This window comes from Dermacoccus sp. PAMC28757 (assembly GCF_014302635.1).
GTDB lineage: Bacteria > Actinomycetota > Actinomycetes > Actinomycetales > Dermatophilaceae > Dermacoccus > Dermacoccus abyssi.
Window position 1 is genome coordinate 1,182,527 of record NZ_CP060292.1, and the last position, 114,978, is coordinate 1,297,504.

The following is a 114,978-nucleotide window of genomic DNA, read 5'->3' on the forward strand; positions in this document are numbered from 1 at the left end:
GGCGCGGCCTGGACGGCCGGGCCGAGGGTGAAGAAGGTGGCGCGCGCTTTCTTCTTCTCGAGGGTGTCGAGGATCGAGTTCGTGTACGGGCCCGGGCCGTCGTCGAAGGTCAGCGCGAGGCACTTGGCCTTGGTGCAGTCGGTCTTCTTGCCGGCGTTCTCCGGCTTGGTGGTGGACGTCGACGGCGCCGGTGACGTACTCGACGCCGGGCTCTTCATCGCGGCCTCGCGCACGCGGCGCCCGTCGTCGGAGAGGTAGCGCTCCGGGTTCTTCACCGTGGCGTAGTGCTGCCCGGCCGACATGGGCCCGATCGTTCCCTCGGCGACGGCGGCGACGAGGGTGCCGTCGGGGGTGAAGCTGACGTCGGTGAAGACTTCCTCGGGTGTGGCGCCTTCGAATGGCTCGCCGCCGCCGTTGACCTGCACGGCCTGACGTTCGAGTTCCTTGACGAGGGCGGCGCGTTGCGAGTCGTCGATGAGCTGGAGCGAGGTGAAGGAGGAGTCACCGTCGCCGTACAGCGTCGTCGAGGTGGCCGCAGAATCGGCTGCCGTGACGGTGTGTCGGAGCCGGATGCCGTACAGCCCCGAGGCGTTGACGACGGGCTCCCACACGACCGTCATGCCGGAACGCGGCCCCGAGTACGTGCCGACGTAATCGCTACGCCAGCTCTGGATCTGGCGCTCGAGCGCTCGGGAGAGCTTCTCCGATCCCGGGAGCGCGGGCCACTGTGCCGAGTAGCGGGGGGCGTTCCACGAGCTCTCGGCACGAACGTCGGAGGCGTCGAGTTCGAGCTTCACCGGCGACACCTTGGGCGCCGACGAGGAGACGCTGACGCTCGGCTTCGCCGAGGCGCCCTTCGAGCCCGACGACGAGCCGGACGGGTCGTCCGTCGTGCACCCCGCAACAGCAGTGGCAACGACGAGGGCGAGGGCAGCGAAGCGACGAGACGTTCTCACGGCGCAATCATTCCACCGTCACCTCGGTGGCGGCTGGACGGGAAGGGAGTGTCGCCCGAGACCGGCCACGCCCGATCGGGCACCCTGCGGATCGAGGGGTTCGTTTCTCCTGCAAACGGCCCGACGTTGTCGGTGGCGTCTCCTAGAGTTCGGGGCGTGCTTCGTTCTCGCTCCCGCATTGCCACCTGCTCGTTGTTTCTCTCGGCGGCCGTGCTGGGCGTGACGGGGTGTGGATCGCTCGACTCTTCGCCATCACCGTCGGATGCCTCGACCATGAGCAACACTGAGGCACCCACCGACGAGACGTCGCCGCCGACCGATGCTCCGTCGTCCACACCGACCGCGTCGGATGACGCCCACGAGTCCGGCAACTCCAGCGACGCGTCGAGCGACCCGAGCAGCACGTCATCGGCCGAAGGGGCGGACGGCGACCGTCGCGGCATCGGTGCGGGCACAGGCGCGGGGCCGCTGTACGACGTCGTCGGCATCTCGGACGGGGACACCATCAAGGTGCGCATCAACGGGGTGAAGGAGAGCATCCGCATCATCGGGCTCGACACCCCGGAGACGCGTAAGCCGAACACGCCGGTGCAGTGCTTCGGCAAGGAGGCGAGCAGCAACATGCAGTCGCTCGTGCAGAGCAAGCAGGTTCAGCTCGAGGCCGACCCGAGCCAGGGGGAGCGCGATCGGTACGGGCGCCTGTTGCGCCACGTCTTCGTCGGCGGTTCGACCAACGTCGCGCTCGCGCAGATCGAAGGCGGGTTCGGCAAGGAGTACACCTACGACGGGCCGTACGCGCACCGGCTCGAATACCTGGCGGCGATGAACCGGGCGAAGACGGCGAAGCGTGGCACGTGGGGGCCGCCGTGCAACGGGTTCCACGAGGGGCTCGCCACCACGGCGCCTGCGCAGCCGGCACCTACCGCCTCCGCGCCTGCGGTGAAACCATCGGCCGCCCCGTCAGCCTCGACGAGTGAGCCGGGCGCCTGCGCGATCAAGGGCAACATCAACTCCGACGGCGAGAAGATCGCTCATCGCCCGGGCGACTCGGCGTACGAGCGCACCAAGATCTCGATGGGCAAGGGCGAGCGCTGGTTTTGTTCCGAAAGCGAAGCTCTCGCGGCGGGGTGGCGCATGGCCCGCGCCTGAGCGCTTCCTGAAAAGTTCCTGGCGAGTAACTGAACCAATTCCCTTGTGGTGTGGCACAGTTCACTGCGGTCGCAACCGGGCGGCCCGAATCAGGAGGATCTTCGTGAACCACACCTTCATGCGTAAGGCCGTCGCCACGTGCGCGGCTACCGGAGCCGCGGCAAGCTTCGCGGTGTTGTCGGCACCGGCTCAGGCTGCGCCGCCCGTGCCCTCCGAACCCCTCCCTTCGCCGACGTCCTTCGTCGTGCTTCAGGCGGGAAAGGGCACCGACAAGGCAACCGCTGCAGTGAAGGCGGCGGGCGGCACTGTCGTTCAGGAATGGCCGCAGATCGGTGTCGTCATCGCTCAGGCCTCCGACGGCGCCTTCGACGACAAGGCGCGCAAACGTCCGGGCGTCGTCGCAGCTGGTCCAACGCGCGCCATGAGCGCGCTCGCGGGAGCGGGCAACGTTGTCCCTGACGGCGAAGTGACGGGACTGGGCCCCGGAACCTCCGGTGGCGACGACACGAAGGAAGCCCTCAACGCGGACCAGTGGGACATGCGTCAGATCGGCGCCGACAAGGCCCACCGCAAGACCGACGGCAACCGGGCGATCACCGTGGGCGTCCTCGACAGCGGAATCGAAGCCGATCACAGCGATCTCGCGGCCAACGTCGACCCCTCTCAATCCGTGAGTTGCAACGACCGAGGGGTGCCGAACACCAACCCGAAGGCCTGGCAGCCCACGACATCCGACCACGGAACACACGTCGCCGGCACCATCGCGGGTGCCCGCAACGGCACGGGTATCGTCGGCGTCGCGCCGAACGTCAAGCTGGCAGCGGTCAAGGTCGTCGACGACGACGGGTACATCTACCCCGAGTACGCGATCTGCGGCTTCGTCTGGGCGGCTGACAAGGGCATGGAGGTGACGAACAACTCGTACTTCATCGACCCGTACTTCCTGTGGTGCAAGGCAGACCCCGAGCAGCGACCCGTCATCGAGGCCGTGAATCGCGCACTCAAGTACAGCGAGAAGGAGGACGTCGTCAACGTCGCCGCAGCAGGCAATTCGGGCTGGGATCTGTCGAAACCCATCACCGACACCGGCAGCCCGAACAACTCCGATGACCCGCAGCCGCGTGAAACGGACCACCGCTGCTACGACATCCCCGCCGAGGCCGGCAACACCGTTGCGGTGTCCTCGGTCGGCCCCACGGCTGTGAAGTCCTACTTCTCCAACTACGGTCGCGGTGTCGTCGACGTGGCCGCACCGGGTGGTGACAGCCGCGTTCCCGCTGACACTCCGAGCAAGAACGGGCGCATCCTGTCCACCGTTGTCGGCGGTGGCTGGGGCTACAAGCAGGGCACCTCCATGGCTTCGCCGCATGCGGCGGGCGTCGTGGCGCTGCTGCGCGGCACGCAAACAGGCCTCAACGCCAAGCAGACGATCTCCACCCTGAAGCGCCAGGCGAACCCTCTTGCGTGCCCCGAGTTCTACGACCAGGACCGTGACGGCGTGAACGACGCGACGTGCGAGGGCAAGAAGCAGGGCAGTGGTTACTACGGCGCTGGGCTCGTCGACGCCTTGAAGGCTGTCGGCGGCTGACGTTCCTCCTGTTCGTTCGCATCGGCCCGTCCTCGCGTATTGCGGGGGCGGGTCGAGCGATGAACGGCGGGTGTTCGGCGTCAACGGCGGCCACTAGCATCGCGTTCATGAGCGAACACCCCCTCGACGTCCTCTTCACAGCGGCCCGCGACGGTGAGAGCGTCGTCGTTCCGCCCGGTTGGGGACAGGGTCGTGCCACGTTCGGTGGCGTCGTCGCGGGCGTGATGCTCAGCCGCGTTCTCGCCGCGGTGGACCTGCCGGAGCAGGACGTGCGGGCCATGACGATCAACTTCGTCGGCCCCGTCGAAGCCGGTGACGCACGCGTCACGGCCGAGGTGCTGCGTCAGGGCAAGTCCGCGACGCAGGTGGAGGCCCGCGTGACGCAGGCCGACGCCTCGGGCGTCGAGTCGGTGCGGGCCGTCGCGCTCGTGACGATCGGTGCGGCGCGCCCGTCGTCGCTCTCCCTCGCGGCGTCACCGCTCGGCAAGGGCCTTCCCGAGCACGACTCGCTCACGCCGATTCCTTACGTCGAAGGCATGACGCCCGAGTTCATCGCGCGCCTCGACATGCGCCTCGCGAAGGGCCACGGACCGTTCAGCGGCGGCGCCGACGGCGACATGCACGGCTACATGAGCTTCCGCGAACCCACCGACGACTTCGGGCTCGCCCACCTCGTGGCACTCGTCGACTGCTGGCCGCCCGCAGCAGGACAGATGCTGACCAAGGTCGTCCCGATGTCGACGATGACGTGGACGATGGACTTCGTCGCGCCCGTCACCGGAACCGGCGCCGACCGCTGGTGGTACGAAGTCACCACCGATGCTGCGCACGACGGTTACGGCCACACGGCCGCCCGGGTGTACACGGCGAGCGGTGAGCCCGTCGTCGTCAGCCGCCAGACGGTGGCCGTCTTCGGCTGAGTCCAGTCTCTTTGCGCGGCCTTGTCGCGTGGCTGACTCGCAGGATCCTCGCTTCGCTGCGGTCCTACGATCCATGTGCGCTCGGCGGCATGGTGTTTTTGGCGCGCCTTTGTCGCGTGGCTGACTCGCAGGATCCTCGCTTCGCTGCGGTCCTACGAGTCAGCCACGCTCGGCGGCGCGCACGTGGTGGTGGATGACCTCGTCGATCACGAAGCGCAGGAACTTCTCCGAGAACTCCGGGTCGAGGCCCGACTCGGTCGCCAGCGCGCGCAGCCGCGCAACCTGACGCTCCTCGCGCGACGGGTCTGCCGGCGGCAGCTCGTGCGTCGCCTTGTACTCACCCACGGCCTGCGTGATGCGGAAGCGCTCGGCGAGCATGTGGATGATCGCCGCGTCGATGTTGTCGATGCTGCGCCGGTAAGCGCCCAGCACCTCGTCCGACGTACCGGCCACGGAACTGTGTGGCGAACGCCCACCGTCGCTCGGCGGCATGGCAGGCTCGGGGGTGGTCGTCATGGCAGGGGCCTTCGCATCGGGGTCAGCGGACGTCGAGCACCGTCATGCGATGCGCGGCACGAGTCAGCACAACATAGAGAACCCGGGCGCCGCCAGGCGATTCCGCTGTGATCTCATCGGGGTCGACAACGAGCGTCGCGTCGTATTCCAGGCCCTTCGTCGACATCGGGTCGATGACGACGACGCGCCCCGAACGTCCGTCGAGTTCCTCGAGAACCTCACGCCACTTCGCAGGAGCGATGACGGCGACACTGCCGTCGACCTGCTCGAGCAGCGTGGCGACCTCCGAGCGGGCCTGGGCGAGAACGTCGTTCGGGGACACCGTGACCGACGTCGGGTGATTGCCGGTCTCGCGAACGGCCTGCGGGATGTCGGCGTCCGGCACGTAGCGGCGGATGAGCTCGGCGGCGAAGTCGAAGATCTCGCGCGCGTTGCGGTAGTTCGTTGTCATGTGGAAGCTCTGACGCCTCTTCGAGCCGAACGCTTCGTCGCGCGCCGCAGTGGCCTCTTCGAGGTCCGGCCACGACGCCTGCGCGAGGTCGCCCACAACGGTCCACGACGCGTAGCGCCCGCGGCGGCCGACGGCCCGCCACTGCATGGGGGAGAGGTCCTGCGCCTCGTCGACGAGCACGTGGCTGTACTCGTCCGCGCGCGTCAGGCGTCCGGCGAGCAGGCGCTCACGGGCATCCTTCGGCGTCACCTCGTAGCCGACGTCGTGGCTCTGGCGGCGCGAACCGGTCACCTCGACCTCGGTGACGCCGTAGTCCGAGAGGCTCTCGAACTCCTCGATCTCGTAGAAGCCGCGTTCCTCACGCTGGGCCTCCGGCACCTCGGCGAGGCGCGCGAGCAGGTCGTCGACGAGGGCGACGTCGGCCACGGACCACTCACCGGTGGCGAGGGCGGCCTCGAACGAGCGGACGAGCTCGGCCTGTTCGGCGTCGGTGAGGACGCCGCGGGCGAAGCGCGCCAGGCGGCCCGCGTCGGTGAGCCACAGGAGCACCTGACGCGGGTCGATCGGGCGCCACCAGTCGGCGACGAACGCCTCGACGTCACGGCTGTCCTCGAACCGATCGATGAATTCGGTTCGCTCCATGTTCGTGTGCGTGCGCACCTGATTCCATGCGGCAGAAGCAAGTTCGCTGACAACATCGCTAGGGTCGCCCGCGAGCTTGTTGTGTTGGTGGTGAGAGAGCAGGCGGCCGCGGATGCGACGCAACGTCGGCTCGTCGAGGTTGACGGCGAGGCCCGCGACCATCGCGCGCAGGCTCCCCGGCGCGTCGGGTGCCACGTCCTTCGCCGCGCGCGAGAGCACCGTGCGGATGCTGAGCGTGCCCTTGATGCGGGCGGCCTCCGGGGTGTCGAGGCGCGTTGCCGTCATGCCGCCCACGACGTCGCCGAGGGCTCGGAGAGCGACGGAGTCCTCACCGAGTGAGGGCAGCACGCGCTCGATGTAGGCGGTGTACGCGGACGACGGGCCGACGACGAGGATGCCGCCCGACTCGAAGCGGCGGCGATCGGAGTAGAGCAGGTACGCCGCGCGGTGCAGCGCGACGACGGTCTTGCCCGTACCCGGGCCTCCCGTGATGAGGGTGACGCCGCGCGCGTCGGCCCGGATGGCCTCGTCCTGGTGACGCTGGATCGTGGCGACGATGTCGCGCATCTGCGCGCTGCGCGAACGGGTGAGCGCCGCCATGAGCGCGCCGTCGCCGACGACCGTCATGCCCTCGGGCGCCTCGACGACCATGAGGTCGTCCTCGACGCCGAGCACGTTCGCGTCGCGGCAGCGCAGCACACGCCGGCGCACGACGTTCTCGGGCGCCACCGGCGTCGCGCGGTAGAAGGGCGACGCCGCGGGGGCGCGCCAGTCGATGACGAGGGGCTCGTACTCGTCGTCACGCACGCCGAGGCGGCCGATGTAGCGCACCTCGAGGTCGTCGCCGGAGCCGGTGGAGATCGAGCCGGAACCGTCGGAGCTCATCGCGTGGTCCATGTCGAGGCGTCCGAAGACGAGTCCCTCGAACTGCTGCTCGAGAGTGGCGCGGCGCTTGCCCGCGGAGAACATGAGGGCGTCGCGTTCGAACAGGCCGGCCTTCTCCTCGTCGCGCATGTCGCCGGAGCGGCTCGCGCGCCCGCGCGCGAGGCCTTCGCTCTCGACGAGCTGGACGCGCTCGCCGGCCTTCGCCAGTTCGGAGTACACGCGATCGACGTGCGCCTGTTCGTGCGCGATCTCGTGCTTCACCTCGTCGGGCAGTTCTTCGTGCGAACGCGTGCCCTGAGCTGTGCTCACGCAGTTTTTCCCATCGCCGTGTGGTTCGTTCACCCTCGCAGGGTGGCACCCCAGCTTAGTCGTCGCTCGGTGGGCGATCACGCCCCGCCCGGCTCTTGTCTCACGCGTCCCGTTGCACCCTGTTCGCGAGGTGTTCTGCGCCGCGCCGCCGCGGGCAGCCCCGGTAGGGTTGGGCGCATGAAGACACTCGTCGTCGGTACGGGCGCGCGCGAGCACGCGATCGTCAGGGGTCTGGCCGCAGACCCGCAGGTCGAAGCCGTCCTCGCAGCGCCGGGAAACCCCGGAATCGCGCAGATCGCTGACTGCCGACCGGTCGATGCGAACGACGGCGACGCCGTCGCGGCGCTCGCGCAGGAGGTCGGGGCCGACCTCGTCGTCATCGGGCCCGAGGCGCCGCTCGTCGCGGGCGTCGCTGACGCGGTGCGGGCTGCAGGAATCGACACGTTCGGCCCCTCTGCCGAGGCCGCTCGCCTCGAAGGTTCGAAGTCGTTCGCCAAGGACGTCATGAACGCCGCGAAAGTCCCCACTGCGGGGGCTCACACCTGCACCGATCTGGATGCCGTCGCTGCAGCGCTCGACGCGTTCGGCGCCCCGCACGTCGTCAAGGACGACGGGCTCGCTGCCGGCAAGGGCGTCGTCGTCACTGACGAGCGTGACGAGGCGCTCGCCCACGCGAAGGCCTGCCTCCACGCGGGCTCGACCGTCGTCATCGAGGAGTACCTCGACGGCCCGGAGGTCTCCCTCTTCTGCATCACCGACGGCACGAGTGTTGTTCCCCTGCAGCCAGCGCAGGATTTCAAGCGCGTCGGCGACGACGACGCCGGCCCGAACACCGGTGGCATGGGCGCCTACTCGCCCCTCGAGTGGGCGCCGCACGATCTCGTCGACGAGATCGTGCGCTCCGTCGCGCAGCCGACGATCGACGAGATGGCGCAGCGCGGCACCCCGTTCGCGGGTGTGCTCTACGTCGGCCTCGCGCTGACGTCGAAGGGCCCGAAGGTCGTCGAGTTCAACGCGCGTTTCGGTGACCCGGAGACGCAGGTCGTCCTCGCGCGCCTCGTCACCCCGCTCGGCCAGTTGCTGCGCGCGGCTGCACGCGGCGAACTCGCCGATTTCCCGGCGCTGGAGTGGCGCGACGAATCCGCGGTGACCGTCGTCGTCGCGAGCGACGGCTACCCGGCTCAGCCCAAGACCGGCGACCCCATCAGCGGGCTCGAGGACGTCGATGGTGACGGCTCGCGCGCCGGTGGTGGCGCCTACGTCCTGCACGCGGGCACGAAGGCCGGCGACGACGGCACGCTCGTCTCCTCGGGTGGCCGCGTGCTCTCCGTCGTCGCCCTCGGCGCCGACCTCGGCGAGGCCCGCGAGGTGGCCTACGCGGGCGTCGAGAAGATCGACCTGCCCGGCTCGCACCACCGCAGCGACATCGCACTCAAGGCCCTGCGCGGCGAGATCACCGTCTGAGCCTCACGCCCACACCCTCGACGAACCCGCACCGCTCCAAGGAGAGTCCATGACCGACGCCCCGAACCTGCCGGGTTACGCGCACGTCTACTCGGGCAAGGTGCGTGACCTCTACGCGCCGCTCGACGACGCGGGCAACCCGCGCGACGACCAGGTGCTGCTCGTCGCGAGCGACCGCATCTCGGCGTTCGACTACGTCCTGTCGACGCCGATTCCGGACAAGGGCGCGGTGCTGACGCAGCTGTCGCTGTGGTGGTTCGAGCAGATGGCGGACCTCGTGCCCAACCACGTCATCTCCACGGACGTGCCGGAGGCAGTCGCCGGGCGCGCGGTGCTCGTCGAGCGTCTCGACATGGTGCCGCTCGAGGCGATCGCCCGCGCCTACCTCACCGGTGGCGGGCTGTCCGAGTACCGCGAGACGGGTTCGGTGTGCGGCGTCGCGCTGCCCGCGGGGCTCGAGGACGCGTCGAAGCTGGACGAGCCGATCTTCACGCCGACGTCGAAGGCCGAGCTGGGGGAGCACGACGAGCCCATGACGTACGACGAGGCCGTCGATCTCATCGGTGCCGAGCGAGCCGGGGAGATTCGGGACCTCACCGTCCGGATCCTGCAGCGCGGCAACGAGATCGCGTCCGAGCGCGGCATCCTCATCGCCGACACGAAGGTGGAGTTCGGGGTTCGCGCCGACGGCACGCTCGTGCTCGCGGACGAACTGCTCACGCCCGACTCGTCCCGCTTCTGGCCGGCCGACGACTGGCAGCCTGGCCGCGCACAGAACAGCTTCGACAAGCAGTTCGTACGCGACTGGCTCACCTCCGACGCATCGGGCTGGGACAAGGCGAGTGGCGAGGAGCCGCCTGCGCTGCCGGCCGACGTCGTCGAGGCCACCCGCGCCAAGTACGTCGAGGCGTACGAGAACCTCACGGGTCGCATCTTCGCCTGAGCCCCGGGACGCACGAAGCGCGGGCGCCCTCCACCGGGTCGCCCGCGCTTCGAGTGTCTGCTGCGGTCAGCCCGTCTGTCCGACGAAGCAGCTGCTGGGTTCCCAGTGCTCCGGTGCCGCGCCGAGCTTGACTCGGAAGTCGCCGCTCTTGGCGCCGGTGACGGTGGGTAGGCCGTTGCCGACCACGACGCGACCGGTGGAGTCGTGGCACACGGCGCTGAAACCGACCGGGCCGATGTCCTCGGGCGCCTTGAACGTGCCCGTGATGAGCGGCCAGCGGCCCTCGTGGCCGTCCTTCGTCACCTTGACGTTGCGCACCGAGATGTCGTGGGAGTTCTCGTCCTCGGTCACCTTGGTGATCTTCATGCGGACCTTCTTCGCGCCGGCGGGGGCTTTGCTGATCTTGTTCGAGACCTTCGTCATTCCGGTGCCCGAGCCGACGTTGATCTTGTCCTCGGTGGTTTCGAGAACCTTGCCCGCGGAGTCGAGGAGCTCGTACTGGATCGTCGCCTCGCCCGGCCCCGTGCCGTCCACCTTCCAGACGCTGTAGAGCTTGGCGTAGCCGGAGTCCTTCGATGCCTTGTACCCGCCGGCCATGACGACCTTCGCGCTCTTGAGGACCTCGCTGCTCGGCACCTTGATCGTCTCGGGGGCGTCCGGACGGGCGCCCGTGGGCCCGGAGTTCTCACTTGCCGCGGAACCGCTTGAGGAGGTGCCTTCCGACGACGGGCTTGCCGACGAGGATGGGCTGTCGGACGAACTGTTGTCGCTCGACGTGGAGGACTCGCTCGCCGTAGAGCTCGAGGTCTTCGACTCGGATGCGCCCCCACCGGCGGAGGTTTGCTCGGGGCCACATGCCCCGAGCGCGAGAGTGGAGGCCAGCCCGAGGGCCACCAGCGTTGCACGTGACGCGTTCCTCATGATCAATTCCTTTGTGTGTGCGGTCGATTGACACCCCGACGGTGGCGACGCCCATCCGGTTCCGTCGCTTTGCGCAGGACGATATCGGGCGCGGTGGGCCTTCGGGCGGAAGAGAAACACCGCTCGTGAGCGTGGAGGCAACGCCAGCCCGGCGGAGTACGGGCAACCGGCCTCTGGCAGGCTCGCTCGACGTCGCAGAACTGGCTCGTCGGTGGGACAGCGAGCCCGATCTCGCCGTCGGGCGGAGGCTGCCGCCCCCGTACACTCGGAAGGGCAAAGGTTCGCCTCAGCCAGCCAACGACGCCCACGCCGGTGTCAAAGAAAACCTGCAGGAGTTAACCCATGGGCCACGTCGTCGTCGACGTCATGCTGAAGTCCGAGATCCTCGACCCCCAGGGTCAGGCCGTCGCCGGGGCGCTCCCGCGCCTCGGTTTCGAGCAGTTCACCGACGTGCGCCAGGGCAAGCGCTTCGTCCTCGAGGTCGAGGGTGACGTCACCGAAGCCCACCTCGCCGCGGCGCGCGACGCCGCCGACAAGCTCCTGTCGAACCCGGTCATCGAGGACGTCATCAGCGTCCACGACCTGGCCGACGAGGACGCCCGATGAAGATCGGCGTCATCACCTTCCCCGGTTCGCTCGACGACCACGACGCCAAGCGCGCCGTCCGTCTCGCAGGCGGAGACCCGGTCGACCTGTGGCACGGCGACGCTGACCTCAAGGGCGTCGACGCAGTCGTCGTACCCGGCGGGTTCAGCTACGGCGACTACCTGCGCTGCGGCGCCATCGCGCGCTTCGCGCCGGTCATGGACAAGCTCGTGCCCGCCGCGCAGGGCGGCATGCCGGTGCTCGGCATCTGCAACGGCTTCCAGATCCTGTGCGAGTCCCACCTCCTGCCCGGCGCGCTCATCCGCAACGAGCAACAGAAGTTCTTCTGCACCGACCAGGTGCTTCGCGTCGAGAACGCCTCCACCGCGTGGACGAACGACTTCGAGCAGGGCGCGGAGATCACCATCGCGCTCAAGAACGGTGAGGGCTGCTTCGTCGCCGACGCCAAGACCCTCGACGAACTCGAGGGCGAGGGGCGCGTCGTCTTCCGCTACCTGCACGGCAACCCGAACGGCTCCTACCGCGACATCGCCGGCGTGACGAACGAGCGCGGCAACGTCGTCGGCCTCATGCCGCACCCGGAACACTGCGTCGAGGAGGGCTTCGGCCCCTCGACCGACGGCCTGGCGTTCTTCACGAGCGCGATCAAGGCGCTCGCGAACGTCTGAGGGGATACGAGAACACATGAGTGACCTGAGCATGACGCCCGAGCCCGGCCACGAAGCCGGCGCCCGCGAACACCACACCGACAGCAACCAGATCATCGCTGCTCCCAAGACCGACGGCCTCGACACGGTGACGAAGGCCGAGGCCTCGCCCGACGTCGAGCAGCCGTGGGCGGAACTCGGCCTCAAGGAGGACGAGTACGCCCGCATCCGCGAGATCCTCGGCCGCCGCCCGACAAGCGCCGAACTGGCCATGTACTCCGTGATGTGGAGCGAGCACTGCTCCTACAAGAGCTCGAAGGTGCACCTGCGCCGCTTCGGCGACCTGCCGAGCGAGACCCCGCGCGGCAAGCAGCTCGCCGGCATCGGTGAGAACGCCGGCGTCATCGACATCGGCCAGGGCTGGGCCGTCACCTTCAAGGTGGAGTCGCACAACCACCCGAGCTACATCGAGCCCTACCAGGGCGCGGCCACCGGCGTCGGCGGCATCGTGCGCGACATCATGGCCATGGGCGCGCGCCCGATCGCCGTCATGGACCCGCTGCGCTTCGGCGCCCTCGACCACCCCGACACCGCCCGCGTGCTGCCCGGCGTCGTCGCCGGCATCGGCGGGTACGGCAACTGCCTCGGCCTGCCGAACATCGGCGGCGAGGTCGTCTTCGACGACTGCTACCAGGGCAACCCGCTCGTCAACGCCCTGTGCGTCGGCAAGCTGCGTCACGAGGACCTGCACCTCGCGAAGGCTGCGGGCAAGGGCAACAAGGTCATCCTGTTCGGCGCCAAGACGGGCGGCGACGGTATCGGAGGCGTCTCTGTTCTCGCCTCGGAGACGTTCGACGCCGAGGGCCCGGCCAAGCGTCCGGCCGTTCAGGTCGGCGACCCGTTCGCCGAGAAGGTGCTCATCGAGTGCTGCCTCGACCTGTACGCCGCGGGCGTCGTCGAGGGCATCCAGGATCTCGGTGGCGCGGGCCTCTCGTGTGCGACCTCCGAGCTGGCCTCGGCCGGTGACGGCGGCATGCGCATCGAGCTCGACCGTGTTCCGCTGCGCGACAGCTCCCTTCGGGCCGAGGAGATCCTCATGTCCGAGTCGCAGGAGCGCATGATGGCCGTCGTCGAGCCGGAGAAGCTCGACGAGTTCATGGCGATCGCGAACAAGTGGGACGTCGAGGCCACCGTTCTCGGCGAGGTCACGGACGGCGAGCACCTCGTCATCACGTGGCACGGCGAGGTCGTCGTCGACGTTCCGCCGCGTTCTGTTGCTCACGACGGCCCCGTCTACGAGCGTCCGCTCGCGCGCCCCGACTACCTCGACGCACTGCAGTCCGACTCCGCGTCGCTGCTGACGCGCCCGTCGTCGGGTCACGAGCTGCGCGAGCAGCTGCTCGCTGTGCTCGGTTCGCCGAACATCGCCGACAAGTCGTGGATCACCGACCAGTACGACCGCTACGTCATGGGCAACACCGCGCTCGCGATGCCGGACGACGCGGGCGTCGTGCGCGTCGACGAAGGCACCGGCCTGGGCGTCGCCGTTTCCACCGACTGCAACGGACGCTTCACGAAGCTCGACCCGTTCATCGGCTCCCAGCACGCCGTCGCCGAGGCGTACCGCAACGTCGCGGCCACGGGTGCGACGCCGCTCGCCGTCTCCGACTGCCTCAACTTCGGTTCGCCGGAGGACGCGGGTGTCATGTGGCAGTTCAGCCAGGCGGTCGACGGCATCATCGAGGCGTGCCGCTCGTTCGGTACGCCGGTGACCGGCGGCAACGTGTCGTTCTACAACCAGACCGGTGACGTGGCCATCCACCCGACCCCAGTCGTCGCTGTGCTCGGCGTCATGGACGACGTCAGCAAGCGCACGCCGTCGGCATGGAAGGACGCTGGCCTCGCGCTCTACGTCCTAGGCGAGACGCGCGACGAGCTGAACGGCTCCGAATGGGCGGGCGTCGTGCACGGCCACCTCGGTGGCACGCCGCCGCAGATTCACCTCGACAACGAGAAGGCACTCGCCACCGTCCTCATCGACGGTGCGCGTGACGGCCTGTTCGCCTCGGCGCACGACCTCTCGTCCGGTGGCCTCGCGGTCGCACTGGCTGAGGGTGCGGTGCGTCACGGTGTGGGTGCGTCCGTCGAGTTCGAGCAGGGCAACGCGTTCGTCTCGCTGTTCTCCGAGTCGGCCGGACGTGCACTCGTCGCTGTTGCGCCCGAGCACGTCGAGGCCTTCGAGGCCATGGCCGGTGGGCACGGCGTGCCCGCGACGAAGATCGGCGAAACGGGTGGGGGAGCGCTCGCCGTCGGCGACCTGTTCTCCGTGCCGGTGGCCGAGCTCGCCGAGACGCACCAGGCGCCGCTGCGCAAGGTCTTCAGCTGATCGACCGAACGAAAGCGGCGGGCCGGTTCTTCGGAACCGGCCCGCCGCTTCGTTGTGCGCGGTGGGAGCGTCACACGATCAGCAGGGGGAGAGGATCAGCCCGAAGCCGCGCAGCAGGCGGACGGCGGCCAGGGCGAGCAGGATGGCAACCAAGCCCGCGCGCAGCGCCACCGGCGGCTTGTCCGCAAGGCGCTGGACGGTCGGAGACCACGTCACCCAGGCGCAGACACCGAGAACGATCGCAACGAAGAAACCGGTCAGATCGATGGGCGAGCACGAGGTGACCTCGCCGTTGTGAGTTTGCGTTGAGGTCTGACTGAGTTTGACGCCGAAACCGAGCAGACCGATGGCCAGACCGACCCAGAACGCGTTGGGGACGGCATTGAGGTTCGGCGTGGTCCGGAAGGGCGCGTTCGGTGACGTCGTCATCGGTCTCGTTCCTTCATCGGCGATCTGAAAGCGTTGCGGGGCAGGTTCTGTGGCCACGCTGAGGGTGAGACGCACCGAACAGTTGGATGGCTCCACTGGACTTTGCGAATGTTGGGTCTCGTCGTGAGCCGCGGCGGGCACTCTGTCGGTGGGCTGCTGCCAGTGAGTATGGTCGGACCATGCCTGCGATCGTCGAAGCCCTGCGTGAAGTTCTGCCCGCCGACGTCCTCGTGACCGACACTGACGTCATCGCGTCCTACGCCCACGACGAGGCCGAGTGGGCGCCGTTCGGAACCCCCGCTGCCGTCGTACGACCGACGACGTCGGAGCAGGTTCAGCAGGTTGTTCTGGCCTGCCTCGAACACGATGTCGCCGTCGTGCCGCGGGGCGCCGGAACGGGCCTGTCGGGTGGCGCGAACGCACTCGACGGCTGCGTCGTCATCAGCCTCGAGAAGATGAACCGCATCGTCGAGATCAACGCGACGGAGCGCCTCGCGGTCGTCCAGCCCGGCGTCGTCAACGACCACCTGCGCGCCGCTGCGGGCGAGCAGGGCCTGTGGTACCCGCCGGACCCGGCCTCCGCGCCGTGGTCGACGATCGGCGGCAACTGCGCCACCAACGCCGGCGGCCTGTGCTGCGTCAAGTACGGCGTCACACGCGACTACGTCCTCGCCCTCGAAGTCGTCACCGGTACAGGCGAACTCGTGCGCGTGGGACGGCGAACGGCGAAGGGCGTCGTCGGCTACGACCTCGTCGGCCTCATGGTCGGCAGCGAGGGAACACTCGGCATCATCACCGAGATCACCGTCAAGCTGCGCGCGGCCCGCGCACCCGAGACGACGGTCGTCGGGTTCTTCCCGGACGTCGTCTCTGCCGGTGTCGCCGTCCAGGGCGTCGCGGACGCCGGAATCGCTCCCTCCGCACTCGAACTCGTCGACCAGGTGTGCCTCAAGGCTGTGGACGACTGGAAGAACATGGGCCTGCTCGACATGTGCTCCGAGCACCTCGACGGCAAGAGCGAGGGTAGGGGCGGCGCTGCCGTTCTGCTCGGCCGCATCGACGACCCGGGCGCCGTCGGCGAGCAGGAGGCCACCCGCATGGTCGACGTGTTCACCTCCGCCGGAGCGAGTTTCGCCGCCCGCTCGACGAGCGAGGAGGAAGCGGAGACGTTCTTCGCGGCGCGCCGCCTGGCCTACCCGGCGCTCGAACGCCTCGGCGACACCCTCACCGAAGACGTCTGCGTGCCCAAGGCCGAGGTGCCCGGCATGCTCTCGCGCATCGAGGAGATCGCCGCGAAGCACGACACCGTCATCGCCAACATCGCGCACGCCGGCGATGGCAACCTCCACCCGCTGCTCATCACCGAGCCCGGCGATGACGCCGCCCGCGAACGCGCCCAAGCGGCGTTCGCCGAGATCATCGACGCCGCCCTTGCCGTCGGTGGCACCGTCACCGGCGAGCACGGCGTCGGCCTGCTCAAGATGCCGGGGCTCGAGCAGGAGCAGACGGGTGTCGTCATCGACATGCAGCGCGCGATCAAGCGCGCACTCGACCCGAAGGGCATCTTCAACCCGGGCAAGGTCTTCTCGGCCTGACGGCAAGCCGCGTGCCGGGGGTCACCGCTGGCGCAGCGCGGTCATCTCTCCGACGGCAGGACGTCTCGGCGGGTCACTGAAGCCGAAGCCGCACGCGGTGAGGTCCGTCAGGTTGCCGAGTGGCCGTCCTGTGTAGGTGCCGGAGACGGCCGTGATGACGCGCTCGCCGCGCGCACAGTGGTGCTCGCGGCGGCCGTCGCGTAGGCGTCCGACGGCGTACACCGCGCGAAAGCTCGGCACACCGAGCGACAGGACGCGCAGCATGATCTCGGTGAACCAGGCGAACCCGCGCGTCTCGGTCACGGATGACGGGAGGCGTGAGATGACGGCCCCGCGGCGCGTCGGGCTACCCAGCGTGAGGGTGAGACGTGACAGCGGTGGCCCCTCGACGGGATCGACCTCGACGGCCCATTCCTGCCCCGCCTGCGCGATGCGGACGTCAGCAAGGACGACGTTGTCGATGTCGTGGAGCAGCCGCACGTCGTCGGCGAGGATCTCGCTCTCCACGTAGAGGGTTCGGCAGCCGTCGGCCTCCGCGACGAGCAGGCCGCACCACGAGCCGAACGGTGATTCGTCCCAACACGAGGCGACGAAGCGCTCACCACTCGTCGTGGCGAACGACGCGAGCCGGCCGCGGTAGCGCTCGAGATCCGCGGCGCGGTGACGAGGCAGCGGGATTCGTGATGCGAGTTCACGCATTGGCGCGGCGCCGACGATGGCGCGGCTGGCACGACGGGCACCAGAACAGGTTGCGACCCGCGAACTCCTCGAGCGCAACGGGTGTGCCGCACACCAAACACGGTTGACCGGCCCGGCGGTAGACGTAGACCTCGCCTCCGTGCTTGTCGACGCGCGGCTCGCGCCCCATCGCCTCCGGCGTGTGCTCGGGTCGCACGGTGTCGATTCGACCGTCACGCACACCGAGTGGCATGAGGGCGACGAGGTCGGCCCAGATCGCGTCGAACTCCTCGCACCGTAGGAACTTGCCGGGCATCTTCGGGTCGATGCCGTGACGGAACAGAACCTCGGCTCGGTAGATGTTGCCGACGCCGGGAAACACCTTCTGATCCATGAGGAGCGCCGCGACGGGCGTGCTCGTGCGTCGCACTCGAGCCCAGGCACGTTCGGGGTCGGCGTCACCGCGGAGGGGATCCGCGCCGAGCTTCGACGTGATCGTGTCGACCTCGTCGGGCGTGCGCAGCTCGCAGACGTTGGGCCCCCGCAGATTCATGACGACGCTCCCGCGCGGGTCGCCGTCCGTTGCGGAGACCCCGAGCCGCCACCGGATGGCGCCCGTCGCCGGCACGTCGGCCGGTTCGATTCCCTCGGTGAAGAAGAACTTGCCGAGCAGCCCGAGGTGGATGTTGACGCGCTCGTCCATGCCCTCGAACCCGACGAACATGTGCTTGCCCCACGCCTCGGCCGCGTCGAAGACTCGCCCGTCGATGCGAGCGGCGCTGTCGCTGAATCGGCCCTGCGGCGACGAGGATTCGACGACACGTCCGGAGAACTGGTCGTTGAGCATGCCGGCGATTCGGTGGGTGACGTGACCTTCGGGCATCAGGTGACCTTCCGTGGGCGAGCGGGGCGCGTCATCGCACTCGCCACGCGCCGAGTTCGGGTGGGACGGGGGATCGTTCGGCATCTGTCGTGAAAGCGGGCGCACCGCGGAAGAGCGAGGTGAGTTCGGCGCCCGCCCGGACTCCCGTGGGGAACATGGCGCGAGCCGCGCTTCGTCGAATCGTCGCGACGTCGAGGGACGATTCCGTCCGTGTTGCAGCGAGAACGACATTGCCGAACCGACGGCCCTTGAGCACTTCCTGGGCCCCGACGACGACGGCGTGGGGGAGCCGCACGACGAAGGTTGCCGCGGCTCGGCCGGTCCAGGCGAAGCCCGGCTCGTCGGACAGGTTCGCGAGCAGCACACCGCTCGGCTTGAGCACTCGCGCCACGTCGTCGGCGAACGCTGGGGAGACGAGCTCCGCGGGCACACGCCCGTCCGCAAACGCGTCGAGGACGATGACGTCCGCCGACTCGTCCTTGAGATCGCGCACGCCGGCTGCGCCGTCGACGCCGCGCACACGGATGCGGTGGCTGCGTGGAAGAGGCAGCTCACGGCGCACGGCCTCGGTGAGTTGGGTGTCGGGCTCGAGGACGATCTGCGGTGAGCCGGGGCGCGTGGCTTCGACGTAGCGCGCCAGGGTGAGTCCGGCGCCGCCGACGTGGGTGACCCCGAGCGGTGCGGGAGCCGGCGGCGCGAGAGCGTCGACGAGCATCGCGAAGTGTTGGACGTACTCGAACTCGATGGAGGTCGGGTCGTCCGGGTCGACGTGCGATTGCGGGTGACCGTCGCGCATCACCGTCACGCCGCCGCGATCGTCGCGCACGAACTCGAAGCGTTCGTTCGTCGGTGCGGACGGCGGGGGGTCGGGGGAGGAGCGACGGCGGGCCATGCCCCAACTCTAGGTCGGTGGGCTCGCTGCTTCGTCCTGCGTCGGCTGTGGTGCAGCGCAAGCCTGCCCGCGCGCTACACGGGGCGGGCCTGTCGGAGGGAAGGGGGCGACACCGTTCTAGGATCGACGCCATGCCACCTCGTCGACGTATCGACCCCGCCGCGGGCCGCGAGGCCGTCCTCACCTGGGCGCTCGACCCCGAGGCCGCGACGCGACCCGTCACCGCAACCGCCGTGCGCTACACGCTCGAGGAGCTGGGCATCCAGGCACCCGGGCGCACGGTCGAAGTGCGTGTTCCGCCGTTCGGGGCAGTGCAGTGCGTCGCGGGCCCGGTGCACACGCGAGGCACCCCGCCGAACGTCACCGAGACCGACGCGGCGACGTGGCTACGCCTCGCGACCGGTCGCCTCACGTGGGCCGAGGCTGCCGCAGGCGGGAAGCTGCGCGTCTCCGGTCAGCGCGCGGATGTTTCTGCATATCTGCCGATCGTGCCGGTCATCTGACCGTCCGACGCCCCGTTCACCGCTTCCGCGCGGCTACTGCGTCACATGACGACGCCGCCCGCCCCCAGCAGGGGACGGGCGGCGTCGTTCGTGCGTCGGGTCAGCGCTTCGAGGCGTCCCAGTGGCGGAACATCGCAGCCTTCGCGGCGTCCTCGCTCGTGAACCACACCTCGGCTTCTGTCTGCTCGTAACCCGGGCTGTCGGGCGTGTGGAACAGCATCGAGTCGGCGTTGCCCTTGATCGTGAACTCGGGCGACGGCGCGGAGCCGTCCTCGTTCGGCTCGGCCGAACCCGGGCCGAACGGGCCGTCCTGCTGGCCCGCCGAGCTCGCGTGGTCGGGCTCGCCGTCGTTCGAGTCACCCTCGTCCGTGCCGGCGACGAACGTCTGCTCGTCGGACTCCGACCGCGTCTGTGACTGCGACGACGAAGCCTCGTCGGTGGCGCTCGCGGAGCGGCTCTGCGAGTCGTCCGAGACGTCGGCGGAGACGGAGGACTCGTCGCTGTTCGTCTCCTGGACCTCGCCGATCTTGGCGGGGGCCGCGTTCTCCGGCGTCGTCGGGGCGACACCGCTGTCCTCGACGACGGCACTGTCGGAGGCGGCGAACTCGTCGTCCTCACGCTCGAGCTCGACGTCGCCGGCCGACGGCTCCCCAGTGGCACCGGCGTCAGCCGCGTCGCGGGCCTCGGCCGACTCGGCAGCCGACGTGTCCACGGAGTCGTGCGTGCGTCCGGCTGCGACGGCGGCCGCTGCCGCAGCGCCGCCACTCACACCGGCCGCAGCGACAGCCGCGCCCGAGGCGCCTCGCTCGTCCTTCTCGGACGAAGCATCGGCGTCATCGGCGGGGGTCTCGGAAGCGGCCTCGGTGTCAGCTGCGGAAACCTGCTCCGGCTCGGTTTCGGACGACGTGTCGGCGTCGACCGAAGCTGCGTCGCTCTGGCTCGACTCAGCCGCGGCCTCGGTGCTCTCGGAAACGGGCGCGTCGGTCGTCTCCGCCTTCGGAACCGGGGCGCTGTCGAGCTGGTCGAGCGGCAGGGGCTCGGTGCCCCAGTCGTCGCCACCCGAGCTCGCGGGTGCTGCCGCAGCGGCCGGAGCCGATGCGGAATCGGAGCTCGAAGACGCAGACTCGGTCGAGTCCTCGGACTCACTCTCGGACGCCGCAGCATCCGGTGCACCTGCAGCGTCCGATGCGGGAGCCTCGTCCTCGACGGCATCCGTGGAGGCGTTGGCAGCTGCGTCGCCCGCGGCGGTGTCGTCGGCTGCCGCGCCCTGCGAGGACGTCTCCGGGGAGGCAGCTTCCGTGTCATCCGACGTCGCGTCGCTCGACGGCTGCTCCGACGCCTCAGCGGGCGACTCGGCCGGCTCGGACTGCGCCGCGGGAGCGTTGTCGAGGTCGGCCAGGGCCGGGGGCTCGGTGTTCCAGTCGTCCCCACCCGAACCGCCGGAGCTCGCAGCGGCGGCAGTGGCCGCCGTGGCCGTCGCAGCAGCCGCAGCCGGCGCGACGCTGCTCTTCTCGCCCTCGGACTTCTCGGTCGTTTCCTCAGCGTCGGACTCGTCGCTCGAAGCGGGCTTCGTCTCCTCCGCTGTGGCCTCCTCAGCGGGAGCCTTCGAGTCGGACTCAGCCGACTCGGACGGTGCTTCGCTCGTCGACTGCGTCGAGGTCTCGGCGGACGACGCAGCGGGAGCGCTGTCGAGGTCCTCCAGAGCAGGGGGCTCGGTGGCCCAGTCGTCGCCGCTCGAGGTGGCCGGCGCAGCGGCAGCCGGCTTCTCGTTCGCCACTGACGACTCCGGGGCCTCGCTGGTCTCGGCCTTCGGAGCCTCGGCGTCACTCGGCTCGGAGGGCTTCGTCGCAGCCTTCTCGTCGTTCGCCGACGCGGCCGGAGCGCTGTCGAGGTCCTCGAGAGCCGGCGGCTCGGCGGCCCAGTCGTCGCCACCCGAGCTCGCGGCGGCGGCAGGCGCGACAGTGGGATCCGTGTCGGTAGCCGCCTCCGAGGAAGCCTGCGTCTCCGCGGGCTTGTCCTCGCTCTTGGCTTCGGCAGGGGCCGAGTCGTCGAGAGCCGGGGGCTCCGCATCCCAGTCGTCGCCGGACGCGGCGGGCGCGGGAGCGGCCTTCGTGTCAGCAGCGGCCGAGTCGTCGAGGGCCGGGGGCTCGGCATCCCAGTCGTCGCCCGACGAAGCGGCGGCAGGAGCAGCCTCGGCCTTGCTCTCGGACTTCGGCTCGGCAGCCGACGAGTCGTCGAGAGCCGGGGGAGCAGCGTCCCAGTCGTCGCCGGCAGCAGCCTGCGCGTCGTCGTTCTTCTCGGTGTTGGCCACCGGGGCCGGAGCGGCGTCCCAGTCGTCGGAGCCGGAAGCGTTGTCGTCCTTCGAGGAGGCGGCAGCAGCCGCACCCGCGGCACCGGCAGCGCCGGCCGCGGCGGCGGTCTTCCCCTTGCCATCCTGCTTCTTCGCGTCCTTGCCGGAGGTCTCGTCGACCTCGGCCTTCGCAGGCTCGGCCCTGTCGGCGTCCTGCTCGGCCTTCGAACCGGCCGTCTCGATCTCGTCGGACTCCCCGTCCGTTGCCTCGAGGGTCTCCGGCTCCTCCTCGGAGCCGATCTTGTTCTTGCCGCTCACGCCGTGGATGCCGACAGAGCCACCCTTCTTCGGGTCGCGCATCAGCAGCCATGCGATACCCGCCAAGGCGAGGAGCACGACGAGGAGGATCAGCCACTTCATGGTTCGTCCCATCGATGATTGAGCAATGACATACCTACCGGCACCTTACCGCCGGGTCACTTCGCGTGGCTGGCTCCTCGGCGCAGCCGTTTCCTGGGCGTGACGCGGCTGCAGCGCCCGTGCGCCGCGTTGCTACCGTTGGCATCGTGAGATCACGCAACGCGAAGAAGCCCGCCGCCGTCGCCGACCAGCGTCCGGTGCAGGGCGAGGACGGTATCCCCCTCGCACGGGTGAGCCGTTCGCCGCGCATCCTGCCGTTCGTCCTCACGGGCCTCGTGCTGGGTGTCGTCGTCGGTCTCGTCATCGCCATCACCGGCGGTGAGGGCGGCAACTACACGGAGGGTTCCACCCTCGGTTACTTCGCCCTCCTCTTCGGCGGCATCGGCGCCCTCCTCGGCGGGGTCGGCTTCGCCCTCGCCGACAAGCGCGCGCACCGCTGACGGCATCAGCGCCCCGAACCTTCGAAGTCCTGAGACCGCCGTCTCAGACGCTCGTCCGCACCGGGTAGCCGGCGCGTGAAACAATGACGCGGTGACACGCGGTGACGGAAAACTCACGCACGATCTCCTCCCCGGCGAGAAGGGGCCGCAGGACGCCTGTGGCGTCTTCGGCGTCTGGGCCCCCGGCGAGGACGTCGCGAAGCTGACCTACTACGGGCTGTACGCCCTGCAGCACCGCGGGCAGGAGTCCGCGGGCATCGCCACGAGTGACGGGCGAAGCATCCTCGTCTACAAGGACATGGGCCTCGTCTCCCAGGTCTTCGACGAGACGAACCTCGCCTCCCTCAAGGGCCACCTCGCCATCGGTCACTGCCGCTACTCGACGACCGGCGGTTCGACGTGGGAGAACGCCCAGCCGACGCTCGGTGACACCGCCAAGGGCACCGTCGCGCTCGCGCACAACGGCAACCTCATCAACTCCGCGGAACTGCGCGAGACGCTCGAGGACATCCACGGCGAGCTGGGCAACACCCAGGGCGAACTGCGTCGCGGCAACACCACCGACACGGCCCTCGTGACGACGCTGCTCGGCTCGCACCCCGAACTCTCCCTCGAGGAGACCGCGCTCAGGGTTCTCCCGCAGCTGCGCGGGGCATTCTGCTTCACCTTCATCGACGAGAACACGCTGTACGCCGCGCGCGACCCCCAGGGCATCCGCCCGCTCGTCATCGGTCGCCTCGACCGCGGCTGGGTCGTCGCGAGCGAGACGGCCGCGCTCGACATCGTGGGCGCCAGCTTCGTGCGCGAGGTCAACCCCGGCGAGATGATCGCCATCGACTCCGACGGCCTGCGTTCGACGATGTTCGCCAAGCCCGAGCCGAAGGGCTGCGTCTTCGAGTACGTCTACCTCGCCCGCCCCGACACGACGATCAGCGGTCGTGAGGTCTACGAGAGCCGCGTCGAGATGGGCCGTCAGCTGGCCCGCGAGTTCCCCGTGGACGCCGACATGGTCATGCCGACGCCCGAATCCGGCACGCCGGCGGCCATCGGCTACGCCGAGGAATCCGGCATCCCCTACGGCATGGGCCTCGTGAAGAACGCCTACGTCGGGCGCACCTTCATCGCGCCGAGCCAGACGATCCGTCAGCTCGGCATCCGCCTCAAGCTCAACCCGCTCAAGCCGATCATCAAGGGCAAGCGCCTCGTCGTCGTCGACGACTCGATCGTGCGCGGCAACACCCAGCGTGCGCTCGTGCGGATGCTGCGCGAAGCCGGTGCCCTGGAGGTGCACGTGCGCATCTCCAGCCCGCCCGTGCGCTGGCCCTGCTTCTACGGCATCGACTTCGCCACGCGTGCCGAGCTCATCGCGAACGGTGCCAACGTCGAGGAGATCTGCACGTCGATCGGTGCCGACTCCCTCGGCTACATCAGCCCCGAGGGCATGATGGCGGCCACCCAGCAGGAGCCGGAGAACCTGTGCTCCGCGTGCTTCACCGGCGAATACCCGGTCGAGCTGCCGTCGTCCGACCGCCTCGGCAAGAACCTGCTGGAACTGCAGCTTCCCGTCGAGTTCGCCGGGGCCGACCCCACCGACGTCGGCACGGCCGACCTCGCCCGCACCAACCCCGACGGCGTCTCGCCGCTGGCCGGTGGCGGCGCGGTCGACCCGTCCCGCATCTCGCACTGACCGCCGACACGCCCCCATGAAGGACGAACGACACATGACGCAGAACGAGGCCATCACCTACGCCGGAGCCGGTGTGGACGTCGAAGCCGGTGACAAGGCCGTCGAGCTCATGAAGGAGTCGGTCAAGCGTGCACAGCGCCCCGAGGTCCTCGGCGGCCTGGGCGGGTTCGCCGGGCTGTTCGACGCCTCGGTGCTCGGCGGAATGACGCACCCGATCCTCGCGACGTCGACCGACGGTGTGGGCACGAAGGTGGCCATCGCGCAGGCACTCGACAAGCACGACACGATCGGGTTCGACCTCGTCGGCATGGTCGTCGACGACATCGTCGTGTGCGGCGCGGAACCGCTCTACATGACCGACTACATCGCCACCGGCAAGGTCGTTCCCGAACGCATCGCCGCGATCGTCTCCGGCATCGCTGCCGCGTGCCGCCAGGCCAATGTCGCTCTCATCGGCGGCGAGACGGCCGAACACCCGGGCCTGCTCGCCGAGGACGAGTACGACGTCGCGGGCGCCGCCACCGGCGTCGTCGACAAGAAGGACCTCATCCTGCCCGAGTCCGTGCGTGAGGGTGACGTCGTTCTGGGCCTCGCCTCGAGCGGCATCCACTCGAACGGGTACTCGCTCGTGCGCAAGGTCTTCTCCAGCGCCGGTTGGGGCTACGACAAGAACGTCGAGGAGTTCGGGCGCACGCTGGGGGAGGAACTGCTCGAACCGACGCGCGTGTACGCCGCCGACCTCCTGCGCCTCATCCGCACGGACGGAGTTGACATCCACGCCCTCTCCCACGTCACGGGCGGGGGGCTCGCGGCCAACGTGGCGCGCGTCCTGCCCAAGGGCATGGGTGCGCGCATCGAGCGTGCGACGTGGACGCCGCCCGCGGTCTTCGACGTCGTCCAGCGCGTCGGCAACGTGCCGCAGAGCGACCTCGAGCGCACGCTCAACATGGGTGTCGGCTTCGTGGCCGTGCTGCCCGCGGAGCAGGCCGCCACGGCCGTCGAGGTCTGTGAAGAGATGAACCTGCCGGCGTGGCGCATGGGCGAGATCGTCGCCACCGATCGCCTCGACGCCGCAGAGGCCGAGATCGTCTCGGGCGCCAAGGGCGTCGACGCGGGCGCCTGCCAGATCGTCGGCGACTACGCCTGAGCCCGTCGCGGCCGACGCCGACCTGCCGCTTCCACCGAGGGGCGAAAGCGGACGGCGTCGGACGTGACGAGGGCATGACGAATGCCTCCGACCCCGAAGGGTGGGAGGCATTCGTTCACATCAACTCAGATGCGGGTTGAGCTACGAGAGGTGGACGCTCAACGGTCGCCCGACGCCCACGTGTCGTACTCGTCGTACTCGTCGCCGTCGTTCACTCGGTCAGCCGACGAGTCTCGAGCGTCCGACGTGCTGCGCGAAGCGCGCAGTTCACGCTCCAGCGCCCTCAGGTCGGTGTCCGGAGTCGAGTACTTGAGCTCGCGAGCAACCTTGGTCTGCTTGGCTTTGGCCCGGCCGCGCCCCATGGCGAGACCCCCTCTGTGTTTGCCAGGGCGGCCCCCATCAGTCCATGCACGCGGCATCGACCTCAGGAGGAGGGCCCTGGGGATCCTAAGTTTCTGTCGTGGGGGTAACGCTACCTCAGAACAGGGCCGGAACGCCCATCGGGTCGCCCGTCTAGGACGCGCTCTCACCGCGTCAGCCCGGCGCTGACGCGGTGGTTCGCCCTGCGCGAACGCGCCGGTGGGTCAGCGGGGGTCGTCCTTGGTGCGCTTGCGCATGACGAGGAACGTTCCCGCGACCGCCGCAGCAGCCGCCACGGTGCCTCCGATGACGAACAGGGGTATGTTGTCGCCGGGCTCGTCCGTGGTCGGGGTCGACGGGCCCTTCACCGTCGATGAGGACGCGGGGGAGCTGGGGTCGACGGGCTTGAGGGTGCCCGGCGCCTCGGAGCCGTTGGAGGTGCCCGTCGACGTCGAGGAGTTCGCCGCGCCCTTGAGCGTGAACGAGTACGAACCGCTGATGGGGTGACCGTCGGAGGAGGTGACCCGCCACGTCACGGCGTACGTGCCGTTGCCGGTCGGCTCGAACGGCACCGTCACGCGCTGGCCGTCCGCCTTCGGCGTCCCCTGCTTGGTCTTGCCGTCCGGCCCCTTGACGGCGACCTGGCTGCCCACGTCGAGCACCGGCGCACTGAACGTCAGTGTAAGCCGCTGCGGAGCCGACGTGACGGTGGTGCCGGCGGCCGGCTGAGCACCCGTGAGGGAGTCGTGCGCGGATGCGGCGGGGGCGCACGCGAGAGCGATGAGCGCTGCGGCGCCGGGGATGAGGGCGCGAGAGGTACGTGCGGTCATGCCCCCATTGTGGCGCGGCGGCGCAGAGTGTGGGCTTCCGGGCCTAGTGTTGCGTGTCATGGTGGAGCGCTACACGACGATCGCCCGCGCCGTGCAGGCCGAGATCGAGGCCAAGAGGTCACGTTTCCTGTGCGACCTCGTGCCGGTGGCGAGCGAGGACGAGGCTCGTGCCGTCGTCGAGAGGGCTCGCAAGGAGCACTGGGACGCCCGCCACCACTGCAGCGCGTTCGTGCTCGGGCCGGCCGCCGACATTCGGCGCTCCAACGACGACGGTGAGCCCTCCGGCACGGCAGGTACCCCGATGCTCGACGTGCTCACCGGCGCCGACCTGACGGACGTCGTCGCCGTCGTCACCCGGTGGTTCGGCGGCACGTTGCTCGGCACGGGCGGCCTCGTCAAGGCCTACTCCGACGCCGTGCGGGCGGCGCTCGACGAGGCGCATCTCGTCCACTACGAGCGGCAGGTGCGACTGACCTGCCAGGTGACTCTCGCGGACGTCGGGCGCGTGGAGAACGCGCTGCGCGCGGCGGGTTTCGTCGTCGCCGACGTCGACTACGCCACGCACGCGGCGGCCGGGTGCGCCGGCCTGGAGGTCGCTGCACCGTCGGATGCGCTGGGGCGCGCCGACGCGGCTTTGGCGGAACTCACGTCCGGCGAGGCGGCGTTCGAGCGGGTCGGGCAGACCTGGGCGGCGAAGGGCTGACCAGCGGTCCGCCCGCCCGCGCGGACACCCGAGGGAAGTGCAGGTGAGACGAGGGTGGCGCCTGGCGTCGGCGTGGGAGAAGGTGAAGGCATGAGCACGCCCAAGCTGAGCACCCAAGAAACGTACGATCTCGACCGCGCGCACGTGTTCCACTCGTGGTCCGCGCAGGGATCCCTCGACCCGATGGTCGTCACGCGCGCGCAGGGGACGCGTCTGTGGGACGGCGACGACAACGAGTACCTCGACTTCACCGGCCAACTCGTCTTCACGAACATCGGCCACCAGCATCCGCGCGTGGTCGAGGCGATCCAGGAGCAGGCGGCCACGCTGTGCACCATTGGCCCGAGCAACGCCAACGACCGTCGTTCGCAGCTCGCGTCGATGATCTCCGACCTGCTGCCCGACAACCTCAACAAGGTCTTCTTCACCAACGGTGGCACCGAGGCCAACGAGCACGCCGTGCGCATGGCCCGCGAGTTCACCGGTCGGCGCAAGCTGCTTTCGGCCTACCGCAGCTACCACGGGGCGACGGCGCAGTCGATCCACCTCACCGGTGAGCAGCGCCGCTTCGCCAACGACAAGGGCGCGAGCGAGGTGGTGCACTTCTTCGGGCCGTTCCTCTACCGCAGCGAGTTCTTCGCCGAGAGCCCCGAGCAGGAGTGCGAGCGTGCCCTCGCCCACCTCGAGCGCACCATCCAGATGGAATCGCCCGACGCGTTCGCGGCCCTCGTGCTCGAGCCCGTCATCGGTTCGGCGGGTATCATTCCGCCGCCCGCCGGCTACCTCGAGGGCGTGCGCGAGATCTGTGATCGCTACGGCATCGTCTTCATCGCCGACGAGGTCATGGCCGGCTTCGGTCGTACCGGAAAGTGGTTCGGCCACCAGCACGCCGACGTCGTGCCCGACCTCATCACGTTCGCCAAGGGCGTCAACTCCGGTTACGTGCCGCTCGGCGGCGTCGTCATCAGCGACGCCATTGCCGGGCACTTCGACGAGCGCGCCTACCCGGGCGGCCTGACGTACTCCGGTCACCCGCTCGCCTGCGCTGCCGGCGTCGAGACGATCACCACGATGAAGGACGAGGGCATCGTCGACAGCGCCCGCCGCATCGGCGAGGACGTGCTCGGCCCGGGGCTTGCGAAGCTCGCCGAGACTCACGACATCGTGGGTGACGCTCGTGGCGTGGGGGTCTTCTGGGCCCTGGAGCTCGTCGAGGACGCCGAGACGAAGAAACCCGCCACGGAGGCTGCGGCCACGGTGGCTGCCGCCGCGAAGAAGAACGGCCTGCTCGTGATCGCTGCGGGCAACCGCCTGCACATCGTGCCGCCGTGCACCGTGAGCGACGAGGAGATCTCGACGGCGCTTTCGATTCTCGACGAGGCGCTCGGCTCGCTGAGCTGACGCTCGCTCGATGGTTCTGCGCCGTCTCGTGCCCTTCGGGGTGCGGGGCGGCGCAGTTCGTCGTCCCGGGGGAGCGTCGAGCGTGGAGAGGCCGTCGGGCAAGACCTTGGAGACACGGAGAAGCCCCCGAGTGTGAACTCGGGGGCTTCCTCGGTGGAGCGTGGCCAGAGACGGGGTCGAACCGCCGACCTAGCGATTTTCAGTCGCTCGCTCTACCAACTGAGCTATCTGGCCCTTGGGAAAGGGATGGCGACCCCGACGGGACTCGAACCCGCGACCTCCGCCGTGACAGGGCGGCGCGCTAACCAACTGCGCTACGGGGCCTTGAAATAAGGCCGATTTGTGCTGGTATCCCCAACGGGATTCGAACCCGTGCCGCTGCCGTGAAAGGGCAGTGTCCTAGGCCGCTAGACGATGGGGACATGCGCAAATCATCGAGCTTTGCTTTGCGATCTTCACCTCTCGGCGCCGCTCGAACTTGCGTAACTCTAGTACACGTCTCGGGGGCATTGCAAAACGGCCCGATCTGCCCGGAATCTCAGGGAATCTCCTTGCGAGCGAACGCCCGGACGCGGTCGGCCGGCCACGTCGTGATGACCCGTTCCAGGGGCACGTCGAGCCGCTCGATGCGTTCGGCGCCATAGGCGAGGAAGTCGAGCTGGCCGGGGGCGTGGGCGTCGGAGTCGAGCGAGAAGTAGCACCCGGCGTCGAGAGCCTCACGGATGAGGTCGTCCGGCGGGTCGCAGCGTTCGGGGCGCGCGTTGATCTCGACGGCGACACGGTGCTCGGCGCACGCCGCAAAGACCGCCTTCGAATCGAACGTCGACGGCGGCCTCGTGCCGCGCTCGCCCTCCACGAGGCGGCCCGTGCAGTGCCCGAGGATCGTCGTCGCGGGGTTCTCGATCGCCCCGAGCATCCGCTTCGTCATGGCTGCCGGGCCGGAGCGCAGCTTGGAGTGCACGGACGCGACACGAACGTCGAGCTTGGCGAGCATCTCGTCGCTCTGGTCGAGGCTGCCGTCGTCCTTGATGTCCACCTCGATGCCCTTGAGCAGTTCGAAGTCGGTTCCGGTGGAGGCCACAGCGTCGTTGAGGGCTTCGATGACGCCGAGCTGCTTCGTGAGGCGTTCGGCCGACAGGCCGTTCGCGACGCGCAGCGAGGGCGAGTGGTCGGTGAGCACGAGGTACTCGCGTCCGAGGCCGATGGCGGCCATGACCATCTCGTCGATGGGGGAGCCACCGTCACTCCAGTCGGAGTGGCTGTGGCAATCGCCCCGCACGGCCTTCATGACGTCCTGCCCGCCCTCGACGAGGAACTCCGGGCTCGACTCCTCCAAGGTGGCGAGGTACTCGGGCGTCTCGCCGTCGAGTGCCTGCGTGATGACGGCGAGCGTCGTCTTGCCGATACCGGAAACGTCGCCGAGCGTGCCCCCTGCGTGTCGGGCGCGCACCTCGTCGTCCGACAGCTTCGCGAGGGCGCGTGAAGCCCCTCGGAAGGCCTTGACGCGGTACGTTCCGGCGCGTCGGCGCTCGAGGAGGAAGGCGATGCGATCGAGCGCCTCACGGGGGGTGGGCACGGTGTCCATGCGAGTGAGCCTACGTGGGGTGCAAGCCCCCGCCGGGTCGTCTGCCTCGGCGTGGCGGGCCACTCACGCTCGGGCAGGCACAATGGGTGCGTGAGATCGTGGTCGCTCGTCATCGTCATCGTCGTGCTCTGCGCGCTCGTCGTGTACCTGCGCAGCAAGATGCGCGAGGGCGTGACCCGCTGGGCTGCCGAGCGCCTCGGCGGGGGAGCAGCACGCGCTCGCGCGAAGGCACTGCTGTGGTACGGATCGGCCACCGCGGCCGCGCTCGCTCTCCTCGTCGGCGGATACCTGGCGGCGCGCGCCGGAGGCTCCGTGGCGTACCTGCGGTTCGTCGCCGCGTTCCTCGTCTTCGTGCTCTTCGTTCCGGTGGCGACGCTCGGCGCGCCGAAGCTCACCAAGTGGCAGAAGAACTTCGGGCGACGCCTGCACGAGGCAGGCGCCGCCCGAGATGCCGCAGAGGCGTTCGCGCGCGTGGCGCGAGTCTTCTCAGTGGTCGGTGTTCTGTGCGGCGTCGGCGCCGTTCTCCTGGTCGCTCACCACACGCCGTGACGGGTCGCCCGCCTCGATCTGGGTGGACTGCGACGTGGAGCGCTGCTCGTTCGAGCCGAGCGGGTTCGCGAGCGTCGACTCGAGGGCGGGCTTCGGCATGGCCTTGTCCTGAAGCTTCGCCGTCGAGTTCTGGATCGCCTTCGTCACCCACGGCCCGGCGAGGCTGACGACGGCCGCGCCGGCCGCCATCCACAGGCGCGGGTTACGCACGCCGCGCTTGACGAGCATCTTCTCGACGGTCTTGTCGACGCGCAGCGCGAGGCCGGACGTCACGAGCGCCATGCCGGCCGACGAGGCCGAGACGAGGTTGGCGCCTGCGCGCGAGGCGGGGCGGCCGTCGACGAGGTTGATCGTGTCGTCGGTCTTGCCGGCGATCTGGGATCGCGCCGGGCGACGGTCACCCGCGACGGCGGCACCTACGGCCGTCAGGGTGTTCGACATCGCGAGGCCGCGACGCACCCAGCGGGGGAAGCGGGCGGGCCGGATGTAGGTCGTCGCCGCAGCAGTGAGAGCCGTGACGGCGGCTTGGCCGAACTGGGATTCGAGTGCGGGCACGGAGAATCGAGGCATGGTGTCAGCCTAGTTCGCGCGAGTGCCCGCGCAAGCGTCAGTTGGCGTGCGTGGTGCGTGAGAGGAGGCGCTTCGCCCCGACGGCGAGGACGAACGCGAGCGTGGTGGCGGCGAGCGTCACCTTGAACGCGGGGGCGACGCCGCCTTCGTCGACGAGGCGACCGGCGAGGGCGGCGCCTGTCGCGTAACCGAGACCGGTGGCGCCGGCGAGCAGCGTCATCGCCGTAGCTGTGCGCGAACGGTGCGTGATGAGTTCGCCGAGCGTGAAGGTCGTGATCATGTACGGCGCGATGGCGAAACCGAGGATGACGAGCTCTGCGGCGAGCAGCGTGAGGTTGTCGACGGCGAGCAGCGGCAGGGAAAGAATCCACATCGCCGTGGCGAACAGGAGCAGACGCTTGGGGTGGTTCGGCGCCTTCGTCAGGCGGCCGAGGGCGATTCCGGCGCTCACCGAACCGATGCCGAGCAGCGCGTGGAACAGACCCGAGCTCTCGGGGTGCCCGGCGAGTTGCGTGAGCAGCGTCGTGCCCGTCTGGATCGAGCCGAACAGGTTGCCGATGAAGAACTGCGCGGCGACGAGGACGGTGAACGCCGCGGTCCACAGCGGTGCCTTCGACGTGCCGACGGGCGTCGGCGCGAAGCGGCTGCTCGGGTGGCGGGCGAACTGGATGCCGAAGAGGCCGAGCAGCACGGCGGCTGCGAGGAGCGGCGCCCACGTGCCGAGAGCTGCCGCGGCGGCGCCGACGAGCACCGGTCCGACGACGAAGGACGCCTCGTCGGCTGCACCCTCGTAGGAGAAGGCGGTGCCGACGAGCCGGTCGTCGGCCTTGCGACCGACGATGATGGGGCGCCACCGCACACGGGCCAACTGGCCGACCTGCGGCAGGACGAACCCGGTGAGGGCAGCGACGACGGCAGTGGCGACCCAGTGAAGGTCGAAGTAGCGCGTGGCCACGGTGGCGAACAGGCCGATCGTGCCCGCCACGCACTGGAACATGAGGACGCGCGACTGGCCGTGACGGTCGGTGAGCGACCCGAACCAAGGGGCGCCGACCGCGTTGCAGACGGCGAGCGCGCCCGCGCAGATTCCGGCCTGGGTGTAGGACTTCGTCGTCGTCGCGACGAGCAGCAGCGTGCCGAGCTGGGACATGGCCAGGGGCAGGCGTGCGATGAAGGCGACGACGATGTAGCGGTACCCGGTCAGCCCGAATAGCCCTGAATAACCCACTGCCGTACTCACCGCGCAAGTGTACGGGCGCGGACGACGGGGGCCGTCACCGTCGGGTTGCGTGACGTGTGAGCGTCGGCCCGTTCTGTGACCGGCGCAGCTCACGTAGTGGGCCAACGCTCACAGGGTGGGCCGGGGTGCGAGATACGGTCGCAGGGTGAGTGCCGGAGTGAGAATCGCTGTCGTGGCGCTGGTAGCCCACGACCGCGTGCTTCTTGTGCATCGCCATCCGAGTCGTCAAAACTTCCCCGACCTTTGGGATCTGCCGGGTGGTCACGTCGAGGACGGCGAGGACTGGTCGGACGCTGCTGCGCGCGAGTGCCTCGAAGAACTCGGGGTAGGGGTGAAGAACCTGCTGCAGGTTCCTGTCGGACTCGCCATTCCTGGGGTGGACGCACGGGCATTCGTCACCAGCTGTTGGTCGGGTTCTCCCGCGAATCTCGAGCCTGACGAGCACGCTGACCTGGGGTGGTTCACCGCGGAGGAACTCGTCGGGCTGACGATGGTCCACCCCTCGACGCGTGCCGCCGTCGAAGGAGCGCTCGAGTTGGGGATTAGCTGCTGAGCTTCGCAACTCGCACGATGGCGAATCCGAACCGCGCTCCCCGTTACGTCGCGCCAGGAGGGGTGGTTTCTTCCCTTCTTGCGTCGAAACGGCGGCCTTGGGCACAGGAAGGGAAGAAATCGTCCCTTCGCGTGCGGACGTTCTCGCTCAGCGCGGCGAACCCCACTGATCGCCGAGGCCGCGCTGCTCGTTCGGAGGCGGGGCGTAGGCACCCTGGTGCGGCGGAACGTCGTTTCGCTGGGGTGGGTAGTTTGGCCCGCCCTGCGCGCCGTCCCAGGCCTGACGCTGCTCGGGTGTTTCCCACCCGCGCTCCTCCGGCGTGCCCTGCGACATCCGGAGGTGACCGATGTTCGGCGGCACGGGGCTCGCGTTGATCTGCTCGACGTAGCGCTTCGCCGCGCCCCATCCGGCGATGGACTCGTCGTGACGACGGTCGTCCACCGTCACCCGGACCGGCACGCGCGCTCCGCCGAGGCTGCGCACGAGCAATACCGGCAGCGCGAAGATCCACTGCAGCAGGCACTCCGCGAGGAAGAACGGCAGGATGAGCAGCGCTGGCACGAGCCAGGGCAGCACGAGTATGAACATGAAGCAGCCAATGGCGGCCGAGATCGGGTCGTCGCCGCCACCGTGATTGTCCGTCGGCACACGGTCCCACAGCCTCGCGTTGACAGCGCGCGTTCGGCTGCGCCACGGCAGCCACAGCCGGCGTGCCTTGTGCCTCTGAGCCACGTCGTCCCTCCCTGTCATCGAGCACGAGCAACCTGGTGTGGCCCTCGCGATCTGGTTCAGCCTAGGTCCGACGCAGCCGAACGCTCGTCGGCTCCACGATGTGGTGGGCGTCCCCGACCGCGTCGGCCCCGGGCCGGCTGAAATGCTCGCGCGGCGTGCGCGGTGGCGGGGCTACGCTCGAGGCCGTGCTTCTTCGCCTTCTGCGCGAGCGCCTCGCGCCCTACCGTGGCCTGCTCGCGGGCATCGTCGTCGTTCAGCTCGTCAGCGTCCTGACGTCGCTGTACCTGCCGAACCTCAACGCCGACATCATCGACCGCGGCGTCGTCACCGGCGACACCGACTACATCTGGCGCACCGGCGGATGGATGCTGCTCGTCAGCTTCGTCTCCGTCATCGCCTCGATCAGCGCGGCCTGGTTCGCCTCGCGCACGGCCATGAGCGTCGGGCGCGACCTGCGCAGCCGCGTGTTCCACACCGTGCTCGGGTTCTCCTCACGCGAGGTCGGCCAGTTCGGCGCTCCGTCGCTCATCACGCGCTCGACGAACGACGTGCAGCAGGTGCAGATGCTCGTACTCATGGCCTGCAACCTCATGGTCATGGCGCCGATCATGATGATCGGCGGCATCTCGATGGCGCTACGTCAGGACGTCGGGCTGTCGTGGCTCGTCGTCGTGGCCGTGCCCACCCTCGCCGTGCTCATCGGGCTCATCGTCGTGCGCATGGTGCCGGGCTTCCGACTCGTGCAGGAGCGCCTCGACGTCGTCAACCGCGTCATGCGAGAGCACCTCTCGGGCATCCGGGTCATCCGTGCCTTCGTGCGGGAGCCGCACGAGCTCGAGCGCTTCGGGGAAGCGAACGACAACCTGGCCCGCACGAGCCTGCGCGTCGGCAACCTCATGGCGCTCATGTTCCCGTCGGTCTTCCTCGTCATGAACGTCTCGACCGTCGCCATCTGGTGGTTCGGCGGGCACCGCGTCGCCGCCGGCGACATGCAGATCGGCGCGCTCACCGCGTACATGACCTATCTCATCCAGATCCTCATGGCCGTCATGATGGCGACGTTCATGTTCGTCATGATCCCCCGCGCCTCCGTGGCCGCGGAGCGCATCGGCGAGGTGCTCGGGACGTCGCCGTCGGTGGTGCCACCCGCCGACCCGCAGCGCCCGACCGAGAGCCATGGCGTTGTCGAACTCGACGGCGCGACGATGCGCTACCCCGGCGCCGACGCGCCGGTGCTGCGCGGCATCACCTTGCGCGCCGAGCCCGGAACGACGGTCGCGATCGTCGGCTCGACCGGTTCCGGCAAGTCGACCCTGCTCTCCCTCGTGGCCCGCCTCATCGACGTGACGGACGGGGCGGTGCGCATCGACGGCGTCGACGTGCGCGACCTCGACCCCCAGGCCCTGTGGGGCCGCATCGGCATCGTGCCGCAGCAGGCCTACCTCTTCAGCGGCACCGTCGCGACGAACCTGCGCTACGGCAACCCGGACGCGACCGACGACGAGCTGTGGCAGGCCCTCGAGATAGCCCAGGCGCGTGACTTCGTCGAACGCATGGACGGCGGCCTCGACGCCGCGATCGACCAGGGCGGCACGAACGTCTCGGGCGGCCAGCGTCAGCGCCTGTGCATCGCCCGCGCGCTCGTCGCGTCGGCGAACATCTACCTCTTCGACGACTCCTTCTCCGCACTCGACGTCGCCACGGACCGGCGCCTGCGCGAGGCCCTCGCACCCCACGTGCGGCACGCGACGGTCTTCGTCGTCGCGCAGCGCATCTCGAGCATCCGTGACGCCGACCAGATCCTCGTCCTCGAGGACGGCGCCGCCGTCGGGTTGGGTACTCATCACGAGTTGCTCGAGAGCTGCCCGGAGTACCGGGAGATCGTCGAATCCCAGCTCGGTTCGCGGGACGCGGCATGAGCGCCCCGGCAGGACGCGGCGCCCCCGCGAACGCGCAGCGCGGCCCGGGCCACGGCCCCGGCGCCGGAATGGCACCCGCGGCCAAGACGATGGACTTCAAGGGCTCGTCCCTGCGCCTGCTCGGTTTGCTGCGTCCGCACCGCCTCAAGGTGATCGCGGTGCTCGTGCTCAGTGTCGCCTCCGTTGCGATGAATGTGCTCGGCCCCCGCATCCTCGGCAAGGCCGTCGACGCGATCTTCTCCGGCTCGGTTGCGATGCGCCTGCCCACCGGGCAGACCAAGGAACAGGTCGTCGCCGGGCTGCGGGCCTCCGGCAACACGAAGTTCGCCGAGATGGTCAGCGCCATGGATCTCGTGCCGGGTCAGGGCATCGACTTCGGTCACGTGGGTCGGATCCTGCTCGCCGTCCTCGGCCTGTACATCGCGGCATCGCTGTTCCAGGTCGTCCAGGCGCGGCTGCTCAACTCGCTCGTGCAGCAGACGATGAAGAAGCTGCGCGCCGACGTCGACGCCAAGCTGACGCGCGTACCGCTCGCCTACGTCGACGGCCGCCCGCGCGGTGAACTCCTCTCGCGCGTGACGAACGACATCGACAACGTCGGTCAGTCGATGCAGCAGACGATGAGCCAGCTGCTCGTCTCGATCTGCACCGTCTTCGGTGTCGTCGTCATGATGTTCACCGTCTCATGGATGCTGACGCTCATCGCGCTGCTCACCATCCCGCTCGTCATGCTCGTGGCGAGCCGCATCATGAAGAAGTCGCAAGGTCACTTCATCGCGCAGTGGCAGCACACGGGTGAACTCAACGGTCAGATCGAGGAGGCCTTCAGCGCGCACGCCCTCGTCAAGGTGTTCGGCCGCGGCCCGCAGGTCGAGGCGGCCTTTGACGATCGCAACGAGAAGCTCACCGACGTCAGCCGACGGGCGCAGTTCCTCTCCGGTCTCATGATGCCGATCATGATGTTCGTCGGGAACCTGCAGTACGTCGTCATCTGTGTCGTCGGTGGCCTGCGCGTGGCGTCGGGGCAGATGACGCTCGGTGACGTCACCGCGTTCGTCCAGTACTCGCGCCAGTTCACGCAGCCGGTGACGCAGATCGCGTCGATGGTCAACCTCCTGCAGTCCGGCGTGGCCAGCGCCGAGCGTGTCTTCGAGGTGCTCGACGCGCCCGAGGAATCACGCGATGAGCCGGGCAACCTGTCGCGCCCGACGCAGGGGCGCGTCGCCTTCGACGGCGTCGCGTTCGGCTACACGCCCGAGCGGCGCCTCATCGACGGTCTCGACCTGACCGTGGAGCCGGGCCAGACCGTCGCGATCGTCGGTCCCACCGGCGCGGGCAAGACGACGCTCGTCAACCTGCTCATGCGCTTCTACGAGATCGACGCCGGCCGCATCACGCTCGACGGCGTCGACATCCGCGACGTGCCGCGCCGCGAACTGCGTGAGCGCCTCGGCATGGTGCTGCAGGACAGCTGGGTCTTCCACGGCACGATCCGCGACAACCTGCGCTACGGCAACCTCGACGCCACTGACGACCAGCTCCGGGCGGCGGCCGAGGGCACCTTCGTCGACCGATTCGTGCGGTCGCTGCCCGACGGCTACGACACGATCATCAGCGACGACGGCGCCAGCCTCTCCAGCGGCGAGCGTCAGCTCATCACGATCGCGCGGGCGTTCCTCGCCGAGCCGGACGTGCTCATCCTCGACGAGGCCACGTCGTCGGTCGACACGCGCACCGAGGTGATGCTGCAGCAGGCCATGGCGGCGCTGCGCAGCGACCGCACGAGCTTCGTCATCGCCCACCGCCTCTCCACGATCCGCGACGCCGACGTCATCCTCGTCATGGAGGACGGCGACATCGTCGAGATGGGCGATCACGACGCGCTCATCGCGGCCAAAGGTGCCTTCTGGCGCCTGTACGAGGCGCAGTTCGCAGCGCCCATCGAGGAGGCTTGAGCTCTCGTCAGTTCGGCGCGAAATCCCACGCCCCGCGCGTGTACTGCTCGGGGTAGGGCGCGTCGCGCCAGGTGACGCCGAGCTCCGACGCTGCGCGCAGCGGCCAGTACGGCTCGCGCAGGGCGGCGCGGCCGAGCAGGACCGCGTCGGCGTGGCCCTCGGTGAGAATTGCCTCAGCTTGCGCCGGCTCGGTGATGAGGCCGACTGCGCCCGTCGCCACCCCGGAGCGTTCGCGGATGGCCTGCGCGAAAGGCACCTGGTAGTTCTTCTCCGCCGGGATGTCGGCGATGACGTTGCCACCGGAGCTGACGTCGACGAGGTCGACGCCGATCTCCTTGAGAAGCGTTGCGAGCCGCACGGATTCGTCGACGTTCCAGCCCGTGTCGGCCCAGTCCGTGGCCGAGATGCGCACGAAGAGCGGCTTGCTCGCCGGCCAGATCTCGCGCACCTCACGGGTGACGCGCAGCAGCAACCGGGCGCGGTTCTCGAACGACCCGCCGTACTCGTCGTCGCGGCGGTTGGACGCGGGGGAGAGGAACTCGTGCAGCAGGTACCCGTGCGCCGCGTGGATCTCGACGACGTCGAAGCCCGCCTCGTCCGCCCGCGCCGCAGCGTCGACGAAGGCATCGACGACATCGTCGATCTCCTCGAGTGTCATGGCGCGCGGTTCGGCAAGGGTGTCGAAGGCGATGGCCGACGGAGCGAGCGTCGGCCAGCCGGCGTCCGATTCGGGAACGCTTCCGTTCGCCATCCCGGCGAACGGGGGGTAAGTGGAGGCCTTGCGTCCGGCGTGTGCGAGTTGGATGCCCATCTTCGCGCCGTGACTGTGGACGACGTCGACGACGCGTCGCCAGCCGGCGACCTGATCGTGGTTCCAGATGCCCGCGTCTCGGGGGCTGATGCGGCCTTCAGGCGCGACAGCGCTCGCTTCCGCGATGAGCAGTCCGAACCCGCCGACCGCGCGCGTCGCGTGGTGGACGAAATGCCAGGCGGTGGGGATGCCGTCGCCGGCGTCGCAGCTGTACTGGCACATGGGTGCGAGCCAGATGCGGTTGGGGAAGGTGACGTCGCGCAGGGTCAGGGGCTCGAAGATGTGCGGCAAGGTCTCGCCTTTCGTGTGGGGTGTCATCCGGCCAACGTCGCCGAGGGGCGCTCGCATTCCACGTCCCGGCGCCAGCGGGCGAGGAACGCTGCGCCGGCGGCGTCGTTCGTCAGGTCGTCGGGCGCGACCTCGACGGGGTAGTCGCGCTCGAGGCGGCCGTCGGCCGGGCGCACGTCACCGTGGCGCACGACGAAACCGCGCTCGTGGAGCCGGTCGGCCATGGCGTAGTCGCTGCGTGAATCCCCGAGCGTGCGCCACTCCCGCGGTGTGATGCCGAGTCCGGCGAGGTAGGCGACGGCCTTGTCAGCGCCGACCTGCTTGCCCGTGCCGATGTGTTCGACGTCGGTGGAGATGATCGTCGGGTCGATGCGCAACGCGACGTCGTCACTGTCGTTGAGCGCCGTGCGGTCCTCCCATGCGACGCCGATCTCCTGCTCGGCGAGGAAATCCCAGATGCGCTGCTCGATCTCGTGCTGCCGGCGCCCGTAGGTCTCGAGGTCGATCCCGTGCAGCGCCTCGAAGCTGACCATCGCCTTCTTCGTCGCGTCGAAGAACATCGCGTCCTCGAAGTCGGGGGCAATGCTGCGGCAGAACTCGACGAGCCCCGTTGGCACGCGCAGACGCTCGTCGACCTCGAGATCGTCGCCCGCGCCGTCGAGGTGCTCGGGCTTCGGCACGAACCACGTCGAGCCCTTCTCGCACACGGCGAGGACGACGGCGTCGTCAGGCAGTCCGGCTGCGACGAGCGACGGCATGACGGTGCGCGCGACGAAGACGTCGGAACGGCCCGTGTTGAACACGAGCGGGACGCCCGCCCGGGCCATCGCGACGAGATCGGCGGCGATGGAATCGATCGCGAGGGTGCGCGTCACCGGGCTCGCGACGGGGCCGTCGACGTCGAGCAGGAGCGCGTAGAGGGGCTTGGAGGTCATGGATGCAGTCTGGCACCACGCACTGGCAGGGCATCACGCCCCACAGGTTCGGTTAATGGTGATTAACTGGATTCGGATGTGAGGTGGATCTCACGGCCACATGGTCCCGTGCCGCCCGAAGTCTTCGAGTGCAGGAGGAGAAGTGGACAAAGTCGTGGCGTCTGCCGCGGAAGCGGTCGCGGACATCGGGGACGGTGCGTCGCTCGCCGTCGGAGGATTCGGCCTGTGCGGCATCCCGAGCGTGCTGATCGGCGAGCTGCACAAGCTCGGTTCCAAGGATCTCGCGGTCGTCTCGAACAACTGCGGCGTCGACGACTGGGGCCTCGGGGTTCTACTGCGCGATAAGCGCCTGCGTCTCGTCACCGCCTCCTACGTCGGCGAGAACAAGGAGTTCGCGCGCCAGTACCTCGAGGGCGAACTCGAGGTTCATCTGACGCCACAGGGAACGCTGGCGGAGAAGCTGCGCGCCGGCGGCGCCGGTATCCCGGCGTTCTTCACGGCCACGGGCGTCGGCACGCAGGTGGCTGACGGCGGCATGCCGTGGAAGTACGGCGCTGACGGCCAGGTGGAGAAGGAGTCGGAGCCCAAGGAGACGCGCACCTTCGGCGAGGGTGACGACGCCAAGGACTACGTGCTCGAGGAGAGCATCGTCACGGACTTCGCGCTCGTGCACGCGGCCAAGGGTGACCGGCACGGCAACCTCGTCTTCAACCTCTCCGCGCGCAACTTCAACCCCTTGTGCGCGATGGCCGGCAAGACGGTCATCGCCGAAGTGGAGGAGCTCGTCGAACCCGGCGACATCCACCCCGACGAGGTGCACCTGCCGGGCATCTACGTGCAGCGGGTGGTGGAGCTGACGAAGGAGCAGTCCGGAGACAAGCGGATCGAGAAGCGCACGACCCGCGAAGCGGAAGGTGCGGCGAAATGATGTGGCGAGAGCTCGCGGGGCGGGCGTTCGACCAGGGGTGCGAGAAGCGTCCGACCCGTGACGCGGAAGGCGGTAACTGACATGGCGTGGACACGTGAGCAGATGGCGGCGCGCGCTGCGGCGGAGCTGGAGGACGGCGACTACGTCAACCTCGGCATCGGCCTGCCGACGCTCGTGCCGAACTATGTCGACGACGACGTCGAGCTGGTGCTGCAGTCGGAGAACGGCCTGCTCGGCGTGGGTGCGTACCCGAGCGACGACACGGTCGACCCCGACCTCATCAACGCGGGCAAGGAGACGGTGACCCTGCGTCGTGGCGCGTCGATCTTCGACTCTGCGACGTCGTTCGGCATGATCCGCGGCGGCAAGGTGGATGCGGCCATCCTGGGCGCGATGCAGGTGTCGACGAACGGTGACATCGCGAACTGGATGATCCCCGGCAAGATGGTCAAGGGCATGGGCGGCGCGATGGATCTCGTGCACGGTGCCAAGAAGGTCGTCGTCCTCATGGAGCACTGCGCGAAGGACGGTTCGCCGAAGATCCTGCCCGAGTGCACGCTGCCGATCACGGGCCTCGCCGTCGTCGAGCGCATCATCACGGACCTGGCCGTCATCGACGTGACGGACGATGGGCTCGTGTGTATCGAGCTGGCCCCCGACGTCACCTTCGACGAGGTCGTCGAGAAGACGGGCGCGCCGCTCAGCGCCGGGGCGGGCATCGCCTGACGTTTCGCGGCCCCGCCCGGGTTTTCCTGCGTGCCAACGATGTAGCGTGAAACCAGGAGGTGTTCGTTCATGGGAACGTGGAATTACGTGGTGAACCAGCAGCAGTTCACCGACCAGTACGGAGAGGGTGCCGCGGTGCGGTACGCCGAGGTCATCGGAGACATTGCCGCGCGGATGACACCGGGTGATCGTGAGGGTGCTCTGGAGATCGTCAACGCGGCGTTCGACGAGCACGGTTTCGACATGCCGGAGATGATGCGCGACAAGATCGCCGAGAACCTGACGCTGGCGGAGCACGACCGCGTCGTCATCAGCGACGAGTTCGACAACGTCATCGCCGAGCACTCGCTGCCGAGTGACCGCGAAGCCCTCGACGAGGAGGACCGTCCTCACATCGATCCGGAGAACGACTCGCGCCCGACGTACAGCTGACGTCGGTCAACGCCTGACTGCGGAGCACCCACGCCGGGTGCTCCGCAGTCGCGCGTTCCGGTCGGTCGTTGCGCGAGCCGCACGCAACGACGACGCGGTGGGGCGTTGTGCGCGGGTGTGGCCCGTCGGGCTAGGCTGGCCCACGCGCTGCGCGAACTCGCCGGCGCCAGGGCCTTTAGCTCAATTGGCAGAGCTGCGGACTTTTAATCCGTAGGTTGTGGGTTCGAGCCCCACAGGGCCCACCGACCTGACAGAGTCGATGGATCAGATTCATCGACACCGACGAGACCGCGAGCCTCGGCAGCGGTGGGGTCGTGGGTGCCGAACACATTGGGGGCACGATGACTCATCTCGAGTGCTGTGGGCACATTTCACGCCGTACCCTGCTCGCGGCAGGCGCGGGGGCGGGGCTGCTGGGGGTGGCAGGATCGTCACCTGTCTCGGCGGCAACCGGTGACTCCAAGTTGCCGAACAAGGGCGACTCCCGGTACTCGGTGAGTCACTACTCCATCGGTGACACCGTTCGCACCGGCGCCAACGGCACACATGCCCGGGTCTACGGAGCGACGACGATGACGTGTCGTGCCGAGGTCGCGACGACATCACTCCTCATCGACTTCGCGCTCGTACCGAAGAGCGTCACCGTGAACGGTGTGAGCAAGCCGTTCAAGGCGGCCGAAACGCGGTATCAGTGGTCGATCACGGGCGTTTCTCTGGCGAAGGGGCAGTCGTTCACGCTCCAGGTCAGGTACGACGACATCCCCTGGAACCGGGTTCTCCTCAACCGAGGCACCCGTGGCGTCATCGAGAACGGCACCGTGACGACGTTCTCCGGTGAGCCCGAGGTGGCCGTGTTCTGGTACCCGAGCAACGACCGCATCGACAACAAGGCCACGTACGCGAACAGCATCTCGACGCAGAAGGCCAACCAGATCATCGCCTACGGCGCGCCTGCCCCGCACACCTTCGGCGACGGCAGCATGGTCAACACGCGCATCGTCATTCCGGAGCGGGTCTCGTCCTACAACCCCGGGCTCACCGTCGGGCCGGGTCTCGCCGTGAAGCGCGGCAAGCTCACCGCGGCAGGCGTGAGCGTCCCGTACCTGTACGCGGGCATGGCGAGCGTCCCGGCCAACCTCGTCACCCACACCGCGAAGTCGCTCGACTACTTCGCCCGGTTGTACGGCCCGTACCCGTTCTCGCAGTCCGGTGGGCTGACGCTGACGAATTTCCCCGTCGGTGGCCAGGAGCAGGTCGGTCTCGTCCAGTACAAGCGTTCGCTCGTCGACGGTTCTCCGAGCTTCATCGCGCACGAGAACGCGCACATGTGGTTCGGCAACTCCGTGACGGCCAAGGACTGGCGTGACGTCATGTTCATCCACGAAGGTCTCGCCGTCCTGCTGCAGAACGACTACGCACGTCACGCGGGCATCGCGGGGGCCTACACGCCCGTGAAGTCGACGCTCGCGGGAAGCAGCGGGCCGGAGTACCTCGCGACGAGCCGCTACAACTACGTCTACGGTGCGCAACGCGCCATCCGCTACGCCATGGACCGCTCGTACCTGCGCGAGAACGCGCCGCGTCACACGGCGTTCCTCAAGGAGCTCGCCACGACGTATCGCCACGCGAACATCACGCGTGGGCAGTACAAGGCGTTGGCGCAGAAGCACTCGCCCGTCAGCCTCGCGTCGGTGTGGGCGGACTACGGAATCAGCGGTTAGCTCGGGTTGGGGGGGCGCGCTCGTTCAACCCGCAGGCACGATCAGTCGTCCGCGGGGGAGCGCTCTGCCCACGTTTGCGGTCGCAGGTCGAGTCGGCGAAGCAGCTGTGCGTTGAGCGCCACGACGACCGTCGAGGCAGACATGAGGACGGCACCGACGCTCATCGGCAGCACGAACCCGACGGGTGCGAGCACGCCCGCGGCCAGTGGCACCGACACGAGGTTGTAGCCGGCGGCCCACCACAGGTTCTGCTTCATCTTGCGGTACGTCGCGCGCGACAGCTCGATGACCGAGAGCACCGAACGCGGGTCGGAACTCGCGAGCACGACGCCCGCCGACCCGATCGCCACGTCCGTTCCCGCGCCGATCGCGATGCCCACGTCGGCCTGCGCGAGAGCCGGTGCGTCGTTGACGCCGTCGCCGACCATGGCCACCTTCCGCCCCTCGCCCTGGAGTTCGCTGACCTTCGCAGCCTTGTCCTCGGGGCGTACGCCGGCAAAGACACGGTCAATACCGAGCTCGTCCGCCACGTGGTGCGCGACGGCCTCGGCGTCACCGGTGATCATGACGACCTGCGCGCCTCGAGCGTGAAGGGCGTCAATCGCATCCCGGGATTCCGGACGCACGGCGTCGGCCAACTTCAGGGCGCCGATGACTTCGCCGCCTGCGAGGACGTGGAGGATGATCGCGCCCTCGGTACGCCACTCGTCGGCGACGGGTAATTCGCGGGCGTCCTGCTGTTCGAGGAGGTGCGGTCCGCCCACCTCGACAACGGTGCCGTCGATGTCCGCGCGTACTCCGACGGCCGGTGACGAGGTGAAGTCGCCGCCGCGCGGAACGTCGAGCCCGCGGTCGTCGGCCGCTGCGACGATGGCCCGCGCGAGGGGGTGCTCGCTGTCCGCCTCGGCCGCAGCGGCCAGCCGCAGGACGTCGTCCTCGCTGCGGCCCTCGACCGCTTCCACGCCCGTGACGGTCGGTTCACCCTTCGTCAGCGTGCCGGTCTTGTCGAGCAGCACGGTGTCGACGGTGCGCATCGACTCGAGCGCCCGGCGATCGGTGACGAGCACGCCGGCTCGCGCCGCGCGCTCCGTCGCGATCGAGATGACGAGCGGGATGGCGAGGCCCAGGGCGTGCGGGCAGGCGATGACGAGCACCGTGATGGTGCGGATGACGGCCTCGTTGGGGCGGTCGGCGACGAACCACACGATCGCCGTGAGAACGGCCGCGCCGAGGGCGTACCAGAACAGCCATGCGGCGGCCCTGTCCGCGAGCAACTGCGCACGCGACGAGGAGTTCTGCGCCTCGCTCACGAGCTTGCTGATGCCCGCAAGTGTGGTGTCGTCGCCCGTTGCCGTGATCTCCACGCGCAGACCGGAATCGGTGGCCACGGTGCCCGCGACGACGGCGTCGCCCTTCTCCCGACGCACCGCGCGCGACTCGCCGGTGACCATCGACTCGTCCATCGACGCGCTGCCGTCGACGATGCGCCCGTCCGCAGGCACCGAGGCGCCGGGGCGGACGATGACGACGTCGCCGACGACGAGGTCGTCGGGGGAGACCGTGACGACGCGGTCGCCGTCGACCTTCTCGGCCTCGTCGGGCAGCAGTGCGGCGAGGGAGTCGAGTGCCGAGGACGTCTGCGCCAGCGAACGCATCTCCACCCAGTGGCCGAGCAGCATGATGACGACGAGGAGCGCGAGTTCCCACCAGAACGACAGCTCGTCGTCGAGAACGCCGAGGCTGGCACCCCAGGACGAGACGAACGCGACAGTGATCGCGAGCGCGATGAGCAGCATCATGCCGGGCTTGCGCGAACGCACCTCGCTCACGGCGCCGGACAGGAACGGCTTGCCGCCCCAGACGTACATCACGGTGCCGAGTGCCGGCGCGATCGCGCGCGTCCAGCCCGAATCGGGCAGCGAGTAACCCACGAGGTGGGCGAACATCGGGTCGAACGCGATGACGGGGATCGCGACGACGCTCATGATCGCGAACAGGCGCCGGAACATCGTGACGTGGTCGCCGTGGCCCGCGTGGCCTCCGTGCCCTGAGTGGTCGCCGTGTCCTGCGTGATCGTTGTGGCCAGATGTCTCGGGTTCCATTCACTCCTCCTCACGAGCTACACCGCCCCGCACCCCTGCGCCGGGCGGAGCTGCATTCCTCACTCGCGTCAACTTATACCCCATGGGGGTATATTCCGAGAAGGTGAAGCCACGACGCACCAACGAAAGATCCCCCGGCCGAATCGGAGCCGGGGGATCTCACGCAATGCACATCACTCGATGACGCGGATGAGCTTCTTGTTGAGGAACTCCTCGATGGCGTAGCGGCCGAGTTCACGGCCGAAGCCGGAGCGCTTCACGCCGCCGAAGGGCAGTTCTACGCCGTCGGCACCGACGCCGTTGACGAAGACCATGCCGACCTCGAGCTGATTGGCGATGCGCTCGGCCTGCTCGGAGTCCGTGGTGAAGACGTACGAGCCGAGGCCGAACGGGGTGTCGTTCGCGAGTTCGACGGCCTCCTCCTCGGAGCCGACCTTGAAGACCATGGCGACCGGGCCGAACAGCTCCTGGTAGTAGGCCGGGTTGTCCTTCGTGACGCCCGTGAGGACACCTGCGGGGTAGTAGGCGCCGTTCGCGTCGACGTCGTCGTTCTCGGAACCGACGAAGGTGGCGCCGCCGCTCACGGCCTCGTCGACCTGGGAGGCGAGGTTGTCGCGCGCCGCGACGGACGACAGCGGGGAGGCGCCCGAGGTCTCCTTCATCTTCTCGGTGAAGGCGGTGACGAACTCGTCGTAGAGGCCGTCGGCGACGATGAAGCGCTTACCGGCGTTGCACGCCTGGCCGGTGTTGTAGGCGCGTGCCTCGACGGCGGCCTGGACCGTGGCGTCCATGTCGTCGGTGCTGAGGAGGATGAACGGGTCGGAGCCGCCGAGCTCGAGCACGACCTTCTTGAGGTTGCGTCCGGCGATCTCGGCGACGGCGGAGCCGGCGCGCTCGGAACCGGTGAGCGAGACGCCCTGGATGCGCGGGTCGGCGATGATGTCGGCGCACTGCTCGTTCGTGGCGTTGAGGTTGACGTAGGCGCCCTCGGGGAACCCGGCCTCGGAGAAGATCTGCGCGATCGCGGCTGCCGACTCGGGGCACTGCGGAGCGTGCTTGAGGATGATCGTGTTGCCCGCCACGAGGTTCGGGCCCGCGAAACGGGCCACCTGGTAATAGGGGAAGTTCCACGGCATGATGCCCAGCAGCGGGCCGATGGGGAAGCGGCGGATGAGGGCGCTGCCCTCGCCGTCGAGAAGGTCGATCGGCTCGTCCTTGAGGAACTCGGTGCCGTTGTCCGCGTAGTAGCCGAGGATGGCGGCCGAGAACTCGACCTCCTCGACGCACTCGGCCGTCGGCTTGCCCATCTCGCGCTCGATGATGGCGGCGAGCTCGTCGGTGCGCTCGGAGAACAGCTCGGAGGCGCGCTTCATGAGCGCAGCGCGGTCGGCGACGCTCGTGGTGCGCGACCAGCTCTTGTACGCGGACGACACGGCGTCCAGGGCGCGCGAGACGTCGGACGCGTCGGCGGTGGGGTAGGTCTCGACGACGTTGCCGTCATGCGGGTCGGTGACGGCGTACTGCGAGGCGCTCATGATTCTCCTCGGTGGGGGATGTGATCAGTCTCAGTCTGGTGGGTGAGGCGGCCTCGATCGGCTCTCGCGCTCACCCATTTCTACCGGGTTGCCCCGCCGCCGGTGGATGAAACGACGGCGGGGCAGGTGCAGATCGGCCGGGGCGGCGTGCGTCAGCGGAACGCGGGCAGACCGGTGAGTGCCTGGCCGACGACGAGCGTGTGCATCTCGACGGTGCCCTCGTAGGTGAGGACCGACTCGAGGTTGTTCGCGTGCCGGATGACCGGGTACTCCAGGGAGATGCCGTTCGCGCCGAGGATGGTGCGCGCGGTGCGGCAGATCTCCATGGCCTCGCGCACGTTGTTGAGCTTGCCGAGGCTGATCTGCTCCGGACGCACGGTGCCCGCGTCCTTGCGGCGCCCCAGGTGCAGGGCGAGCAGCACACCCTTGACGTACTCGAGCTCCATGTCGGCCAGCTTGGCCTGCGTCAGCTGGAAGCCGCCGATCGGCTTGCCGAACTGCTCGCGTTCCTTCGAGTAGTCGATCGCCGCTTCGAGCGACGAACGAGCCGCGCCCATGGCGCCCCAGACGATGCCGTAGCGGGCCTCGTTGAGGCAGGAGAGGGGGCCCGTGAGGCCGATGACCTCGGGGAAGAACGCGTCCGCGGGCAGACGCACACCGTCGAGGACGAGGTCGCTCGTCACGGACGCGCGCAGCGACATCTTGTGCTTGATCGTGTTCGCGGAGAAGCCGGGGGTGTCGGTCGGCACCACGAAGCCGCGGATGCCCTCGTCGGTCTGCGCCCACACGACGGCGACATCGGCGACAGAGCCGTTCGTGATCCACATCTTGCGGCCGTCGGCACCCAGTCGTCGCCGTCACGACGGGCGCGCGTGCGCATCGACGCGGGGTCGGAGCCGTGGTCGGGCTCGGTCAGGCCGAAGCAGCCGATGGCCTCGTTGGCGGCCGTGTTCGGCAGCCACTGCTGCTTCTGCTCCTCGCTGCCCCAGCGGTGGATCGCGAACATCGCGAGGGAGTCCTGGACGGAGACGAGCGAACGGATGCCGGAGTCCGACGCCTCGAGCTCGAGGCAGCCCAGGCCGTAGGCGGTGGCGCTCATGCCGGGGCAGTCGTAGCCCTCGAGGTGCATGCCGAGGAAGCCGTTGCGGCCGAACTCGCGTGCCAGTTCGCGCACGTCCGTGAGCTCACCCGCTTCGAACCACTCCGCGACATACGGGTCGACCGTCGTTTCGCAGACGGTGCGAACCGTCGCGCGGATCGCCTTCTACTCGTCGCTCAGCAGGTCGTCGATGCCTGCCAGATCGCGCGGGTTGAGCGGGGGCATCTTCGTGGCAGTGGACATCAGGCTTCCTTTTCGTCGTGGTCGTCGTTCGTGCGCTGGGGCAGGTCGGGTGGTGGCGTCGCAGGTTGGGTCCTGCTGCGCGAGTAGGTGATCGGGTGTCGAATCTGGCGCGGGTGTTCCGGGCCGAGGTCGAGCGTCGGCTCGAGGCCGAGGCGCTCGGCCAGGTCGATCGCCGACGCGATGTCGCCGACGACGCCGGCCGGAACCCCGACCTCGCCGAGGCGGGCAGACCACTCGTCGGCCGACGCGGCGGCCAGCGCGGCCTCCAACTCGCGGACGAGGTCGTCACGGTGGGCAACGCGCTCGGGGTTCGTGGCGAACCGCTCGTCGGTTGCCAACTGCGGCACGCCGAGCACCTCGGTGAGCCGGGCGAACTGCCCGTCGTTGCCGCAGGCGACAGCGAGCGGGCCGTCGCCGGTTTGCAGGAGTTCGTACGGCGCGATGGAGGGGTGCGCGTTGCCCATGCGCGCCGGGCTGCGGCCCGTCGCGAGGTAGGACGACGACTGGTTGACGAGCGAGCCGAGCAGGCTCGTGAGCAGCGTCACCTCCAGGTGCTGGCCGCGACCGCTGCGGCTGCGCTCGTTGAGCGCCGCGAGGATGCCGATGACGGCGTCCTTGCCGGTGAGCACGTCGACGAGGGCCACGCCGACCTTCATGGGCTCGCCCTCGGCGTCGCCCGTGATGCTCATGAGGCCGCCGACGGCCTGGACGAGGAAGTCGTACCCGGCCATCGAGGCGCCTTCGCCCGAGCCGAAGCCGGTGATGGAGCAGTAGACGAGCCCCGGGTTGGCTTCGGCAAGATCCTCGTAGCCGAGGCCGAGGCGCGCCATCGTGCCGGACTTGAGGTTCTCGACGACGACGTCCGCCTCCGCGGCGATCTCGCGAGCGACGGCGAGGTCCTCGGGGTCCTTGAGATCCAGGCCGATGGAGCGCTTGGTGCGATTGACGCTCTCGAAGTAGGAGGAGCTGTGCGTCGTCCACGGCGGACCCCAGTGGCGGGTGTCGTCGCCGACACCGGGGCGTTCGATCTTGAGCACCTGGGCGCCGAGGTCGGCCAGCGTCATCGTCGTCAAGGGGCCGGCGAGAACGCGGCTGAAGTCGGCGACCTTGATGCCGTCGAGCGGCGTGCCGCTCGAGCTCGGGGTGGCGGGGAAGTGTTCGTTCATCAGTTCATCCGTCCGTTGATCCGTCGCGGCAGGCCCCAGGGGTTGTCGTGGCGCAGGGCCGGAGGAAGCGCGCTGTCGGGCAGGTTCTGGAAGGTGACCGGCCGTGTGAAGCGGTCGAGGGCAGCGGCGCCCACGGACGTCGATGCCGGGGCGCTCGTCGCGGGCCAAGGTCCGCCGTGCTGCTGTGCCCACGTCCACGCGACGCCGGTGGGCCAGTCGTCGACCGTCACGCGGCCCACGGATCGGGCGAGGAGCGCTACGAGGTCCGCCGTCTCCGGGTCGTGCGGGCCGCTGCTCGCCACGGTGGCGACGAGGCTGCCCTGCAGCTGCGCGAGCAGGCTTTCGAGGTGGGCGCGGTCGGTGTACTCGACGACGAGGCCAACGGGGCCGAAGCACTCTTCGGCGAAGACGCTCTCGCGGGTGAACAGCTCTGCGGGAACGTGCACCACGGTGGGGGCGGCGGACCACCCGGCGCTCGCGCCGGAGCCCGTCCCGATGACCTGGCCGCCGGCGGCCTCGTAGGCCTCGACACCACGCGAGACCCCAGCGGCCATCGCTGCCGTGAGCATGGGGTGAACCTGCGTGGCGGACACCGCGGCGCCGAGCGCGTCCGCCAGGCCGGCGCCCTCCGGCGCGAGGAGGAGGCCAGGCTTGGTGCAGAACTGGCCGGCCCCGAGCGTCATCGACGAGACGAAGCCGGTGGCCACACGCCCGGGTTCCGCTGCGGCATCCGTCGTCACGACGACGGGGTTGACGGTGCCCATCTCGGCGAAGACGGGAATGACCTCGCGACGCTCGTTGGCCAGTCGCCACAGGGCGAGGCCGCCGTTCTGCGAACCGGTGAACCCGACGGCACGAACGTGGGGATCGAGCACGAGCTGCTTGCCGGCCTCGAAGCCGACGACGACGTCGAACACGCCTGCGGCCGCGCCGGCTGACGCAAGGGCGGACGTGGCGATCTCACCGAGTCGGACACAGAGCATGGGGTGGGCGGGGTGCGCCTTCGCGACGACAGGGCAACCTGCTGCGAGGGCCGATGCGGTGTCGTTGCCCAGGACGCCGAAGGCGAACGGGAAGTTGCTCGCGCCGAAGACCGCGACGGGCCCGAGGGGCACTTGAACGCGGGCGAGGCTGGACGAGGCGTCGCCGGCCTCGTCGAGGGTGGCGCGCAGCCACGAACCTTCGGCGCACACGTCGGCGTAGAAGCGCAGCTGGGACGCGAGGCGCGCGACCTCGCTCTTGAGGCGGGTCTCGCCGAGCCCGGTCTCGCGGTCGGCGAGCCACACGAGCTCGGCTGCGGAGGCGTCGAGGGCGTCGGCCACGGCTCGCAACATCTCACGCCGCTCGGCGGGGGAGGTTTGCGCGAAGCGCTCCGCGACAGCCCCGGCAGCGGTGACGACCTGCTCCACCTGCGCGGCCGAGGTGTGGGCGATCGCGCCGTTGGTACCCCCGGTGCGCGGGTCGAAGCTCGCGTCGCTCGCGGCGGATGCTCCTGCTTCGAGACGGGCGGTGTGACGCGCCCCGCCCGGCGATCCGGGAAGGTCGAACTGAGTCATGCTGACGTCCTTCGTTGCCTGAGTGAGCCGCAACGGCCTTACGTGCCACGGTATGCAGGGCCGGCTGCGCATGTACTGGACGAGTTGGCGTGTCCGGACGTTCTTGTTCGACACAATGGATACTCGCGATGGCGCCCGAGGGGAGGAGCCCGATGAAACTCACGCTGCGCGCCCTGCTCGGGCGGGACGGGCTGCGTCTGCGGCTGATGAACGGCGATGCCGACACCGTTGACGTGGGTGCACGGCATCGAGCTCCTGGACCCCACGCCGTACCTCAGCGGCGGTGAACTCGTCCTCACCACGGGGCAACGGCTTCCTGCGGAGCACGACGAGTGCCGCGCGTACGTCCAGCGACTTGCAGCTCACGACGTCGGTGCGCTCGGCTTCGGCGTGGGTGTCGGGCACGACACCGTGCCGGACGCGGTGGCCCTAGCCTGTGTCGAGTTCGGACTTCCGCTGCTCGTGGTGCCCGAGCCCACCCCCTTCGTCAGCATCGTGCGCGTCGGCGCGGATCACGTGGCCGAAGCGGAACGGCGCGCGCTGCGTCACACGGTGGAGTTCCAGCGTCGTCTGACACGCGTCGCACTGCGTGACGGCGCCGAGGCGGTGGTCAGTGCGGCCCGAACGTTCCTCGAGCGCCCCGTCGTGGTGCTCACCGCGGACGGCGCGGCCGTCGGCGAGGGGCCAGTTGTCGACGAACTTTTCCACCTGCAGGCTGCGGGCGCCTCGCGCGTGGTCGTCGTGTGCTCAGCGCCGACGACGTGGAGGTGCACCCCCTCATCGGTCAGGCCCACGAGCACGGATGGTTGGCCACGGCGTCGACGCCGCCGCTCGGGCCCTCGGAGCGGTTCGCGCTCCAACACGTCGTCTCGTGCCTGTCGCTGCTCATGGAAACGCCGCAACGGCTGACGCAGCTCCGTGACGACCTGGGCAGGGCGTTGCTCCACCAGCTCGAGGAGGGCCGCGACTCCCCCGGGGAGTTGACCCACTTCGGCCTGTCTCCGGACACGGCTGTCGCCCTCGTCGCGTACCCCACCGCGACGGCGCGGTCCGACGTGTGGCGAGCACAGGCCGAACGGGCGTCGGCCGAGGCCAACGCCATCTTCCGCATTGACGGCGACGAACTCGTTGCCGTCGCTCCGAAGCCGATCACAGTGCCCGGGAGTCACCTCGGGCATGCGGGGTTGGGCGGTGACGCCGCGGGGGCGCTCGAGCGCGCGCGTTTTGCCGCGCGAGCCGCGCGGCGCCGCGGAGTGCCTGTTGTCGACGGCGAGGCAGCCCTTGACGTCGTTCTGGCCCAACCCGCGATAGAGCGCGCCGTCGACGCGTGGGCGGGCCGGTGCTCCAGCGGCTCAGCGACGACGGATCGGAGTCTCTACGCGTCACGGTGACGGCCTTCCTGCGTCACGGTGGGTCGTTCGATGCGACGGCGCGGGAGCTGAAGGTCCACCGGCACACGGTGTCCTCGCGGGTGCGGCGGGCTCAGGAGGCGATGGGGCTCGACCTCGCAGATCCTGACGTGCGCGCCCTGCTCTGGCTCGCCCTGGCGAGGTGAGCGCAGCGACATCCGTCGGTCCTCAGGAACCCTCGCGCCGAACGGGCAACGCCTGAGCGCTCCCGGAGGACGTTCCGGCGGACGACCCACCCGACGGCGTTGCCAGCCGTTGCGCGTAGTGCGCGGTGCGATCCCGGATTCTGACGACGTAGTCCTCCGTCTCCGGGTACGGAGGGATGTCCTTGAATTTCTGCACGGCTCCGAAGCCGGCGTTGTAGCCGGCGAGCGCGAGCTCGTACGGGTGGCGGTCGTAACCGGAGTGTCGCGACTGCTCTAGCAGATGTTTCATGAACCGCCCCTGCGCGGCGATGGCGTCCTTCGGGTCGTAGACGTCACCGCCACGGCCGTAGGTCTCCCACGTGTCGGGCATGAACTGCGCCAGACCCTGCGCGCCGACGGACGAGCGAGCCTGCGGGTCCCACTTGGACTCCGCTTCCAACTGAGCCGCGAGAACCGGTGCGGGAACGCCGGATTCACGAGACGCCGCCTCGATGTAGGGCGCCCAGCCGTTCGGCACCATGCGGGCGTCGAGCGGGCCGATCGGGTTGTCGAAGGACGACGGAGGACGCGGCTCCGGCTTGAGCGCGACGTACGCCTTCGCTGCGATGAACGGCAGCGAGAGCACGAGAAGCGTGACGGCGACGACCGTCACCCAGCGGGTCCGTGATGCGCGAGTCGCCGGCACGTTTCCTCCTCGGCTCGGTGCGCGGGACGGGCCCGCTCGCTCCCCATGGTGGCGGATCGACCTGACGTTTCGCTGCACGTCAGAAAGCGGGCTCAGCGCGTGGCGCGCTCCAGAACGACCTGGGCGACCGCGAGATCCTGCCACGGCATCCCGACCGTCTTGAAGACGAGCGGCCGGCTCGGGTCGAGTTCCGCGTCGCCGCGCACGACGTCCTTCATGAGGAGCAGGTCGTCGCGCGAGAGATCGCCGTCGGCGATGGCGAGCACGACGTCGCCCGCTTCGCGCAGGGCGGTCTCCACGTCCTCGACGACGACCTGCGCGCGGTCCATGAGAGCGCCCGGCACCTCGCGGGCGTCGGGGGAGTGCGAGCCCATGGCGATCACGACGACGTCGCGGCACACGGCGTCTGCGGAGAAGAGCGGTTCCTCGGCAGGAGTGGCGCACACGACGACGTCGGCTCGGGTGAGAACGGCGTCCAACTCGGGGCTGCCGGCGGCGACGACCGAGCCACGTGAGATGACGTCGTCGCCCACGTTCTCGGGGGCGCGGCTGACGAAGGTGACGTCGGCGAACGGCTCGGAGACGACATCGGCGAGGGTGTCGACGTGCGACGTGCCCTGCGGGCCGGTGCCGAACACGACGAGACGCAGCGGGCCGTCGAAGCGCTCGAGCGGCTTGCGGATGCCGGCGACGGAGACGGCCGGGGTGCGCAGCGTCGTGAGGGCGGCGCCGTCGAGGACGGCGGTCGGCGCGAGGGTGTCGCCGTCGAACATGAGGTAGCTGCCCTGGATGACGGGCAGGCCGCGTTCGGGGTTGTCGCGCCCGAGCGTCATCACCTTGATGCCGATGCCGGTGCCCACCTCCGACGGCATGAGGAGCAGCTGCCCCTTGTCGATCGGGTTGACGACGCGCGAGAGGTCGTCGGCCGGGTCGAAGCCCGCGACGAGCGCCGAGCTGAGCGCGTTCACGGCGTCGGCCGGCGACATGACGGAGAAGATGCGGTCTGCGTCGAGGAAGAGCATGGGCGCTATTCCACCACGACCCGCTGACGTCGCGCCGAACGCGAGATCCGCGCGGATTCGGCCTTGTCGGTGCCTTGTGATTGGCTGGAAACATGACGACGACATGGCGTGACGAGGCCTCCCCGCAGGCTCAGGCCGACCTCGACGAGCTGCTCTCCGCAGCCCTTGGCGCGGCTATGGAACACCTCGAGAAGAACGGCGAGTTCTACCCCTTTGCCATGTCGGTCGACGGCGAACCCACGGTCGACGCCGACGGCGAGCCCACCGCCGCGAGCAGCGGTGTGAAGGCGCCCGACGTCGACATCGTCTTCGCCGACCCGGCTGCGCTCGGCGAGCAGCCAGAGCCAGAGGCGGTGCTCGCCGAACTGCGCCGCCTGCTCAAGGTGCGCGCGGAGAACGAGAACCGCACGGTGGCGCAGCGCGCCACGGCCATCGTCCTGCAGGTCGTCGTGCCGCAGTTCGGTGACGCGGTGCGCGTCGACCTCGAGCACGCCGAGCAGATCCAGCTCATGGTGCTCGCGCCCGTGCTCTCGAAGGGCAAGGCCCGCAAGCGCACCTTCGACTTCGGCGAGCTGCGCCTGTTGCCCGGCCAGCGTCACATCTGGTGATCCGGTGAACGATTCTTCCGACGCCTCCGGCACCGCCGGCGAGGCGGTCACACCCGGCCACGAGGATTTCGCCGGAGACTTCGCGGCCCAGGCCGACGCGGCCGCCCGCGAAGCGAACCCGAAGGTCAAGACCCTCACCCAGCGTCTACCCAAGACACCGGACGCCGACCGCGTCTACGAGGCGTTCGGCGCCTGGGTGGGCGATCGCGGCCTGAGCCTCTACCCCCACCAGGAAGAGGCCATCATCGAGGTGCTCGACGGCAAGAACGTCATCCTCGCCACCCCCACAGGCTCGGGTAAGTCGATGGTGGCCACGGCTGCGCACTTCGCGGCGCTCGCCGACGACCGCGTCAGCTTCTACACCGCGCCCATCAAGGCGCTCGTGAGTGAGAAGTTCTTCGCGTTGTGTGAGATCTTCGGCGCCGAGCACGTCGGCATGCTCACCGGTGATGCGTCCGTGAACCCGGACGCTCCGATCATCTGCTGCACCGCCGAGATCCTCGCCAACATCGCGCTGCGCGAGGGCAAGACCGCCGACGTCGGGCTCGTCATCATGGACGAGTTCCACTTCTACTCCGAGGGCGACCGCGGCTGGGCGTGGCAGGTGCCGCTGCTCGAGTTGCCGCAGGCGCAGTTCCTTCTCATGTCGGCAACCCTCGGCGACGTCACGCGGTTCGAGACGGACATGACGCGTCGCACGAGCCGCGAGTCGGTCACCGTCGCGGGCGCCGAACGTCCCGTTCCGCTCAGCTACTCCTGGTCGACGACGCCGCTCAACGAGACCATCGAGGAACTGCTCGAAACGCGTCAGGCGCCCGTCTACGTTGTGTTCTTCACGCAGGCCCAGGCTCTGGAGAACGCGCAGGCGCTCATGTCGCTCAAGGTCGCGAGCCGCGAGGATCGCGACAAGATCGCCGAGATGATCGGCGACTTCCGTTTCTCCTCGGGGTTCGGCAAGACCCTCAGCCGTCTCGTGCGCCACGGCATCGGCGTGCATCACGCCGGCATGCTGCCCAAGTACCGCCGTCTCGTCGAGACGCTCGCGCAGGCGGGCCTCCTCAAGGTGATCTGCGGCACCGACACGCTCGGTGTCGGCATCAACGTGCCCATCCGCACCGTCGTCCTTTCGGGCCTGACGAAGTTCGACGGCACCCGTCAGCGTGTGCTCAAGTCGCGCGAGTTCCACCAGATCGCAGGACGCGCCGGGCGCGCGGGCTTCGACACGAGCGGCTCGGTCGTCGTCCAGGCACCCGAGCACGTCATCGAGAACACGCGCAACCTCGCGAAGGCCGGCGACGACCCGAAGAAGCTCAAGAAGGTGCAGCGCAAGAAGCCGCCCGAGGGCTTCGTCAACTGGAGCGAGGAGACGTTCGACAAGATCGTCGCCAGCGAGCCCGAGCCGCTCGTGTCGCGCATGCGCGTCACGCACTCGATCCTGCTCAATCTCATTGCGCGCGAAGGCGACCCGTTCGTTGCTGTGCGCGACCTCGTGCGCGACAACCACGAGGACGCGAAGAAGCAGACCCGCCTGGCCAAGCAGGCCATCGGCCTCTACCGGGAGATGCTCGCTGCGGGCGTCGTGCGTCGCCTCGACGAGCCGCAGGCCGACGGACGCCAGGTCGATCTCACGGTGGACCTGCAGGACAACTTCGCGCTCAACCAGCCCCTCGCGCCGTTCGCGCTCGCGGTGCTCGACATGCTCGACCCCGACGAGGCAGCGCCTGCTCGCGGTGACGCCGAGCCGTCCGACGCTCCGGCGCGCACGACGCTCGCGCAGGACTACGCCGTCGACGTCGTGAGTGTCATCGAGTCGATCCTCGACGACCCGCGCCCGGTGCTCATGCAGCAGCAGTTCAAGGCGCGCGGCGCTGCCGTGGCCGAGATGAAGGCCGAAGGCATCGAGTACGAGGAACGCATGGAGCGCCTCGAGGACGTCACGTGGCCGAAGCCGCTGGCCGACTTCCTCGAAGCCGCGTTCGAGACGTACGCGCAGACGCAGCCGATGGTCTCGATGTACGAGCTGTCGCCCAAGTCCGTCGTGCGTGAGATGTACGAGAACGCTTGGAGCTTCGGCGATCTCATCCGCTACTACGACCTCGCGCGCAGCGAGGGCGTCGTGCTGCGCTACCTCACCGACGCCTACCGCACGCTGCGTCAGACCGTGCCGGAGTCAAAGAAAACCGAGGAACTGGCCGACCTCATCGAGTGGCTCGGCGAAGTCATCCGCCAGACCGACTCGAGCCTGCTCGACGAGTGGGAGGCGCTCACGCACCCGAGCGACGGGCCCGTCACGGCGGAGAAGGCGCTCAAGCCACGCCCGCTCACGGCGAACCCGCGCGCCATGAAGGTGGCCATCCGCAAGGCGATGTTCCGGCGCGTCGAGCTCGCCGCCAAGGACGACGTCGACGGACTTGCCGCCCTCGACAAGGCGGTCGCGGCGAGCACCGATCCCGCCACGGACATCGTCATGGACGCCGACGCGTGGGACGCCGACCTCGGCGCCTACTACGACGAGCACGACGAGATCGTTCTCGACGCCGACGCCCGCGGGCCCAAGATGCTGCGCATCACCGAGCACCCCGACAAGTGGGAGGTGCGCCAGGTCATCGTCGACCCCGACGGCGACCACGACTGGGGCATCGACGCGGAGGTCGATCTGGAGGCCTCGAACGAGGCCGGCGTGCCCCTCGTCGTCGTGCTGGGCCTCAACCGCCTCGACGGCTGAGGTTTCGACCCGCGCCGGCTCTCACCGGGGGTGACGCGGCACACCCGGTCACGTGACCAGCTGCCTCGAAACCCGGGCGTATCCTCGAACTTTGGCGACGAGCGGCTGCCATAGGCCCGCTCGCGCCCAGACGCGACGAGGAGATCCGATGACGCAGCCCGGCGGCTTGGCCCGCACGTTGAGCCACCGCACGATGCTCATGATCGGCCTCGGGTCGGCGCTGGGCACGGGGTTGTTCTTCGGATCCGGCGCGGCCATCGGTGTCGCGGGTCCTGCGGCCGTCGTCAGTTACGCCCTCGGCGCTCTGCTCATCGCCGTCGTCGGCCTCGCCATGGCCGAAATGGCGACGGCGCGGCCCGAACCGGGCAGCTTCGGCGCGGCTGCCGGTCGCTACCTCGGCGAATGGGCCGGCTTCGTCTCGCGCTGGTGCTACTGGGCGGCCAGCGTCATCGCCCTCGGCGGTGAGGTGGTCGCCGCGGGCGCCTACCTCACGTACTGGTGGCCCGGCGTGCCGCTCGTCGTCTTCGTCGCGCTCGTCGGGCTGACGATCGTCGTCATCAACCTCCTGTCGGTCGGCTCCTTCGGCCGCGCCGAAGCGGCGTTCTCCACGCTCAAGGTGACGGCGCTCATCGCCTTCATCCTCATCGGTCTCGTGCTCGTCCTCTTCGGCGCCCCGGGGCGCGCGGCCACGGGCTGGGGCAACCTCACCGAGCACGGCGGCTTCCTGCCCAACGGGCTCGAGTCGATCTGGCTGTCGATGGCCATCGTGATGTTCGCCTTCGTCGGCGTCGAGGTCATCCCGATCGCCGCCGCCGAGGCCGAGAACCCGCGCCGCAGCGTCCGCACCGCGATGCGTGCCCTCGTCGCGCGCCTCGGCCTGTTCTACGTCGTCGCCGTGCTGCTCATCGTCACGCTCAACGCCTGGACGGCGACCGCCTCGGCCAAGGGTCTCGAGGCCAGCCCGTTCGTGCGCGCTTTCGACGCCGTCGGCATCCCGGCGGCCGCGGGCGTGATGAACTTCGTCATCCTCGTCGCAGCTCTGTCGACCGGCAACGCGCAGCTCTACGGCGCGGGCCGCCTCGTCCACTCGCTCGCCGTCGACCGCCTCGCGCCGGCCTTCCTCGCTCGCACAAACATCAAGGGCGCACCCATCGTGGCGACGCTCGTCTCGGCGTTGGGGCTGCTCCTCGCCGTGTGGCTCGCCGAGACGGGTGTGGCCGACGCGTTCACGAAGCTCGTCTCCATCGCCACGTTCTCCGTGCTCCTCACGTGGCTGCTCGCCCTCGCGAGCTACATCGTGTTCCGTCGGACGGGCGACGTGCACGGCAGCGTCCACCTGCCTGGCGGCGCGGCTGTCGCGGGGGTCGGCATCGCCGGGATCCTGGCCGTCATGGCCACTGCGTTCAAGGTGCCCGACATGCGTGACGCCGCCCTCGTCGGAGGCCTCTGGCTCGTCGTGTTGCTCGTGGGCTACGCCCTGACGCGTGGGGTGCGGCGCACCAAGGTCACGATCAGCTGACGCCGGAGGGTGGGCGAACTCGATTTTCGCCCCGTTTGGTGGTGGGCTAAGGGCATGAGTGTGCCTGTGACGTCCACCTACCGGTTCCAACTGCACGCCGACTTCACCCTCGACGACGCTCGGGCCCAGCTGCCCTACCTCAAGAAGCTGGGCATCTCGCACGCCTACTGCTCGCCGATCCTCGCGGCGGTGCCCGGCTCGGTGCACGGCTACGACGTCCTCGACCACACGCGCGTCAACCCCGAGATCGGTGGGCGGGAGGCCTTCGTCGCCTTCGCCGACGCCGCACACGAGATGGGCCTGGGCGTCATCGTCGACGTCGTGCCCAACCACATGGCCTTCGTCGCGCCCGAGTCGGGCAACCGCCCGCTGTGGGCGCTGCTCAAGGGCGGCCAGGACGCCCCGACGGCACACTGGTTCGATGTCGACTGGGCGGCCGGTGACGGCAAGCTCGGCGTGCCGATCCTCGGCAACTCGCTCGAGCAGGAGATCGCCGAAGGCGCCATCACGCTCGACCGCAGCGGCGACGAGCCGGTCATCCGGTACTACGAGCACGACTTCCCCGTCGCGGCCGGCACCCTCGACGGCGTCTCGGAGGAACCCACGGGCGACGAACTGCGCTCCCTCCTCGACGCCCAGCACTACCGCCTGGCCTTCTGGCGCCAGCGCGACACGGTGCTCAACTACCGCCGCTTCTTCGAGGTGAACGAGCTCATCGCCGTGCGTGTCGAGGTGGCCGAGGTCTTCGACGCCACCCACGCGTTGCTGCTCGAGCTCCACCACGCCGGCCACATCGACGGTTTCCGCATCGACCACCCCGACGGCCTCGCCGACCCGCGCGGTTACCTCGCGCGCCTCGCGAAGGAGTGCCGCAAGGACACCCCGATCTGGGTCGAGAAGATTCTCGAGCCGGGGGAGGACCTGCCGAAGGACTGGGCATGCGCGGGCACGACCGGTTATGACGCGATGGCGGCGATCACGGCAGCGCTCGTGGACGACGCGGCGGCACCCGTTCTCGACGAGGTGTGGCAGCGAGCCCTCGCCGAGGGCGACGCCCACGACGTCCACGAGGCAGCGGCCGACGCGAAGCGTTTCGTCGTCGAGAACGGCCTGGTGGCGGAGGTCGAGCGGCTCACCCGCCGCGCGAGCGAGGTGCGCCCCGACCTCGAGCGCGCTCGTCTGCGCGCCGCAATCGTCGAACTGCTCGTCGCCGCGCCGGTGTACCGCGCCTACCTCGTGCCGGGTGAGCGTATGGACGCACGGGCGAAGGCCCACCTCGACGACGCCCTCGCGGCAGCGCGCGAGAGCCGTCCCGATCTCGTGACGGAGATCGACGCCCTCAAACCCATCGCGCTCGTGCGCCCGACGGCCGGAGCCGACGAGTTCGTCGACACCGAGAGCTCGTCGGCCGACTTCGCCGTCCGTCTCCAGCAGACGTGGGGCCCGGTCATGGCGAAGTCGATCGAGGACACGCTCTTCTACCGCTGGCACACGCTCACCGCGCTCAACGAGGTGGGTGGCGACCCTGCGGTGCTCACCGACGCGGGCCCGCACCGCCTCCACGCGTGGGCGCAGCACAACGCCAAGCAGTGGCCGCGCACGATGACGACGCTCTCGACGCACGACACGAAGCGCAGCGAGGACGTCCGAGCCGCACTGCTCGCCCTCGCCGGCGACACCGACGCGTGGCGCGAGTGCTCCGAGGCCGCCTTCGCGCTCGCCGACGCCGCGGGCGTCGACAGGGGGGCGGTTCACCTCGTGTGGCAGACGATCGCCGGGTTCTCCACGGCCTTCGGTGTCGACGACGACGGCTCGCACGACCTCGGCATCGACGCCCAGCGCCTCGACGACTACCTGACGAAGGCGCTGCGCGAGGCCAAGGTGTTCACCGCCTGGATCGACGGTGACGAGACGTACGAGGAGCAGGTGCTCGGCCTCGCCCGCCTCGTGCTCGACGCGCCGGCGAACGACAAGCAGGGCGAAGCTGCGGCGTCAGCGGATGCGAAGTCGACCCTCGCCGCCGATCTGCGCGAGCGCATCCTCGCCGCGCGTCGCGACAACGCCGAGGCCATCCGCCTCACCGGTGACTCGCAGAAGGTGCTCGAACTGTTCCTGCCGGGCGTGCCCGACACCTATCAGGGCAGCGAACGCCCGACGCTCAGCCTCGTCGACCCCGACAACCGTCGCAGCGTCGACTACGCCGAGCTCGAGCGCCGCCTCGACGTGCCGGGTTCGCGTCCGCGCCTCGTGGCGCAGTGCCTCGCGGCCGATGTGCACGACCCTGCGAACCCCGGCTCGACCTACAGGCCGCTCGAATCCGACAACGAGTACGTCGTTGCCTTCGAGCGTGCGCTGCCGGCCGGCTCGGTCGCGCGCCGTCACCTCGCGGACGCGGGTCGACGCGTGTCCGACGCCGGACGCAGCGTCCAGCGTCTGGTGAACCGCGACAAAGGAGCCAAGGCGGACGCGACGGACCACGCCTTCGAACATGCCGAGCACGGCGCCCCGTTCGCCGTTGCGGTGGTCGGGGTGCGCGCGGCCTCGCGCGCCTTGCGCGACAACACGCTCGCCGACGCGGACGTGCCCCTCTCGGCGGGCACGTGGCGTCACGCCTTCAGCGGTCAGCGCGTCGTCGTCACGGACGGCCAAGCGCTGCGTCTGGGCGACCTCGAACCCCACGAGTTCGGGCACGTGCACGTGCTCGTGCAGGAGAAGTGATGACGATGACCACCTACGCATCGCCCGACTTCACCGGGTCGGCGCAGACCATCTCGGTCTGGGCGCCCAACGCCGAGCGCAGCGTCCACCTCGTGGCCGACGGCGTACGTTCCCTCATGCGCTCCGGTGACGACGGCTGGTGGCACTCGCGCGAGCCGCTCGCCGTCGGCAGCGAGTACGCGTTCAGCGTGGACGGCGGCGACCTGCGTCCCGATCCGCGCAGCCTGCTGCAGCCCGAGGGCGTGCACGGCCCGAGCCAGGTCGTCGACCTCGGTGAGTACGAGTGGAGCGACGCCGAGTGGCAGGGCCACCACACGCGCGCCGGCGGCAACGGTCTCGAGGGCGCTGTCTTCTACGAACTGCACATCGGCACGTTCACCGAGGAGGGCACGTTCGAGGCGGCGGCTGCTCGCCTCGACCACCTCGTCGACCTCGGCGTGACGCACGTCGAGATCCTGCCGGTGAATGCCGTTCCGGGCCGCTGGAACTGGGGTTACGACGGCGTCAACTGGTACGCCACGAGCAGCGCCTACGGCGGCCCGCAGGCGTTCCAGGCGTTCGTCGACGCGTGCCACGCCAAGGGCCTCGCCGTGTGCCTCGACGTCGTCTACAACCACCTCGGGCCGAACGGCAACTACCTGCCGGTCTTCATGCCGATCTACAACGAGGCCCGCCAGTCCCCGTGGGGCACGGCCATCAACCTCGACGGCCCGAACAGCGACGAGGTGCGTCGCTTCATCATCGAGAACGCGCTCATGTGGTTCGAGCGCTTCCACGTCGACGCCTTCCGCCTCGACGCCGTGCACGCGCTCGTCGACGACTCGGCCGTGCACATCCTCGAGGAGATCGTCGCCAACCTCGAAGCCGCAGCCGAGCGCCTCGGACGCCGCGTCGTCGTCGTGGCCGAGTCCGACCGCAACGACCCCGCCACTGTGACGCCGCGCCGGCGCGAGCCGGTGACCGGCGAAATCGCCGTGGCCGACGGTGGCTCCTCCGGCCTGGGCCTCACGGGCCAGTGGGCCGACGACATCCACCACGCCCTGCACGTGCTGCTCACGGGCGAGACCCAGGGCTACTACGAGGACTTCGCCGATCAGGAGGCGCTCGCAAAGGTCTTCACGACGCCGTTCTTCCACGACGGCACGTACTCCAGCTTCCGCGGGCGCCGTCACGGGCGCCCCGTGGACCCCGCGCAGACGCCCGGCTGGCGCTACGTCGCATCGCTGCAGACGCACGATCAGGTCGGTAACCGCGCCTCCGGCGATCGTTTGTCGCACCTGCTCTCCGTCGGTCGGTTGGCTTGTGGTGCAGCGCTTCTGCTGTCTTCGCCCTACACCCCCATGCTGTTCATGGGGGAGGAGTACGGCGCTCGCACGCCGTGGCAGTTCTTCACCGACCACGACGACCCCGAGATCGCCGCGGCGACGTCGCGCGGTCGCGCCGAGGAGTTCGCCGCGCACGGATGGGGCGACGAGGTGCCCGACCCGCAGGAGGAGTCGACGTTCACCAACTCGACCCTCGACTGGAGCGAACTCGACGACACCGAGGGGGAGTCTGCGCTCCTGCTCGACTGGTACCGCACCCTCATCCGCCTGCGCCGTGACGAGCAGGCGCTCGCCGCCGACGATCTCGGCACGACGCGGGTGGAGCGCCGCGGGAAGGGTTCGAGCAGCGTCGTCGTTGTCCACCGAGGCGACCTTCGTGTGGTCGTCAACCTCAGCGACGAGCCCGTCACCGAAGCGGGCGAGGTCGTCGCGGCCTGGCACACGGTCGACGTGCGTGAAGGCCGCGACGGCAGCGGCTCGAGCGTCGTCATCCCGACGGACTCGGTCGTGCTCCTGCGCTGAGACGCCGACCTGACGAAGGGAAACCCGCTCTTGGCTCGCGCCCACCACAAGCCGCTGTTCTTCACCGATCGTGACTTCCAGTCGTTCGCCGGCGCACCCGACCCGGCGGACGTGACGGCGGTGGCGCACGAGAGCGCGGCCGTGCTCGTGGGCGCGGGGCGCACCAACTCCGACCCCGAGGTGACGCGTCGACTCATCGCGCTCACCGACGAGATCGGCCTATCGACGCTCGCGCAGCTGTGGTCGGGGCGTCCCGCAGTGTCCCTCCCGGGCGCGATGTGGCGCCTCTACACGCTGCGCGAGTGGGTGCGGCGGGCGTCGGTCGAGGCGTCGGCGGACTACACGGCCGGAATCCGGCACGCGCAGGTTTCGCACGCGGTCGCCGGTTCGGCCGACCCGTACGGCCCGAAGGAGATCGAGCACCTCGTCGACCGCATTCTCGAGGGCGCGTTCACGGGTGACTTCGCCGTCGCGCTCGAGCGGGCTGCCGCGTTCTGCCGCGTCGTCGCGAGCGGACGGGCCGAGCGCGCGGAGCGTCACGACGGACACGACGACGCTCGAGCCGACGGTGAGGCGCGTAGCGCTGCGCTCCTCGGTGACACGGCTCGTGACCTGACGAAGTGCGCCGCCGCTTGGCGCATCGGATCGCTCGACTGATGTGGAGCGCCTGCTCGACGACGTTGGGCAGACTTTCCTGCGCTCGGGCAGTGTCTTCCTCGGCCCGAATGCAGGAAACCCTGCCCAGCGATGACGCCGGCGGTAGGGGCGGTCCCAAGGTCGTGGCACATGCCACCCGTTCGGGGAATGAAATCGCCGCACTCAGTCGTTAGGCTTGAACGTGCGCTGGGCCGCGGTAGCCCCGGGTCCCAAATTCAGCCGCCACGAGCGGCCACGTGCCGAGAGGCGCTCCCGGCCCAGCGCGCTTCACGTCGGAACGCTCACCTCGCTGCTGCGGGGTGAGCGTTTTCATGGGGACGGAACCATGGGCCTCAGTGCTCGAGCAGGTAGTGCTCGGCGGCGTCCCGACGCGCTTTCTCGCGGGCCCGTCGTCCCTTGCCGCGCCACTCGCAGACGTGACACACGCCGAAGCTGAAGTTGCCGTCGTCGATGATGCCGGGGGTGTCGGAGAACACGATCTCGTCGGGGGTCGGCTCGGCCCCTCGCTCGATGACCTGCTTCTTGCGTCGCTTGAGGATCTTCTTGCGCGACGTTCCCCCGAGCGCGATTGCTTCATTCGCCACGCCCCCAAGTGTGCATGACGTCGTGGTGAACGACAGGCGAAGAGGCCCCGGATATCCGTGTAATGATCATCACGCTTGTGGACGTTTGTCCAGCTAGGTTGCTTCACCGGTTGGGGTGAGACGCGGGTACGGCTGCAGGCGGACGCTGTTCGAGAAGGACGAAGGCCTCCGACACGCGCAGTGTCGGAGTGCCTTGCCGAAGCCAGAGGTAGTGAACCTCGCTCAGCGATTCTTTCTTGGCTGAGCTCGGTGCGGCGCTCCGGTCCGGTGCTCGCTACGCTGCGCTCCGATCCTCACGCCGCTTCGATGCGCGTCTCCGTACGCCCGGAGCCCGGGGCACCATCCTCGCTTCGCTGCGGTGGTACCCCGGGCTCCGTTCTTCGTCGACACGACCTTCGCTCAGCCGATTCCTTCTTGGCTGAGCTCGGTGCGGCGCTCCGGTCCGGTGCTCGCTACGCTGCGCTCCGATCCTCACGCCGCTTCGATGCGCGTCTCCGTACGCCCGGAGCCCGGGGCACCATCCTCGCTTCGCTGCGGTGGTACCCCGGGCTCCGTTCTTCGTCGACACGACCTTCGCTCAGCCGATTCCTTCTTGGCTGAGCTCGGTGCGGCGCTCCGGTCCGGTGCTCGCTACGCTGCGCTCCGATCCTCACGCCGCATTCGCTCAGCCGAAGCGGCCCGAGATGTAGTCCTCCGTCGCCCGCTGGTCCGGGTTCGAGAACATCTTCTGCGTGTCGTTCATCTCGACGAGCATGCCCGGCTTGCCGGTCGCCTCGAGGTTGAAGAACGCGGTGCGGTCGGCCACACGAGCGGCCTGCTGCATGTTGTGCGTGACGATGACGATCGTGTACTCGCTCTTGAGCTCGTTCATCAGATCCTCGATGGCGAGGGTCGAGATGGGGTCGAGCGCCGAGCACGGCTCGTCCATGAGGAGAACGTCGGGGGAGACGGCGATCGCGCGGGCAATGCACAGACGCTGCTGCTGACCACCGGAGAGGCCGGCACCCGGCTTGTCGAGACGGTCCTTGACCTCGTTCCAGAGGTTGGCTCCGCGCAGCGACTCCTCCATCTTCTCGGCGAGCACCTTCTTGTCCTTCACGCCGTTGAGGCGCAGCCCCGCGACGACGTTGTCACCGATGGACATCGTCGGGAACGGGTTGGGGCGCTGGAAGACCATGCCGACGGTACGGCGCACGGCCACCGGGTCGACACCGGGGCCGTAGAGGTCCTCGTTGTCGAGGAGCACCTTGCCCTCCACGCGCCCGCCCGGGATGACCTCGTGCATGCGGTTGAGGGTGCGCAGGAAGGTCGACTTGCCGCAGCCGGACGGGCCGATGAAAGCCGTGACCGAACGGGGCTCGATGGTCATGGACGCGTCCTTGACGGCGAGGAAGTCGCCATAGAAGACGTTGAGATTCTGAACGTCGATCCGCTTGCTCATGTGACTCAGTTTCCTTCGAAGTCGTATCCGTCGATGCGGATGTCAGTTCTTGACCTTGCTCAGGCGGCCCACGAGGCGGCCCAGCAGGTTGAGGATGAGAACGAGGAGGATGAGGGTGCACGCGGCAGCCCAGACGCGCTCGTTGGTTGCCGGAACGGACATGTTGTCGCGACCCTCGTTGATCATCGTCGGCAGCGTTGCCATGAGACCGTCGAAGAGATTCGGCGACAGACCGCGGAAGTAGGGGCCGAGGACGAGGAGTGGCGCGGTCTCACCCATGACGCGGGCAAGGCCCAGCAGGACACCGGTGACGATGCCGGAGAAAGCCGTCGGAAGAACGACCTTCATGATCGTCTTCCACTTCGGCACACCGAGCGCGTACGACGCCTCGCGCAGCTCGTTCGGCACGAGCTTGAGCATCTCCTCCGTCGAGCGCACGACCACGGGGATCATGAGCAGGACGAGCGCGAGACACACCGCGAACGGAATGCGGGTGAACCCGAACGTCGTCACCCACAGCGCGTAGATGAACAGCGCGGCCACGATCGAGGGGATACCGGTGAGGATGTCCACCATGAAACTGACGGCCTTCGCGAGGCGGCCGCGGCCGTACTCGACGAGGTAGACGGCCGTGAGAACACCGATCGGAACGGCGATGAGGGCCGTGACGAAGGCCTGGATGAGCGTGCCCTGGATGGCGTGAGCCGCTCCGCCGGCCTGTTCGCGTCGGCCGACGCCGCGCTGGCTCTCGGTCCACCAGCCCGCGTCGAGCAGCAGGCGGCCGCCCTTGGAGATGACGGTCCACATGATCCACACGAGCGGGACGAGCGCGATGAGGAACGCCGCCCACATCACGACCCTGGCGATGGCGTTCTTCGTTGCGCGGCCACCGGACTGACCCTTCTTGCCCAGGCTCCCGGAGGCCTGGTCCACAACTGCCGTGCTCATTCGGAGAAGGCCTTCCTGCGTTCGATGACGATGCGGGCGAGCGAGTTGACGACGAACGTCAGGATGAACAGCACGAGACCGGCGGCGATGTAGGCGCCGGTCTTCGTCGGGTTGTCGAACTCGCCGGCGTTGTTGGCGATCTTCGAGGCGAAGGTCTCACCGCCGGTGAACAGCGACCAGTTCCAGTCCGCATTCGGAGCCAGAGCCGACACGATCATCATGACGGCCACGGTCTCGCCGAGCGCGCGGCCGAGACCGAGCATCGACGCGGAGATGATGCCGGGCTTGCCGAAGGGGAGCACCGCGGTGCGGATCACCTCCCACTTCGTGGCGCCCAGAGCCGTCGCGGCGTCCTTGTGCGCCTGCGGCGTCTGCGCGAAGACCTCGCGCGAGAGGGCCGTGATGATCGGCAGGATCATGATGGCGAGGATCACGCTGACGAAGAAGATCGTGCTGCCCGCGCTGGTCTGCGTCTCGCTGAAGAGCGGGAACCAGCCGAGAACGGAGGTGATCACGTCCTGGACCGGCTGGAAGAGCGGGCCGACCGTGAACAGACCCCAGAGGCCGTACACGATCGAGGGGACGGCGGCGAGCAGGTCGATCAAGGCCGCGCCGGGCTTGGCGAGCCAGGAGGGGGCGTACTGCGTGAGGAACAGCGCGATGCACACCGCGAACGGCACGGCGATGGCCATGGCCACCAGCGAGGTCGCGACGGTGACCCACAGCAGACGTGCGATACCGAAGTGCAGCGGCGAGGAGTCGACGTCCCAGTCCTGCGAGAGCAGGAAGTTCGAGTCGTTGTCCGCCAGCGCCGGAATCGCCTGGATGACGAGGAAGGCGCCGACGAGGGTGACGAGTGCGACGACGAGGATTCCCGCGCCGGAGGCGAGGGCGGAGAAGATCTTGTCGCCGAGGCGCCCCGTCGAGGCGCCGTCGCCGGCGGGCGTGCGGTCTTCGGGCCCGCCCTCGTGCGGGTCGTCGTCAGGGACGGGCGTGTCGGCCGCCGAGACGCCGGTGATTGAACTCATGAGCTTTCCTGCCCCTTTGCTCGTTCTGGTCGATGGATCGAAGAAGACACCCACATCGGCAGTCGATCCGTTTCCCCGGACGTGCCGCAGGGTGCTCGGGCGAGTTCGCCCCGAGCACCCCGTCAGGCGTCGAGCATCACTTGATGGCGTTGACGGCCGTCTTGACCTTCTCCTGGACGGAGGTCGGCAGCGGGGCGTAACCCTGCTCCTCGAGGCCCTTCTGCACGTCCTCGCTCGCGAAGTGGTTGAGGAACGCCTTGACCGACTTGCCCTTCTCGGCGTCCGAGTACTTCGAGCAGACGATTTCGTACGTGACGAGGACGATCGGGTAGGTGCCCTTCTCCTTCGTCGTGTAGTCGAGCTTGAGGCGCAGGTCGTTGCCCTTGCCGTCGATCTTGGCTGCCTCGACGGCCTTGCCGGCCGACTCACCCGTGAGCTCGACGGCGCCGGCGCCGTTGTCGATCTTGGCGACCTGGAGGCCGTTGTCCTGCGCAGCCGACCACTCGGCGTAGGTGATGCCACCGTCGGTGGACTTCACGGCGGAGGCGACGCCGGCCGTCTTGGCCTTGCCCTCACCCTTGCCGGTCCACTTCTTGGCCGGCTCGGCCGTCCACTTGTCCTTCGCGGCGCCGTTCAGGTACTTCGTGAAGTTCTCCGTCGTGCCCGACTCGTCGGAGCGGAAGAAGACCTTGATGTCCTTGGCCGGGAGCTTGACGCCGGAGTTGATCTTGGCGATCGCCGGGTCGTTCCACTTCGTGATCTTGCCGTTGAAGATGTCGGCGAGGACGGCGGGCGTCAGGGTGATCGGGTCCTTGACGTCCTTGAGGTTGTAGGACACCGCGATCGGGCCCGTCACCATCGGGATGTTCCAGGCATCGGAAGCGCAAGCCTTCTTGGCCTCGTCGACCTCGATCTTGCCGTCCTTCGGCTTCGTCTTGAGCGCGGAGTCGGAGCCGGCGAAGTCGACCTGCTTGGCGATGAACTGCTTGATGCCGTTACCGGAACCGGTGCCGTTGTAAGTGACGGTGGCGTCGGAGCAGTTCTCACCGTAGGAGTTGATGGCTTCCTGAATGGCGTTGTCCTGGGCGGTGGAACCCTCGGCCTTGAGGGCCTTCGTTCCGCACTCGCTCGAGGAGCCGCCGCCGGACTTGGAGGACGAGTTGTCGGAACCGGACGTCTCGCTGCCACAGGCGCTCAGGGCAAGGGCGCTCGCGAGCGCGACACTGGAGATGCGGGCAATGCTCGTGATCTTCACGGTGGGTGTACCTCTCGAAAACTGGATTCCGGGCATGCGCCTGGACGTGATGGAACATAGGCGTCGAGAGTGACCGGATGGCCCTGCTTCGGTGAACGGAGCGTGAACGTGACGCCGCCCGAATGATATGTGCATCACATCCGTTTCCGACCGGCGGTTGGCCGCGTCGGTGAGGGCGCGTCAGCGTTCGAGCACAGGCGTGCGCAACCGCTCGACCGAGATCACCTGAGCGTTCGCTCCCGAGCCCAGCATCTGACACACGAGAACCTCGCCCTTGTCCATGCCGTTGGCCTTGATGCGACCGAGCAGGCGACGGGCCGGAGATCCCTTCGGAGCGTGCTCGGACAGCGTTGCGACGAGCGCCGGCAGGAGTGGGCGGTGGGTGCACAACGCGACCGGTAGACCGCGTTCGAACGCCTTGACGAGCTGTCGCCCGGCCTTGGCGGGGGAGACCTCGAAGGTCTCCTCGGACAACGCGGCCTTCGTGCGAAGCGGCGTGCCCGTGGCGTTCGTGAACGGCTTGACCGTCTGGACGCAGCGGGCCGACGACGACGAGACGACGCGCTCGGGCGTCCACGCACCGAGGACCGGCACGAGGGCCTTCGCGCGCTGCTTGCCGCGATCACTCAGGGGGCGTCGAGCGTCGTCGGAACCGCGGTAGGCAGAGCGGGCTTGAGCGTGAGAGTGACGTACGAGCAGCAACGGCCACGTCTCGAGGCGCCCGGTGAGCTCCGCTTCGACGAGCGCGTCGAGTGGCAGGTGATCCCGCGAGTAGCTCAGCTTGCGCCGGGCATTCTCAACGGTGAGCCAGCGGACCTCGTCGACCTCGTGGTCGAGCGCGCCACTGCCGCCGACGACCTCGGCCGCCCAGTAGCGCACCACCTTGGTGCTGCCGTTGGCGAGGCCGTAGACGAGTTCGGGCAGCGGAATGCCGAGACGGACGGCCAGACCTGTCTCCTCGAGCACCTCGCGCACAGCCGCCTCGGCGAACGTCTCGCCGGGGTCGAGTTTGCCCTTGGGCCAGGACCAGTCGTCGTAGCGGGCGCGGTGGACGAGCGCCACCTCGAGGCGCCCCTGACGGCGGCGCCACACGAGCGCGCCGGCGGCGGCCACGACCGACGTGTTGCTGCTGCGGCGACCGTTGCTCACCGGCGACGGGCCTTGCGACGGCGCTTGGAGTAGGCCTCGATGAGGTCGGCCTGGTAGTCGTGCTTCGGTTCACCGTCGGTGAGGAGATTTTCACGGTGCCACCGGCCCTCTGCATCGAGACGCCACGACGACGTGGCGTCGCTCATACCTGCGGCCACGAGATCGATGAGGGTCGAGACCTGACGCTCGTCGGTGAGCCCGACGAGGGCCTCGACGCGGCGGTCGAGGTTGCGGTGCATCATGTCGGCGCTGCCGATGTAGACGGCCGGCTCCTTGCCCTCGATCTCGAAGATGAAGACGCGGCTGTGCTCGAGGAAGCGACCGAGAATCGAGCGGACCTCGATGTTCTCGCTGAGACCCGGCACACCGGGGCGCAGGGCGCAGATGCCGCGTACGAGCACGTTCACCTTCACGCCGGCCTGCGAGGCGCGGTAACAGGCGTCGATGATCTGCTCGTCCACGATCGAGTTCACCTTGATCGAGACGGTGGCCTTCTTGCCGGACTTGGCGGCCTCGATGCAAGCGTCGAGGCGTTCGAGCAGCCCGCTGCGAACCGAGCGCGGGGCGACGAGCAGGCGCTTGAACTTGGCACGCGGGGCCATGCCCGAGAGCTGGTTGAACAGGCGTCCGATGTCCTCGCCCACGTCCGGGTCGGTGGTGAGCAGGCCCAGGTCTTCGTACAGGCGCGCCGTCTTCGGGTTGTAGTTGCCGGTGCCGACGTGGCAGTAGCGGCGGATGCCGTCGCCCTCGTGACGCACGACGAGGCACAGCTTGGCGTGCGTCTTGAGCCCCACCATGCCGTAGACGACGTGGACGCCCGCGCGCTCGAGCTTGCGGGCCCAGGAGATGTTGTTCTCCTCGTCGAAGCGGGCCTTGATCTCGACGACGGCGAGCACCTGCTTGCCGGCCTGTGCGGCGTCGATGAGCGCCGTGATGATGGGGGAGTTTCCGCTCGTGCGGTAGAGCGTCTGCTTGATCGCGAGGACGTCCGGGTCGGCGGCGGCCTGCTCGACGAACGCCTGCACCGACGTCGAGAACGAGTCGTACGGGTGGTGCAGCAGGATGTCGCTGCTGCGCATCGCGCCGAGGATGTCGGGGGCTTCGGAGCGCTCGACGGGTGCGAGCAGCGGGTGCGTCTTCGGCAGGAAGCGCGGCCACTGCAGCTCGCTGCGGTCGAGATCGGCGATGTCGCCGAGGCCACGCAGGTCGAGCGGTTCGGGCAGGCGGAAGACCTCGTCGTCGCTCACGCCGAGTTCGCGGGTGAGCAGTTCGAGGACGTGGGCGTCCATGTCGTCGGCCACCTCGAGGCGCACAGCCGCACCGAAACGACGACGCGTCAGTTCCTTCTCGAGAGCCGTGAGGAGGTTCTCCGCGTCGTCCTCCTCCACCTCGAGGTCCTCGTTGCGGGTGACGCGGAAGGTGAAGTGCTCTCGCACCTCCATGCCGGGGAAGAGCACGTCGAGGTGCTCGGCGATGACGTCCTCGAGCGTGACGAAGCGGGCGTGGTAGAGCGCGTCCTCGTCCGGCCCTGCAGGCAACTTCACCATGCGGGGCAGCAGCGGCGGCACCTTGACGCGGGCGAAGTGCTCGCGCTCCGTCTTCGGATCGATGAGCAGGACGGCCAGGTTGACCGACAGGCCCGAGATGTAGGGGAACGGGTGCGCCGGGTCGACGGCGAGCGGCGTGAGGACGGGGAAGACCTGCGACTCGAAGTAGCGGCGCAGGTACTCGCGGTCGGCCTCCGTCAGCTGTGTCGGCTTGAGCAGCTGGATGCCCTCGTCCTCGAGCGCCGGGCGCACCTGACGCTGAAAGACGCCCGCGTGGAGATCCATGAGGTCGTGCGAGGCGCGGGTGAGGTCGTCGAGGAGCTCGCGCGGTTCGAGGCCGGAGGCCGAACGCACGGCGAGACCAGCAGCGATGCGGCGCTTGAGGCCGGCGACTCGCACCATGAAGAACTCGTCGAGGTTGCTCGAGAAGATCGACAGGAAGCGGGCGCGCTCGAGCAGCGGCACGTTCGGGTCGGTGGAGAGCTGCAGGACGCGCTCGTTGAACTGCAGCCACGACATCTCACGGTCGAGGAAGCGATCGCCCGGCAGGTCGTTCGGAGCCTTGTCGCGTTCGGCGTCAGGGCGGGGAGCGTTCTCGGCGGCCCGCGGGCGTGCGGCGGCGCGGGGCTTGAACCGGGCGACGGCAGCCGACGACGTGGTGTTCGGCGCGGGTGGCGCCACCTCGCCGGTGCCCGTTGCTGCATCCAGCGTGGCGTCGGCGCCGGCCGGAGTGGCGGTACGTGGACTTGCCGGCGTCTGCTTGCCGGAGCCGCTCTTGGCCGGCGTGCGCTTGCTCGCGGAGGCCTTCGGGGTGTTCTTCGAACCGGAGGTCGAGGCAGTCATGCCCCTATCGTTACAGGCTCTCGGCGCCGGTGTGAACGTAGAGGACGTCCTGAGCCGATTTGTGGAATCCGCGACGTGTGTAGGTGGCCTTGGCGGGCTCGTTGTCGCCCTCGACGTAGAGCTCGACCTCGTGGACGCCGAGCCCGGCGAGGTGGGCCAGCCCGAGGTTCGTCAGCGGTCCGGCGAGCCCGCGGCCCTGGTAGGCCGGTGCGACGGCGACGACGTACACCTCGCCCGTGTCGCTGCCGGGCTCACGCTTCGTCCAATGCGACGCGGCCAGTTCGCCGCTCGGCTCGTGCCACACGAGAATGAGCCCTTCGCGCTCGAACCACTCCTCTGCCATACGCGCGCGCAGGTCGTCCATCGTCATCCGGCCCTGCTCGGGGTGGTGGACGAAGGCCGCCGCGTTCACGTCGAGCCAGGCCCGGGCCTGGTCGTCACTGCCGTCGAAGGGACGGGCGACGAACCCCCCGGGGAGCTCGACGTCGAACGTCTCCTCGGGGCTGACCTCGCGGCTCATCTGCCACAGGTCGCGCACGCGTTCCAGACCGAGCGCCTCGGCTAGGGCGCGCGCACTCTCGAAGTCGCCGTGGGCCCACACGCCGTAACGCTCGACGTTCTCCCCTTCGGCAGCGAGCAGCGCCGTGGCGACGCCCCGGCGGCGATGCTCGGGGTGCGTCACGAGATCGCACGCGGCGCCGTCGCCCTCGGCGTCGACGAGGACGCCCACGATCGTTTCGTCGCTGTCGCCCTCGGCAACGCGCACCACGCTGTCGCCGGCGCCACGCTGGATCGCCAGGCGCGACTCCTCGTTGAGCGCGCCGACACCGTCGACCGCCTCGGCGCTCGCGGCGAGGGCGAGGATCGCGGCGGAGTCGTCTGGAAGATCGGCGGGGCGTACGCGATAGGTCATGCAACCACCCTAACGAGCGGCATCGGGGCGCCTCGGTTGCTCGACGAAGCGGTAGCCGACGTTACGCACGGTGCCGATGAGGGCGTCGTGTTCGGGGCCGAGCTTCGCGCGCAGGCGCCGCACGTGGACATCGACGGTGCGGGTGCCACCGAAGTAGTCGTAGCCCCACACCTCCTGCAGGAGCTGATCGCGCGTGAAGACACGGCCGGGGTGGCCGGCGAGGTGTTTGAGCAACTCGAACTCCTTGTACGTGAGATCGAGCGCAGTGCCGCGGATGCGTGCCCAGTAGGCGTCCTCGTCGATGACGAGTTCACCCGCGGTGATGCGCGCCGTGCGCTCCTCGTCGGCGCCCGAGCGCGCGAGGGCGAGCCGGATGCGAGCGTCCACCTCGGCCGGCCCGGCGGTGTCGACGAGAACGTCGCTGACGGCCCACTGCGTGGTCAGCGCCACGAGGCCGCCCTCGGTGAACACGCCGATGACGGGCAGATCGGGCAGCAGCTTCTCGAGCGACGTGGAGACGCCCCGCATGGCGACCAGATCGGAGCGCGCGTCGAGCAGGACGAGGTCGGTGTCGGTGCGGGTGGCAACCGCCGAAGCCTCCGGGGCGATGACGCGAACCCGGTGGGCGAGCGCCCCCAACGCGGGCAGAACCTCGACGCTCGCACCGCGTGCGTTCGTCAGCAGGAGGAGGTGCGCCACGCGTCAAGACTACGGTTGGTGCAGGTAAGCCACCGAAAGGAAGGGCCGAAGAGTGGACACGACGAGCGTCCGAGTTCGCTACTGGGCCGGCGCCGAAGCGGCCGCCGGTGTGCAGACCGAAGACCTCGACGTCTCGGGTGCGAACCCTGTCACCGTGGGACACGTGCGCCGCGCGGCGCTCGCAGCGCACCCGACGATGGGTGACGTCCTGGCGCGCTGCAGCGCCCTGGCCGACGGTCGGCGTCTCGACGACGACGCCGTGGTGGCCGAGGGCGTCACGGTGGAACTTCTCCCGCCGTTCGCCGGGGGATGAGCGAGGGTGGAAGGATGGGCGCGTGAGCGTACTGACAGCCCCCACGCCGTCGCTGCGCGCCTCGGGCGCCCTGGCCGGTGTCCTCGCCGGCGGCGCGGTTGCGGTCTCGAGCGCCCTGCCCGTCGGAGGGGTCGCCTTCGTCAGCCTCGCGCTCGGTCTCGTGCTCGCTTGGGGCTGGCCCCGGTTGGTCAATCTGCCGAGCCCTCGCGGTACGAGTACCGTCCTCGCCCTCACGGCCGTGGCCCTCACGGCGACGATGGTGGCCGGCGACGCAGGTAATCGAACCCGCTGGGCCGGCGCGGTCGTCTCGCTCGGACTCATCGCGAGTTTCCTGCACCAGCTCATGCGCCAGGACGGGCGTCCGCGCCTCGTGATGTCACTCGCCGGCACCGCCCTCGGGCTCGGTGTACTCGGCGCCGGTTCCTACCTCGTGCCGGCCGCTGACGACGTGACCTCGCACCGCCTGCTCGTGAGCGTCGGCGTCGCGGCGGCGCTCGGTTGCCTCATCGACGGCATTGCCGGGGCGACGTCCCGACGCCTGGAGATGGGGATGGGCCAGACGATTCTCGGTGGCCTCGTGGGTGCCGTGGGTGCCGTTGCGGGCCTCGACCCGGTGGTCGCGATCGCGGCGGGTGCCCTCACGGGTCTTCTGTCGTGGGCCTGCCTTCGCACGACCGTCACGATCGCGACGTCGGCGCATCGGCGCGCACAGCTGGCCGCAGGCAGTGCCTGCGTGCTCGTGTGCGGATTCCTGCCGGTGGCTCTCGCCCAACTCGTCTGACGGCTCGCGCCAGAACCGCAGCGCGGCGAAATCTGCCGCGCACAGCTTGGGATCAGACGCTCACTCGACGCGCTTGAGCTCCGCCGAGGCGTAGCTCTGTAGCGGGTTGCCCCCCTGGGCGATGTCGTAGGCCCACATGAGGTTGCTGTTGACGTAGCCGAGCAGACGAGCGCCGGCGCTGTACTCCGGCGCCTGCGGCGAGCGGATGACGCCGTCGGTGCGCAGTTCGATCTTCGCGGGCGACGTGGTGCCGTAGTACATCTCGACGATGCCGGAGGGATGGGTCACCATGAACTCCACCTCGTTGTTCGCCAGCGGCCGCCAGTAGCCGAACTCGGTGTCGATCGGTTCGACCTTGTTGCCCTCGTCGTCGAGCTTCCACATCTTCGAGTGCCACTCGAGGAAGGGGCGGTCGTCGTGGCTGACGACGACCTCCTGGCCGAAGTTGGCCGACTCCAGCCCGGGGTAACCGATGACTCCGGCACCTTCCCAGCGGCCGATGAGCCAGGCGAGGGGTGCGAGTTCCTTGGGCATGTTCACATCAAGTTCGAAGGGCACGCGACCAGGCTAGCCGGTCGCGTGCCCTTTCTCGAAGGTGCTCGGGGAGCGTCAGCCGCCCTTGCGGCCGTTCGGGACGCCCGTCATGTCGTCCTTGCGCAGACCGTCGCTCAGCTTCTTCAGAGCGGGTTCGTCGACGTAGTCGACGGAGCCGGCGCCCGGCTCGTTGCCGAAGCCGGTGATGGGCGCGGTGTAGAAGGTGATGTTCTCCTGCTTGAGGCCCCGCAGGCTGTAGGCCAACGACGTCATGTAGTTCGTCGTGAAGTCCTTGTCGACCGCGAGGTTGTTCGAGATGTCCTTGGTGATGTTCGTGATCGTCATCGGGTTGGACAGGACGCCGCGTGACTTCGCCTTCTGGAAAATCGCGAAGATCCACGCCTGCTGGTTCTTGCCGCGGTCGATGTCGCCCTGCGCGAGCTGCTTGCGCTCCTGGACGTAGCGGCGCGCCTGGAGGCCCGTGAAGTGGTTCATGCCCTGCTCCCACTTGCCGTCCTTGCCGAGGTCGACCGGCTGCTGGACGTACATGTCGACGCCGCCCATGTGGTCCGTGAGCTTCTCGAAGCCGGAGAACCCGATCTGTGCGACGTGGTCGATGCGCACGTTCGTGGCCTTCTCGATCGTCTGCACGAGCAGCGTCGGGCCACCGTAGGCGTAGGCGGCGTTGATCTTGTTCTTGCCGTGCCCCGGGATGTCGACGTACATGTCACGCGGGAAGTGCACGACCTCGACCTTCTTGCGGTCGTTGCTGATGTGCACGAGCTGGATGACGTCGCTTCGGCTGCCGTCGCGAAGGTTCGTGTCGCGGCTGTCCGAGCCGAGCAGGAGGATGTTCTGTGAGTCGCCTGCCGCGTCGTCGCGCTTCACGGTGCTCGAGGGGAGTAGGTCCTCGCGTGAGATGTCCTTGTCGAGGATGTACTTGAGGTACAGCAGGAAGCCGCCCACGGCAAGGATGACGACGAGCAGCATGGCGAGCAGGATGTAGAGCAGCGTGCGTAGCTTGCCGCGCTTCTTGCGACCGGCAGCCTGCGCGCCCGCGCGCCTTTCGGTGTGGTCGGAGGAGGCAGCATCCGAGGAGCGAGTGCTTCGCTCCTCGGCGGGCTCGTCGTCCATGGCGTGACGGGGCGTATGTGGCGGCTGCTCGGACATGGTTCAAGCATAGGCGGGGCGCCCGGGGGATTTCGTGTGCTGGCGTACCGTGGCGGGTGTGAACGAGGACGTACGCAACGAGACCCCGAACGAGTCGACCTCAGGGCCGGCGTCGCCCGCTCTCACCTGGCCGGGAGCGGTCGCGGCGGACGGCGTCTGGTCGAACGTGGCAGCCCACTACGGCGACCCACTGCGCGAGCAGAAGATGCTCGAGGACGGTGTCGGTGCCGTCGACCTCTCGTCGCGGGGTGTCGTTCGGGTGAGCGGACCAGACCGCCTCAACTGGTTGCACTCCATGACGACGCAGCACCTGGCGAACCTCGCGCCGTTCACCTCGACGCAGGCTCTCGTGCTCGGGCCCAAGGGGCACGTCGAGTACGACCTGCACGTCGTCGACGACGGAGAACGCACGTGGATCACGACCGACCCCGGCAAGGCCGCGGGTCTCGCCGAGTTCCTCGAGCGGATGCGGTTCATGTTGCGGGTCGAGGTTGAGGACCTCACGGATTCCTACGCCGTCATCGGTGAACCGACCGCAGCGCCGTCCACCCCCGAGGAGTTGCGTGAGCGCGGTGTCATCGCCTGGGTCGACCCGTGGCCGCGGATGGGGGAGGACTCCGCCGATTACTCGGGCGGTGTCGAGCACCCGGGCGCCGACTGGGCCTGGCGGGAGCTCGTCGTCCCGCGGGAACGCTTTGTCGAGGAGTTCGGCGACCGCGCCCCGGTGGGCCTGTGGGCGCTCGAGGCGCTGCGCGTCAATGCGTGGCACCCGGACGGCTTGGCGGAGGTCGACCACCGCACCATCCCGCACGAACTCGATCTCCTGCGCACGGCGGTTCATCTGCACAAGGGGTGCTACCGAGGTCAGGAGACCATCGCGCGCGTCCACAACCTCGGCCGTCCGCCGCGTCGACTGGCCTTCGTCCACCTCGACGGAAGTGGGCACACTCTGCCCGACGTGGGGGCCGACGTCACGGTGGCCGGAACGGAACGGCCCGTCGGGCGCCTGACGTCGGTGGCTCGTCACCACGTTGACGGCCCCATCGGTCTCGTCGTGCTCAAGCGATCGACGCCGGTCGATGCGGAACTGTACGTCGGAGGGGTGGCTGCGGCTCAGACGCCGATCGTCCAGCCGTGACACGCCCGGGTTGTCCGCCCGAGACGCATAATGTGACATAAATCACATTTGCTGTCGCGGTGCGGCCCGCTTGGACTCCGTCGGATGATCTGACCACCTTTGGGGATGAGTTGCACCACCCCTAAACCTGGCCGCGTCCGTTCCCGAGGGTGAATCGGCGGGTGGTCTTCGACGCCCCGCTCAAGCTGAGGTTGCATGCGTTCTCGCACCCCTAGCGACGGAGCCTGGTGACAGGGGCCACCAAAAGTGGTTGCGTGGTGAGCAAGACGCACGGCCGGTGAACTCCGGTTCGTTCCAGGACGATCCGGCGCGTGCACACCTTCATCGATAGGAGATTGCAGATGCTTTCCGTTGACGATGTTCTGGCAGCCCGTTCCGGCAAGGCCTACGACAGCGACGGCGACAAGGTCGGCTCCGTGGGCGAGGTCTACCTCGACGACCAGACCGGTCAGCCGGCCTGGGTGACGGTCAACACCGGCCTGTTCGGCACCTCCGAATCCTTCGTTCCGCTCGAGGGCGCCCGGGTTGAGGGCGATGACCTCCACCTGCCGTACTCGAAGGCCAAGATCAAGGACGCTCCGCGTCAGGACGCCGACAAGCACCTCGACGTCGAGCAGGAAGAGGCGCTTTACCACTACTACGGCCTCGGCAACGGCGCCGGTGACCGCCGCGACTTCGACGGCGAACGCGACCGTCGTGACTTCGACGGTGACCGTGACCGCGACGCGGCCGTCGGTGGCGCTGCGGGTACCGCTGGTGCCGCAGGCGTGGCAGGCGCTGCCGGCCGCGACCGTGACTTCGACGGCGACCGCCGTGACGTCACCGCGGACCGTGACCGCGACGGCCACACGGTCGACGACAAGGCGCGCGACATCGCGGACAACCGTGACGGCGAAGGCGTCGTGCGCCACGAGGAGCGCGTCAACGTCGGCACCGAGCGTCGCGAGAGCGGCAAGGCCCGCCTGCGCAAGTACGTCGTCACCGACCAGCAGCAGGTCGACGTGCCGGTCAGCCGCGAAGAGGTCAACGTCACGCGTGAGCCGATGAACGAGCGTGCGTCGAACGTCACCCTTGGCGAGCAGACCGAGACGGTCACGCTCCACGAGGAGCGCCCGGTCGTCGACAAGGAGACCGTCGCAGTCGAGCGCGTCGGCCTCGATGTCGACGAGGTTCGTGACACCGAGCGTGTGCAGACCGAGGTTGCCCACGAGGAGGTCGAGGTCGACACCGACGGCACGCGTGGTCGCACGGGCGACCGTGACGTCGACGCCGCGCGCGGTCGCACCGCTGACCGTGATGGTGACGGCCACACGATCGACGACAAGGCTCGTGACTTCAAGAACAAGCACTGACGTTCACGAACGTCTCGGGCGGCATCGTGACGCAGCATTGATGCCGTGAGGCCGCAGGCCCCGTACCGCTTCGGCGGTGCGGGGCCTGCGTCGTCTCCGCCGGGCTGCCGGTTGTCGGTGTCCGCCCCTAGGCTGGAGGTGTGAACCCTCTTGATGCGCAGACCGTCTCCGCCGCCCTCGCCTCGGCGCCCGTGCTCGCACGGGTCGACCGGTCGGGCTTCGTCGAATCCGTGCACCACGGCCTCGTCACCGTCACGGGTTCTGACGGGGGCGTCGAAGCGGCGTGGGGACCGAGCGACGCGGTGATTTTTCCGCGCTCCTCGAACAAGCCGTTGCAGGCGCTCGCGATGGTGCGCGCCGGGCTCGACCTACCCGACGAATTTCTCGCCCTCGTGTGTTCCAGCCACTCCGGTGAGCAGTTCCACATCGACGGTGTGCGCGCGATCCTGGAGCGTCACGGCCTGAGCGAGGCCGACCTGCAGAACACCTCCGACCTGCCCTACGACGACGTCGACCGCAAGCGGTGGACCCGAGAGGGGCATGAGCCCGTCCCGATCGCCCAGAACTGTTCGGGCAAGCACGCGGGCATGCTCGCGACGTGCACGATCAACGGCTGGGACACGACGACGTACCGCGATCCCAACCACCCGGTTCAGCAGCTCATGGCCGAGACCCTCGCCGAGATCGCCGATGACGAGGTGGCAGCCATGGGTGTCGACGGGTGCGGCGCCCCGGTGATGTCGCTGTCGATGGCGGGCCTGGCGCGGGCCTTCGGTCGTCTCGCAGCAGCTCCCGAGGGCACGCACGAGTGGCGGGTTGCTCGAGCCATCCGCAACGCTCCGGCCTTCCTCGGCGGCTCGCGACGTGACGTGTCCACCCTCGTCGCCGGCGTGCCCGGGCTCATCGCCAAGGACGGCGCGGAGGCCTGCTATGCCATCGGCCTGCCCGACGGTCGTGGGGTCGCAGTGAAGATCGCCGACGGCGCTCAGCGCGCCCGGCCCGTCGTGGCGGCGGCGGTTCTTCGTCGCATGGGCATCGATTCGCCTGCGCTCGACGAGTTGGCCAAGGCCGACATCCTCGGTCACGGCAAGCGCGTCGGCGGCGTCACCGAAGCCTTGGGCGAGCCGACGACCGGTCGCCTCTTGGTGCCCAGAGCGGGCGCCGAATGAGGGCCGTGGTTCAGCGCGCCCTCGAGGCGTCGGTGACGGTCGGCGGTGAGGTCGTCGGAGCACTGCCCGGGCCCGGTCTCGTGGCCCTCGTCGGAGTCACCCACGACGACGGTGACGCTCAGGTCGAGGCCATGGCGCGCAAGATCGCCGGGCTGCGCATCATGCCGGGCGAGGCCTCCGTGAGCGACCTCACAGAGCGCGGCGCGAGCACCGGCGTGCTCGTCGTCAGCCAGTTCACGCTGTACGGTGACGTGCGCAAAGGGCGACGACCGTCGTGGGGCCAGGCGGCCCCGGGTGACGTCGCCGAACCACTCGTTGATGCTCTCGCCGACGCTCTCGTCGCTTCGGGAATCGCGGTGGAAACCGGGCGTTTCGGCGCCGATATGAAGGTGGCACTGACCAATGACGGACCTTTCACGGTCATCATCGACGTCTGAGACGACGCCCGCGTCCCCGCGACGCGAGAGCACGACCCTCGACAACCCCTGGCCGGCCCTGTGGGCCCTGTGCCTGGGGTTCTTCATGATCCTGCTCGACACGACGATCGTCGCCGTGGGTACGCCGGCCATCATGAACGGTCTGCACGCCGATCTCGGTGCGGTGGTCTGGGTGACGAGCGCGTACCTGCTCGCCTACGCGGTGCCACTGCTCGTCTCGGGGCGTCTCGGTGACCGGTACGGGCCGAAGAACGTCTATCTCGTGGGCCTCGCGGTGTTCACGCTCGCCTCGTTGTGGTGTGGCCTCACCGGGTCCATCGAGGGGCTCATCGCGGCCCGCGTTCTGCAGGGCCTCGGCGCTGCGGCCATGTCCCCTCAGACGATGGCCGTCATCACGCGCATCTTCCCCGGTGAGACCCGCGGTACGGCGATGGGTCTGTGGGGCTCGGTGGCCGGTGTCGCGACGCTCGTCGGCCCCATCCTCGGCGGTGTGCTCATCGACCACGTCGGCTGGGAGTGGATCTTCTTCATCAACATTCCGGTCGGCATCATCGCCTTCGTGATGGCACTCAAGCTCGTGCCGAGCCTGCCGGTCCACACGCACACGTTCGACTGGATCGGCGTGTTGCTTTCCGGCATCGGCATGTTCCTGCTCGTTTTCGGCCTGCAGGAGGGCAACCGCTACGACTGGGGCACGATCACGGGTGTCATCTCGGTGCCGCTGCTCATCGTGGCGGGTATCGCCGTCCTCGTCGCCTTCGTCGTGTGGCAGCGCCTCACACGTGCGGAGCCGCTCATTCCGCTCGTGCTCTTCACGTTCCGCAACTTCTCGCTCGCCAACGTCGCGATCTTCGGCGTGGGCCTCGCCATCACGGCGATGAACTTCCCGATCATGGTGTGGGCCCAGAGCGTACGCGGATGGACGCCGACTCAGGCGGCCCTCCTCATGGCTCCGACGGCGGTGCTGACGCTCGGGCTGGCGCCTGTTGCTGGTCGCCTCGTCAACCGGATGCACCCGCGCCTCATCGCGGGCTTCGGGCTCACGTGCTTCGCGGTGGGCATCGTCTGGTACGGCCTCGCTCTCCACTCCGACACCCCGTGGTGGCAGCTCGTCGCCCCGGCCCTCGTGCTCGGTCTGGCCAACGCCTTCATGTGGGCGCCGATCTCCGTGACGGCCACGCGGACCCTCCCGCCCGCGCGAGCGGGTGCAGGCTCCGGAGTCTTCAACGCGACGCGCCAGCTCGGTGCGGTGCTCGGTTCGGCCGCCATTGCAGCCCTCATGGAATCGCGATTGGCGTCCCACCTCGGGGGCTACTCGATGCCCGCGGGTGAGGCGGGGGGCGGCGCTCGCGTCCCCGCCGTGGCTGCGGAGTCCTTCTCCCGTGCGATGGGCGAGTCGCTCTACCTTCCCGCGGCCGTCGTCGCGGTCGGTGTCGTGGCCGTCCTGTTCTTCGTCAACCCGCATCAGGCAGAGCGCCGCTGACCTCGCGGTGGGCGCCCTCAGCGGGTTGTCGGGCAGCGCCTCTACAGTGAGGGCATGGATTTCCTGTTCGAGCTCCAGATGGGCGCGATGCTCATCCTCAGCGTCATCCTGTTGGGCGTCGAGGTCTGGGCCTTCGTCGAGGCGTTGCGCGGGCGAGCCGACCTCTTCCAGGCGCACGGCAAGCTGACGAAGCCCGCGTGGGTCGCCATCACCGGTGTCGCCGCGCTGCTCGGCTTCATCTCACTCGGGCGTCCGGTCAGTCTGCTCGGCATCATCGGCGTCGTCGCCGCGGGCGTTTTCCTGGCCGACGTCCGCCCGCTCGTGCGGCCCGGCAAGGGCAACTCGAGCGGCCCCTACGGGCCGTGGTGACCAGCTGTGGCAGCTAAGTTCATCGACGGCCCGTCGGGGGCTCTCGAGGTCGTCAGGGCAGGGCGAGGCGAACCCGTCACCGTGTTCGCGCACGGTATGGGAGCCTCGATTCCCTCGACGCGGCCCTACGCGTCGGGCGTCGACGGCACGCGCGTCTTCTTCCACTTTCGCTCGCACGGTCGCTCGGCGCCCGCGTTCGACGGCTGGGACTACGACCACACGGCTGACGAGCTGCTCGCCGTCGCCGACGCCTACGGAGCCACGCGCGCGCTGGGCGTCTCGATGGGTGCCGGGTCGATCCTGCGCATCCTGCAACGTGACCCGAGCCGGTTCGAGCGCGTCGTCCTCGCCATTCCGGCCGTCATCGACTCACCTCGCAACAGCGAGGGGCTCGAACGGTACAGCGCCATGGCCGAGGCGTCGGCGCGCGGTGACGCCGGCCCGATTCGCGCTCAACTCGAAGCCGAGATACCCGAGGCCGTGCGCGGCGACGACGCGGCGCGGGCATGGGTCGAGCAGCAGACCGAGGTCTTCCTCGGCCCCGGGATGGCTGAGGCGCTGCGCGACCTGCCCCACGCCGTGCCGGTACCCGATGTCGAGCGCTTGCGCGATTTCACGCTCCCCGTACTCGTGCTCGCGCAGGAGGGCGACACCGTGCATCCCGTCTCGTCGGCGGAGCGCCTCGTGGAGTATCTGCCGAACGCCCGGCTCGAGGTGTTCGACGAGAACGGGCTGCTGTGGGGCCACCGCAGTCGCGTGCGCCAGGTCGTCGGCGCATTCCTTTCTGACGACCATCAGAACTAGACTCGGTTCCGAGTTGCCCGACCGGGTGGCCGGGAAGAAGGTCGAGGAAGAGCGTTGCACCGCATCCAACCCGTGATCAAGGACTACGCCTGGGGCTCGCACGTCGCCCTGGCGCAGCTTGCCGGGCGCGAACAGCCGAGTGCCACGCCCGAGGCTGAGCTCTGGGTCGGCGCCCACGAAGCCGGCCCGGCCCGTGTCGACCTCGGCGGCGGGCACTTCTGCGGTCTCGACGAACACATCGCCGGAGACGACGAACGCCACCTCGGCACAGGGTCGCTCGACGCCTTCGGTCGACGTCTGCCGTTCCTGCTCAAGATCCTCGCCGCCGACAGAGCGCTTTCCATCCAGGCACATCCCGACGCAGCGCGGGCGGCGTCGGCCCCCGAGGGTGTCTACGGTGACTCCTGGGCCAAACCGGAGGCGTGGGTACCGCTCACCGAGTGCGAAGCCTTCGCCGGCTCGTTGCCGTTCGACGAAGCGAGCGCGCTCCTTGTCGGCCTCGACGTGCCCGCGCTCACCGCTCTCGTGGATCAGGCGAGGGGGGCGGCTGATCCGGCGCACGCGTTGTTGGCGGCCCTGCTCCACGTTCCTGCCGATGACCGGGCCGAGTTCGTGGCTGCTGTCGTGGCCGCCGTCCGGGCGCTCGTCGACGCAGGTTCGGCCGACGAAGCGACCGCGCGGGCACTGAGCACCGTGCTCGACGTGCACGAGCAGTTCCCAGGTGACGTGGGCGTCGTTGTTCTGCTCACGATGCGCCACCTCGTCATGACGCCCGGGCGCAGTTACTTCATCGGAGCGGGGGTTCTCCACTCGTTCGTGCACGGTACGACGATCGAGGTGCTGGCCAACTCCGACAACGTCGTGCGCGGTGGGCTCACGCCCAAGGAGACGAACGTCGAGGAACTGCTCACGATCGTCGATGTCAGGACGCCGGTCGAAGCCCAGGAGCCGCGGCGCCTGGGAGACGGAGATGGGTCGACGCTGCATCACCCCACAGCAGCGCCCCATTTCGAGCTGTTCGAGGTACGGCCGAACGAAACACCGACGGCGCTGCCGATCGGCGGCGCTCCCGCCGTCATGCTCGCGCTCGACGCACCGGTCACGGTGCGCTGCGGTGACGAAGCCATCCGTCTGGAGCGTCTCGAATGTGTGTGGTCGTCGGCCTCGGACCCCGACGCCGTCGTCACCGGCGTACCCGGCTCGCGGCTGTTCGTCGCGAGCGTCGACATCTGACGCACGTCCCCGTCAGGCGCGGGGCGCGACAGCCGACCAGTCGACCGTGATCTCACCCAGACGCCATCGCGTCGGGCCGTCGAGCAGTGGCCAGCCGTCGTCCTTGAGAGCCCGGGCGCTCGCCACGAAGCGCTGGCGCGCGCCGTGAGGAGCGAGCGGTGCATTGATCGTCCACGCGCGAGAGAGCGCTGCGAGGTAGGCATGCACCGGTTCGTCCGGCACGTTGCGGTGGATGAGCGACTTCACGAGCCGCGGTGCGACGTCCATGGGGTCGCCGAGGCCTGCCAAACGCAGCGAAATCGTGAAACTCACCGGGCCGTCGGGGGTGACGGCCACCCACGTGGAGAGCCGCCCGAGCTCGTCGCAGGTGCCGTCGAGGAGGAGGCCGTGCGGGGCCAGGCGCGAGCAGATCCGCTCCCACGCGCCGGCCACCTCGGACTCGTCGTACTGACGCAGGACGTTCGCGGCGCGCACGATCGTCGCGCTGCGGCCGGCGTCGAGGGGTATCTCGAAACCGCCGCGACGGAACGACAGGCCTGCGAGACCGGAGTTGTGCGCGAGCAGCTCACGCCCCTGCGCGACGCGTGAGGCCTCGATCTCGATGCCGACCGTCTGCACGTCGGGACGTACCCGCCGCAGTCGGTCGTGCAGTTCGACGGCCGTCACGGGGGAGGCGCCGTATCCGAGGTCGACGACGATCGGCGGATCGTCCATCCGGCGCAGGCGCCAGGCCTGCGGGCCGGTCAACCAGCGGTCCTGGCGGCGCAGACGGTTGGGATTCGTCGTCCCCCGCGTCACGGCGCCAACAGGTCGGGAATGCACGGCCCCAACGTATCGTTCGACCGTTCGTGGACCAATCTCGCACCAAGCCCTTCGGTAGCGCTCCCGCGGCCCGCGACTGCAGCGGCCCCGTACGGCACGTGGCCATGGTGAGCGTCCACACCTCCCCGTTGTCGCAGCCCGGAACGGGCGACGCCGGCGGTCTCAACGTCTACGTCGTCGAGACGGCGAAGCGGTTGGCCGAGCGCGGCGTCGAGGTCGACATCTTCACGCGCCGCACGAGCGCAGCCCTCGGCGAGCAGGTGCAACTCGTGCCGGGCGTCACCGTCCACCACATCGCGGCCGGGCCGTACGAGGGCCTCGGCAAGGAGGACCTGCCGGGCCAGCTCTGTGCGTTCGCCGCAGGCATGATGCGCGTCGGGGCGTCGAAGCCGGAGGGGCACTACGACCTCGTGCACTCGCACTACTGGCTCTCGGGCCAGGTGGGTTGGCTCGCCGCCGACCGCTGGCGGGTGCCGCTCATCCACACGATGCACACGATGGCGCGCGTCAAGAACGCCCAGCTCGCCGACGGCGACACCCCCGAGCCCGCCGGGCGCGAGATCGGCGAGGAGCAGGTCGTCACCGCGGCGACGAAGCTCGTCGCCAACACGCCGGGTGAAGCGCGCGAACTCATCGAGCTCTACGGCGCCGACTCGTCGAAGGTCGAGGTCGTCACGCCCGGCGTCGACCTCGACGCCTTCAAACCGACCGACGGCGCCGGTCGCCGCGAGGCACGCGTACATCTCGGCGTCGAGCCGGACGCGCAGGTCGTGCTGTTCGTCGGGCGCATCCAGCCGCTCAAGGCCCCTGACGTGCTCGTGCGTGCGGTGGCCGAACTCGTGGCCGAGCAGCCGGAGCGGCGCTCGCGGCTCCGACTCGTCGTCGTCGGTGGCCCGTCAGGTTCCGGCCTCGACAAGCCGCTCGCGCTGCAGACCTTGGCCCGCGACCTCGGCGTCAAGGACGTCGTCGACTTGGTGCCGCCCGTCGACCGCAGCGCGCTCGTTCGGTGGTTCCACGCGGCCGACGTCGTTGCGGTGCCGTCGCACAGCGAGTCCTTCGGGCTCGTCGCGATCGAGGCGTCGGCTTCGGGCACGCCCGTCGTCGCCGCCGCTGTGGGCGGGTTGCCCACAGCCCTCGGTGACGGGGGAGTGCTCGTCGAGGGCCACGATCCGCTCGACTGGGCGAAGGCCCTCGGGTCGTTGCTCGACGACGACGCCCGCCGCGCCGAACTCGGCGAGCGCGCCGTCGCCCACGCTCGTCAGTACGGCTGGGACGTCAGCGTCGACCGTCTGCTCGACATCTACGCGAACGCCTGCCACGACGACGCGAGCACGGACATTGACGCCTCGCGCGCGCTCGTGGGCGTCCCCAGCGCCATCGTTCCCTGACCTCCGCCCGCCCGCGTAGGTTGGAGTCATGAGCACCGACGACCTCGTTCAGGCAGCGGAAGTGGCGGTTCGGGAGTGGCTGGAGGCCTCCGAGCTGGAATGGGAACTCGGAGCGTCGAACGGCGAGTTCGTCGTCACGCTGCCGGGGGAGAAGAAGCTCAAGACGGTGACGTCGCTCGTCGTGGGGGATCGCACGCTCAAGGCGATGGCGTTCGTCGTGCGCAACCCCGACGAGAACCACGAGGAGGTCTACCGCCTCCTGCTGCAGCGCAACCTGCGAATCCCGGGGGTCGCCTACGGCATCGACGGTGCGGGCGACGTCTACCTCACCGGCCGCCTGCCGCTCGCGGGCCTCGACGGTGAGGCGCTCGACCGGCTGCTCGGCGTCATGCTCGAAGCGAGCGACGGCATCTTCAACGATGTGCTCTCGCGCGGCTTCCTCACGTCGATGAAGAAGGAATGGCACTGGCGCACGACGCACGGCGAGTCGACGCGCAACCTCGAGGCCTTCCGCCACCTTCTGGAGAACGACTGAACCCCGGACGCCGGCGGCTCGGACGTTAGGCTGACGCCATGACGTACAAGCTGATTCTGCTCCGCCACGGCGAGTCCGACTGGAACGCGAAGAACCTCTTCACCGGCTGGGTCGACGTGCCGCTCACCGACAAGGGCCGCGCCGAGGCCGTGCGCGGCGGCGAACTGCTCAAGGAAGCCGACCTCCTGCCCGACGTCGTGCACACCTCGCTGCTGCGCCGCGCCATCATGACGGCGAACCTCTCGCTCGACGCCGCCGACCGCCACTGGATCCCGGTCAAGCGCGACTGGCGCCTCAACGAGCGTCACTACGGCGCCCTCCAGGGCAAGAACAAGAAGGAAACCCTCGAGGCCTACGGCGAAGAGCAGTTCATGACGTGGCGTCGTTCGTTCGACACCCCGCCGCCGCCCATCGAGAAGGGCAGCGAGTGGAGCCAGGACGCCGACCCGCGCTACGCCGACCTCGGTGAGGCTGCGCCGCTGACCGAGTGCCTCAAGGACGTCATCGAGCGCTTCCTGCCCTACTGGGAGAGCGCCATCGTGCCCGACCTCAAGGACGGCAAGACGGTGCTCGTGGCCGCACACGGCAACTCGCTGCGCGCCATGGTCAAGCACCTCGACGGCATCAGCGACGACGACATCGTGGGCGTCAACATCCCTACAGGCATGCCGCTGTACTACGAGCTCGACGAGAACCTCGCGCCCGTCACCAAAGGTGGTCGTTACCTCGACCCGGCAGCCGCCGAGGCCGCCGCAGCCGCCGTGGCGAATCAGGGCAAGGCCTGATCGCCCGAGCGCTTCATCACCTGACGGCGCCCGCCCCTTCGCGTGAAGGGGCGGGCGCCGTCGTCACACCGCGCTGGCCGTAGCTGGTGCGCTTCTGTCGATCCGGCCGCGACATATCGCCGCCAGATGGCCTTAAGTGCCCCAGATGCGAACAGCCGCCTGACGCGCTGACGGCCCGCCTCCCTCCGGGGAAGCGGGCCGTCAGCGGTTTGCGGCGAGGCGTCAGCGGGTGAGGCCCTCGTCCGGGTTGCCGTAGCGGCCGGTCACGAGGTAGACGATGCGGTCGGCCACGGCCACGGCGTGGTCGCCGTAACGCTCGTAGTAGCGCGACAGGAGGGTGGCGTTCACGCCGGCCTCCATGCCGTGCTCCCAGTCGCCGAGCAGCGTCGTGAAGACCTTCTTGTGCAGCTCGTCCATCTCGTCGTCGATGCGGCCGATCTCGACCGCGGCGTAGACGTCCTTCGAACCGATCGCGTCACCCGTCGCCTGGACGAGCCTCTCGCCCACGCGAGCCATGTCGGCGATGATCGGGCGCAGGTTCTCGGGCACGGCGACGTTGGGCGCCGACATACGCGCGACCTTCGCGATGTGACGGGCGAGGTCGCCCATGCGCTCGATGTCGGAGCTCATGTGCATGGCCGTGACGACCATGCGCAGGTCGGTGGCCACCGGCTGCTGGCGTGCCAGCAGGTCGACGGCGAGGTCGTCGACCTCACGACGCAGGGCGTCGATGTCGTCGTCGGCCGCGATGACGCTCTCGGCGATCGTGCGGTCACCTTCGAGAAGAGCGGCGGTGGCGCGCTCGAGGGCGGTGCCGACCAGCTTCGTCATGTCGACGAGCTGATCGGAGATCTTGTCGAGGTCCTCGTGGAATGCGTCGCGCACTCGTCCTCCTTGGACTGGGCCCGGGCGGGGCGGATTCAGGGCATGGCAATGCCCAGCATGGGGGTGTTTCCGGGCGAGAGTCGCACGATTCGGTGAACGAAGACAAGCCCCGAGGTGAACTCTGGGCGACGTGCCCGGAGGGAGGCGCCGAGGGTTCTGCTCCCCGGGGCCCCTGTGCGTAATCTAACGGTGTGCCAGCCATTCTCGACCTCATCACCGGTGCGGCCGTCGGCGTCCCCCTGGCCGTCGGTGGATACGCGTTCGGTCGACGCTCGTCGAGTTCCTCCGTGCGCGAACGCATGCCGTCTGCGACGCCGGCGGCCACGCCGACGTCCACCGCGCAGTCGGCTGCCGTGTCGGGAGAAGCCGAGGCGTTGTTGCGCACCCTGCGTTCGGGCTGGATGCTCGTGGACCGCTCGGATCGCGTTGCCGCGCACAGCGACGACGTCGACGCGCTCGGTCTCGTGCGTGACGTCGATCTGCGCCACGACGCGGTGCGTGACGTCGTGCGACGCTCCCGGCGCGAGAATCGCGTCATCGAGACCGACCTCAATCTGGCGCGGGGCCCCATCGAGGGTGCCGAACTCGACCTGCGGGTTCGGGTGGCGCCACTCAACGCCGACATCGTCGTCGTGCTCGTCGAGGACCGCACGCAGGCGCGTCGCATCGAGGAGACCCGCCGCGACTTCGTCGTCAACGTCTCCCACGAGCTCAAGACTCCGGTAGGCGGCCTGCGTCTGCTGGCGGAAGCCGTCGAGGACGCCGCCGACGATTCCGAGGCAGTGGCCCGGTTCGCGGCCCGCATGAAGACCGAGACCGTACGGCTGTCGAATCTCGTGCAGGAGATCGTCGACCTGTCGCGCCTGCAGGGCGCCGACACCATCGCCACGGCCAAGCCCGTCGACCTCGCCGAGTGCGCGCATCGCGCTGTCGAGGAGACGCGTCTGCTCGCCGAGGGGCGGGGCATCAGCCTGTCGGTACGCACCGACGAAGGCCCGCACCTGGTGCTCGGCGACGAAAGCCTCCTGACGACGGCCTGCCGCAACCTCGTCAACAACGCCGTCAACTACTCCGGCGACGAGACCCGCATCGTCGTCGCCGTGTCGAGCGAGGACGACGCGGTGGCCGTTGAGGTCACCGACCAGGGCGTCGGGCTGTCGGCCGCCGAGATCGAGCGCATCTTCGAGCGCTTCTACCGCGTCGACCCGGCCCGGTCGCGCCAGACCGGCGGAACCGGCCTCGGCCTGGCCATCGTCAAGCACGTGTGCGCGAACCACGGCGGGCAGATCCGCGTGTGGAGCGAACCCGGCGTCGGCTCGACGTTCGAGATGCAGATCCCCGCGTGCAACGGCGAGAGGGCCGGGCGTGAGACGTCCGAACTCGCCGACACGCCCCGTGAACCCGTGAGCGCGGCCGCCGGCCGCACTGCCGAGACGAAGGACAAGCTGTGACCCGAATCCTGGTCGTCGAGGACGAGGAGTCCTACTCCGAGCCCCTCGCCTACATGCTGAAGAAGGAAGGCTACGACGCCGTCGTCGCGGCGACGGGAACGGACGGGCTCGAGGAGTTCGAACGCTCCGGCGCCGACCTCGTGCTGCTCGACGTCATGCTGCCCGGCATGTCCGGCGTCGACGTGTGTCGGCAGCTGCGTACTCGCTCGAGCGTGCCGATCATCATGTTGACGGCCAAGGACAGTGAAATCGACAAGGTCCTCGGCCTCGAACTGGGCGCGGACGACTACGTGACGAAGCCGTACTCGGGGCGTGAACTGCTCGCCCGCATCAAGGCTGTGCTGCGCCGTCAGAGCGAGCCCGAGGAGTTCGAGCCCGACCGCCTGGAGGCCGGTCCCGTCGTCATGGACGTCGAGCGCCATGTCGTGACGGTGGGTGGTGAGCAGATCTCGATGCCGCTCAAGGAGTTCGAACTGCTCGAACTGCTCCTGCGCAACGAGGGCCGCGTGCTCACGCGCATGCAGCTGATCGACCGCGTGTGGGGTAGCGACTACGTCGGCGACACGAAGACGCTCGACGTCCACATCAAGCGTCTGCGCGCGAAGATCGAGCCCGATCCCGGTGCGCCGCGCCACATCCTCACCGTCCGAGGTCTCGGCTACAAGCTGGAGGCGTGAGCGGCCGCTCCCTCACGACGAACGGCTTCGGCCCCACCCCTCGACAGGAGGGATGGGGCCGAAGCCGTTGAACGTGGTGTGACGCGGGGGTCAGTGGCCGGAGCCGTGCGACTCGTCGCCGGAGGTCTCGGACTCGGCGTGGTCCACGTCGGCGTCGCCGTACGGGTGCTGGTCGAGCAGCACCGGGATGGAGACCTGCGTCGAGCCGCCCGGGGACGTCTTGAGGGTGGCCGAGATCTGGTCACCCACCTTCGCGTCGCCGAGGGAGGAGATGGTGACGGGCGAGACCTTCTTGTCGTCGTTGCCGTCGGCCTTGCCGTCGAGACGGACGCTGGAGTTCGCCGGGATGGTGACCTGGGTGTCGGTGCCGTTCACCGTGATGGTGAGCTGGCTGTCGGACGAACCCGCGTTGTACACGAGACCGGAGAGCTTGCCCTCGGAACCCTCGCCGTCGTTGACGATGAGCAGGTCAGCTGCCTGAAGGTCGCCGACGCGTGCCGAGACGCCGTCGGCGGCGTCGTACTGCAGCTCGGTGGTGTACGGGTTGATGAGCTGACCGCAGCCGGTGAGCGTAGCACCGGCCGTCACGGCCGCGAGCATCACGCCGGCGCTACGGCGCTTGGGGGTCACAATTCGTCGCGTCACGCAGGCAAGACTATCGCCTCGTGAGCGACGTGGTGAGCCGGGCCTCGTGCCGGTGATCAAAACGAAACTTTTCCGAATGTTCGGCGTGTCGCGCGCCTCGCCCGTTCGGGCGATCGATCGGGGGGCTTGCTTCGGTGTGCTATGTGCGGTTCGGCCGCCTCGCACGCCCCGGAATGGCGCGGCTGCGTGGTATCCTGGAGGCCGCGAAAGGGGCTAATACCACATGGAATTCAAAGTCGGCGCGACCGTCGTTTACCCGCACCATGGCGCAGCAACGATCGAAGAGATCAAGGTGCGCAAGATCAAGGGCGAGGACAAGCAGTACCTCGTGCTGAACGTAGCCCAGGGAGACCTGACCATCGAGGTCCCCGCCGAGAACTGCGACCTCGTCGGCGTCCGGGACGTCGTCGACAAGGAGGGGCTCGAGAAGGTGTTCGAGGTGCTGCGTGCAGAGCACACCGAAGAGCCCACCAACTGGTCGCGTCGGTACAAGGCCAACCTCGAGAAGCTCGCTTCCGGCGATGTCATCAAGGTGGCCGAGGTCGTGCGTGACCTGTGGCGCCGCGACCAGGATCGTGGTCTTTCGGCCGGCGAGAAGCGCATGCTCGCCAAGGCCCGTCAGATCCTCGTCTCCGAGCTGGCCCTCGCCGAGCACACGAACGAGGACAAGGCGGAAGCCACCCTCGACGAGGTGCTCGCGTCCTGAACGCCGGAGCAGTTCTCGTCGCTGCGGGCCTCGGCACCCGTCTGGGAGCCGGAAAGCCCAAAGCGCTCGTCACCTTGGGGGGTACGCCCCTCGTGACGCACGCCGTTCGTCGCCTCGTGGCGACGGGCGGCGTGTCGCATGTCGTGGTCGTCGTTCCGGCCTCGCACGAAGACGAATTCGCCGACGTCCTCAGCGATTTCGCCGACGGCGACGTTCCCGTTGAGATCGTGGCCGGCGGCGCGGAACGCAGTGACTCCGTCCGTTGTGGCCTGCGGGCGCTCGATCGCGAGTGCGACATCGTCCTCGTCCACGACGCCGCGCGCTGCCTTGCCCCTGTGGAGCTCACCGAGCGCGTGCTCGCGGCCCTGGCGGCCGGGGCTGACGCCGTCATTCCGGTGGTGCCGGTCGTCGACACGATCAAGGTCGTCGAGGCCACGCAGACCGCCGGGGACGACGGTGAAGACGACGGCAGGAGCTCAGAAGGCGGAGCAGCGGACGCTCCTGCGCTCGAACGCGTCGTCTCGACGCCGGTGCGCGCCGATCTGCGTGCCGTCCAGACCCCGCAGGGGTTTCGTCGTTCGGTGCTCGTGGCCGCGCACGAATCGGGGCTCGACGCCACCGACGACGCCGCCCTCATCGAACGCGCCGGGGGAGAGGTGCTCGTCGTCGACGGTGATCTCTTCGCCCTCAAAGTGACGACACCGCTCGACATCGTCGTCGCCGAACACCTGCTCGCCGACTCCTCGGAGGCCGAACCCGTATGACCAGCCAGCCCCACGTCGTCCTGCCGCGCACCGGAATCGGTGTCGACGTCCACCCGTTGGCCGACGACGAGCGGGAGCTCTCGCTCGCGGGCCTCAGCTGGCCGGGTGAGCGTGGCATCGAGGGTCATTCGGACGGTGACGTAGCCGCTCACGCCCTGTGCGACGCGCTCTTCAGCGCAGCCGGCATCGGCGATCTCGGGCAGCACTTCGGCGTCGATCGCCCCGAGCTGGCGGGCGCCAAGGGCGTCACGCTGCTCGAGGAGGCTGCTCGGCTCGTGCGGGAGGCCGGTTTCGAGATCGGCAACGCGGCCGTTCAGGTCATCGGCAACCGTCCGAAGATCGGCAAGCGCCGTGACGAGGCGCAGGTCGCTCTGTCGGCCGCGATCGGCGGCGCCCCGGTGTCGGTGAGCGGCACGACGAGTGACGGCCTCGGCCTCACCGGCCGCGGTGAGGGCATCGCCGCCGTCGCCACGGCGCTCGTCTACCCGCGCGACTGACCGTCCCTGACATGACGCGGGTCGAGGTTGTCACCGCTTCTCGCTAGGTTGGGATCAGACCCGACAACACTTGAGGAGCCAGTATGTCCCAGACCGTCAAGGGCGTCATCGCCCGTAGCAAGAACGCCGACGTGGAAGTCGTCGACATCGTCGTTCCCGACCCCGGCCCGGGTGAGGCCGTCGTCGCGATCGAGGCGTGCGGTGTCTGCCACACCGACCTGCACTACCGCGAGGGCGGCATCAACGACGAATTCCCCTTCCTCCTCGGGCACGAGGCGGCCGGTCGCGTCGAGGCCGTCGGCGAGGGTGTGACGAACGTCGAGGTGGGCGACTTCGTCGTCCTCAACTGGCGTGCGGTGTGCGGCCAGTGCCGCGCCTGCAAGAAGGGCCAGCCCTGGTACTGCTTCGACACGGCCAACGCGACGCAGCAGATGACGCTCGCCGAGGACGGCACCGCACTGACGCCGGCGCTCGGTATCGGTGCGTTCATCGAGAAGACGCTCGTCGCGGCCGGTCAGTGCACGAAGGTCGAGGAGAGCGACGCCGCGGCGGTCGGCCTGCTCGGCTGCGGCGTCATGGCCGGTTTCGGTGCGGCCGTCAACACCGGCCAGGTGACGCGCGGTGAGTCCGTCGCCGTCATCGGCTGCGGTGGCGTGGGGTGCGCGGCCATCGCGGGTGCGAAGACCGCCGGCGCCACGACCATCATCGCCGTCGACATCGACGACGAGAAGCTCGGCAACGCCAAGGCGTTCGGCGCCACGCACACGATCAACTCGAAGAAGGACGACGCCGTCGAGAAGATCCGTGAACTCACGGGCGGCTTCGGGGCCGACGTCGTCGTGGAGGCCGTCGGTCGTCCCGAGACGTACGAGCAGGCGTTCTACGCCCGTGACCTGGCCGGCCGCGTCGTCCTCGTCGGCGTGCCGACGCCCGACATGGAGCTCACGCTGCCGCTGCTCGAGATCTTCGGCCGCGGTGGTGCGCTCAAGTCGAGCTGGTACGGCGACTGCCTGCCGGAGCGCGACTTCCCGATGCTCGTCGACCTTTACAAGCAGGGCCGCTTCCCGCTCGAGGAGTTCATCACCGAGAAGATCGGTCTCGACGAGGTCGAGAAGGCCTTCGACACGATGAAGGGCGGCAAGGTGCTGCGTTCGGTGGTGACCCTCTGATGGCCGAATTCACCGACCAGGGCGCCGCTGTTCTCGCACACGAGGACGGCCTGCGCATCCAGCGTGTCGTCACGTCCGGCACCTTCGAACTCGACGGTGGCAGCTGGGACGTCGACAACAACGTCTGGCTCATCGGCGATGACCGGGAGGTCGCCGTCGTCGACCCGGCCCACGACGCAGCCCCGATCCTCGACGCCGTTGCGGGCCGCACGGTCGTCGGCATCTGGTGCACGCACGCCCACAACGACCACATCACTGCGGCCGGTGACGTCCGCGAAGCCACGGGGGCACCCGTGTTCCTCCACCCCGAGGATCGCGTCCTGTGGGACATGACGCACGACTGGCAGCCCGACGAGGCGCTCGCCGACGGCGATGAGCTCACGGTGGCCGGCACGAGCGTCCGCGTCATTCACACGCCGGGACACGCTCCGGGTGCGGTGTGCTTCTTCGTCCCCGCGCTCGGCGCGGTGCTCACCGGAGACACCCTGTTCCAGGGCGGGCCGGGGGCGACCGGTCGCTCCTACTCCGACAAGCCGACGCTCGTGGCGTCGATCCGCGAGAAGCTGTTCACCCTGCCCGGCGACACCGTCGTGCTCACGGGCCACGGCGACTCGACGACGCTCGCCGCCGAAGAGGTCGGCCTCGAGGACGAGTGACCCACTAGTGCGGGTTCTCGCCCCGGATCCACCTGCAGTCGATCCGGGGCGAGAACGTGGCCGGGCGAGCACGCCTGCGGAGGCCGATAGAATCGGGCCTGTGACTCTGCAGATCTTCGACACCGCCACTCGCGAGCTTCGCGACTTCGAACCCGTGAACCCCGGCAAGGTCGGCATCTACATCTGCGGCCTCACCACGCAGGGTTCACCGCACATCGGCCACCTGCGCTTCGCCGTCGCGTTCGACGTGCTGCGCAACTGGCTGACGCGCGGGCACGGCTACGACGTAACGCTGGTGCGCAACGTCACCGACATCGACGACAAGATCCTGCGCAAGTCCGCCGAGGCGGGCGAGCCGTGGTTCGCATGGAGCTACCTGCACGAACGCGAGACGAGCGACGCGCTCGACACCCTCGGCGTCAAGCGACCCACGTACGAGCCGCGTGCCACCGGGCACGTCACCGACATGGTCGAGCTCATGGAGATGCTCATCGAGCGAGGCCACGCCTACCCGGCGTCCGACGGCTCCGGTGACGTCTACTTCGACGTCAAGAGCTTCCCCGAGTACGGCTCCCTCACGCGTCAGAACCTCGACGACATGGAGGCTGCGGGCGACGCAGATCCGCGTGGCAAGAATGATCCGCGCGACTTCGCCCTGTGGAAGGGGCGAAAGGACGACGAACCCGCCTCCGCGAACTGGCCCACGCCCTGGGGTGAAGGCCGCCCGGGCTGGCATCTCGAGTGCTCCGCCATGGCGCGACGCTGGCTCGGCGACACGTTCGACATCCACGGCGGCGGTATCGACCTGCGCTTCCCGCACCACGAGAACGAGCAGGCCCAGTCGCACGCCGCGGGCCTCGGCTTCGCGCGCTACTGGATGCACAACGGCTGGGTCACCCTCTCCGGCGAGAAGATGAGCAAGTCGCTCGGCAACACCCTCGCCGTCAACGAACTCACGAAGACGGTGCGGCCCATCGTCGTGCGCTACTACCTCAGCGCCGTCCACTACCGCTCGACGATCGAGTACACGCCGGACTCGCTCGCCGAGGCTGCGGCTGCGGTCGAGCGCATCGAGGGTTTCCTGCGTCGTGCGCTCGGCGCCGACGCCGTGCTCACGAGCGACGACGTCGCCGGTGTGGAACTGCCGCGCGCCTTCGTCGAGGCCATGGATGACGACATCAACGTCTCCGGTGCGCTCGCGGCCTGCTTCGACGCCATCCGCGAGGGCAACACCGCCATCGACGAGGCCGACGTGGAGCGCGTCGAGAAACTTGCCATGCAGGTCGCCGCCATGACGGACGTGCTCGGCGTCAACCCGCTCGACCCGCAGTGGTCGGGTCGTTCGGCCGGCGGCCAGGACGAGGCGATGGACGCCCTGGGCGCCCTCGTCGAAGCGCTCGTCGAACAGCGCAAGGCCGCCCGCGCAGCGAAGAACTTCGAGGCGGCCGACACCATCCGCGACCAGCTGGCCGACGCCGGCGTCGTGGTCGAGGACACCCCTGACGGCGCGCGCTGGAGTCTCGCGCGGCAGGGCGGAAAGGACAACTGATGGCAGGCAACTCCTCGCGCCGAGGCGCGATTCGCAAGGGCAGTTCGAAGAAGGGCATGACCGTCGGCAGCGGTGGCCAGCGTCGTCGTGGCCTCGAGGGCAAGGGCCCGACGCCGAAGGCGGAGGAACGTCCGAACCACAAGGCGTACAAGTCCGCGGCCCGATCGGGCGCGGCCCAGGGCGCCCCGAACGGACGACGTTCGAGCGGGAGCCGCCGTGAGCGCACCTCGAGCGAGGTCATCGCCGGGCGCAACTCGGTGCTCGAGGCGCTACGCGTGGGCGTGCCCGCGACGACGCTCTACGTCGCGAGCCGCATCGACTCCGACGACCGAGTGCGCGAGACGCTCAAGATCGCCACGGAGCAGGGCGTGCCGATGCTCGAGACGCCGCGCGGCGAACTCGACCGCCTCACCGACGGCGCCGTGCACCAGGGCCTGGCGCTGCAGGTACCGCCGTACGACTACGCCCACCCGGGCGACCTCATCGACCCGGAGCTGCCCGGCACGCCGCTCGTCGTCGCGCTCGACGGCATCACCGACCCCCGCAACCTCGGCGCCATCGTCCGCTCGACGGCGGCCTTCGGTGGCCACGGCGTCGTCGTCCCGCAGCGACGCAGCGCCGGCATGACCGCGTCGGCCTGGAAGACCTCGGCCGGCGCAGCTGCGCGCATCCCGGTGGCTCAGGCGAGCAACCTCACGGCGGCGCTCAAGGACTTCAAGAAGGCGGGCTTCTTCGTCATCGGCCTCGACATGGACGGTGACGTCGACCTGCCCGGCCTCGAGCTGGCGGACCGCCCGCTCGTCGTCGTCGTCGGTTCCGAAGGCAAGGGCCTCTCGCGTCTCGTCGCGGAGACCTGCGACCAGATCGTGTCGGTGCCGATGAGTTCCTCCGTCGAGTCGCTCAACGCAGGCATCGCCACGAGCGTCACGCTGTACCAGGTGGCCGTGAACCGCGGGCTGGGCTCGACGCGCTGACACTGCGCCGAACAGCGCGGCTGCATCACGCGAAACACGAGGAGCGCCCCGACCGATCCGGTCGGGGCGCTCCTCGTTCGTGCGTGAGGCGATCAGCTGTTCGGCTTCTCCACGACGACCGAGTTCATGATCTTGTCGGCGAAGGTCTGACGCTTGGTGTCCCACAGCGGCCACAGGTAGCCGATGTTGCACGGAAGCGAGTCGAGGAAGTGTGCGAGCCCACGCACGAACGTCATGCCGGCGCCGAGGGGCTGACCGGTCTGCTCCGAGAGGAGCGTGATACCGGTCCACTTCTTGCCGAGGCTCTGGCCCGTCTTGCCCTGACGGAACACAAGGTTCCAGATGGAGAACGCGAAAACCACGAGATAGCACAGCATCCCGAGGGCCAAGGCGCCCGTGCTCGGGCTGCCCGTGGTGGTCGTGTTGCCGTACGCGTCGGTGGAGGTCTCGAGGTCGCTCATCGACGTGCCCATCGCAATGGCGGCGATGATGATGAACGGCATCATGATCAGGGTGTCGAGGAGGTACGCCAGGACGCGCTTGCCCCAGTGCGCGTAGGGCATCGGGGCCTGGGCCATGGCACCGAACTGCTGCTGGCCGTAGCCAGGCTGCGCGCCGTACGCGGGCTGGCCGTACTGCTGGCCGCCCTGGCCGTACGCGTCGTGCCCTTGCTGGCCGTACTGCTGCTGGCCGTATGGCTGCTGCCCGTAGTGCTGGTTGCCCTGCTGACCGTACGCGTCGTGTCCCGGCTGCTGGCCGTAAGGCTGCTGCCCGTACTGACCGCCGTTGTTCTGGCCGTGCGCATTGGCGTTGAACTGGTCTCCGAGGCCGCCCGGACCGTGCGGATCGTTGGTGCTCACTGTTCCTCCACCCTTGTGGTTCGTCATGTCCTGGCGCACACGCTAGCCCGTTCGGGCTGGCGTTGGCCGAAGGCGTACCGCACTAGGACGCACGGATCAGGGGTTGAGATCCATCTGCATCGGTGTCGTGTCGGGCGCGATGACGTTCTTCTCGTCCGGCTTCGTGGGAAGGATGTGCTTCACGTAGTCGACGACGGCCTGTTCGATCGTCACGTCGTGGCGCTGTCGCTCCGACATGTACCAGCGGTGCTCGAGCACCTCGTGGAAGATCTCGGCGGGTTCGAGTTTGCCGCGCATCTCGGGCGGTACGGAGCGCGTGACGGGCTCGTAGATCGTGGCCAGCCAGTCGCGGGCGACGGCCTCCTCGTCGTCGTTCTGACGGTTCTTGCTCGCGGTGAAGCTCACGAGGTCGTTGAGCAGGCGACGCGCCTGGTTCTCGCCGACCTCGAGGCCCGTGAGGTGGCGCAGACGGCGTGAGTGGTAGCCGGCTTCCACGATCTGCGGTTTGATCTGCATCGTCGTGCCGTCGATGTCGGTGGTGATGTCGAGTTCACCGACGTCGAAGCCGAGCTCGTTGAGAGCCCGGATGCGTTCCTCGACACGCCAAGCCTCGCTGGCGTCGAAGCGTTCGGTGTCGGTGATCGCCCGCCAGAGCTCGTGATAGCGCTCGACGATGGTGTTGCTCACCTCGATGGGGTCCATGTCCTCCGGAAGCATGCCGCCGGCTTGGAGATCCATGAGTTCGCCGGCGATGTTGACGCGGGCGATGTCGAGGTCGTGCTCACGCTGACCGTCGGAGAGCTGATCGCGCAGTTCGCCGGTCTCGGCGTCGACGAGGTACGCGGCGAACTCACCGGCGTCGCGGCGGAAGAGGGCGTTCGACAAGGAGACGTCGCCCCACCAGAAACCGACGAGGTGCACCTTGACGAGCAGCACGGCGAGGGCGTCGATGAGCCGTGTGGCGGCGTCGGGGCGCAGCGTCTGGCTGATCATCGCCCGGTAGGGCATGGAGAACTGCAGGTGACGGGTGAGCAGGCAGGCGTCGAGGGGAGAGCCGTCGGGGGCGGTTCGGCCGGTGACGACGGCGATGGCTTCCACACACGGCAGGTGCAGGCGGCGCAGCTGCTTGAGCATGTTGTACTCGCGCAACGCGATGTCGCTCTTGATCTCCTTGACGGCCAACACGCGGCCGTCGACGCGGGCGAAACGCACGATGTGACGCGAGATGCCGCGGGGGAGGGCAGCCAGACGGTCGGCGGGCCACGCCTCGAGCGGGGTGCTCCACGGCAGACTGAACAGCGCCGGGTAGGGCCGTGAGGCCTTGATGTCGAGTGCCACCGCGTCATTCTCCCATCTGGCATAGGTGTGCCGGTTCCGCGCGCTCCGCGTGTCCACCAGCCGAGCTCCGAACGCGCGTGAGGGGCGCCGCAGGCTGCGGCGCCCCTCACCTCGTGCAGTGCGGGTCAGTCGTTGACGCGCTCGCCCGTCTCGACGTCGAAGAGGTGGATGTGGTCGGTCTTCGGCGCGAAGAAGATCGTGTCGCCCTTCTTCGGGGGACGGCGGCCGTCGACGCGAGCCATGACCTGGTACTCCTCGCGGTCTGCCTGCGTCTTGCCGTAGACGTATGCGTCGGCGCCGAGCTCCTCGACCATGACGACGTCGACCTTGAGCCCTTCGTCGGCCGGCGCGAGATCCTCGGGTCGAATGCCGAGCGTGACGCGGTTGGCCTTTGGGTTGGCGCTCGTCGGCATCGGGATGCTGCTCGTGCCGAAAAGCACCTTGCCGTCCTTGATCGGCACCTCGAAGAGGTTCATGGCCGGCGAGCCGATGAAGCCGGCGACGAAGACGTTGGCCGGGCGGTCGTACATGTTGCGCGGGGTGTCGCACTGCTGCAGCAGGCCGTCCTTGAGGACGGCGACGCGGTCACCCATCGTCATGGCCTCGACCTGATCGTGGGTGACGTAGACGGTCGTCACGCCGAGGCGACGCTGCAGGTCGGCGATCTGCGTGCGCGTCTGCACGCGCAGCTTGGCGTCGAGGTTCGACAGTGGCTCGTCCATGAGGAACACCTGCGGCTGACGCACGATGGCGCGACCCATCGCGACGCGCTGACGCTGGCCACCCGACAGGTCCTTCGGCTTGCGCTCGAGGTACTGCGTGAGGTCGAGGATCTGCGCGGCCTCCTCGACGCGCTTGCGGATCTCGCCCTTGTCGACGCCGGCGATCTTGAGCGCGAAGCCCATGTTGTCGGCGACGCTCATGTGCGGGTAGAGCGCGTAGTTCTGGAAGACCATGGCGACGTCGCGGTCCTTGGGGGACAGCGCGGTGACGTCCTTGCCGTCGATGAGGATGCGGCCGCTCGTGACCTCCTCGAGGCCGGCCAGCATGCGCAGGGAGGTCGACTTACCGCAGCCCGAGGGGCCGACGAGGACGAGGAATTCACCGTCGGCGATCTCGATGTTGAGGTCGGAGACGCTGGGGCGCTCGGCGCCCGGGTACGTGAGGGAGACGCGGTCGTACGTAACAGTTGCCATGGTTTTCCTTTGGCGCTCACCGGCAGGAACGTGCCGGACGATCCGTTGTGAACGGGTGTCTCACGAAATGTGATGACGCACACATCATGCCCGAGGAGGGTGGCCCCTGCCTACCCCTCGCGCACATTTGCTTCTGTGCTGCTCAAACGAGCGCAGCTGATGCATCCTCGCCGTGCAGCCGGACTCCGAATCCGATCTCCAACGGGCGCGCGGGAATCGGTTCGACATGTCCGCCCGCGTCGCTCTGCGCGGTGATGAAACCGTTATCTGAAAAACTTTGCAAACGGTGAAAGCGTCCTCACAATGTGAAGTGGACCACACGCTCTCGCCCGAGGGCGTTCCTCATGTATCGGAGTACCCATGACCAAGCGCAGTGTTGCCGTCGCCCTCGCGGGCGTCGTCGCCTTCTCGCTGTCCGCCTGCGGTGGCACAGACTCGTCCTCGAGCAAGAGCAGCTCGAAGTCGTCCGACTCGTCCGCGTCCGGTTCGGCCGCCGCGACCGGCGCTGTCAATGCGAAGGACCCCAAGCGCGACGCCAGCGCCGACCTCGTCATCTGGGCCGACAGCACCGCTGCCCCCACCGTCGCGAAGCTGGCCTCGGAGTTCGCCAAGCAGAACGGCGTCAAGGTCTCCGTCCAGACCGCGACGGACGTGCGCGGCAACTACAACACCGCGTTCAAGGCCGGCCAGGCCCCCGACATCATCGTCGGCGCGCATGACTGGATGGGTGAGCTCGTCGCCAACGGCTCCGTCGCCCCCGTCCAGCTCTCGGCCCAGACCGCCGCCGGCTTCAACCCTGTCGCCATCACGGCGTCGAAGTACAACGGCCAGACCTACGGCGTGCCCTACGCCGTCGAGAACATGGCCCTCGTGCGCAACACGGCCTACGCCAAGGACGCCCCCAAGACGCTCGACGAGCTCATCGCCACGGGCCAGAAGGCCGTCGACGCGAAGAAGGCCACGAACGTCCTCGCACTCGAGATGGGCAAGGTCGGCGACGCCTACCACGGTTACCCGTTCCTCTCCGCGTTCAAGGGTGGCATCTTCGGCACCAAGGCCAACGGTGACTACGACGCGAGCAAGCTCATGGTGAACTCGCCGGAGACGCTCAAGGGCGCGAACCTCCTCGCCGACCTCGGCAAGAAGAAGGTGCTGTCGACCAACATCGACAAGACGAACGCCGACAACCTGTTCGCCAACGGCAAGGCCGCGTATGCCATCACGGGCCCCTGGTCTCTCCCGACCTACGACAAGGCCGGCGTGAAGTACGCCGTCAGCGCCATGCCGACCGTCACCGGTGGCGGCAAGATGACGCCGTTCCTCGGCGTGCAGATGTTCTACGTCTCCTCCAAGGCCAAGAACGCCACCGTCGCCCAGACGTTCGCGACGTCCTTCCTCACCACCGAGGCCGCGCAGAAGCGGCTCTTCGAGATCGGCAAGCGTCCGCCGGCACTCAAGGCCGCCTACGACGCGGTCGCGAAGACGGACCCGCAGGTCGCCCAGTGGGCAGCTGCCGGCGAGGGTGCCAAGCCGATGCCGAACATCCCCGCGATGAACGCCGTCTGGCAGCCGCTCGGCCAGGCCCTGGCCGACGTCATCTCGGGCAAGTCCGCACCGGACGCCCGTTTCAACAAGGCGCAGTCGGAGATTCAGGCCGCTATCAAGGCCGGTAACTGACCCTCCTCCCGTGAGCCGGTGACCGTCCCTCGGTCACCGGCTCACGGCACGCTCACCCCTTCGCCTCACACCCTGGAGTTCGTTCATGGCGACGCCTGCCGCCCCCACGCAGAGCGCGGCTCTGCCTCCCGCGAAGAGCGCCCGTTGGGCGATCGTCACCAAGTGGGTGGCCATCGCCGCGGCCCTCGCGCTGTGCCTCTACCTCGTGACGAAGCTCGCGTCCGCCGGGTACTCGCTCGCCGTCGTCGGGGTCGCCTTCGTCGCGATGGCCGTCCTCGTCGTGTACGGCACCCGCAAGAACGTCCCCGCCAAGTACTTGCTGCCAGGGCTGCTCCTGCTCGTCGGCCTCCAGGTGTGGCCGATCGCCTACACGGCTGCCACGTCGTTCACGAACTACGGCCAGGGCCACCTCGTCTCCAAGGAGGAGGCGACGAAGCAGAACGTCGCCTACTCCGTGCAGCAGGTTCCGGGTTCGCCGACGTACAACCTCTCGGTTGCGGTCAAGGAGGGCCAGGACGTCACGAAGGGCGACCTGTACTTCCTGCTCGCCGACGAGAAGGGGAACAAGCTCGTCGGTGACGCCAAGGGCACCGCGCCGCTCGCGGGTGCGACCGAGATGAGCCTCGGGCGCATCACCTCCGCCGAGGGGTTTCACATCCTCAACCTCGGCGAAGCCAACCGACGCAAGGATCTGAGCGCCTTCGCGGTGCCCACGGACGACGGCGGCGGGATCAAGGCCAGCGGCGCAACCCAGGCCTTCGAGGGCAAGCCGGCGCTGCGTCTCGACGAGGCCAAAGACGAGCTCGTCGACAGCTCCACCGGCACCGTCTACGTCGCGAAGAACGCGCGGTGGGAGCCGAAGAACGGCAACGGTTCTCCGCTGGCCGTCGGGTGGAAGGAGAACGTCGGTCTCAAGAACTACACGAGCCTGTTCACCAACCCGACGCTGCGCTCGGGCTTCCTCGGCATCTTCGCTTGGAACATCGCCTTCGCCGTGCTCTCGGTGCTCACGACGTTCGTGCTCGGCATGCTTCTCGCACTGCTGCTCAACGACCCGCGCATGAAGGGCAAGGCCATCTACCGCAGCCTGCTCATCCTGCCGTACGCCGTGCCCGTGTTCGTCTCGGCGCTCGTGTGGGCCTCGATGTTCAACCAGGAGTTCGGCCTCATCAACACGATGACGGGCCTCGACATCGACTGGATGGGTGACCCGTGGGCCGCGCGCGCCGCCATCCTGCTCGTCAACCTGTGGCTCGGCTTCCCCTACATGTTCGTCGTGTGCACGGGTGCGCTGCAGTCGTTGCCCGGTGACATCATGGAGGCCGCCCGCATCGACGGCGCCGGCCCGATCCGCACCCTGCGCTCGATCACGATGCCGCTGCTGCTCGTCGCCGTCGGCCCGCTGCTCATCGCATCGTTCGCCTTCAACTTCAACAACTTCGGCCTCATCTACCTCGTGACGAAGGGTGCTCCCTTCGTCGGCGGCGACACCCAGATCGGTTCCACGGACCTGCTCATCACGTACGCCTTCCGTCTCGCGATGGACGGCACGAGCCCGAACTTCGGCTTCGCCTCCGCGATCGCCGTCGTCATCTTCATCATCGTCGCGCTGCTGAGCTTCCCCGGCTTCCTGCGCAGCAAGGCCCTCGAGGAGGTCAACTGATGTCCGTCAGCCCCGTCAACGGGCCGGTCGCTCCCTTCGAGCCGATCGGTGACGCCGCCCGCACCGCCAACGAGGCCAAGGGCGCCCGCGCGAAGAAGCCGGTGGTTCGCGGAAGCTTCCGGGACGTGTGGTGGCGCCACGCCCTCGCGCTGCTGGCGCTCGCCTTCGCGCTGTTCCCGATCGTGTTCCTCATGTCGGCCGCATTCAACCCGGCCGGCACGCTGAGCTCGACGGGCCTGCTGCCGAGCGGCTTCTCGCTCGACAACTTCACGGCGCTGTTCACCGACGAGTCGCACCCGTTCGTCACGTGGTACAAGAACGCGCTCATCATCGCGTTCGTCGGGTCGACCCTGTGCGTCTTCATCGGCGCCTGTGCGGCCTTCGCGTTCTCGCGCCTGCGGTTCAAGGGCCGGCGTGCGATGCTGCTGGCCCTCCTGCTGCTGCAGATGTTCCCGGCACTGCTCGCCTTCGTCGGCCTCTACATCACCTTCACGAAGATCGGCGAGGTGCTGCCGCCGTTCGGCCTCAACACGCTGTGGGGCCTCATCCTCGTCTACATGGGCGGTGCGATGGGTTCCAACGTGTGGCTGCTCAAGGGCTACTTCGACACCGTGCCGAAGGAACTCGACGAGGCCGCGCACGTGGACGGTGCCTCACACGCCCGCGTCTTCTTCTCCCTGACACTGCCGCTCGTGCGACCGATCCTCGTGACGGTCTTCATGGTGACGTTCGTGGGCCTGTTCGGTGAGTTCCTGCTCGCGAGCATCTTCCTCACCGACGTGTCGAAGCAGACGCTCGGCGTGGGTCTGTACGGCATGACCTTCGGTCAGCAGCGCAACGCCCTGTTCGGGCAGTTCGCTGCGGGCGCGCTCCTGTGCTCGCTGCCCATCATGGGCCTCTACCTCGCGTTCCAGAAGCAGCTCATCGGAGGACTAACCTCGGGCTCCGTCAAGTGAGTGTCCCGCCACCCGCCACTGCCGCCGGGCGCCTCACGGCCTCGGCGGCAGTGGCGTCTCCCGTCGAAGGTCGAGACACATCATTTCGGAGGGAGGCGCGAACTGTACGGTCGACGTACGCGTCGAGTTCTGGGGGAGACATGGCGAACGTGCATGGCGAGGGGGGCTCGCCGCTGCGACTGTTGGAGATCGCGGAGGCGGCTGGGGTGTCGCAGGCGACCGTGAGCCGAGTGCTCAACAACAAGTCGGGCGTCGCCGAGGCCACCCGACAGAGCGTCCTCACCGCGGTCGACGTGCTCGGGTACTCGCGCCCCTCGAACCTGCAGCGTGCGGGCACTGGGGCGATCGGCCTCGTCGTGCCCGAGCTCGACAACCCGATCTTTCCGGCCCTCGCTCAGGCCGTGACGACCCGACTCGCCGCGGAGGGGTACACGGCGGTTCTGTGCCCGACGAGCGCGGGCGGCGTGCAGGAGGACGAGTACCTCTCGATGTTGCTCGAGCGAGGCGTCGCGGGCATCGTCCAGGTGAGCGGGCGCCACGCCGACACCACGGCGTCCGTGGCGCGCCAGCGCGAGATGCTCGAGGCCGGTCTGCCGCTCGTGCTCATCAACGGACACCGCGAGGATCTGCCGGCGCCGTCGCTCTCGACCGACGACGGCGCGGCGATCCATCTCGCCGTCGAACACCTGCGTCGCCTCGGCCACGACCGCATCGGGTTGGCCGTCGGGCCGGCTCGCTACATTCCCTCGATCCGCAAGACGCAGGCCTTCCGTGAGATCGCGGCCGCCCAGACTTTCGAGGCGCTCGTCGAGCACACGTGGTTCACGCTGGAAGGCGGTGAACTGGCGACTCGTCGGCTCGTCGCGCGCGGGGTCAGCGCGATCATCTGCGGTTCGGACCTCATGGCGCTGGGTGCCATCCGAGCGGCACGCCTCGAGGGTCTCGACGTCCCCGGTGACCTGTCGGTCGTCGGCTACGACGGTTCGATGATGTGCGAACACACCGCACCGCCGCTGACGACGGTGCGCCAGAACGTCGCCGCACTGGCAGCGGGCGCCGTCGACATCCTCGTGCAGCAGATCAAGGGGCAGGCGAGCGAACACGACGAGGTGGTGTTCGCCCCCGAACTCGTCGTGCGCGCCTCGACAGGTCCGCACACGGGCGCCGTGAGGGTTCACTCGAGCACCTGACGCAGGGGGGCGCCTGACGCACTTCGAGTCAGCTCAGACCGCATCACGCGAACCGGACTGCGCACACCCCCTGGCACGGCGTGACCACCCGGCTGACCTCTGCCCCCCGCGTGACCGGCACCCTCCTGCGCCACCTCCCCCACACAGCCACCAAGTTGCACCGGCTCTGCCACCTAGCCCTCCTAACCTCCTCCCCCACGGCCAGCCCGACCCGCCGCCAGCTGCGCACCCTGCAAGCGGCCCTCACCCACCTCCAGTCCCTGGGACTAGCAGAGTGCCAAGCCGACGGCCGGTGGCGCCGGACTGCTGCCTCGGTCCCTCGAGAGGTGCTGACGGCTGACCAACAGGCACAAGACATCCTGCGGTCCAGGATCGAAGCTGAGCGCGCAGCATGGCGTTCGCGGCGGTGCACCAGCTGGGACGCCGCACGGGCGGCGGCGACAAAGCGCGACAAGGTCAGGCAGCAGGCGTGGTGGGACAGTCTGTCTGGGGCTGAGCGGGAAGCACGGCAGCAGGCATGGTCGACGCGTTTCGCGTCCCTGCCCCTGGTCGAGCAGGACCGGATCCGGAATGAGCTTGCGGCGCGATCTCTGGCTGCGGGCAGGCACCCCGAGCAACGGCGTCGACAATGGCTTCGTGACACGCCTTCGCGGGTACTCGAGGAACGATCGGCCCGGCGTGCCGCGGAGTTTCGGCACCTGCCTGAACCTTTGCAGGCTGCGTACGTGGCGTCGTGGGCGGCTTACAGGGCTCGGTGGGGTGTTCAGCAGTCGCTGTCGCCTGGGCGTGCGACGTCGCGGACCGAACGGCAAGAGGATAACGAGTCAATCCTGACGGCAAAGTAGCCCTTTTGAGCGCACGGTCACCGGTTCCCGAAGGCGCGATTGGGGTCAGCTGGAACGGGACGCACGCTCTCGGCGGGTACCCACCGCTGCACGATCACCGGGTCGCCGGCGTCGGTTTCAACGACGATGACGACCATAGCGAGCCACTGCCACCCAACTTTCTTCCACGACACGGAACCCCGAGAGTTCACGGACACTGAAGGATCGTTAAGGAGAACACGGGTGGGTTCGCGACGGTTGTGGGTGAACCAACTTGGGAAGGCACGGAACCCGGCGAATCGTCGCGTTGTCGAAGAAGGTCAACTCTCGACAGACAGTGCGCTCTCTTCTTATGTCGTGCCATCTATGGTGACGGGCATGAGCACCTTCACGGGTTTCGAGGCAGTTTGGGCTGAGCGGCTGGGCAACTTGCGCAACGTCGTCCGCCAACATGTGATTGCCCATCAGCTGGCCGAACACCTCGGCACCGCGCGGACCGCGCTCGATGTCGGTTGCGGCCAAGGCACCCAAACGATCCAGCTCGCTCGGCGTGGGATGGCTGTGACCGGGGTGGATCCTTCGTCCGACCTGCTGGCCCAGATGACGACAGCCGCTGAGGCCGCAGGACAGCCAGTTCGAGCTGTCCAGGGCACGATCGACGACCTCGATGATGTAATCGACGACGAGCAGTTCGACCTCGTCTGCGCGCACGGGCTGTTGATGTACCTGCCTGACGCTGCTGCAGCGATCAAGACGTTGGCCGAACGGCTGGTCGACGGTGGCGTGCTGTCGTTCACCATTCGGAATGGCGATGCGCTGGCGTATCGTCCGGGGATTCGCGGTGAGTATCGCGCTGCCCTTGCAGCTTTCGAAGGCGGAGACCGCTACCGCAACGAACTTGGCGTCGACGCGGCGGCGCACTCGCGCACCCAGATCGAACAGTGGTGCGTTCGCGCTGGCCTGGCGATCACGGCGTGGTACGGCGTGCGAGTCCTGACCGATGGGGTTCCCGCCGACACCACAGCCGGCGAGGTCGACCTGGATGCATGCCTGGCGGCCGAGGTCGAAGCTGGTCGCCGGGATCCCTACCGCGCCTTTGGCTCCCAACTGCACTTCCTCGCGACCAGGCGACCGCCACAGTGATGCGTCATCGACGGTGACGATCTGGCCGAGGAGGTGTAGTCGGCCGGTTTCACAGTGCGTAAGCGCGTTGAGCGCGACCCGATACCGAAGGCGGAGTATCCGGGTCGCCGCTGTTGTCTCCTGGCTGTCCGTAAGTGAACTGGCCGCTCCGGTGGGCGTGCGCGGGCGGCTACGTCAAGGGTGAGTTGGCTACACGCGTGACCGTCAGACCCGCGCTCCAGCGAATCCGTGCGTGGTGCTCGGTGGGAGTGTGTTGTTGTGCCAGCGCTGAAGGACGAAGCTCTCGTAGCCGGGGATGTCCGGTGGGAGGTTGCTGAGGTCATACCACTGCAAGCCGACGCATTTGTTGGGTTCGGAGATGTGGGGGTCGCCGGTCCAGCCGGTGGCAGTCCAGAACCAGTCGCCACGCGGACGCAAGGCGCCTCAGCGGGCGCTGAGGGCTGCAAGCAGTGTGTCCAACAGCGTCGGCATGACCTCGCACGTCTCGACGCGGTGGGCGGCGGCCGTATCGCCCTCACCCACCTTGACCGTGACGTGGCCCTCGGCTGCGTCGAGTGCCTCGAAGACCGTTTCGTCCGTGACGTCGTCACCGAAGTATGCGACGGCGTCCGCGCCGACCTTCTGGGCCAGTGCGGCCAGTGCGCTGCCCTTCGTCACGTCGAGCACCGACAGTTCTACGACCGACTTGCCGCGCATGGCCCGCACGCCGGGCACGTCCTCGGGCACGGCCAGCGCAGCGGCGGTGGCGCGAGCAGCTTCGGCGTCGTCCATGCCGCGCGTGTGCAGCACGACGCCGGCGGGCTTGTGCTCGACGCGCGCGTCGCCGAACCGCTCGACGACGGCCTCCAACGCGTGGGTGGCACCCTCGAGGGCCGCTTGCTCGGCCTCGCCCAGGCCGGAGGACGGCGTCGACGAGCCGTCGGTGAGCGGCTCGCTCGACTCGCCACCGTGGCTTCCGACGAGCACGATCCCGTCAGACGCCGCGAGCCCCGTCAGCTCGCCCAGCGTTGCGAGGTCGCGCCCCGAGACGACGGCCACGTCAACCTCGGGCAGCTCCGCCAGCGCGCGTAATGCTTCGACGGTGCCCGGCTGCGGGCGCGAACTCATCGGGTCGAGGACGAGGGGGGCGAGCACGCCGTCGAAGTCCGAGGCCACGAGCACTCGAGGCTCTCGCGCGAAGTGCTCGATCGCCGCGCGCAGGTCGGCGGGCAGCCCGGCGTCGGACCGCTGATCCTTGATCGGGGGCGTCGACTCGCTCACGAGTTGTCGCTCTCGTCCTCGGGCCGCGCTGGTGCGGCCTCGAGAGCCGCGAGGTAGTGCTTGGCCCACTCCTGCACCGTGGCGGTGGACACGGTCGAACGCAACGCGTCCATGCGGCGCTCGCGGTCCTCCTCCGTCGCCGTGATGGCCCGCATGATGACCTGCTTGAGGCCGGCCAGATCGTGCGGGTTGCACGTGTAGGCCTCGCTCAGTTCGGTTGCCGCGCCGGTGAACTCCGAGAGCACGAGTGCGCCGTCGGCGGGGCAGCACGTGACGTACTCCTTCGCGACGAGGTTCATGCCGTCGCGCAGCGGCGTGACGAGCATGACGTCGGCAGCGGCGAACATCGCGGCCATCTCGGCGCGGTCGAACGACTGGTGCATGTAGGTGAGCGCCGTGGCGCCGATGCTCGAGAAGTCACCGTTGATGCGCCCGACGGTGAGTTCGACCTGATCGCGCAGATCCATGTAGGCCTTGACCCGCTCACGGCTCGGCGTCGCGACCTGGATGAGCTTGTGACGCTTCGGGTCGAGCTGACCGTCGGCGAGCAGCTCGCCGAAGGCCTTGAGGCGATGACGGATGCCCTTCGTGTAGTCGAGGCGGTCGACGCCGAGCAGGATCTTGTCCGGGTTGCCGAGCTGTTCGCGGATCTCGCGGGCGCGTGCCTGCACCTCGTCGCTCTCGAGCACCTCGCGCAGGCCCGCGGTGTCGATCGAGATCGGCACCGCCGTGGCGCGCACCGCACGGTCACCGAGGTCGACGACGCCACCGGTGACCTCGAGCTCGAGGTACTGACGCACGGCGCGCAGGAAGTTGCCCGCGTCCTCGGTGCGCTGGAACCCGAGGAAGTCGGCACCGAGCAGGCCCTCGAGGATCTCCTCGCGCCCCGGCAGCTGCGCGAACAGTTCGACGGCGGGGAAGGGGATGTGGTTGAACCACCCGATGCGCAGGTCGGGGCGCAGCTCACGCAGCATCTGCGGCACGAGCTGGAGCTGGTAGTCGTGCACCCACACGGTGGCGCCTTCGGCGGCCACGTCGGCGCACGCCTGGGCGAAGCGCTTGTTCACCGTGCGGTAGGCCGAACGCCAGCTCCGCTTGAACGTCGGCGTGACGATGACGTCGTGGTAGACGGGCCACAGCGTGTCGTTGCTGTGCCCTTCGTAGTACTCGGCGACCTCCTGCTCCGACAGCGGCACGGGGTGCAGGTGCATGCCGGCGTCGTCGAAGGGCTCCGGAGCCTCGCCTGGGTCACCCGCCCAGCCGACCCAGGCGCCTTCACGCCCGCGCATCACGGCGTCCATGGCGGTGACGAGACCGCCCGGCGAACGGCGCCACTCCTCGTTTCCGTCCTCGCCGGTGACGCGGTCGACGGGTAGGCGGTTGGCGGCGACGACGAAGTCGTACGTGTGGCTCATCGGATTGCTGGCTCCCCGTGTTCGCTGGTGCTCGCCCGGCGACGAACTCCCGCTCGATCACCGGTGATTCGAGGTTATCGCGCCTCGGTGACGAACGGGTTGCCACCGCGTGACACGGGCACGCCGATACAGCGGAAGTTCAAGGAGGCGCCCTACGGTGGGGTCATGACGCCTCTCGACAACGCTGGTGACCCCCGACGCGGCGGGCACCGTCTGCCTCGTCCGCGCCGCGCCGAAGCCGACGAGTCGACCCAGCGCACCACGTGGGGAGCAGCAGCGGATGGCGACGCCACGCGGGCGGCGCCGCCGCGCGATCGTGACGACGAGGCCACCCGCGTCAGTTCACGCCGCCCGGAGGGGAACGACCGGATGGTGGGGCGCTTCGAGCTCGCGGAGAAGATCGGTGAGGGCGGCATGGGCGTCGTGTACCGAGCGATCGACACCGCCGACCCGCGTCGTCGTGAGGTCGCCGTCAAGGTTCTTCGCCCGCACATCGCCTACGACCCCGATGCGCGCACGCGTCTCGCGCGCGAGGTCGACACGCTCGAGCGCGTCCACCACCCCAACGTCGCTGCCGTCATCACCGCCGATCCGCACGGCGAGCGTCCCTACATCGCCACCGAGTACGTACCCGGTGACCCCCTCGACAAGGTGGTCGACGAGCGCGGTCCCCTGGGCGCGGAGGAGATGGCCGACCTCGGGCGCAGCCTCGCCGACGCCATTCGCGCCATCCACGCCGCAGGTGTCGTCCACCGCGACCTCAAGCCGAGCAACGTGCTCATGGTGGGTCGACGCCCCGTGCTCATCGACTTCGGCATCGCGCACATCGCCGACGATGCGCGCCTCACCTCGACCGGCCTCGTCATGGGTACCCCCGGCTACCTCTCGCCGGAGCTCGTCGAGGGCGCCCCGGTCTCCACGTCCACGGACTGGTGGGGGTGGGCGGCAACGCTCGCCTTCGCCGCCCAGGGGGAGCCGCCCTTCGGGCGCGGGCCGATGCCGGCCGTCCTCGACCGCGTGACGCGGGGGCAGGCCAACCTCACCGGCGTCGACGCGCGTCTTAGGCCGCTGCTCGCGGCCGCACTCAGCCCCGTGCCGGGGGAGCGACCCTCGGCCGGCCAGGTCGTCGACCAGATGGAGCGCTACGCCCGCGGCGAACCGACGACCGTGGTTCCTGTGCGCGAGCCCGCAGCCCCGGCGCCCGCCGCCCCAGGCCCGGCCGCCACCTCCGTCATGCCGGTCGTCGACGCTACCCGTGTCGCTCCCGTGAGCGAGCGCCCCGTCGCATCGCGACCGCAGCAGTTGGCGTACGACGGCCCGACGCAGCGTTCGGGCGGGGCGCCCCAGGCGGCGCCTGCCTACGGCCAGTTCGGTCAGTCGCGTGGCGCGAACGGGCAGCCGCAACCGGCGCCGGCCGTGCCGCCGCAGCAGGGCCCGTACGGCGGCGCGCCGCAGAACGGTGCGCGCCCCTACCGCCCGGGTTCGGCGGTCAAGGCGCAGAGCCGCCCCGGCGAGCACGATCCGCGGATCAACCTGCCACACCGCTCGGGCACGCTGCAGGCGATGTTCTTGCTCTGGGTCGGCCTCACGGCGCTCGTGCCCGTCGTCGGACTCGTACTGCTCATCGTGTGGAACGTCGCGGCGCGTTTCAGCGACTCGACGATCACGCAGACCGTCCTTCGCCGCTACGAGGCCGGGCGACGAAAGAGCGACGGCGCCGTCGCCGTGGCCAGTTCGCCCTGGCATCTGCTGCGCGCTCTCGTCTCGACGCTCGCGGCCCTCGTGCTCCCCGCACTCGTCTTCGCGTGCGTCGGTTCGCTCGTGGCCATCGGCTGGGCCATGGTGCGCGGTGACGGCGTCGCACGGGCGTGGTGGGCACTGCCCATCGTCGCGGGGGCCGTGGCGGGTCAGTGGACGATGTGGCGCGGCGCCGGGTCCGTCGGCTATCGCCGGGGTTCACGTTCGGTCGTGCGGGCGCTCGTCCCGGAGTCGGCCGGCAGGATCGTGGCGCCCGCGCTCGCCGGTCTCGGCCTGTTCATGCTCGTCGGCTCGTTCATGCAAGGCGGCGACATCTCCTGGGTTCCGCTCACCGGCGGCATCACCGATCCGCTCGCGGAGTACCTGCCGGCGTCCGGCCTCGG

General features: G+C 68.9%; 102 protein-coding genes, 4 tRNA genes and 2 pseudogenes (2 of these 108 only partly in view). 61 read left to right on the forward strand and 47 right to left on the reverse strand.

The window, feature by feature from the left end; all coding sequences use genetic code 11:
* Positions 1–956: the 5' portion of a polysaccharide deacetylase family protein gene (locus H7F30_RS05770; RefSeq protein WP_187037324.1), read on the reverse strand. The gene continues 460 nt to the left of window position 1, outside the view; only the first 956 of its 1,416 coding nucleotides appear in the window; the start codon lies at positions 954–956; the stop codon falls past the left edge of the window.
* Between the two features lie 273 nt (positions 957–1,229).
* Here H7F30_RS05770 and H7F30_RS05775 point away from each other — a divergent pair, with 273 nt between their 5' ends.
* The 3 genes from H7F30_RS05775 to H7F30_RS05785 all read left to right on the forward strand — a co-directional run bounded on the left by H7F30_RS05775 (position 1,230) and on the right by H7F30_RS05785 (position 4,613).
* Positions 1,230–2,105 carry a thermonuclease family protein gene (locus H7F30_RS05775; protein ID WP_187037326.1) on the forward strand — a complete coding sequence of 292 codons (876 nt, stop codon included), beginning with the start codon at positions 1,230–1,232 and terminating at the stop codon, positions 2,103–2,105.
* Positions 2,106–2,208: 103 nt separating this feature from the next.
* Positions 2,209–3,693, forward strand: coding sequence for a S8 family serine peptidase (locus tag H7F30_RS05780; protein WP_255464972.1), 1,485 nt, complete (start codon positions 2,209–2,211; stop codon positions 3,691–3,693).
* A gap of 107 nt (positions 3,694–3,800) precedes the next feature.
* Positions 3,801–4,613, forward strand: a complete 813-nt coding sequence (locus tag H7F30_RS05785) for an acyl-CoA thioesterase II (RefSeq protein WP_187037328.1) — start codon at positions 3,801–3,803, stop codon at positions 4,611–4,613.
* A 159-nt stretch (positions 4,614–4,772) separates the two neighbouring features.
* Here the strand turns inward: H7F30_RS05785 and H7F30_RS05790 are convergent, their stop codons facing one another.
* Positions 4,773–5,105 (reverse strand): chorismate mutase, encoded by a 333-nt coding sequence (locus tag H7F30_RS05790; protein ID WP_047312604.1) that lies wholly within the window; start codon positions 5,103–5,105, stop codon positions 4,773–4,775.
* Between the two features lie 46 nt (positions 5,106–5,151).
* Complete coding sequence (locus tag H7F30_RS05795; protein WP_187037330.1) at positions 5,152–7,416, reverse strand: AAA family ATPase; 2,265 nt, start codon at positions 7,414–7,416, stop codon at positions 5,152–5,154.
* 177 nt (positions 7,417–7,593) lie between these two features.
* Between H7F30_RS05795 and purD the strand changes: the two genes are divergently transcribed.
* Entirely contained in the window at positions 7,594–8,880 is a 1,287-nt protein-coding gene (gene purD / locus H7F30_RS05800; protein WP_187037332.1) for a phosphoribosylamine--glycine ligase, read from the forward strand.
* Between the two features lie 49 nt (positions 8,881–8,929).
* A complete protein-coding gene (locus H7F30_RS05805) occupies positions 8,930–9,823 on the forward strand; it encodes a phosphoribosylaminoimidazolesuccinocarboxamide synthase (protein ID WP_047312391.1) in 894 nt (297 codons plus the stop codon).
* A gap of 66 nt (positions 9,824–9,889) precedes the next feature.
* On the opposite strand, the gene H7F30_RS05810 is transcribed toward H7F30_RS05805, so the two are convergent.
* On the reverse strand, positions 9,890–10,744 hold the full coding sequence (locus H7F30_RS05810; RefSeq protein WP_187037334.1) for a hypothetical protein: 855 nt from the start codon (positions 10,742–10,744) through the stop codon (positions 9,890–9,892).
* Positions 10,745–11,086: 342 nt separating this feature from the next.
* On the opposite strand from H7F30_RS05810, the gene purS reads away from it, so the two are divergent.
* From purS to purL, 3 genes are read left to right on the forward strand one after another with little or no spacing between them, the layout of a single operon-like run.
* A complete protein-coding gene (gene purS / locus H7F30_RS05815) occupies positions 11,087–11,350 on the forward strand; it encodes a phosphoribosylformylglycinamidine synthase subunit PurS (protein ID WP_047312388.1) in 264 nt (87 codons plus the stop codon).
* On the forward strand, positions 11,347–12,018 hold the full coding sequence (gene purQ, locus H7F30_RS05820; protein ID WP_047312387.1) for a phosphoribosylformylglycinamidine synthase subunit PurQ: 672 nt from the start codon (positions 11,347–11,349) through the stop codon (positions 12,016–12,018). The genes purS and purQ overlap by 4 nt, the downstream gene beginning before the upstream one ends.
* Before the next feature lie 16 nt (positions 12,019–12,034).
* Positions 12,035–14,383: a phosphoribosylformylglycinamidine synthase subunit PurL gene (gene purL / locus H7F30_RS05825; protein ID WP_225911328.1), complete on the forward strand. Its 2,349-nt coding sequence runs from the start codon at positions 12,035–12,037 to the stop codon at positions 14,381–14,383.
* A gap of 78 nt (positions 14,384–14,461) precedes the next feature.
* Here the strand turns inward: purL and H7F30_RS05830 are convergent, their stop codons facing one another.
* The gene (locus tag H7F30_RS05830) at positions 14,462–14,812 is read right to left on the reverse strand and encodes a hypothetical protein (RefSeq protein WP_187037335.1); all 351 of its coding nucleotides are present in this window, start codon (positions 14,810–14,812) and stop codon (positions 14,462–14,464) included.
* A gap of 179 nt (positions 14,813–14,991) precedes the next feature.
* On the opposite strand from H7F30_RS05830, the gene H7F30_RS05835 reads away from it, so the two are divergent.
* On the forward strand, positions 14,992–16,407 hold the full coding sequence (locus tag H7F30_RS05835; RefSeq protein ID WP_187037337.1) for an FAD-binding oxidoreductase: 1,416 nt from the start codon (positions 14,992–14,994) through the stop codon (positions 16,405–16,407).
* 21 nt (positions 16,408–16,428) lie between these two features.
* On the opposite strand, the gene H7F30_RS05840 is transcribed toward H7F30_RS05835, so the two are convergent.
* The 3 genes from H7F30_RS05840 to H7F30_RS05850 are packed head-to-tail and all read right to left on the reverse strand — an operon-like array spanning position 16,429 to position 18,860.
* Positions 16,429–17,106 carry a hypothetical protein gene (locus H7F30_RS05840; protein ID WP_129665107.1) on the reverse strand — a complete coding sequence of 226 codons (678 nt, stop codon included), beginning with the start codon at positions 17,104–17,106 and terminating at the stop codon, positions 16,429–16,431.
* Positions 17,099–17,968 (reverse strand): Fpg/Nei family DNA glycosylase, encoded by an 870-nt coding sequence (locus tag H7F30_RS05845; RefSeq protein WP_187037339.1) that lies wholly within the window; start codon positions 17,966–17,968, stop codon positions 17,099–17,101. Before H7F30_RS05845 ends, H7F30_RS05840 begins: the two co-directional genes overlap by 8 nt.
* Before the next feature lie 31 nt (positions 17,969–17,999).
* A complete protein-coding gene (locus H7F30_RS05850) occupies positions 18,000–18,860 on the reverse strand; it encodes a spermidine synthase (protein ID WP_187037341.1) in 861 nt (286 codons plus the stop codon).
* Between the two features lie 131 nt (positions 18,861–18,991).
* On the opposite strand from H7F30_RS05850, the gene H7F30_RS05855 reads away from it, so the two are divergent.
* The gene (locus H7F30_RS05855; RefSeq protein ID WP_047312382.1) at positions 18,992–19,363 is read left to right on the forward strand and encodes a sterol carrier family protein; all 372 of its coding nucleotides are present in this window, start codon (positions 18,992–18,994) and stop codon (positions 19,361–19,363) included.
* Positions 19,364–19,463: 100 nt separating this feature from the next.
* Here the strand turns inward: H7F30_RS05855 and H7F30_RS05860 are convergent, their stop codons facing one another.
* Positions 19,464–22,073 (reverse strand): hypothetical protein, encoded by a 2,610-nt coding sequence (locus tag H7F30_RS05860; RefSeq protein ID WP_187037342.1) that lies wholly within the window; start codon positions 22,071–22,073, stop codon positions 19,464–19,466.
* Between the two features lie 146 nt (positions 22,074–22,219).
* Here H7F30_RS05860 and H7F30_RS05865 point away from each other — a divergent pair, with 146 nt between their 5' ends.
* The 3 genes from H7F30_RS05865 (at position 22,220) to purM (ending at position 25,347) form a co-directional block, all read left to right on the forward strand.
* Entirely contained in the window at positions 22,220–22,513 is a 294-nt protein-coding gene (locus H7F30_RS05865) for a hypothetical protein (protein ID WP_147362646.1), read from the forward strand.
* Positions 22,514–22,604: 91 nt separating this feature from the next.
* Positions 22,605–24,200 carry an amidophosphoribosyltransferase gene (gene purF / locus H7F30_RS05870; protein WP_187037344.1) on the forward strand — a complete coding sequence of 532 codons (1,596 nt, stop codon included), beginning with the start codon at positions 22,605–22,607 and terminating at the stop codon, positions 24,198–24,200.
* 34 nt (positions 24,201–24,234) lie between these two features.
* A complete protein-coding gene (purM, locus tag H7F30_RS05875; protein ID WP_187037347.1) occupies positions 24,235–25,347 on the forward strand; it encodes a phosphoribosylformylglycinamidine cyclo-ligase in 1,113 nt (370 codons plus the stop codon).
* 158 nt (positions 25,348–25,505) lie between these two features.
* On the opposite strand, the gene H7F30_RS05880 is transcribed toward purM, so the two are convergent.
* On the reverse strand, positions 25,506–25,709 hold the full coding sequence (locus H7F30_RS05880) for a DUF3073 domain-containing protein (protein WP_047312377.1): 204 nt from the start codon (positions 25,707–25,709) through the stop codon (positions 25,506–25,508).
* Between the two features lie 222 nt (positions 25,710–25,931).
* Positions 25,932–26,537 (reverse strand): copper resistance CopC family protein, encoded by a 606-nt coding sequence (locus tag H7F30_RS05885; RefSeq protein ID WP_187037349.1) that lies wholly within the window; start codon positions 26,535–26,537, stop codon positions 25,932–25,934.
* A gap of 58 nt (positions 26,538–26,595) precedes the next feature.
* Between H7F30_RS05885 and H7F30_RS05890 the strand changes: the two genes are divergently transcribed.
* The gene (locus H7F30_RS05890; RefSeq protein ID WP_187037351.1) at positions 26,596–27,240 is read left to right on the forward strand and encodes a YigZ family protein; all 645 of its coding nucleotides are present in this window, start codon (positions 26,596–26,598) and stop codon (positions 27,238–27,240) included.
* A 90-nt stretch (positions 27,241–27,330) separates the two neighbouring features.
* Positions 27,331–28,641: an aspartate aminotransferase family protein gene (locus H7F30_RS05895; protein ID WP_187037353.1), complete on the forward strand. Its 1,311-nt coding sequence runs from the start codon at positions 27,331–27,333 to the stop codon at positions 28,639–28,641.
* A 161-nt stretch (positions 28,642–28,802) separates the two neighbouring features.
* On the opposite strand, the gene H7F30_RS05900 is transcribed toward H7F30_RS05895, so the two are convergent.
* The 4 genes from H7F30_RS05900 to H7F30_RS05915 form a co-directional block, all read right to left on the reverse strand.
* A tRNA-Phe gene (locus H7F30_RS05900) sits at positions 28,803–28,875 on the reverse strand.
* 13 nt (positions 28,876–28,888) lie between these two features.
* Positions 28,889–28,965, reverse strand: a tRNA-Asp gene (locus H7F30_RS05905).
* A 22-nt stretch (positions 28,966–28,987) separates the two neighbouring features.
* A tRNA-Glu gene (locus H7F30_RS05910) sits at positions 28,988–29,063 on the reverse strand.
* Between the two features lie 116 nt (positions 29,064–29,179).
* A complete protein-coding gene (locus tag H7F30_RS05915) occupies positions 29,180–30,226 on the reverse strand; it encodes a PHP domain-containing protein (RefSeq protein WP_187037355.1) in 1,047 nt (348 codons plus the stop codon).
* Between the two features lie 90 nt (positions 30,227–30,316).
* On the opposite strand from H7F30_RS05915, the gene H7F30_RS05920 reads away from it, so the two are divergent.
* Positions 30,317–30,775 carry a hypothetical protein gene (locus H7F30_RS05920; protein ID WP_187037357.1) on the forward strand — a complete coding sequence of 153 codons (459 nt, stop codon included), beginning with the start codon at positions 30,317–30,319 and terminating at the stop codon, positions 30,773–30,775.
* Here the strand turns inward: H7F30_RS05920 and H7F30_RS05925 are convergent.
* Entirely contained in the window at positions 30,713–31,345 is a 633-nt protein-coding gene (locus tag H7F30_RS05925) for a hypothetical protein (protein WP_187037359.1), read from the reverse strand. The two genes, H7F30_RS05920 and H7F30_RS05925, sit on opposite strands and share 63 nt — an antisense overlap.
* A gap of 37 nt (positions 31,346–31,382) precedes the next feature.
* A complete protein-coding gene (locus tag H7F30_RS05930; RefSeq protein WP_255464973.1) occupies positions 31,383–32,585 on the reverse strand; it encodes an MFS transporter in 1,203 nt (400 codons plus the stop codon).
* 172 nt (positions 32,586–32,757) lie between these two features.
* Here H7F30_RS05930 and H7F30_RS05935 point away from each other — a divergent pair, with 172 nt between their 5' ends.
* Positions 32,758–33,138: an NUDIX hydrolase gene (locus H7F30_RS05935; RefSeq protein WP_165357923.1), complete on the forward strand. Its 381-nt coding sequence runs from the start codon at positions 32,758–32,760 to the stop codon at positions 33,136–33,138.
* Positions 33,139–33,285: 147 nt separating this feature from the next.
* Here H7F30_RS05935 and H7F30_RS05940 read toward each other — a convergent pair whose 3' ends face one another.
* On the reverse strand, positions 33,286–33,870 hold the full coding sequence (locus H7F30_RS05940) for a hypothetical protein (RefSeq protein ID WP_187037361.1): 585 nt from the start codon (positions 33,868–33,870) through the stop codon (positions 33,286–33,288).
* 185 nt (positions 33,871–34,055) lie between these two features.
* Between H7F30_RS05940 and H7F30_RS05945 the strand changes: the two genes are divergently transcribed.
* Positions 34,056–35,789 (forward strand): ABC transporter ATP-binding protein, encoded by a 1,734-nt coding sequence (locus H7F30_RS05945; RefSeq protein WP_187037363.1) that lies wholly within the window; start codon positions 34,056–34,058, stop codon positions 35,787–35,789.
* Positions 35,786–37,744 (forward strand): ABC transporter ATP-binding protein, encoded by a 1,959-nt coding sequence (locus H7F30_RS05950; protein ID WP_304511097.1) that lies wholly within the window; start codon positions 35,786–35,788, stop codon positions 37,742–37,744. Before H7F30_RS05945 ends, H7F30_RS05950 begins: the two co-directional genes overlap by 4 nt.
* 7 nt (positions 37,745–37,751) lie before the next feature.
* Here H7F30_RS05950 and H7F30_RS05955 read toward each other — a convergent pair whose 3' ends face one another.
* The gene (locus H7F30_RS05955; protein ID WP_222617861.1) at positions 37,752–38,846 is read right to left on the reverse strand and encodes an NADH:flavin oxidoreductase/NADH oxidase; all 1,095 of its coding nucleotides are present in this window, start codon (positions 38,844–38,846) and stop codon (positions 37,752–37,754) included.
* A 23-nt stretch (positions 38,847–38,869) separates the two neighbouring features.
* Positions 38,870–39,778, reverse strand: a complete 909-nt coding sequence (locus H7F30_RS05960) for a hypothetical protein (RefSeq protein ID WP_129665139.1) — start codon at positions 39,776–39,778, stop codon at positions 38,870–38,872.
* A gap of 142 nt (positions 39,779–39,920) precedes the next feature.
* Between H7F30_RS05960 and H7F30_RS05965 the strand changes: the two genes are divergently transcribed.
* The 5 genes from H7F30_RS05965 to H7F30_RS05985 all read left to right on the forward strand — a co-directional run bounded on the left by H7F30_RS05965 (position 39,921) and on the right by H7F30_RS05985 (position 43,585).
* Complete coding sequence (locus H7F30_RS05965; RefSeq protein ID WP_187037366.1) at positions 39,921–40,706, forward strand: CoA transferase subunit A; 786 nt, start codon at positions 39,921–39,923, stop codon at positions 40,704–40,706.
* Positions 40,707–40,787: 81 nt separating this feature from the next.
* Complete coding sequence (locus H7F30_RS05970; protein ID WP_187037368.1) at positions 40,788–41,432, forward strand: CoA transferase subunit B; 645 nt, start codon at positions 40,788–40,790, stop codon at positions 41,430–41,432.
* 69 nt (positions 41,433–41,501) lie between these two features.
* On the forward strand, positions 41,502–41,864 hold the full coding sequence (locus H7F30_RS05975; RefSeq protein WP_047312363.1) for a hypothetical protein: 363 nt from the start codon (positions 41,502–41,504) through the stop codon (positions 41,862–41,864).
* Between the two features lie 169 nt (positions 41,865–42,033).
* Positions 42,034–42,106 (forward strand) — tRNA-Lys (locus H7F30_RS05980).
* 99 nt (positions 42,107–42,205) lie between these two features.
* Entirely contained in the window at positions 42,206–43,585 is a 1,380-nt protein-coding gene (locus H7F30_RS05985; protein ID WP_187037370.1) for a M1 family aminopeptidase, read from the forward strand.
* A gap of 41 nt (positions 43,586–43,626) precedes the next feature.
* Here H7F30_RS05985 and H7F30_RS05990 read toward each other — a convergent pair whose 3' ends face one another.
* From H7F30_RS05990 to H7F30_RS06010, 5 genes and pseudogenes are all read right to left on the reverse strand, one after another.
* Complete coding sequence (locus H7F30_RS05990) at positions 43,627–45,687, reverse strand: heavy metal translocating P-type ATPase (RefSeq protein WP_187037372.1); 2,061 nt, start codon at positions 45,685–45,687, stop codon at positions 43,627–43,629.
* Positions 45,688–45,860: 173 nt separating this feature from the next.
* The gene (locus H7F30_RS05995; RefSeq protein WP_187037374.1) at positions 45,861–47,222 is read right to left on the reverse strand and encodes an NAD-dependent succinate-semialdehyde dehydrogenase; all 1,362 of its coding nucleotides are present in this window, start codon (positions 47,220–47,222) and stop codon (positions 45,861–45,863) included.
* 152 nt (positions 47,223–47,374) lie between these two features.
* Positions 47,375–48,564: pseudogene (locus H7F30_RS06000) on the reverse strand (acyl-CoA dehydrogenase family protein).
* Positions 48,564–49,730 (reverse strand): CaiB/BaiF CoA-transferase family protein, encoded by a 1,167-nt coding sequence (locus H7F30_RS06005; RefSeq protein WP_187037376.1) that lies wholly within the window; start codon positions 49,728–49,730, stop codon positions 48,564–48,566. The pseudogene H7F30_RS06000 and the gene H7F30_RS06005 overlap by 1 nt, the downstream one beginning before the upstream one ends.
* Complete coding sequence (locus tag H7F30_RS06010) at positions 49,730–51,286, reverse strand: aldehyde dehydrogenase family protein (RefSeq protein ID WP_187037378.1); 1,557 nt, start codon at positions 51,284–51,286, stop codon at positions 49,730–49,732. Before H7F30_RS06010 ends, H7F30_RS06005 begins: the two co-directional genes overlap by 1 nt.
* Before the next feature lie 216 nt (positions 51,287–51,502).
* On the opposite strand from H7F30_RS06010, the pseudogene H7F30_RS15110 reads away from it, so the two are divergent.
* Positions 51,503–51,727: pseudogene (locus H7F30_RS15110) on the forward strand (PucR family transcriptional regulator ligand-binding domain-containing protein); the annotation flags it as partial.
* On the opposite strand, the gene H7F30_RS14890 reads toward H7F30_RS15110, so the two are convergent.
* A complete protein-coding gene (locus tag H7F30_RS14890; protein WP_255464974.1) occupies positions 51,716–51,994 on the reverse strand; it encodes a hypothetical protein in 279 nt (92 codons plus the stop codon). The pseudogene H7F30_RS15110 and the gene H7F30_RS14890 sit on opposite strands and share 12 nt — an antisense overlap.
* A 35-nt stretch (positions 51,995–52,029) precedes the next feature.
* Between H7F30_RS14890 and H7F30_RS06020 the strand changes: the two genes are divergently transcribed.
* A complete protein-coding gene (locus H7F30_RS06020; RefSeq protein WP_255464975.1) occupies positions 52,030–52,677 on the forward strand; it encodes a hypothetical protein in 648 nt (215 codons plus the stop codon).
* A complete protein-coding gene (locus H7F30_RS06025) occupies positions 52,674–52,841 on the forward strand; it encodes a helix-turn-helix domain-containing protein (RefSeq protein WP_165357938.1) in 168 nt (55 codons plus the stop codon). The genes H7F30_RS06020 and H7F30_RS06025 overlap by 4 nt, the downstream gene beginning before the upstream one ends.
* A gap of 22 nt (positions 52,842–52,863) precedes the next feature.
* Here the strand turns inward: H7F30_RS06025 and H7F30_RS06030 are convergent, their stop codons facing one another.
* Both H7F30_RS06030 and H7F30_RS06035 read right to left on the reverse strand, forming a co-directional pair.
* The gene (locus H7F30_RS06030) at positions 52,864–53,526 is read right to left on the reverse strand and encodes a lytic transglycosylase domain-containing protein (RefSeq protein ID WP_129665520.1); all 663 of its coding nucleotides are present in this window, start codon (positions 53,524–53,526) and stop codon (positions 52,864–52,866) included.
* Positions 53,527–53,618: 92 nt separating this feature from the next.
* Positions 53,619–54,548: an ornithine cyclodeaminase family protein gene (locus H7F30_RS06035; RefSeq protein ID WP_187037384.1), complete on the reverse strand. Its 930-nt coding sequence runs from the start codon at positions 54,546–54,548 to the stop codon at positions 53,619–53,621.
* Positions 54,549–54,640: 92 nt separating this feature from the next.
* Here H7F30_RS06035 and H7F30_RS06040 point away from each other — a divergent pair, with 92 nt between their 5' ends.
* The 6 genes from H7F30_RS06040 (at position 54,641) to H7F30_RS06065 (ending at position 64,622) form a co-directional block, all read left to right on the forward strand.
* Positions 54,641–55,156 carry a hypothetical protein gene (locus tag H7F30_RS06040; protein ID WP_129665522.1) on the forward strand — a complete coding sequence of 172 codons (516 nt, stop codon included), beginning with the start codon at positions 54,641–54,643 and terminating at the stop codon, positions 55,154–55,156.
* Positions 55,157–55,160: 4 nt separating this feature from the next.
* Positions 55,161–57,881 carry an RNA helicase gene (locus tag H7F30_RS06045; protein ID WP_187037386.1) on the forward strand — a complete coding sequence of 907 codons (2,721 nt, stop codon included), beginning with the start codon at positions 55,161–55,163 and terminating at the stop codon, positions 57,879–57,881.
* Between the two features lie 148 nt (positions 57,882–58,029).
* Positions 58,030–59,400: an amino acid permease gene (locus H7F30_RS06050; RefSeq protein WP_187037388.1), complete on the forward strand. Its 1,371-nt coding sequence runs from the start codon at positions 58,030–58,032 to the stop codon at positions 59,398–59,400.
* Between the two features lie 54 nt (positions 59,401–59,454).
* Entirely contained in the window at positions 59,455–62,118 is a 2,664-nt protein-coding gene (gene treY / locus H7F30_RS06055; RefSeq protein WP_255464976.1) for a malto-oligosyltrehalose synthase, read from the forward strand.
* Positions 62,118–63,965: a malto-oligosyltrehalose trehalohydrolase gene (gene treZ / locus H7F30_RS06060; RefSeq protein WP_255464977.1), complete on the forward strand. Its 1,848-nt coding sequence runs from the start codon at positions 62,118–62,120 to the stop codon at positions 63,963–63,965. The genes treY and treZ overlap by 1 nt, the downstream gene beginning before the upstream one ends.
* 30 nt (positions 63,966–63,995) lie before the next feature.
* The gene (locus H7F30_RS06065; RefSeq protein ID WP_129665528.1) at positions 63,996–64,622 is read left to right on the forward strand and encodes a hypothetical protein; all 627 of its coding nucleotides are present in this window, start codon (positions 63,996–63,998) and stop codon (positions 64,620–64,622) included.
* 332 nt (positions 64,623–64,954) lie between these two features.
* Here the strand turns inward: H7F30_RS06065 and H7F30_RS06070 are convergent, their stop codons facing one another.
* From H7F30_RS06070 to H7F30_RS06110, 9 genes are all read right to left on the reverse strand, one after another.
* Positions 64,955–65,206, reverse strand: coding sequence for a hypothetical protein (locus tag H7F30_RS06070; protein ID WP_047312352.1), 252 nt, complete (start codon positions 65,204–65,206; stop codon positions 64,955–64,957).
* 664 nt (positions 65,207–65,870) lie between these two features.
* Positions 65,871–66,647, reverse strand: a complete 777-nt coding sequence (pstB, locus tag H7F30_RS06075) for a phosphate ABC transporter ATP-binding protein PstB (protein WP_047312351.1) — start codon at positions 66,645–66,647, stop codon at positions 65,871–65,873.
* 42 nt (positions 66,648–66,689) lie between these two features.
* Complete coding sequence (gene pstA, locus H7F30_RS06080; RefSeq protein ID WP_129665532.1) at positions 66,690–67,595, reverse strand: phosphate ABC transporter permease PstA; 906 nt, start codon at positions 67,593–67,595, stop codon at positions 66,690–66,692.
* Entirely contained in the window at positions 67,592–68,623 is a 1,032-nt protein-coding gene (pstC, locus tag H7F30_RS06085) for a phosphate ABC transporter permease subunit PstC (protein ID WP_187037390.1), read from the reverse strand. The genes pstA and pstC overlap by 4 nt, the downstream gene beginning before the upstream one ends.
* Positions 68,624–68,759: 136 nt before the next feature.
* Positions 68,760–69,878 (reverse strand): phosphate ABC transporter substrate-binding protein PstS, encoded by a 1,119-nt coding sequence (pstS, locus tag H7F30_RS06090; protein ID WP_187037392.1) that lies wholly within the window; start codon positions 69,876–69,878, stop codon positions 68,760–68,762.
* 180 nt (positions 69,879–70,058) lie between these two features.
* The gene (locus tag H7F30_RS06095; protein WP_187037394.1) at positions 70,059–71,027 is read right to left on the reverse strand and encodes an NUDIX hydrolase; all 969 of its coding nucleotides are present in this window, start codon (positions 71,025–71,027) and stop codon (positions 70,059–70,061) included.
* A complete protein-coding gene (locus tag H7F30_RS06100; RefSeq protein WP_187037396.1) occupies positions 71,024–73,417 on the reverse strand; it encodes an RNA degradosome polyphosphate kinase in 2,394 nt (797 codons plus the stop codon). Before H7F30_RS06100 ends, H7F30_RS06095 begins: the two co-directional genes overlap by 4 nt.
* A 10-nt stretch (positions 73,418–73,427) precedes the next feature.
* Positions 73,428–74,330 (reverse strand): mycothiol synthase, encoded by a 903-nt coding sequence (gene mshD, locus H7F30_RS06105; RefSeq protein WP_187037398.1) that lies wholly within the window; start codon positions 74,328–74,330, stop codon positions 73,428–73,430.
* Positions 74,331–74,339: 9 nt separating this feature from the next.
* Complete coding sequence (locus H7F30_RS06110) at positions 74,340–75,029, reverse strand: response regulator transcription factor (RefSeq protein WP_129665542.1); 690 nt, start codon at positions 75,027–75,029, stop codon at positions 74,340–74,342.
* Positions 75,030–75,081: 52 nt separating this feature from the next.
* Between H7F30_RS06110 and H7F30_RS06115 the strand changes: the two genes are divergently transcribed.
* Together H7F30_RS06115 and H7F30_RS06120 are read left to right on the forward strand one after the other, a co-directional pair.
* The gene (locus H7F30_RS06115) at positions 75,082–75,342 is read left to right on the forward strand and encodes a MoaD/ThiS family protein (protein ID WP_047312344.1); all 261 of its coding nucleotides are present in this window, start codon (positions 75,082–75,084) and stop codon (positions 75,340–75,342) included.
* Between the two features lie 22 nt (positions 75,343–75,364).
* Complete coding sequence (locus H7F30_RS06120) at positions 75,365–76,123, forward strand: hypothetical protein (RefSeq protein ID WP_187037400.1); 759 nt, start codon at positions 75,365–75,367, stop codon at positions 76,121–76,123.
* 60 nt (positions 76,124–76,183) lie between these two features.
* Here the strand turns inward: H7F30_RS06120 and H7F30_RS06125 are convergent, their stop codons facing one another.
* A complete protein-coding gene (locus tag H7F30_RS06125) occupies positions 76,184–76,681 on the reverse strand; it encodes an FABP family protein (RefSeq protein WP_129665546.1) in 498 nt (165 codons plus the stop codon).
* A gap of 51 nt (positions 76,682–76,732) precedes the next feature.
* Positions 76,733–77,827: an LCP family protein gene (locus H7F30_RS06130; protein ID WP_129665548.1), complete on the reverse strand. Its 1,095-nt coding sequence runs from the start codon at positions 77,825–77,827 to the stop codon at positions 76,733–76,735.
* A 58-nt stretch (positions 77,828–77,885) separates the two neighbouring features.
* On the opposite strand from H7F30_RS06130, the gene H7F30_RS06135 reads away from it, so the two are divergent.
* From H7F30_RS06135 to manA, 8 genes are all read left to right on the forward strand, one after another.
* Complete coding sequence (locus tag H7F30_RS06135; protein ID WP_187037402.1) at positions 77,886–78,965, forward strand: folate-binding protein YgfZ; 1,080 nt, start codon at positions 77,886–77,888, stop codon at positions 78,963–78,965.
* Positions 78,966–79,306: 341 nt separating this feature from the next.
* Positions 79,307–80,317, forward strand: coding sequence for a DUF2382 domain-containing protein (locus H7F30_RS06140; protein ID WP_187037404.1), 1,011 nt, complete (start codon positions 79,307–79,309; stop codon positions 80,315–80,317).
* 140 nt (positions 80,318–80,457) lie between these two features.
* Positions 80,458–81,486, forward strand: coding sequence for an asparaginase (locus H7F30_RS06145; RefSeq protein ID WP_187037405.1), 1,029 nt, complete (start codon positions 80,458–80,460; stop codon positions 81,484–81,486).
* Positions 81,483–81,923, forward strand: a complete 441-nt coding sequence (gene dtd / locus H7F30_RS06150) for a D-aminoacyl-tRNA deacylase (RefSeq protein ID WP_047312339.1) — start codon at positions 81,483–81,485, stop codon at positions 81,921–81,923. Before H7F30_RS06145 ends, dtd begins: the two co-directional genes overlap by 4 nt.
* On the forward strand, positions 81,889–83,406 hold the full coding sequence (locus tag H7F30_RS06155; protein WP_187037407.1) for a DHA2 family efflux MFS transporter permease subunit: 1,518 nt from the start codon (positions 81,889–81,891) through the stop codon (positions 83,404–83,406). Before dtd ends, H7F30_RS06155 begins: the two co-directional genes overlap by 35 nt.
* A gap of 54 nt (positions 83,407–83,460) precedes the next feature.
* Entirely contained in the window at positions 83,461–83,775 is a 315-nt protein-coding gene (locus tag H7F30_RS06160; protein WP_047312337.1) for a DUF2516 family protein, read from the forward strand.
* Positions 83,776–83,781: 6 nt separating this feature from the next.
* Positions 83,782–84,579, forward strand: a complete 798-nt coding sequence (locus H7F30_RS06165) for an alpha/beta fold hydrolase (RefSeq protein WP_187037409.1) — start codon at positions 83,782–83,784, stop codon at positions 84,577–84,579.
* A gap of 54 nt (positions 84,580–84,633) precedes the next feature.
* Complete coding sequence (gene manA, locus H7F30_RS06170; protein ID WP_255464978.1) at positions 84,634–85,812, forward strand: mannose-6-phosphate isomerase, class I; 1,179 nt, start codon at positions 84,634–84,636, stop codon at positions 85,810–85,812.
* Positions 85,813–85,824: 12 nt separating this feature from the next.
* Here manA and H7F30_RS06175 read toward each other — a convergent pair whose 3' ends face one another.
* Positions 85,825–86,634, reverse strand: coding sequence for a class I SAM-dependent methyltransferase (locus H7F30_RS06175; protein WP_187037413.1), 810 nt, complete (start codon positions 86,632–86,634; stop codon positions 85,825–85,827).
* A gap of 104 nt (positions 86,635–86,738) precedes the next feature.
* On the opposite strand from H7F30_RS06175, the gene mshA reads away from it, so the two are divergent.
* Genes mshA through H7F30_RS06190 form a run of 3 tightly spaced genes read left to right on the forward strand, consistent with a single transcriptional unit; the run spans position 86,739 to position 89,342 of the window.
* On the forward strand, positions 86,739–88,022 hold the full coding sequence (mshA, locus tag H7F30_RS06180; protein ID WP_187037894.1) for a D-inositol-3-phosphate glycosyltransferase: 1,284 nt from the start codon (positions 86,739–86,741) through the stop codon (positions 88,020–88,022).
* Between the two features lie 28 nt (positions 88,023–88,050).
* The gene (locus H7F30_RS06185; protein ID WP_187037415.1) at positions 88,051–88,557 is read left to right on the forward strand and encodes a YbjN domain-containing protein; all 507 of its coding nucleotides are present in this window, start codon (positions 88,051–88,053) and stop codon (positions 88,555–88,557) included.
* A 38-nt stretch (positions 88,558–88,595) separates the two neighbouring features.
* Positions 88,596–89,342, forward strand: coding sequence for a phosphoglyceromutase (locus tag H7F30_RS06190; protein ID WP_187037417.1), 747 nt, complete (start codon positions 88,596–88,598; stop codon positions 89,340–89,342).
* A gap of 222 nt (positions 89,343–89,564) precedes the next feature.
* Here the strand turns inward: H7F30_RS06190 and phoU are convergent, their stop codons facing one another.
* A complete protein-coding gene (phoU, locus tag H7F30_RS06195; protein ID WP_187037419.1) occupies positions 89,565–90,227 on the reverse strand; it encodes a phosphate signaling complex protein PhoU in 663 nt (220 codons plus the stop codon).
* Positions 90,228–90,418: 191 nt separating this feature from the next.
* Here phoU and H7F30_RS06200 point away from each other — a divergent pair, with 191 nt between their 5' ends.
* Positions 90,419–91,678 (forward strand): cell wall metabolism sensor histidine kinase WalK, encoded by a 1,260-nt coding sequence (locus tag H7F30_RS06200; RefSeq protein ID WP_255464979.1) that lies wholly within the window; start codon positions 90,419–90,421, stop codon positions 91,676–91,678.
* The gene (locus H7F30_RS06205) at positions 91,675–92,355 is read left to right on the forward strand and encodes a response regulator transcription factor (protein WP_047312328.1); all 681 of its coding nucleotides are present in this window, start codon (positions 91,675–91,677) and stop codon (positions 92,353–92,355) included. The genes H7F30_RS06200 and H7F30_RS06205 overlap by 4 nt, the downstream gene beginning before the upstream one ends.
* Positions 92,356–92,445: 90 nt before the next feature.
* On the opposite strand, the gene H7F30_RS06210 is transcribed toward H7F30_RS06205, so the two are convergent.
* Positions 92,446–93,000: a hypothetical protein gene (locus H7F30_RS06210; protein ID WP_187037421.1), complete on the reverse strand. Its 555-nt coding sequence runs from the start codon at positions 92,998–93,000 to the stop codon at positions 92,446–92,448.
* 223 nt (positions 93,001–93,223) lie between these two features.
* Here H7F30_RS06210 and H7F30_RS06215 point away from each other — a divergent pair, with 223 nt between their 5' ends.
* From H7F30_RS06215 to rlmB, 7 genes are all read left to right on the forward strand, one after another.
* Positions 93,224–93,706: a CarD family transcriptional regulator gene (locus H7F30_RS06215; RefSeq protein WP_047312327.1), complete on the forward strand. Its 483-nt coding sequence runs from the start codon at positions 93,224–93,226 to the stop codon at positions 93,704–93,706.
* On the forward strand, positions 93,703–94,470 hold the full coding sequence (locus H7F30_RS06220) for a 2-C-methyl-D-erythritol 4-phosphate cytidylyltransferase (RefSeq protein WP_187037899.1): 768 nt from the start codon (positions 93,703–93,705) through the stop codon (positions 94,468–94,470). Before H7F30_RS06215 ends, H7F30_RS06220 begins: the two co-directional genes overlap by 4 nt.
* Positions 94,467–94,967, forward strand: a complete 501-nt coding sequence (gene ispF / locus H7F30_RS06225) for a 2-C-methyl-D-erythritol 2,4-cyclodiphosphate synthase (protein ID WP_129665568.1) — start codon at positions 94,467–94,469, stop codon at positions 94,965–94,967. The genes H7F30_RS06220 and ispF overlap by 4 nt, the downstream gene beginning before the upstream one ends.
* An 83-nt stretch (positions 94,968–95,050) precedes the next feature.
* The gene (locus H7F30_RS06230) at positions 95,051–96,136 is read left to right on the forward strand and encodes an S-(hydroxymethyl)mycothiol dehydrogenase (RefSeq protein ID WP_187037423.1); all 1,086 of its coding nucleotides are present in this window, start codon (positions 95,051–95,053) and stop codon (positions 96,134–96,136) included.
* Entirely contained in the window at positions 96,136–96,792 is a 657-nt protein-coding gene (locus H7F30_RS06235; protein ID WP_187037425.1) for an MBL fold metallo-hydrolase, read from the forward strand. The genes H7F30_RS06230 and H7F30_RS06235 overlap by 1 nt, the downstream gene beginning before the upstream one ends.
* 100 nt (positions 96,793–96,892) lie before the next feature.
* On the forward strand, positions 96,893–98,341 hold the full coding sequence (cysS, locus tag H7F30_RS06240) for a cysteine--tRNA ligase (protein ID WP_047312323.1): 1,449 nt from the start codon (positions 96,893–96,895) through the stop codon (positions 98,339–98,341).
* Positions 98,341–99,315, forward strand: coding sequence for a 23S rRNA (guanosine(2251)-2'-O)-methyltransferase RlmB (rlmB, locus tag H7F30_RS06245; RefSeq protein ID WP_118913466.1), 975 nt, complete (start codon positions 98,341–98,343; stop codon positions 99,313–99,315). Before cysS ends, rlmB begins: the two co-directional genes overlap by 1 nt.
* 92 nt (positions 99,316–99,407) lie before the next feature.
* On the opposite strand, the gene H7F30_RS06250 is transcribed toward rlmB, so the two are convergent.
* The 3 genes from H7F30_RS06250 to H7F30_RS06260 all read right to left on the reverse strand — a co-directional run bounded on the left by H7F30_RS06250 (position 99,408) and on the right by H7F30_RS06260 (position 102,709).
* Positions 99,408–100,175 carry an RDD family protein gene (locus H7F30_RS06250; RefSeq protein WP_222617862.1) on the reverse strand — a complete coding sequence of 256 codons (768 nt, stop codon included), beginning with the start codon at positions 100,173–100,175 and terminating at the stop codon, positions 99,408–99,410.
* A gap of 96 nt (positions 100,176–100,271) precedes the next feature.
* Positions 100,272–101,513, reverse strand: coding sequence for a DUF4032 domain-containing protein (locus tag H7F30_RS06255; RefSeq protein ID WP_187037429.1), 1,242 nt, complete (start codon positions 101,511–101,513; stop codon positions 100,272–100,274).
* Positions 101,514–101,638: 125 nt separating this feature from the next.
* The gene (locus H7F30_RS06260) at positions 101,639–102,709 is read right to left on the reverse strand and encodes an ABC transporter ATP-binding protein (RefSeq protein ID WP_187037431.1); all 1,071 of its coding nucleotides are present in this window, start codon (positions 102,707–102,709) and stop codon (positions 101,639–101,641) included.
* Positions 102,710–103,069: 360 nt separating this feature from the next.
* Between H7F30_RS06260 and H7F30_RS06265 the strand changes: the two genes are divergently transcribed.
* The 5 genes from H7F30_RS06265 (at position 103,070) to H7F30_RS06285 (ending at position 110,162) form a co-directional block, all read left to right on the forward strand.
* Positions 103,070–104,386, forward strand: a complete 1,317-nt coding sequence (locus H7F30_RS06265; RefSeq protein WP_187037433.1) for a maltose ABC transporter substrate-binding protein — start codon at positions 103,070–103,072, stop codon at positions 104,384–104,386.
* Positions 104,387–104,471: 85 nt separating this feature from the next.
* Positions 104,472–106,049: an ABC transporter permease subunit gene (locus H7F30_RS06270; RefSeq protein ID WP_187037435.1), complete on the forward strand. Its 1,578-nt coding sequence runs from the start codon at positions 104,472–104,474 to the stop codon at positions 106,047–106,049.
* Positions 106,049–107,005, forward strand: a complete 957-nt coding sequence (locus H7F30_RS06275; protein ID WP_187037437.1) for a sugar ABC transporter permease — start codon at positions 106,049–106,051, stop codon at positions 107,003–107,005. The genes H7F30_RS06270 and H7F30_RS06275 overlap by 1 nt, the downstream gene beginning before the upstream one ends.
* A 140-nt stretch (positions 107,006–107,145) precedes the next feature.
* Positions 107,146–108,195: a LacI family DNA-binding transcriptional regulator gene (locus H7F30_RS06280; protein ID WP_129665587.1), complete on the forward strand. Its 1,050-nt coding sequence runs from the start codon at positions 107,146–107,148 to the stop codon at positions 108,193–108,195.
* A 1,202-nt stretch (positions 108,196–109,397) separates the two neighbouring features.
* Positions 109,398–110,162: a bifunctional 2-polyprenyl-6-hydroxyphenol methylase/3-demethylubiquinol 3-O-methyltransferase UbiG gene (locus tag H7F30_RS06285; protein ID WP_187037439.1), complete on the forward strand. Its 765-nt coding sequence runs from the start codon at positions 109,398–109,400 to the stop codon at positions 110,160–110,162.
* Between the two features lie 423 nt (positions 110,163–110,585).
* Here the strand turns inward: H7F30_RS06285 and otsB are convergent, their stop codons facing one another.
* Both otsB and H7F30_RS06295 read right to left on the reverse strand, forming a co-directional pair.
* Positions 110,586–111,422, reverse strand: a complete 837-nt coding sequence (gene otsB, locus H7F30_RS06290; RefSeq protein ID WP_255464980.1) for a trehalose-phosphatase — start codon at positions 111,420–111,422, stop codon at positions 110,586–110,588.
* On the reverse strand, positions 111,419–112,837 hold the full coding sequence (locus H7F30_RS06295) for a trehalose-6-phosphate synthase (protein WP_187037440.1): 1,419 nt from the start codon (positions 112,835–112,837) through the stop codon (positions 111,419–111,421). The genes otsB and H7F30_RS06295 overlap by 4 nt, the downstream gene beginning before the upstream one ends.
* Before the next feature lie 165 nt (positions 112,838–113,002).
* Between H7F30_RS06295 and H7F30_RS06300 the strand changes: the two genes are divergently transcribed.
* Positions 113,003–114,978, forward strand: partial view of a serine/threonine-protein kinase gene (locus tag H7F30_RS06300; RefSeq protein ID WP_187037442.1) — the 5' portion only. 7 nt of this gene lie beyond the right edge of the window; 1,976 of the gene's 1,983 nt are visible here — the first part of the coding sequence; it begins with the start codon at positions 113,003–113,005; its stop codon lies off the right edge, out of view.

Bases quoted from the DNA above. Each gene is read 5' to 3' on its own strand.
- mshD (WP_187037398.1), bottom strand. From the start codon at position 74,330: ATGACCTATCGCGTACGCCCCGCCGATCTTCCAGACGACTCCGCCGCG.
- H7F30_RS05835 (WP_187037337.1), top strand. From the start codon at position 14,992: ATGCCTGCGATCGTCGAAGCCCTGCGTGAAGTTCTGCCCGCCGACGTC.
- H7F30_RS05985 (WP_187037370.1), top strand. From the start codon at position 42,206: ATGACTCATCTCGAGTGCTGTGGGCACATTTCACGCCGTACCCTGCTC.
- H7F30_RS06270 (WP_187037435.1), top strand. From the start codon at position 104,472: ATGGCGACGCCTGCCGCCCCCACGCAGAGCGCGGCTCTGCCTCCCGCG.
- H7F30_RS05990 (WP_187037372.1), bottom strand. From the start codon at position 45,687: ATGGAACCCGAGACATCTGGCCACAACGATCACGCAGGACACGGCGAC.
- H7F30_RS05970 (WP_187037368.1), top strand. From the start codon at position 40,788: ATGGCGTGGACACGTGAGCAGATGGCGGCGCGCGCTGCGGCGGAGCTG.
- purQ (WP_047312387.1), top strand. From the start codon at position 11,347: ATGAAGATCGGCGTCATCACCTTCCCCGGTTCGCTCGACGACCACGAC.
- H7F30_RS06040 (WP_129665522.1), top strand. From the start codon at position 54,641: ATGACGACGACATGGCGTGACGAGGCCTCCCCGCAGGCTCAGGCCGAC.
- H7F30_RS06140 (WP_187037404.1), top strand. From the start codon at position 79,307: ATGCTTTCCGTTGACGATGTTCTGGCAGCCCGTTCCGGCAAGGCCTAC.
- rlmB (WP_118913466.1), top strand. From the start codon at position 98,341: ATGGCAGGCAACTCCTCGCGCCGAGGCGCGATTCGCAAGGGCAGTTCG.
- H7F30_RS06235 (WP_187037425.1), top strand. From the start codon at position 96,136: ATGGCCGAATTCACCGACCAGGGCGCCGCTGTTCTCGCACACGAGGAC.
- H7F30_RS05855 (WP_047312382.1), top strand. From the start codon at position 18,992: ATGCCACCTCGTCGACGTATCGACCCCGCCGCGGGCCGCGAGGCCGTC.
- H7F30_RS05995 (WP_187037374.1), bottom strand. From the start codon at position 47,222: ATGAGCGCCTCGCAGTACGCCGTCACCGACCCGCATGACGGCAACGTC.
- H7F30_RS05885 (WP_187037349.1), bottom strand. From the start codon at position 26,537: ATGACCGCACGTACCTCTCGCGCCCTCATCCCCGGCGCCGCAGCGCTC.
- H7F30_RS05915 (WP_187037355.1), bottom strand. From the start codon at position 30,226: ATGGACACCGTGCCCACCCCCCGTGAGGCGCTCGATCGCATCGCCTTC.
- H7F30_RS05785 (WP_187037328.1), top strand. From the start codon at position 3,801: ATGAGCGAACACCCCCTCGACGTCCTCTTCACAGCGGCCCGCGACGGT.
- H7F30_RS05975 (WP_047312363.1), top strand. From the start codon at position 41,502: ATGGGAACGTGGAATTACGTGGTGAACCAGCAGCAGTTCACCGACCAG.
- dtd (WP_047312339.1), top strand. From the start codon at position 81,483: ATGAGGGCCGTGGTTCAGCGCGCCCTCGAGGCGTCGGTGACGGTCGGC.
- H7F30_RS05960 (WP_129665139.1), bottom strand. From the start codon at position 39,778: ATGACCTCCAAGCCCCTCTACGCGCTCCTGCTCGACGTCGACGGCCCC.
- H7F30_RS06190 (WP_187037417.1), top strand. From the start codon at position 88,596: ATGACGTACAAGCTGATTCTGCTCCGCCACGGCGAGTCCGACTGGAAC.
- H7F30_RS05845 (WP_187037339.1), bottom strand. From the start codon at position 17,968: ATGCCCGAAGGTCACGTCACCCACCGAATCGCCGGCATGCTCAACGAC.
- H7F30_RS05860 (WP_187037342.1), bottom strand. From the start codon at position 22,073: ATGAAGTGGCTGATCCTCCTCGTCGTGCTCCTCGCCTTGGCGGGTATC.
- pstC (WP_187037390.1), bottom strand. From the start codon at position 68,623: ATGAGTTCAATCACCGGCGTCTCGGCGGCCGACACGCCCGTCCCTGAC.
- H7F30_RS05890 (WP_187037351.1), top strand. From the start codon at position 26,596: ATGGTGGAGCGCTACACGACGATCGCCCGCGCCGTGCAGGCCGAGATC.
- purS (WP_047312388.1), top strand. From the start codon at position 11,087: ATGGGCCACGTCGTCGTCGACGTCATGCTGAAGTCCGAGATCCTCGAC.
- H7F30_RS06035 (WP_187037384.1), bottom strand. From the start codon at position 54,548: ATGCTCTTCCTCGACGCAGACCGCATCTTCTCCGTCATGTCGCCGGCC.
- H7F30_RS06155 (WP_187037407.1), top strand. From the start codon at position 81,889: ATGACGGACCTTTCACGGTCATCATCGACGTCTGAGACGACGCCCGCG.
- H7F30_RS05805 (WP_047312391.1), top strand. From the start codon at position 8,930: ATGACCGACGCCCCGAACCTGCCGGGTTACGCGCACGTCTACTCGGGC.
- H7F30_RS05775 (WP_187037326.1), top strand. From the start codon at position 1,230: ATGAGCAACACTGAGGCACCCACCGACGAGACGTCGCCGCCGACCGAT.
- H7F30_RS05810 (WP_187037334.1), bottom strand. From the start codon at position 10,744: ATGAGGAACGCGTCACGTGCAACGCTGGTGGCCCTCGGGCTGGCCTCC.
- H7F30_RS05950 (WP_304511097.1), top strand. From the start codon at position 35,786: ATGAGCGCCCCGGCAGGACGCGGCGCCCCCGCGAACGCGCAGCGCGGC.
- purD (WP_187037332.1), top strand. From the start codon at position 7,594: ATGAAGACACTCGTCGTCGGTACGGGCGCGCGCGAGCACGCGATCGTC.
- H7F30_RS06230 (WP_187037423.1), top strand. From the start codon at position 95,051: ATGTCCCAGACCGTCAAGGGCGTCATCGCCCGTAGCAAGAACGCCGAC.
- ispF (WP_129665568.1), top strand. From the start codon at position 94,467: ATGACCAGCCAGCCCCACGTCGTCCTGCCGCGCACCGGAATCGGTGTC.
- H7F30_RS06280 (WP_129665587.1), top strand. From the start codon at position 107,146: ATGGCGAACGTGCATGGCGAGGGGGGCTCGCCGCTGCGACTGTTGGAG.
- H7F30_RS06285 (WP_187037439.1), top strand. From the start codon at position 109,398: ATGAGCACCTTCACGGGTTTCGAGGCAGTTTGGGCTGAGCGGCTGGGC.
- treZ (WP_255464977.1), top strand. From the start codon at position 62,118: ATGACGATGACCACCTACGCATCGCCCGACTTCACCGGGTCGGCGCAG.
- H7F30_RS06160 (WP_047312337.1), top strand. From the start codon at position 83,461: ATGGATTTCCTGTTCGAGCTCCAGATGGGCGCGATGCTCATCCTCAGC.
- H7F30_RS06265 (WP_187037433.1), top strand. From the start codon at position 103,070: ATGACCAAGCGCAGTGTTGCCGTCGCCCTCGCGGGCGTCGTCGCCTTC.
- H7F30_RS06275 (WP_187037437.1), top strand. From the start codon at position 106,049: ATGTCCGTCAGCCCCGTCAACGGGCCGGTCGCTCCCTTCGAGCCGATC.
- H7F30_RS05840 (WP_129665107.1), bottom strand. From the start codon at position 17,106: ATGCGTGAACTCGCATCACGAATCCCGCTGCCTCGTCACCGCGCCGCG.
- H7F30_RS05850 (WP_187037341.1), bottom strand. From the start codon at position 18,860: ATGGCCCGCCGTCGCTCCTCCCCCGACCCCCCGCCGTCCGCACCGACG.
- purM (WP_187037347.1), top strand. From the start codon at position 24,235: ATGACGCAGAACGAGGCCATCACCTACGCCGGAGCCGGTGTGGACGTC.
- H7F30_RS06185 (WP_187037415.1), top strand. From the start codon at position 88,051: ATGAGCACCGACGACCTCGTTCAGGCAGCGGAAGTGGCGGTTCGGGAG.
- H7F30_RS06010 (WP_187037378.1), bottom strand. From the start codon at position 51,286: ATGACTCAGTTCGACCTTCCCGGATCGCCGGGCGGGGCGCGTCACACC.
- H7F30_RS06100 (WP_187037396.1), bottom strand. From the start codon at position 73,417: ATGACTGCCTCGACCTCCGGTTCGAAGAACACCCCGAAGGCCTCCGCG.
- H7F30_RS05925 (WP_187037359.1), bottom strand. From the start codon at position 31,345: ATGCCTCGATTCTCCGTGCCCGCACTCGAATCCCAGTTCGGCCAAGCC.
- H7F30_RS06295 (WP_187037440.1), bottom strand. From the start codon at position 112,837: ATGAGCCACACGTACGACTTCGTCGTCGCCGCCAACCGCCTACCCGTC.
- pstB (WP_047312351.1), bottom strand. From the start codon at position 66,647: ATGAGCAAGCGGATCGACGTTCAGAATCTCAACGTCTTCTATGGCGAC.
- H7F30_RS06130 (WP_129665548.1), bottom strand. From the start codon at position 77,827: ATGTCCGAGCAGCCGCCACATACGCCCCGTCACGCCATGGACGACGAG.
- pstA (WP_129665532.1), bottom strand. From the start codon at position 67,595: ATGAGCACGGCAGTTGTGGACCAGGCCTCCGGGAGCCTGGGCAAGAAG.
- purL (WP_225911328.1), top strand. From the start codon at position 12,035: ATGAGTGACCTGAGCATGACGCCCGAGCCCGGCCACGAAGCCGGCGCC.
- H7F30_RS05880 (WP_047312377.1), bottom strand. From the start codon at position 25,709: ATGGGGCGCGGCCGGGCCAAAGCCAAGCAGACCAAGGTTGCTCGCGAG.
- H7F30_RS05790 (WP_047312604.1), bottom strand. From the start codon at position 5,105: ATGCCGCCGAGCGACGGTGGGCGTTCGCCACACAGTTCCGTGGCCGGT.
- H7F30_RS05895 (WP_187037353.1), top strand. From the start codon at position 27,331: ATGAGCACGCCCAAGCTGAGCACCCAAGAAACGTACGATCTCGACCGC.
- H7F30_RS06050 (WP_187037388.1), top strand. From the start codon at position 58,030: ATGACGCAGCCCGGCGGCTTGGCCCGCACGTTGAGCCACCGCACGATG.
- H7F30_RS06215 (WP_047312327.1), top strand. From the start codon at position 93,224: ATGGAATTCAAAGTCGGCGCGACCGTCGTTTACCCGCACCATGGCGCA.
- H7F30_RS05830 (WP_187037335.1), bottom strand. From the start codon at position 14,812: ATGACGACGTCACCGAACGCGCCCTTCCGGACCACGCCGAACCTCAAT.
- treY (WP_255464976.1), top strand. From the start codon at position 59,455: ATGAGTGTGCCTGTGACGTCCACCTACCGGTTCCAACTGCACGCCGAC.
- mshA (WP_187037894.1), top strand. From the start codon at position 86,739: ATGGTGAGCGTCCACACCTCCCCGTTGTCGCAGCCCGGAACGGGCGAC.
- H7F30_RS06005 (WP_187037376.1), bottom strand. From the start codon at position 49,730: ATGAACGAACACTTCCCCGCCACCCCGAGCTCGAGCGGCACGCCGCTC.
- H7F30_RS06260 (WP_187037431.1), bottom strand. From the start codon at position 102,709: ATGGCAACTGTTACGTACGACCGCGTCTCCCTCACGTACCCGGGCGCC.